This is a genomic window from Polaribacter vadi (genome assembly GCF_001761365.1).
Lineage (GTDB): Bacteria > Bacteroidota > Bacteroidia > Flavobacteriales > Flavobacteriaceae > Polaribacter > Polaribacter vadi.
Genome location: NZ_CP017477.1, coordinates 1,579,087 through 1,665,000, shown reverse-complemented (window position 1 = coordinate 1,665,000; position 85,914 = coordinate 1,579,087). Strand labels below are relative to the sequence as shown.

The window sequence follows — 85,914 nt, the reverse complement described above, 5'->3', positions numbered from 1 at the left end:
CTTCAGGTTGTGCAATACTGTTTAAAAATGCAGTAAAACCAGGGTCAATTATTATAATTTCATATTCTAAACTATCATTTGCAATTACAACAGGTTCTTCTTTTTTTGTTGTATTATTTAGGTTCGATGAGCCACAAGACCATAACAAAATTCCGATTGTGAATATAAAAAGTAGTTGTTTTAAAAATTTCATATGTATGTTTTTAAAATTAATATATTATTATATTTCAAAAGTAGTTTAGTATTCTTTCTTTGAAAACTTAAAATGAGTTAACGCCTCTTTTAAGTTAGTAAAGTAATAATATATTCAAAAATTATTCCAAAATATAAGGATTTTAATTCTATTAATATTAATTTTAAAACTTAAAATATTTATATGAAATATAAATTTGTTGCTTTACTAATCTTTTGCATTTTATTTTCTTGCGATATAAGAAAAGCAGACTCTACTAAGTATTCAATTTTAAAAGAACAAGATAGAGCTTCTTTAAAGGATGAACTTTTAGAAGATAGATTTACAAATTTACTCCCAGAGTTAATGGATAAAGCCAATATTGATATGTGGCTATTAATTTCCAGAGAATATAATGAAGACCCTATTTTAAAAACGATGTTACCTGCAACTTGGTTAAATGCAAGAAGAAGAACCATCATTATTTTTTATCGAAATAAAGAAAAAAACACATTAGAAAGATTAGCTGTTGCAAGATATGATTTTGGTAAAAGTATTAAATCTGCTTGGGACAAAGAAAAAGAACCTAACCAATGGAAAGCTTTGGCAGAAATTATAAAGAAGAGAAATCCTAAGTCTATTGGCATTAATATGTCTAAACATTTTGCTTTGGCAGATGGTTTGGTAAAAACTGATTATGATGAATTAGTAGAAAATTTACCTATAGAATTAAGTGATAAATTAATATCCGCAGAAAAATTAGGCATTGCTTGGATAGAAACTAGAACTGAAAAAGAGCTAGCTTTATTCAGAGATTTGGTAAAAATAACACATGATATCATTGATGAAACTTTTTCTGAAAAAACAATTATTTCTGGTGAAACTACTACAGAAGATTTAGTTTGGTATTTACGCCAAAAAGTTACGGATTTGGGTTTGGAAACTTGGTTTCATCCAACGATTGATGTTCAAAGAAATAACGAAGCCTTAAAATCTCATATTGAATCTTTTTCTAAAGGAAAAGACGAAAAAATAATTCAAAAAGGTGATTTATTGCATTGCGATTTTGGCATCACTTATATTGGTTTAAATACAGATTGCCAACAGCATGCTTATATCTTAAAGGATGATGAAACTGAGGTTCCTCAATTTTTAAAAGATGCTTTCAAGAAAGGAAATCGTGTTCAAGATATTTTAACGAGTACTATGAAATCTGGATTAACAGGAAATGAAATTCTCGCTCAATCTTTATCTCAAGGAAAAGAAGAAGGATTATTGCCATCAATTTATACACATCCATTAGGAAAATATGGACATTCTACAGGAACCACAATTGGAATGTGGGATTCTCAAAATGGCGTTCCTTTTAATGGAGATTATCCACTTCAAAAAAATACTGCCTATGCAATTGAGCTAAATACAACTGTTTTTATAAAAGAATGGAATAAAGATATTAGAATTATGTTGGAGGAAGCTGGTTTTTTTGGCGATGATACTTTTGAGTATGTAAATGAAAGACAAACAGCCATAAAATCGATAAAAATCAACTAAATGAAACAAAGATGTTTTTGGGTAACTGATAGTAAATTGTATCAAGATTACCATGATAAAGAATGGGGAGAACCTGTTTATGATGATGAAACTTTGTTCGAGTTTTTGATTTTGGAAACCTTTCAAGCTGGTGTAAGTTGGATAACCATTTTAAACAAAAGAGAAAATTTTAGAAAAGCTTTTGATAATTTTGACTACCAAAAAATAGCAAAATATCAAGAAAATAAGTTTAATGAATTGATGCAAAATGCTGGCATCATCAGAAATAAATTAAAGATAAGAAGCGCAATTACAAATGCACAATTGTTTATTGAAATTCAAAAGGAGTTTGGTTCTTTCTCTAAATTTTTGTGGACTTATGTAGATAATAAACCAATTATCAATACTTTTAAAAGTAGAGAAGAAGTGCCTGCAACCTCAAAAATTTCAGACAAATTATCCAAAGATTTAAAAAAAAGAGGATTTAAATTTACAGGTTCAACAATTATGTATGCATATATGCAAGCAGTTGGAATGGTAAATGATCATACAACAGATTGTTTTAAATACCCAAATTAATGCAAATTTTACAAGTTCCAAAAGAAGATTTAAAGCGAATTTTTGGTGTTTTCTTCAAAGAGGTCGTCTTTTTTATCATTGCTGTTTTCTTTCTTTTTTTTGATGGTACTTATTTTAATGAAAACATATTCGAGGCTCAAAATACATTAAATGTATGCATGATATTAGCCTTCTTTGCAATGTTCTATAAAGCAAACCCTAGAGTAAGAACATTAATGATTATTGGTGTAATTCTAGGATTTATTGGCGAACATTTCTTTTCTAAAATATTGCACATGTATACGTATAGATTAGAAAATGTGCCACTTTATGTGCCTTTTGGTCATGGAGTATTATATGCTAGAATATTTAGATTTAGCAAAGCATCCATCGTTAAAAAACATCAGAAAGCAATTGAATCTTTCTTAACATTCTTAATTATAATAATTGCTACAATTTATTTAATAGCATTTTTTGATGTCTTTGGTTTTTTTATGACAATTGGTGTGCTTCTTATTCTTTGGATACAACCAAAACACAAACTTTTTTTCTTAACAATGTATTTATTAGTAGTTGTTTTAGAAATTGGTGGAACAGCTTTTGGCTCTTGGAAATGGCCAGAAATAGCCTTTGGTATTTTTGAATTTTTACCAAGTAACAACCCTCCAAGTGGTATTAGCTTTTTCTATTTTTTGTTAGATATTGGTTGTTTTGTAATTTATACTACAATCCATATGAAAGCTTGGAAAAGACTAAAAAATATAAGACAATTAAATAAGTGAAAGTTTTATAGACAAAGTGGTCAAAAACAATTTCTTGAGTTAGAAAATATACAAGAAATTATTTTAATTCCCGAAAATAAAACGAATAGCTACAAAAATGGCAATAATTAAGCCACCATAAATTAATACCTTTTTTCCTGCGTTTTTGTAATAACGATCATGGTTTTTAGTATCTTTTTTATAACTCCAAACTATTAAAGCTCCAAAAGCTAAAACAAAAAAGATGATGAATATTATTCTTCCAGTAGTAAAATATGCAGCTAAAAACATCTTTTTAAATTCTTTATAAGTTTTGAATTATTCAACTTTACGAAGTTTTAAATGTTCGTAAAGTTTCTATATATTGTCCTTGCAAAATTACGAATAAATCATAGAAACTTCTCTTTTATGATTCACAAAAAAAGTTTTAATTCGTCTTTGTCATTTTTTAAGGTTGATTTTTTTTCAGCATAAAAAATGAAAAATATTTTATTTAAAAATCAATAACAATAATGAAAAACAAAATAGCAGCAGTACACGAATTTCACACAGCTTTCAAATTAAATATTCAAAATAAACCAACGATTCATATTTCTGATGATAGAAAAAAATTACGTTTTGAGTTGATGAAAGAAGAAAATGAAGAATATTTAGAAGCTGCTCAAAACAACGATATTGTAGAAGTTGCAGATGCTTTAGGAGATATGTTATATATTCTTTGTGGCACAATTATAGAACATGGAATGCAAGATAAAATCGAGGAAGTTTTTAATGAAATTCAACGATCTAATATGAGTAAATTGGGTGAAGATGGCAAACCAATTTACAGAGAAGATGGTAAGGTTTTAAAAGGTCCGAATTATTTTAAACCAGATTTCAGTAAAATTTTGGAAGATTAATTATATTGATTTTCTAGAATTTTATCAACTTAAAAAAGAAACCTTTGTGAAGCAAATTCTACTACACAAAGGTTTTATTTTAATATGTAAATGTAATTTTTGATGTAAAAGATTTTAAGATTTTATATTTTTAAAATACTTTTTTCGCAACCAAAAAGAAACTTTAACCAACAAAATTAAAGCAGGTACTTCTACTAAAGGACCAATAACGCCTGCAAAAGCTTGTCCAGAATTTAGTCCAAAAACAGCTATAGCTACAGCAATTGCTAATTCAAAATTATTGCCAGCTGCAGTAAATGCAACAGAGGCAGTTTTATCATAATCAGCTCCAGATGCTTTGGTCATGAAAAATCCGATGATAAACATCAATATAAAATAGATTAATAAAGGAACTGCAATAATTAAAACATCCATTGGTATTTTTACAATTAACTCTCCTTTCAAAGAAAACATGACTACAATTGTGAATAAAAGCGCAATTAAAGTGATGGGTGAAATTGTTGGAATAAATTTATTGATGTACCAATCTTCACCTTTTAATTTTACCAAAATTAATCGACTTAAAATTCCTAATAAAAACGGAATTCCTAAGTAAATGGCAACACTTTCTGCGATGGTTGCAATTGAAATATCTACAATAGCACCTTCAAAACCAAAATAGGGAGGAAGTACAGTTATAAAAATCCAAGCATAAAAACTATAGGCAAAAACTTGAAAGATACTATTTAAAGCAACCAAACCTGCTCCATATTCGCTACTTCCTTCAGCAAGATCGTTCCAAACCAAAACCATTGCAATACATCTTGCCAACCCAATTAAAATTAAGCCAACCATATATTCTGGATAATCTCGTAAAAACGTAATTGCCAAAATAAACATTAAAACAGGACCAATAATCCAATTTAAAATAAGTGAAATGGAAAGTATTTTTGTGTTTTTAAAAACTTTTGGAAGTAAGGCATAATTTACTTTCGCCAATGGTGGATACATCATTAAAATTAATCCAATTGCAATCGGAATATTTGTAGATCCACTACTAAAAGAGTTGATAATATTAGGAAATGTTGGAATAAAATAGCCAAGGCTAACACCAAAAGCCATCGCAACAAAAATCCATAAAGTTAAATTTTTGTCTAAAAAACTTAGTTTTTTCATATTTGTTTTTATTTATTTAAAACGTTTTATTCTGTAAAACAACTCCATTTATGGTACAAGATAATTTTACAGTATTATAGATTGTGCCAAATTTTTCAATGTTTTTTTTCAGCAATAAAATATTTAAATTGTCATCTGAACTAAAAATAGTTAGTTTGTAATTTAAATTGTCCATTTTCAGAGGTTTCTCTGCTCTTGATGCAGATACATTAACTTCAGCTTTTAAATATGTGAATTTCATCATTATTGAAAATCGCTCCACATTTTTTAACATACAGGATGCAAAAGCTCCTAAAAAAAGTTCAGCAGGATTAGGCAAAACTTCAGCAGATTCCGAAGTTGTTCCAAAAGCTATTTCACTTTTTTTTATCTGAATATTCGCGTCCTTATTTGAAATGGATGAAGCCTTAATTTTGTATTCCATAATTACTTTTTATTTTGAATAGTAGTTTCTAAAGCCTCCTTTTATCAATTTATTTGTGAAAAAACATAAAATAATTCAGTCGCAATTTGTAAACTTCTTTCTTTATATTTTTCAGCTTGTTGAGCAGTGTTATCAAAAACTTTTGGATCTTCAAAAGTTATAGGAATACGTTTTTCTGCACCAGCAATAAATGGACAACCACCATCTGCTTGTGAGCAAGTCATTATTGCAGCAAAGTTAGATTTTGGATTAAATTCGTCATCTAATTTTTTTGAAAATCCAATGATTGGATGTTCATCATCAGCATATTTAATACTGTAAACAGGATTTTCATTTTTTGAAATCTGCTGGATTTGAAAACCTGAATTTCTTAAAGTTTCTGCAACCATAGGAAAAAGGGCAGTTGCTTCTGTGCCTCCAGAATAACAAAACACGTTTTTAATGTTGAAATAATTTGCCATTGTTTGTGCCCAAACTTGCGATAAATGACTTCTTCGTGAATTATGTGTACAAATAAAATTGATTCTAATTTCTTGCTGATGAGCAACTTTATGTTGAATAAAATCAATTAAAGGTTGTAAAATAGTTTTACGTTCTTCAGGTATAGATGCAGGCTGCAATCCTTTAATTGTATTTTCTATTTCTGAAAATAATTTTGTTTTAGTTGAATTCATTTTTATGTAAGTTGATTAATAATTTAAGTTTAGCAACAACCACTTCCTGGAGCACAAGAATTTACAGCAGGAATATCTAAAATTTCAATTTTTTTCTTTGCAACAGGAATTCCACATGCATCTTTTGCTAAACAATCTGTTTGCTTATTGGTTAATAAGAAATTTTTCCCATTAAATTCCAAACCAAATTTCCCTATGGTTTCTGCTTGGTATTCAACTTCTATTTCTGAATCTGTTATATTTAGCGTCTTTTCAGAAAGCTCAATAATATTTAATAATTTTTCTGGATGCAATCTGTGATCATAATCATTTGCATTCCAAAGTTGAAAGTTTACAACTTCTTCCTTTCTTTCAACTCCACCACAATCAATAAAATGTTTTGTGATTTTACCAACTTCTGTTACATGAAAATGGCTGGCTACTAATTCTCCATTTGGTAATTCAAAACCAATAGTTTCTAATTCTTTTAATGCGGATTTTACTTCTGATAATTTCATGATATATTTGTTTATTGCGATTTTACGATTAATGTATTCAAATTTTTTTAACAGCAATTCTGATCTTTGCTAAGATCTTGATTTAAAAATTCTGACATTATTGTCTTCATTTCCGTCCAATTTTCTTTGTGAATGCAATAGCAAACGCTTGTGCCTTCTATATTTCCTTTTATAAGTCCTAAATTTTTAAGCTCTTTTAAATGTTGAGAAATGGTTGGTTGAGCCAAACCAATCTCGTTTACTAAATCTCCACAAACACAAGAATTTATTTTAAATAAATACTGTAAAATAGAAACTCTTGCAGGATGTCCAAAAACTTTCGCAAAAAGAGAAATTTTATTTTGTTCATCTGTAAACATTTCTGTTTTTGTTACGCCCATTTTTTTGATGTTAATTATTATATTGCAATATTACGATTAATAAATAAATTATTAAAACTTTTATGAATTAATTTAGTTTGATACATATATCAATCCAAAACTATAAAAGTATTTTTATAAGAAGTTATTGACTTTTAACGTTGAAATAGCATCAAATAAAACATTCTTTAAAATCATTTTATTGTTATTATCTTCTGCATATTTTTGATTGATTTCAATTTCAATTCCAACATAATTCTTAGGGAAGTGTTTTCGCAAATAGGTTGTAAAACCATCCATTTTTCCTAAATAAGGATAATTATATCGAACTTTAAAATCGGTAGTTTTAGATAGAATAGTTTCTTTTAAAAAAGAAGCTAGTTGTTTTTCTTGCGCAATTCTAGAGTCGAACAATAAACCAATATCGCAATTTCTTTCTACAGCATTTAAAACTGGCGTAAAAGAATGAATAGAAAGATGAACTACAAGTTCATTCTCGTTGATGTGTTTCGAAATTTCATTTTCAATTGAATTTCGGTAAGGCAAATAATGTTCGGCAATCAGTTCTTTTTTTGCTGATAAAGGCAATTCTTTTGTGAATTCTGAAAATAGATTTTTGTGATGTAAAGATCTGTTGAGTTCTATTAATAATCTATTTATTTTGCTAAAAGAACTAAAATCTGCCAACGGTTTTAAGTGCTTAAAATAATCTAAAGTACCTAAATCGAAACCTCTATGGGTTTTTAAAATAGCCTGATGTTTATCAAAATAGTCAGTATATTTTTCGGGAATTACATTTCCTCCATGTTCGCAAGTAAGAATTAGTTTCACGAAGTAAAAAGCTCATTATTTTGCAAACAGTTTGCTAATTTTTCATAGGTTTTTAATAAATCCTCTTTAGAAAAATCATCTTGTAAAGCATTAGAAATTCTGGTAGCTAAAGTTCCTTGTGTTAAAATAGTTTCAAGTGCTTTTTGGTATTCTAAACAGATTTCATTTTTCACCAAATTAAAAAGATGTTGCCAAAGTTGTTGCATAGTGCAGTTTTCTTTGATTCCAAATAATTGTAAATAATCTAAATTTAAAATTTCAGTGTTCTCTCCATTAATGATTGCATTATTTAAAATTGCAAAAAGAGGTTCTTTATCCCAGTTTTTTTGAGTTTCTAAAGTGCTTGTTTTTTCACTCACTAACATTTTTAAAACCTCAATAATTAAGGTACAAATAGCAATATCTGCTTTTGGACATTCTTGAATATCTACCAAACGAATTTCGATGGCATTTCTGTCAAAACGAGAAATTGCTCCTCTAGAATTTAAAAAATGATGATCTAATAAATTATTTGTGTCAAAAGGTTTGATCGCTTTTTGAATCGGCTCAAAAATAGTTGTATAATAATCTTTTTTGGTAAACACATTTTCAGGAATTACTTTGCCTGTCATTTCAGGAATTTCTTTCTGATTGGTTTTGTAATACTCCAAACGTGTGTCTTTAAAACCTGTTTTTTTACCTTCCAAAATTGGTGAGCTTGCACACAAACCAGGAATTAATGGCAATATAATTCGAACTGCAGCATGTAGTTTTTCAAATTCTTCATCATTATAAAAAGGAAGATTTATATGTGTGCTTTGCACATTGCTCCAACCATGACCTTTGCAATTAAAAATTCTGTTGTACAATTCATACACCTCACTATAACTATGTTTCCAAAGTTGTGTGTCTGTATTTGGATTCATAAATGGATGAGCAGCAGTTGGCAATAATTGCGCATTTAAACTTTGTAGAATCGTATTCATTTCCACCACATTTTTATGAAAATGATTTGATAAATCATTCAAATTTGCAGTAGGTCCATTTGTTTTTATTTCGATAACGTGTGCAACCAATTCGTTACTCCAAGCAATCTCGCCATTTTCTATATCCGACGTTAAAGTTCCATTTTTTTTGGTTAAAAGAGCATCTACAATTGGAGTTACTTTTAAGGTTGATTTTTGAACTACCATATATTCTAGTTCAATACCAAATACTTCAAACAAATGATATTTTTTGCCCATAATTATTCTAATCGTTGTTTAAATGCGTTTAAAATTTGAGTATAAATGGCATCACCATAAAAAGCATCTTCTACACCAAAATCGATGTTTGGATTGTCGTTAATTTCGATAACCATTGGCACATTATTAACAACTTTTATATCAATTCCATACAAACCTTTCCCCATTAATTTTGCTGATTTTAATGCCATTTTTAATACTTTTTTTGGCACTTTTTCAATTGGCAAACAATCTGCATTTCCATCTTGATCATCTTTCTTTTTAGCATCCCAATTGTAAATTTGCCAATGTCCTTTTGCCATGTAATATTTACACGCATAAAAAGGCACATCATCTAAAATTCCAATTCTCCAATCGTAATCTGAAGGACAAAATTCTTGAGCTATAATCAAGTCAGATTCTTTTAACATACTTGTTACCAAATCATCATATTCTTCAACAGTTTTTGCCTTTTTAACACCAAAAGAAAATGTAGAATCTGGAGCCTTTAATACACAAGGCAAACCTGTTTTTTCTAAAACTTCGTTTCTATTATCTTTATGAACAATAATTGTTTTTGGAGTCGCAATATTTGCATTATTTAAAGCTTCAGCCATGTAGACTTTATTGCAACATTTTAAAATAGCATCAGGATAATCTATAATAGCAATGCTTTCTTGTTGCGCTTTTCGTGCAAAAGCATAGGCTTCGTTATTCACTTCTGTACTTTGTCTTATAAATAAAGCATCAAAAGAAGTTAATCTACTTAAATCTTTAGGTTCAATAATTTCTGCATAAATATTCATTTTCTCTGCAATTTCTACAAACTTTTTTAACGCTTTTGCGTTGCTTGGAGGTGCAGGATCATTAGGATTTACCAAAATTGCCAAATCAAAATCCGATTTTGTGAGTTTTGGAGTATCATAACGTTTTTTAGAAAAATATTGGTTTGCAAAAACATGCACACTTTCTAAATGATCTGCAGGAATTTCAGATTCTGCAATAGCTTTAATACTTTGGATGTTCCATTTTGTGGTGTGATTAAACTTTACACGCAAAAAAGGTACCTGAAAATGTTTGTAGAACAAAGAACTTACTTCTTTATATTTTTGTGCCACATTTTGCCCAAAATAAATACTTAAGGTAAAATCTCTCGATTTTATGTTTTTCAAACTATTTTGAATGCTGTCATCAAACTCTTCAGAAACAATTCGTACTAATTCTAATGCTTTTAAATCTACAATATTTTTAATGGTTGGTATTGCAGAATGTCCTCTTGCTTCTGCCAAAAGCGATACATAATATCCTTTAGATTGGTAAGAATAATCTTTACAAAGATTAAAGATTCGAGCTTTTTTTAAAAGGGAATATTTTGGATTTGTAAGATACTCTTGAGAAGAAATTACAGTAATGTTTTCAATTGAAAACTTCCATTTTTCTACTTGATTTACAACAACATATTTGTTCATATATAGTTTTAAAAACTTGATTTAGTTGATACAAAATTATAGTAAATTCAGTTATGTTTTACATTTCTGAAAAATATATTTTACGCTAAAAAATAATCTGTTTTGATGATTTATGAAGATACAAAATAAATAATTATAAGGCATAATTATCACGTCCATTTGCAAAACGAAATCCTAATTTTTCAATTGCTATTCTTTCTTTACTATTTTTTTAAGTGCAGGATTTGTATGATTAAAGTGAATAAAAATCAAGCAATAACAATAAAATATTCTAAAAAAAATATCATACAGCTATTTTATACGCAAAGATTGTGTTGTAAAAGACAAGCCTTGTTGCCCAACTGTAGAGTTCATAATGCCTTCAAACAAAGGTTCAGGGCAATTTTTTGGTATTTTCCATTCAAAGATAAAATTAGAACCTGTTCCTCCAGAGATATCGACTTCATCAATAATAATTTCAGTAGTTTCTAAAGGTGCTAAATAAATTGGAGCTTTAAAATAATTTCTCAAAGAAGTGCCATGCGTATCATGATAGGTTGCTTGTAAAACATAAATCGTATCTGTATCACTAATGTTTCTTAAGCTAACCATCGCTGTTAAATTATGCGTTTTATGTTCTGAAACACTGTAAATTTGAGAGTATATTGAAAGGTAAGATTTTCCATATTCTAAAGAATCTTTAGTTGAAATTACAGCTTTTCTTTTCGACCAATTTTCTTCATTAATAGAACTAATTTCCTTTTTTTGACAACTAATTATACCTAAAAAAACGAAGAAGAGTATTGCGTTTATTTTCATTTTGACTGATTTTTTACTTTTACTAAAGATACATTCTTTTTTTTATCTACAAAAAAAGCATCAACTTTAAAATTGATGCTTTTCTATACTATATTTTTAAAAATTACAGTTGATAAAATAACATTGCTATTTTAAACTGAATCTTAAATTTTAAACAAAAACTCTCCATCCATAAGGATCTTCTGTTTTATTTGTTTGTATATCTGTAATTAATTTTTTTAATTGAGCTGCATACGGATTTTCTAATTCTGGTAAATCAAAATCATTTTCTTGATATCCAAAACCAGCAATTGGTGATATAACAGCTGCAGTTCCTGCACCAAACATTTCTTTTAAGCTTCCATCTTTTGCTGCTTCTACAACTTCACCAACAGAAATTTTACGAACTTCAGTTTGTATGCCATTATCTTCTGCAATTTGTAAAATACTTTTACGTGTAATTCCATCCAAAATTCTATCACTTGTTGGGCTCGTAATTAAAGTATCGTTAATTCTTACAAAAATATTCATAGCACCAGCTTCTTCAATAAATTGGTGTGTGTTATCATCTGTCCAAATTACTTGATTGTATCCTTTTTCGATGGCTAATTGTGTTGGGTAAAATTGCGCTGCATAATTACCACCAGCTTTTGCAAAACCTACACCACCATTTGCTGCACGTGCATATTTTTCTTCAATTAAAACTTTTACTTTACCAGCAAAATAAGCACCAGAAGGAGCTGTACAAATTATAAATTTATAAGCATCTGCAGGCGAAGCATGAAAACCGTTTCCAGAAGCAAACATAAAAGGTCTTATGTATAAAGAACTTCCTTCTTTGGTTGGTATAAAATCATTATCAACTTTTAATAATTGTTTTAACCCTTCCATGAAAATATCTTCAGGAATTTGCGGAATAACTAAACGTTCTGCAGATTTATTTAAACGCTTACAATTTTCTAAAGGTCTAAAAAGTAATGTATTACCCTTATCATCTTTATAAGCTTTCATCCCTTCAAAAATAGATTGACCATAATGAAAAATCTTTGCAGAAGGATTTAAAGAAATTGGTGCAAAAGGCTCAATTTTAGGAGCTTGCCATTTACCATCTATGTAATCACATGTTAACATGTGGTCAGAATAAACACTTCCAAAAGGAAGATTATCAAAATCTACAGAAGAAATTTTCGATTCTTTAACGCGTTGAATTTCTATATTTTCAGTCATTTTTTTATCAAAATTTATGGTACAAATGTACTAAATTTATTTATTCAAATCTGAAAGAAATCAGCGTATTTCTTCTTAAATTTATTACTTTTGTAATAAATGTGTTAAATAATTATAATATGAAAAATGTAATCAAATTTTGTGCAGTTGCACTATTAGTTTTTGGAGCTTGTAAAAACGAAAAAGTAGAAAAAACTTCTGAAAAAGAAGGGACTGAAATCGCTATGAATTTCGATTCTTATGGTGATAAAATAAGTGAAGAAAATGTAATGACTTCTGATGAAATGTTGGCAAAATTCAGCGATATGAAAGTAGGTGATACTATCAACGCAAAATTTGCATCAAAAATAAACGAAGTTTGTTCTAAAAAAGGATGTTGGATGAAATTGCCAGTTGGCGAAGAGGAAACAATGGTTCGTTTTAAAGATTATGGTTTTTTTATGCCTTTAGATGCTAAAGACAGAGAAGTTATTATAGAAGGAAAAGCATTTGTACAAGAAACTTCAGTGGAAGAATTGCAACATTATGCAGAAGATGCAGGAAAAACAAAAGAAGAAATTGCTTTAATTACAGAACCTAAAAAAGAATTCGCTTTTGAAGCAAATGGTGTTTTATTAAAAAAATAATGAAATATTTATTTCAGATTTTTTTGGTTTTTATGTTCTTTGGATGCGTATCTAAAGAAGATAAAAAACCAGTTATCACAAAAAATACTATTTATAAACCGTCAGAAATGGCGGTTTTAATGTTAAAAATGTATGATGCCAATTTAGAAAACAAGAAACTGATTTTAGAAGGGAAAAAACCAACTAAATTTTCAGAAGAATTTTTAAACATTCATACAGCAACTTTAACAGATCCAACAGATAGAGATGTTGCTTTTAAAGGCTATTCAGATTTTTATTTACAGAATTATAAAATTGTTTTTGAAACCGATAAAGATTCTTTAAAGTTGATGCATAACAACACTATTAATAGTTGTATTGCTTGCCATAAAACCACATGTATTGGGCCAATTCCAAAAATTAAAAAGTTACTGATTCAATAAGATGAAAAGAGAAATTTTTATAACTTCTGATGGTTCTACAAGCATTCATTTACCAGATTGGAATGAGCAATATCACTCTAAACATGGAGCTATCCAAGAAGCATATCATGTTTTTATAAAAGCAGGTTTTGAAAAGTTTATGGATACAATTTCTCAAAAAAAGGAAAGTACTCAAACTAATCTTTCAATTTTAGAAATTGGTTTTGGAACAGGTTTAAACGCATTTATCACTTTTTTAGAAGCTGATAAAAAGAATATAAAAATTGATTATGTTGGAGTAGAAGCGTATCCAGTTGCAGCAGATGAAGTTGAAAAATTAAATTACGTAGCAGAATTAAAAGCAGAAAATAATCAGTTAGTTTTTAATGAAATGCACACAACTTCTTGGGATGAAAAACAAACAATTTCAGATAATTTTAACTTAACAAAAAGAAAGCAGTTTTTTAATGAAATTGATGATGAAAACACTTTCGATGTAATTTATTTTGATGCTTTTGGAGCTACAAATCAACCTGAATTGTGGACAGAAGAAATTTTTCAAAAAATGTTTACAGCGTTAAAAGTAGGTGGTATTTTAACAACCTATGCTGCAAAAGGAAGTGTTAGAAGAGCCATGCAAACTGTTGGTTTTACTGTAGAAAGATTGGCTGGCCCTCCAGGAAAAAGAGAAATGTTAAGAGCGGTTAAAAGTAGGCAGTAAATTAGTCTTCAGTTGGCAGTATACAGTTTTTGTGAAAAGTTACAGTTTATTAGTTTGAGTGATTTTATTTTTTATCAAAATTGAATCGAGAACATTTTTAAATTCACACATAATTTCTAATTAAATATATAATATGGAAATCAAAAGAAAATTCGGGAAAAAGAAAGAATCAAAACCTAAAAAAGGACTTTTTTTAGTGATCATTTTGATTATAGTTGTGCTTTTATGGTACAATGCAGAAGTTATTTTAGAAACATTTTTTTAAGTTTAGATAGCGTTTTTTGAAAGTAGAAAAAATAATTTTAGGGATTGATCCTGGGACAACGATTATGGGTTTTGGTATCATAAAAGTTGTCGGTAAAAAGATGGAATTTATTCAAATGAATGAATTATTGCTCACAAAATATACAGATCATTATTTAAAATTAAAACTCATTTTTGAAAGAACCATAGAACTTATTGATACCTATAATCCTGATGAAATTGCGATTGAAGCACCTTTTTTTGGCAAGAATGTACAATCGATGTTAAAATTAGGTAGAGCACAAGGAGTAGCAATGGCTGCTGGATTGTCTAGAGAGATTCCGATTACAGAATATTTGCCAAAGAAAATTAAAATGGCAATTACAGGAAATGGAAGTGCTAGTAAAGAGCAAGTTGCATTGATGTTAAAATCGCTTTTAAATTTAAAAACCTTACCAAAAAATTTAGATGCCACAGATGGTTTAGCAGCTGCAGTTTGTCATTTTTACAATTCAGGAAAAGTTGTGGGAGGCAAAAATTATACAGGTTGGGCAAGTTTTGTGAAACAGAATGAGAAGAGAGTTAAGAAGTAGTTGGCAGTATTAGTTTTCAGTAGCAGTAGCAGTTTTCAGTTGGGATTTTAAAATAAAATATTTATGAGTTTTACAGATTTATTAGCTTTTAAAAAGTCCTTTTCTTTGGCAATGAAAATTTTTGAGCTATCAGAATCTTTTCCCAAAGACGAAAAATATTCACTAACTGATCAAATAAGAAGGTTTTCTAGAAGTGTTTCTGCTAATATTTCTGAAGCTTACAGAAAAAGAGGATATCCAAAACATTTTGTTAGTAAATTAACAGATTCTGATGCCGAAAATTCAGAAACTTTTACCTGTTATTGTTCGCTTTAGAAAGTAAATATATTGATAAACTAAAGTTTGAAGATTTATTTAAAGAGAATTTAAAGGTTGGTAAATTGATAAATTATATGATTAATAACCCACGTAAATTTGGCGCAATATAAACTGCCAACTGAAACTGAAAACTGAAAACTATTTTGGCAGGAATCTACATCCACATTCCATTTTGTAAACAAGCTTGTTATTATTGTAACTTCTATTTTTCTACGTCCTTAAAAAAGAAAGATGAGTTATTAGATTGTTTGATAAAAGAAATCGATTTAAGGAAAAGTGAGTTGAATAATGATACTATTGAAACCATTTATTTTGGTGGTGGAACTCCAAGTATTTTATCAACCCAAGAAATAAATAGATTAATAGATGCTGTTTATAGTAATTTTAATGTGGTTGAGAACCCAGAAATTACGTTGGAAGCAAATCCGGATGATTTATCTGAAGAAAAAATAATTGAGCTTTCTAAATCAAAAATAAATAGGTTAAGTATTGGTGTGCAATCTTTTTTTGAACACGATTTAAAATTGATGAATAGAGCACATAATGCTGATGAAGCTATAAAATCTTTGCAACTTGCAACTCAATATTTTAGCAATATTTCTGTAGATTTAATTTACGGAATTCCAGATTGTACAAACGAACAATGGCGTACAAATATACAAACTGCATTAAGTTTTGGAGTGCCTCATATTTCTAGTTATGCATTAACTGTAGAGCCTGAAACTGCCTTAGCAAGCTTTATTAAGAAAGGTGTTATTAAAAATGTAGATGATGATAAAGCAGAAGAACAATTTGTAATTCTTACAGAAGAATTAAACAAAGCAGATTTTATACATTATGAATTATCAAATTTTGGAAAAGAAGGTTTTTTCAGTAAAAATAATTCTGCATATTGGTTAGGTAAATCGTATTTGGGTATTGGACCAGCAGCACATTCGTTTAACGGAAAACAACGAAGTTGGAATGTGCAAAATAATGCCATTTATATTAAAAAAATAAATCAAAAAGAATTACCAATTCAAAGAGAAACATTGTCTGTTACAGATAGCTATAATGAATATGTAATGACAGGTTTGCGCACAATTTGGGGTGTTTCTTTATTAAAAATAGAAAGAGATTTTGGAGAAAATTATTCAAAATACTTACAATTGCAATCTAAAAAGTTTATTAAACAAGAATTATTGTATATTGAAAACGATGTTTTAAAAACCACAAAAAAAGGAAAATTTTTGTCTGATGGATTAGCATCAGATTTATTTATGCTAAATTTAGCATAATAAAATTATAATAAAATATTTAAAAATTACTGAAACAAGTTCAGCATAAATGAAAGCAACTATAGAATATAATTCAAGAAAAATAGAGGTAAATATTTCTAATCCAATAGATATTTCAATTCCTATTGATGTCTCAAGAAAAAATGTGAATGCTTGGTATGTAGGTGAACCTAAGATTTTTCCTGAAGTAATAGATGGAGAAGTCGTAAAGGTTTCTGAAGGAGCAGTTGTTAATTTTAACAATATCCATTTTAATCCACATTCGCACATTACACATACAGAATGTGTTGGGCATATCACAAAAAAAGTACACTCTATTAATAAAAATTTAAAATATTTTATTTTTTTGGCAGAGGTTGTTACCATTGCTCCTTTGTTTCATAATGGAGATTTTATAATAGGCGTTAAACAATTAAAAACAGCTTTAAGAAATAAAAAACGCGATGCTATTGTAATTAGAACGTTGCCTAATTTAGAAGAGAAAAAAAGTATGCAATATTCAAATACAAACCCAACGTATTTGTCTGAAAAAGCGGCTATTTATTTAAGAGAAAAAGGTATAAAACATTTGTTAATTGATTTGCCATCAGTAGATAAAGAGAAAGATGATGGTAATCTATTATCTCATAATGCTTTTTGGAATACAGCTGGCGAAATAAGAATGGATGCTACAATTACTGAGTTTATTTACGTACCAAATTCAGTTGAAGATGGTGAATATTTACTTAATTTAATGATTGCACCTTTTGAGAATGATGCTACACCAAGCAAGCCTGTTTTATATGAAATTATAAAATAATTTCAACACCATTAATAATGAAGTATCTTATAAACTTCGTGAGTCTATTTTTACTTTTTAATTCTATTTTTATGGAAGCACAAAAAACTGTAAAAACACTAACTGAACAAAAGCTCTTTGTATTTCCTGATACTATTCTGATTCGTATTAATGTGCTATCAAGTAAAAAGTTTAACCAAAATTTATTTGAAGAAATGGGGTTATTAAATAGCGAGCAAATTACTGCTGAAATTAATAAATTAGATAATATTAAAATAATACATAGGAAAAACTCAGATAAAAATGAGCTTATTGATTTTAAATATATTGAAGTTTACGAAAGAAACACTTATACAGAATTAAAAAGTAAAATCTTAAATAAGTCACCTTCTGTTATAGAAAAAATAGTGATAAATAATTTTCATAATTATAAAATTGAAGTTGAAAAAAATGCAATTGAAGAATCAAAAAAAGAGCTAATTAGTACTTTGAATAAAAAAGGTTTAGAATTAGTGGGATTCCATAAAATAACTGAAATAGAACAAAAAAAAAATATAAAAATTAATTACGATTCTATATCATCGCCTCTAGATTTTAAGTCAGTATTAAAACAAACTTTTAACGAATATAATTACAAAGGTTATCTACTTAATGAAAAAGGAGAAATCATTTTGAAGAAAAAATTTGAGGTTGAGTGGTTTATTAAACAGAAAAAATAATTAAAAAAGACCTGTCAGGTTTTAAAAACCTGACAGGTTTAAAATTATTGATAAAATATTTTCCTACAAACAATAGTAAAAATCTGTAAAATCTATGTCACGAAAATTAAAACCACTTTTTACGTTTAAAGTACCAAACAGAAATTACAGTAACTAAAACCATAATTCCTAATAAAATAAAATAGCCGTTTTCAGATTTTAATTCGGGCATATTGTGAAAATTCATTCCATAAATTCCCGCTAAAAAAGTTAACGGAATAAAGATTACAGACAAAATAGTTAATGTTTTCATCACCTCATTTAGTCTATGTCCTTGAATACTAAAAATTAAGTTGATCTTACTTTCTAATTCTTGTAATTCAAAATCGATATTGGTAATTAAATTGTTGGTTTGTTCTTTAATTTCACTAAAATATTTAACATCTATTCCTCTAATTTTAGCTTTTTCTAACTTCACAATCATGTCTCTCAAGCTAATTGCAGCTTTTTTAAAACTGAATAATTCTTGTTTTCTACTTTCAACTAAAGACGTAAATTCTGGAGTTGGTTTTATATGTGTTGCATTTAATTTAGAATCACTAATTTCTTCGTGTTTTAAATATGTTTCTTGATAATTGTCTATGATTGCTTCAATAATTAAGTACAGTAAATAGTCTGCTTTTTTCTTTCTAACAATACCTTTATGCCCTTCTAAACGTTCACGAATCCAATTAAAATAATCGCCAGGTTTTTCTTGAATACTCCATAAAAAGTGAGGCGAAACCATAAAGATCATTTGTTCATCTTCTAAAGTTTTGCCTTCTGTTTTTAAAACTTTTATGGCTACAAACATTAAATCTTCTAATAAAATAACTTTGGTGGCATGATCATCTTCCATTAAAAGTTTAATTAAAAAATCATCTAATTTATTATTTAAAATGATTGCTTTAAAATCACTTTGATATGCTAAACCATACGTGTTTATCCATTTTGTGCCATTTTCATGTGGAGTTAAATTCACTTGAGAAATTGATAAAAATTTTGTTTTTTGATAATTCTTATCAGAATAATCTATAATTGTTGTATTTTCTAAAAAACCTTCTACCATTTTAGAGTCTTGTTTATTTTGGTAGTTAAAGATACTTTTTTAAATTGTAAAAACATATTTTTATACAAAACTATGCACGTAGAACAATTAAGAGATTTTTGCATTGCCAAAAAAGGAGTTACAGAACATTTTCCTTTTGATGAGGTTACATTGGTTTTTAAAGTGATGAACAAAATGTTCGCTTTAAGTAGTTTAGATAAGTGGGAAAAAGGCGAAGAGAGTATCAATCTAAAATGCGATCCTGAAAAAGCAATTGTGTTAAGAGAAGAATTTGAAGGCATAAACCCAGGTTGGCACATGAATAAACGACTTTGGAATACAGTTACAATTAATAATGCTGATGTTTCTGATGATTTGTTAAGAAAACTCATCAACCATTCTTATGATTTAGTGGTAAAAGGTTTGACTAAAAAAGCACAAAAAGAGTTAGAAAATTTATAAAATGAATAAATCCGAACTCAGAAAAATATACAAACAAAAAAGGCAAGAGTTGTCTTTTGATGTTATTCAGAAATTGCAAGAAAATATTTATCAGCAAATTTATGAGTTAAATATATCTAACATCAAAACCATTCATATTTTTTTGACTTTAGCAAAATTTAAAGAAATTGACACAACACCAATTATTGATTATTTTAGAAGTAAAAACATTAAAATTGTAGTTTCTAAAAGTGATTTTACAAACAACACCTTAACACATTTTTATTTAGAAAAAGACACAATAATCGAACTCAATAAATACGGAATTCCAGAGCCCAAAAACGCAAAACAAGTTTCAGAAAAAGAGTTGGATTTAGTTTTTGTACCACTTTTAATTTCTGATGAACAAAACTACAGAGTTGGTTATGGCAAAGGTTTTTACGACCGATTTTTAGCCAATTGCAGAAAAGAGTGTAAAAAAATAGGTTTAAATTTCTTTAAACCTATTGCTAAAATTAATGATTTTAATGAGTTTGATGTTGCTCTGGATTTGGTTATTTATCCAAAGGAATAGGAATGTTTAGAATGTCTGTTCGAGCGCAGTCGAGAACTATTTACCTCTAACTACTTAGGTTTCGACTGCGCTCAACCTGACACTGTAAGTCTTAATATATTTTCCTTAATGACAACTACAAGTTGGTGTTGTAAAACTATTTGTTTTCATATTTACAGGAAAACCTTGGTTGTAGCCATCTAATTCAAAATAAAACTTGCCTCTTTTATTGTCGTAATTTCCAATTTCATTCATGGTATCAACATCATATAAACGACCATTAACCATGGTATAAATTACAGAATTTGAGTTTTTAATATCTTCTAAAGGATTTTTATCTAAAATGATTAAATCTGCTAATTTTCCTCTTTCTAAAGAACCCAATTCATCAGCAACACCAATATAATTTGCACCATTGATGGTTGCCGCTTTTAAAGCTTCATGATTCGATAAACCTCCTTGTTGCAACATCCATAACTCCCAATGAGCACCCAAACCTTGTAATTGTCCATGAGCGCCTAAATTTACTTTTACACCTTCCTTAGCTAAAGCAGTAACTGTTTCAGAAGTTAAAACATGTCCGTTTTTGTATTCCTCTTCAGGCACCATAATTCTGTGTCTTGATCTTGAATCTACCACATATCTTGGTGTGTATTTTAACAACGTTTTATTTTCCCAAACATTTGTTTTTTGATACCATTCAAATTCGCCATTCATACCTCCATAATTTACAATTAAAGTAGGAGTGTAGCCAGTTTCGCTATTTTTCCAAAGAGAAATAACATCTTTATATACAGGATTTACAGGGATATTATGCTCAATTCCTGTGTGTCCATCAAAAATCATAGACATGTTTGAGTAGAAATTAGAACCTCCTTCAGGAACTACATTTACACCAAATTCTCTTGCAGCTTGCATAATTTGTTGACGCTGTTCTCTTCTTGGTTGGTTGTAACTTTTTACAGATTTTGCGCCAAATGCTTTTGTTCTAGCAATTGCAAAGCGAGCATCGTCTAAATTATTTACAACAGCTTTAAAATCGCCTTCTGCACCATATAAAATAAAACCTGTAGAGAACATTCTTGGTCCCACTAATTGACCACTTTTTTGTAACTCTTCCAACGTAAAAGCAGCTGCTGTGTGTACAGAAGGATCATGAGAAGTAGTAACACCAAATGCTAAATTTGCATAAAACTGCCAATGTTTTTGTGTGCTTAATCCGTTTCTGAAAGCACCAACATGTGCATGCACATCTACCATTCCTGGCATAATAGTTTTGCCTAACATTTTATATACTTTGGCATCAGCAGGAATTGTAATATCCGAAGTTTTACCAATTTTTTCAATTTTATTTTTGTGGATGATGATGGTTCCATCTTCAATAACTTCATTACCATCCATCGTAATAATTCGTGCATTTTTAAAGGCAATTCTACCTTCAGGAAGATCCGATTTTGTTTTTAGGTTGATTTTAATTCCTGCAACATCATCAGTAACCAAATTGGTTTTCGCAAAAGGATTTGTTGTGTTATTTATGATTGATTTTGAAAAATACTCATCACCCAAAGTCCAAAAAACTTTGCTGTTATTTGCTGCCCAGTGCAAATTGATTCCTGCGTTTTTGGACAAGCTTTCTACATTAAAAGATTTGGTATTGTTATCTAAATTAATTTCGCTACCATTCATTACAAAAGGTGCCACATATAATTTATGCAAATGAATAAAAGCTACAAATTTATTGTCTTCACTAGGCACTAATCTGTTGGCTAATTTCGATGAAAAATGACTTCTTTTCTCTTTTCCATTTAAATCGACACTTTTTAATTTTTTTGTTAAGCCACCAAAAAAAGCACCACCAGTTTGATAGAAAATACGAGAATCATCCGCAGAAAAAACAGGGAATTCACCTTCTTTAGCAACTCTTTTAGCATCTGTTCCATCTGCATTTGCAATATAAATTCCTGTCTTTTTTGTGTAATCATACCCTTGATCTCCATTTCCAGATTCTTTTCTATACACAATTTGAGAATTAGAGCGATTGTAAACAGGTGTTCTATAAATTCCTTTTTCTTCTGTAATCTTTTCTAATAAAGTACCATCTAAATTTACTTTGTAAATCGCACCTAAATTTTCATCATTCCAAGTAACAAATAAAATCGATTTTCCATCAGCAGAAAAACTAGGTTCCCCTTCAAAATCGGTTAAGGTTGTAATTCTTGTAGGGATTCCATCTGGTAAAACCTTCTTGTAAATATGTCCTAAAGAAGTAAAAACAATAGTTGTTTCATCTGGAGAAGTTTGCACATTTTTTATCATTTTTGATGAAAAACTTTCTTGAAAAACCTTTCTTTTTACCTTGTGTGTCTTTGCTAATTTAATTTCTGTATTTACTTGAAAAGGAATGTTTGCAATCTGCTTACTTTCAATATTAATTCTATTGATTTTTCCTTGTGCCCAAATAACGATGTCTTTGTTGTTAGGCATCCAAGCAAAATGAGGATAAACTCCAAAAACTGCCCAAGCTTCACTTTGGTCTTTACTTAAATTCTCATAAATTGGGTATTCTTTGCCAGTTTCTAACTCGTGAATATATAAAACCGATTTTGTTCTTACACGTTTTACAAATGCTAAAAGTTTACCATCTTTAGAAACTACAGGTCTTGCAGCACCTCCAGGACCACCCGTAATTTGTTCAGTTTCTCCAGTTTCAAAATTATATTGTTTAATTACGTAAATCTGTTTATTTGGATCTTTATTATATTGAAAAAAACCTCCTGGATACATATCTTCAGCATAATATAAATACTTTCCATCAGGTGAAATTGATGGATCATTTACATCTTGTTGATCATTTTTTCTTTTGGTTAATTGCAAACCTGCTGCTCCAGAAAGTGGATATTGCCACATTTCTCCTGCACCAACTGAACGTTGAGAAGTATAATGTTTTCTAGCCACTAAAGATTTTCCATCTGGAGTCCAAACTGCATTATTTAGCAATCTCATTTTCTCTTTGGTAATTGATTTTGCATCATTTCCATTAGCAGTCATTACCCAAATATTATTACCACCTTCAGCATCACTTGTAAACGAAATATATTTTCCATTTGGGCTAAATTTTGGTTGCACTTCATATGCCAACCCAGAACGTAAAAGCGTTGTTGTGCCTCCAGAAATTGGCATCGAATAAATATCACCTAATAAATCAAAAACGATTGTTTTTCCATCAGGAGAAACATCTAAATTCATCCAAGTTCCTTCTGTGGTTTCTAGTTGAAAAGAATTATACAGCCAACTTTCATGAGGATTGTTAACGTCCCATTTTTTTTCTTTCTCATCAGTCTCTTGAGCATTAATATTGATGGAAATACTTAATAATACTAGAAGAAATATTTTTTTATACATAATTGTAGTTGATTAAAAATTGTATTTGATAAAGGTAATATTTTCTTTTGATACAGATTAGACAGTTTTTTACAGGTAAAAATGTGTTGTTCCTTTTTTATTTTAAAAATTTGAATCTATTAATCGTGCAAAGTCGCAAAATTTAGATGCAATTTTTATAGAGCATCACTCTTAAATAATAAATTCGGATTAGGGCAAATCGCTTTCCAAAAATCGATTTCACTTTTTAAAGCCACTCCAGGAAAATCATTTTCATATTCTAATAAAGACAACATGAGTTGAAAGTGTAGGTGAGGAACCCATTCCCCATTTTCATCATACTTCCCTAAAACGCCTATTTTTTCTCCTTTTTTGATGGAATCATTTAAAGAAAAATTTGAAACACTTTCTTCGGATAAATGTCCATATAAAGTATAAAAAGTAGTTGCTTTAGTTTGATGTTTTAAAATGATAAAACCTCCATAGCCTTTATGGTCTTTTTGATGAACAGCACACACAATTTCTCCATCAAATAAGGAGTGAACAGGTGTGTTTTCTGGCAGCCAAAAATCTAAACCTAAGTGTATATTTCTTTTTTCTGATGAGTTTTTTGCGTTATAAATATCAGAAGTATACAAAGCTCGTTTTTCTGTATAACCACCAGCAATTATTTTATTCGGATTTGCTTCTTGAATTTCAGCCAATTTATTTTCGAAAAAAACTGGATTGTTAAATTCAGCTGCTGTTTTTACAGTGGTGTTCTTTTTGCTTAAATCGATATGAAAAATATCTTTTTTATGAATAGTTGGGAATATTGTTGTTAAAGGACAATATTGCTTTTTTGCCCAATCTACAAAATTATGGTAGCGTTGTTTTTCATTCATAATCAAAAATAGAATATTCTATTTAGATTTTGAAGAATCCTTTTTTATTATTTGTAGTTTTGTTTAAAAGTTATTTAAAATGAAAGTTCAAGGAAACATCGTAGACATACAAAATAAGCGAATTTATAAAGGAGAAGTTGAAGTTGAAAACGGAAAAATCAAAGAAATTCGAGCAGTAAATCATAGCAATGAAAACTATATTTTACCTGGCTTTGTAGATGCACATATTCATATAGAAAGTTCGATGTTAGTGCCTTCTGAATTTGCAAAAATTGCTGTTTTGCATGGAACAGTTGCTACAGTTTCTGATCCACATGAAATTGCCAATGTTTTGGGGGTAAAAGGTGTCGATTTTATGATTGAAAATGGAAAGAAAGTTCCGTTAAAATTTAATTTTGGAGCACCAAGCTGTGTGCCAGCAACTTCTTTTGAAAGTGCAGGAGCAATCATTAATGCTGATGATATTAAAAAAATGATGGAAAATCCTGATATTTTGTACTTAGCAGAAATGATGAATTATCCAGGAGTTTTGTTTGATGATAATGAGGTTTTAGCAAAAATAAAACACGCAAAAAATAACAACAAACCCATTGATGGTCATGCACCAGGTTTAAGAGGAGCTGACGCAAGTAAATATATTGCTGCAGGAATTTCTACAGACCACGAATGTTTTTCTTTTGAAGAAGCCAAAGAGAAATTAGCAAAAGGCATGAAAGTAATTATTAGAGAAGGATCTGCTGCCAAAAACTTTGAAGCTTTAATTGATTTGTTGCCAGAAAATTACGAAAACATGATGTTTTGTTCAGATGACAAACATCCAGATGATTTATTGTTGGGGCATATCAATCAGTTGTGTGAAAGAGCAGTTGCAAAAGGAATTGATGTTTTTAAAGTATTGCAAGCTGCTTGTATAAATCCTGTTAAACATTATAATTTACAAGTTGGTTTGTTGCAAAAAGATGATTTTGCAGATTTCATTGTGGTTGATAATCTAACGAAATTCAATGTTTTGGAAACCTATATTAATGGAGAATTGGTTGCTAAAAATGGCGAGAGTTTTGTGAAATCTGTAGATTTTGAAGTGTTGAATAATTTTAATACTGATAAAAAAGAAATTTCAGATTTTAGATTTGAATCATCAGTAGAAAAAATTAGAGTTATTGAAGCTTTAGATGGTGAATTGGTTACGAATCAAATTGAAGCAGATTCATTAATTAAAGATGGCAATTTAGTTTCGAATATAGAAACAGATGTTTTAAAAATGACAGTTGTAAATCGTTATAAAAATGATGAGCCAGCAATTGCTTTTATTAAAAACTTCGGATTGAAAGAAGGTGCCATTGCAAGTTCTGTTGGGCACGATTCTCATAATATTATTGCTGTTGGTGTTTCTGATGATGCAATTTGTAAAGCTGTAAACCTAATTATAAAAAATAGTGGTGGAGTTTGTGCTGTAAATAATAATAAAGAAAAAATAGTTTCGTTGCCTGTTGCAGGAATTATGTCAGACAAATCTGCAAAAGAAATCGGAAAGCAATATGCTGAATTAGATAAAATGGCAAAACAAATGGGTAGCAAATTACGAGCACCTTATATGAGTTTGTCTTTTATGGCGTTGTTGGTAATTCCGTCTTTAAAACTCTCTGATAAAGGGTTGTTTGATGGAACTAGTTTTCAGTTTACTTCTTTAGAGGTTGGGTGATAAAATTCAGGATCTATAAAGTTTGTCACTTCGAACTTTTGAGAGAAGTTACATAAGAATGAGAACATAAAGTTTAGCAAGGTTATGAGATTTCTCCTAAAAAGTCGAAATGACAAGTTTTACGGTTTTTATTCTATAGAGGTTGGGTGATAAAACCCAGAATCTGTAAAGTTTGTCACTTCGAACTTTTGAGAGAAGTCACATAAGAATGAGAACATAAAGTTGAGCAAGGTTATGAGATTTCTCCTAAAAAGTCGAAATGACAAGTTTTGCGGTTTTTATTCTTTAGAGGTTGGGTGATAAAATTCAGGATCTATAAAGTTTGTCACTTCGAACTTTTGAGAGAAGTCACACAAGAATGAGAACATAAAGTTGAGCAAGGTTATGAGATTTCTCCTAAAAAGTCGAAATGACAAGTTTTGCGGTTTTTATTCTTTAGAGGTTGGGTGATAAAATCCAGAATCTATAAAGTTTGTCACTTCGAACTTTTGAGAGAAGTCATATAAGAATGAGAACATAAAGTTGAGCAAGGTTATGAGATTTCTCCTAAAAAGTCGAAATGACAAGTTTTACGGTTTTTATTCTTTAGAGGTTGGGTGATCACTGTTGTCATTCCCACGAAAGTGGGAATCCATAATTTAATAGTAGATATGAAAAACGTACATCAATATTATGTATATATTTTAGCTAGTAAAATTAGAGGCACTCTTTATATAGGAATGACAAATGATTTGCAAAGAAGAGTCTATGAACATAAAATGGGAATTACAAAAGGGTTTACTTCTAAATATGGTGTAAATAAATTGATATATTTTGAAACCTTTAAAGATGTAAATGAGGCAATTGAAAGAGAGAAAAGACTTAAAAAGTGGAATAGAGCTTGGAAAATCGAGTTATTTGAAAAAAATAATCCAAGTTGGCAAGATTTAGCTAAAGATTGGTATGATGATATTTTAACAGATTAGTATGGATTCCCTTTTTCAAGGGAATGACAACACCATTAAATTAAACCCAATAGCCAGCAAACAAGTTTAGCCCTGATTGTAGCATTTGTTTGAGCTCTTTTTATTCTTTTTCAGAATAAAAAAGCGAGTGCGAAAAGCAGGAAACAGCTTCAAAATAAAACCCTACATTTGCGAACATCAAACAAAAAATAATTATGAGTTTACAACAAGATTTAGAAAATAGAAGTGGTAATAAATGTGAGTTATGTACAGGAACTAATAATTTATCGGTTTACGATGTAAAACCAAGTGATATTGGTGGAGGTGGAGTTGATGGAAGTTTGCTGGCTTGTGAAACTTGTGTTACGCAAATCGAAAATCCTGATGAGGTGGATGCAAATCATTGGCGTTGTTTAAACGATGCTATGTGGAGCGAATTTAGACCTGTAAAAGTTGTGGCTTGGAGAATGTTGCACAGATTAAAAAAGGAAGGTTGGCCAAATGATTTGTTGGGAATGATGTACATGGAAGATGAGGAATTGAGTTTTGCAAAAGCAACCAATGATCATTTAGATGAGAGTGAAAAAATAATTCACAGGGATGTAAATGGCGTTATTTTAGAGGCTGGAGATTCTGTGGTGTTGATTAAAGATTTAAAAGTTAAAGGATCTAGCATGGTTGCTAAACAAGGAACTGCTGTTCGTAGAATTTCTTTAGATCATGATAATGAAAAATATATTGAAGGGAAAGTTGGCCCAACTCAAATTGTAATTATTACAGATTATGTAAAGAAAATGGCTGAGAAGGAATAATTTTTCTTACCAAAAAATACTGTAAAAGGCTTTAGATTCAATTGAATTTAAAGCCTTTTTACTTTTTAAAAAATAACCTATAAATTTATTTTTTATAGAAACGATGAATTTTATAACTAAAAAATTAGTTTAAACTATATATTTAGTTATATTTGTATCATTAAACTAAATTATTAGTTGAAAATTATGAAGAAACAATTAACAAAAGCAGAGGAACAAATAATGCAGGTTGTGTGGGATTTGCAAGAAACTTCTGTAAAAGATGTCATTGAAAAGTTACCTGAGCCAAAACCAGCCTATAATACAGTTTCTACGATTATAAGAATTTTAGAAACCAAAAAATTTGTGGCACACAAACCAGAAGGTAGAGGTTATGTGTATTACCCAATTATAGATAAAGAAACGTATAGCAACCAAAGTTTGCACAAAATAATGAACGGTTATTTTGATGGTTCTTTTAAAAGCATGGTATCCTTTTTTGTAAAAGAAAATAACATGGATGTTGCTGAATTGGAATCAATATTAAAGGAAGTGAATAAGGAGAAATAGTTTTTAGTTGGCAGTTTTCAGTAAGCAGTTGGCAGTTATTACTCAATTGGAATATAATAAAAGTTCGTAAAATGTCTCCTCGAGCGCAGTCGAGAGGTTATTGAGGTTTCGACTGCGCTCAACCAGACAAAATAGTTTAAAAAATAAAAAACCAATGATAAATTACATCCTTCAAGTTATCTTATTCCAAGTCTTGTTTTTGGCGATTTATGATTTCTTTTTAAGCAAAGAAACGTTTTTTACAAAAAACAGATGGTATTTGTTAACGACGCCAATCTTGTCTTTTATACTTCCGTTGATAAAAATACCAACGTTTCAAAAAGCAGTTTCTCAAGAGTATATTGTGCAATTGCCAGAGATATTTTTATCACCAGAAAAAGTGATTAAAAGAACAGTGGAAGCAACTACTTTTTATGAATCTGTAAATTATATCAATATTATATTTTGGGTTGGAGTTGCTGTATTTTTAATCTTGTTTTTTGTAAAGTTGATGAAGATTATCAACTTAATCAAAACCAATAAAGCAGAGAAATTATCCATTTTTAAGCTAATTTTTATTCCGAATAAAACCAATGCATTTTCATTTTTCAACTATATATTTTTAGGAAAAGAAATTCCTGTTTCGCAACAAGAAAAGATTATCGAGCATGAAATGGTACACAGTCAACAAAAGCATTCTATTGATTTACTATTTTTTGAATTCTTAAAAATTGCAATGTGGTTTAACCCGATGATTTATTTTTATCAAAAGAGAATCACTCTAGTACACGAATATATTTCTGATGAAATTGTATCGAAAAAAGAAGCGAAAGAAACGTATATCAACAATTTATTATCTAATTATTTTCAGGTTGAGAATGTTGCATTTGTAAATCAATTTTATAAAAAAAGTTTAATCAAAAAAAGAATTATTATGATGACGAAAAAACAATCAAAAAAAATGAATCAATTAAAGTATCTGGTGTTGATTCCTGTATTAGCAAGTATGCTTTTTTATACTTCTTGTTCAGAAGATGTTTATAAGGAGGATTTATCAGAAAGTAAATTAGAGAAAACTACTTGGTATTTCTCTTTGAAAGAGGGTGTAGTTGAGTCGAAACAAAGAGAGAATAGTGCTACGTATCTAGATCTTTTTATAGGATATTCCATACCAGAAACTTATAAAGAGATTGCTTTTAAAGATTTAACAGATAATGAGAAAAATGAGTTTCTGAAATCTGAAAAAGGAGCAAACGAACGCGCTAAGGAAAGAGGAGTGGAACTGCCTGAACCAATATTTTTAGATTTAAAAAATGGTAGAAGAGCAGTTTTCATGAAGATGAATTCTAAACCAACTGAGGAAGTTGAAGAAATCGATGAAAATGTTTCATTTTTAAAAGTAGACAAAGCACCAACTTTCCCTGGTTGCGAATCTGGAGATAAAGATTGTTTTTCAAAAAATATTCAAAAGCATTTTATTAAAAATTTTGATGCAGCTTTACCAAAAACATTAGGTTTATCTCCTGGGAAAAAACGTGTTTTTATTAGTTTTAAAATTGACAAAGAAGGGAATATTGTTGAAGTGCAAGCTAGAGCACCTCATGAAGATATTAAACAAGAAGTATTGGCAGTGATGAATTCACTACCAAAAGTAACTCCTGGAGAACATGAGGGAAAAGCTGTTGATGTAAAATATTCAATTCCGTTTACTATTTTAGTAGAATAAAAAATCTCTATGAAAAAGAAAATTTTAGTAGTATTATTATTTGTAATTGTAAAAGTTGAAGCGCAAACTTCAGCTTTTGCTGTTGCAGATAGTTTGTTTGAGAAAGGTAGGTATAAAATGGCTTTAAAAGAATTAGATAAAAGTGATGCTTCGTTTTTATCGAATTATAAAAAAGCAGTTATTTACGAATCGATTGACGATTATAAAAAAGCAGCTCAGTTTTTAGAAAAAGCCATCACTTTTAAAGATGATGAAAATGCAAAACTACGATTGGCAAAAAATTACCGTTCTTTAAAATTGTCTAAAAAAGCAATTCCTATTTATGAAGAGGTTTTAGCAAAAGATTCCTTGAATTTAGTGTTGAAATATCAATTAGGGAAGTTATACATCATCAACAGAAAACCTAAAGAAGCGATTAAAACGTTTAAATATTTGGTGGAAAATGATGCTGAAAACGCGAATTATTCTTACCATTTAGGACTTTCTTACGCTTTAAATGGTCAAAGAGATCCTATGATGAATAGTTATCTAGATACGCACGAAAAAGATGCTACGCATTTAAATGCCATTGTAAGATTGGCAAATAGTTATAAAAAATTGAAAGATAAAGATTCCACACAAATATTTGTAGACAAAGGTTTGGCTTTGGATAAAAATCATGTCGATTTGAATAAGCTAAAAATTAATCGATTGTATTTGGATAAAAAATACGCAGAAGCTATTCCATTGTTATTAAATTTGGATACTATTGATAAAAAAGACACCTATAGTGCTGCAATGTTAGGAAGATCTTTTTTTAATATGGATAGTTTAGAACGGGCAAAAAAATATTTTAAAAAAGTATCGATTAAAGATAGAGAAGATTTTAAAGCTCTAACGTATTTAGGGCATATTTCTATGATTGAAAAAGATTATAGAGGTGCAATGTTTAATTATATGATGGCTACTTATGTAGGGAAAGAAAAGCGAGATGAAGAATATTTTGGTTTAGGAACGATGTATTTTGAAACCAATAAAATTCCAGAAGCTATTAACGCTTTTAAAGAAGCGTATGCAGAAAATAGAAAAAATTACAAAGCATTGTATCAAATAGCAAAGCTTTCTGATGATTATTATAAGGATAAAAAAATAGCTTATAAGGAATATAAAAAGTATATAGAAAATTTTTATAGTAGAGATGAAGTGATTTCTGTATTTGTAGAACGTAGAATTAAAGAGATCAAAAAAGAGTATTTTTTGGAGGGAGAATTGTTGGATTAAAAGTCAGTAAAATTTAGTAAGTTTACGCAGTAAATATAATTCTATTGATGCGCGTTTTTTCTTTTTTAATTTTGATGATTTTTATCACTTCATGTGATAAATTGTCATTTTCGAAAAACAAAGAAAACCAAGTTTTAGATACCATTGTAGATTATACAGCTGTAGATTTATCGCCATCATTTCCTGCTTGCGATTCTATTATTAATAAAACAGAAAAATCGAATTGTTTTAGAAATACCATTCACAAAAAAATAGGAGAGGAGTTACAAAAACACGCATTATCGAGTCAAGATTCTATTGATGAAACTGTGTATGTAGATTTGTTAATTAATACAGAAGGAATTATTGAGTTTTTAGAATTAACATCTTCAGAAAATATAAAAAAGCAACTTCCAGCATTGGATAGTATTCTACAACTTTCTGTTGATAACCTACCTAAAATATTCCCAGCAATAAAAAAAAGATTTCCTGTAGCTACAAAATATCGTTTACCAATTAGAATTGTTTTAACGGAATAAAAAATATAATTGTATATCCGCTCATTATAATGTAAATTTTAAAACTTGTCATTCTGAATTTATTTCAGAATCTATCTAGCTATAAATCGAGACTATTTCTTAAGACCCTGAAATAAATTCAGGGTGACAAAATGCTAACATTACTAAAAGCGTAATTACAATAAAATATAATTATTTACCTTTTTCAATTTTGCTAAACTTTGGGAATCGTAAAATTTCTTACTATACATAAAAATATTCCTAAGCACAGTTTTTCTAGTGAATGTCAGTCTGATCTTGTCGAAGACCTTTTAAAACTGTAATTTACTATAACTTCTAAATTTCAACTATATTTAAAAAATATACCTAAGTTTTGAACTCAAAAAAGCCGTTTGTAAAAAATTACAAACGGCTTTTTAATAATTAAGATCTATAATTTACATCGCAACTAAATCGCCTGTAACATCTTTAGAGGGTAATTCAGATTTTCCCATTAAGAATAAATCTACTTGCCTTGCAGCTTCTCTACCTTCAGAAATTGCCCAAACAATTAAAGATTGCCCTCTTCTCATATCACCAGCAGTAAAAATATTTTTTACATTGGTTTGATATTTACCATATTCTGCAATATAATTTGAACGAGCATCTCGTTTAATGCCTAATTTTTCTGCTAAAGTACTTTCAGGACCTGTAAAACCTAAAGCTAATAAGGCTAAATCACAAGGCCAAGTTTTTTCTGTACCCGCAATTTCAATCAATTGAGGTCTTTGTCCAGGAACCATTTTCCACTCAACATTTACTGTTTTTAAAGCGATTAGTTTTCCAGTTTCATCTTTTACAAATTCTTTTGTGTTGATTAACCAATTACGTTCAGAACCTTCTTGATGAGAAGAAGAAGTTTTTAACTTTAAAGGCCAAAAAGGCCAAGGAGTTGTTGGTGAACGTTCTCCAGGAGGTTTTGGCATAATCTCAAAGTTCACCACAGATTTTGCTCCATGTCTGTTTGAAGTTCCAATACAATCGGAGCCTGTATCTCCACCACCAATTACTATAACATTTTTATCAGTTGCCATCACTTGGTTTTCCACTTCCTTGCCAAATAAAACTTTGGTTTGCTGTGTTAAGAAATCCATTGCTTGTACAACACCATTAGCGTCAATACCAGGAGTTGGTAAGCTTCTGGTTTCAGTTGCACCACCACATAAAACAATAGCATCAAAAGCTTTTAAATCTTTTACATCATAAGTTACACCAACATTTACGTTTGTTTTAAAAATGATTCCTTCTGCTTTTAAAATTTTTATTCTTCTATCGATAATTCCTTTTTCCATTTTAAAATTAGGAATTCCATATCGTAATAAACCACCAACTTCATCATGTCTTTCAAAAACAGTTACTGTATGTCCAGCTCTATTTAATTGTTGTGCAGCAGCTAAACCTGCAGGTCCAGAGCCAATCACAGCAATCGTTTTTCCTGTTCTTGTTTTTGGAGGTTGAGGTTTAATCCACCCTTCTTTAAAAGCGCGTTCTACTATGTTTTTTTCAATATTTTCTATGGATACTGGGTCTTCTATAATTCCTAAAACACAAGCCTGTTCACAAGGAGCAGGACATAAACGTCCTGTAAATTCTGGGAAATTATTCGTAGAATGTAAAATCCACGAAGCTTTTTGCCATTCACCTTGATGCACCATATGGTTAAAATCTGGAATTAAATTACCAAGTGGACAACCACTATGACAAAAAGGAATTCCACAATCCATACAACGTGAACCTTGTTTTGTTATTTCTTGATCAGAAAGAGGTACCGTAAATTCGTTATAATTTTTTACACGGTCTATTACAGATCTGTAGGTTTCATCCTGTCTTTCAAATTCTTTAAATCCTGTTATTTTTCCCATGACATTATGCTATTGTTAATTCTTCGAACATTGGTTCTTCTGTTTCTAAACGTTGTAATGCTTTCTTATATTCAGTTGGCATTACTTTTACAAAGTTGTTTAAACTTGTATCCCAATCTGCTAATAAATCAGCACCTCTTTTACTATCTGTATATAGAACGTGCTTTTCAATAATTGCTTTTAACTCAGCTCCATTTTCCTCTGAAATTTCTTCAAATTCGATGGTTTCTGTATTGCATAATCCGTTTGCAAATTTGTTTTCAGGATCATACACATAGGCGATTCCACCACTCATCCCAGCAGCAAAATTTCTTCCTGTTTTTCCTAAAACAATTACTTTACCACCAGTCATGTATTCACAACAATGATCTCCAACACCTTCTACAACTGCTGTTGCTCCAGAATTACGAACAGCAAAACGTTCACCAGCAATTCCATTAATATAAGCTTGACCATCAACAGCACCAAACATACATACGTTACCAACAATAATATTGTCTTCAGCTAAAAAGTCTGCTGTTGGTGGTTTTTTAACGATTAATTTAGCTCCAGACAACCCTTTTCCTAAATAATCGTTTGTGTTTCCTTCTAGAATAAAGGTTAATCCATGAGCTCCAAAAGCACCAAAGCTTTGTCCTGCAGAACCTTTAAAATTAATGTTTAAGGTGTCTTCAGGCAATCCTAAGTGACCATAAATTTTAGAAATTTCGTTACTTACAATAGCTCCAACAGTTCTGTTTGTGTTTTTAATAGGATAATTTAAAGTCATTTTTTCTTTACGATATAAAGCTCTATGAGAATCTTTTAAAATCGTGAAATCTAAAACGCTTTCTAAATTATGTTCTTGTTTTTCTGTATTACTAACCACTAATTTTCTGTAAGAATCTGGTCTATGTAAAATACTAGATAAATCTAATCCTTTTGCTTTGTAATGTTTGATGGCTTTGTTGGCATTAATTTTATGCGTTTGTCCAACCATTTCTGATAATGTTCTAAACCCTAATTGTGCCATAATTGCTCTTAATTCTTCAGCAATATAAAAGAAGAAGTTAATAACGTGTTCTGGTGTTCCTTTAAAGTTTTTTCGCAACTCTTTATCTTGAGTTGCAATACCCACTGGACACGTATTTAAATGACATTTACGCATCATAATACAACCAGAAGCTACTAAAGGAGCTGTTGCAAAACCAAATTCTTCTGCACCTAATAAGGCTGCAATTGCAACATCTCTTCCTGTTTTTAATTGGCCATCACATTCTACCACAATTCTACTTCGTAAACTGTTCATTACTAAAGTTTGTTGTGCTTCAGCTAAGCCTAATTCCCAAGGTAAACCTGCGTGTTTTAAAGAGGTTAAAGGAGAGGCTCCTGTTCCTCCATCATAACCAGAAATTAAAACAACATCTGCTTTTGCTTTGGCAACACCAGCAGCAATGGTTCCAACACCCACTTCCGAAACTAATTTTACATTAATTCTTGCTTCACGATTGGCATTTTTTAAATCGAAAATTAATTGTGCTAAATCTTCAATAGAATAAATATCATGATGTGGAGGAGGAGAAATTAACCCAACAAAAGGCGTTGAGTTTCTTGCAGCAGCAATCCAAGGTAAAACTTTGTAGCCAGGTAATTGACCACCTTCACCAGGTTTTGCACCTTGTGCCATTTTAATTTGAATTTCTCTTGCGTTTGTTAAATAGTGAGAAGTAACTCCAAATCTACCAGAAGCAACTTGCTTTATAGCAGAATTTCTACTATCTCCATTGATATCTTTTTGGAAACGTTTTCTATCTTCACCACCTTCACCAGAATTAGATTTACCACCAATTCTGTTCATGGCAATTGCTAAATTTTCGTGTGCTTCTCTTGAAATTGATCCATAAGACATTGCACCCGTTTTAAAACGTTTTACAATCTCTGTCCAAGGTTCTACTTCTTCTAAAGGAATTGGGTCTAAATTATCAAATTCAAACAAACCACGAATGGTCATTAAGCTTTCTGCTTGTTCATTGATGGCTTTTGCATACACATTATAACTTGCCTGATCGCTTAAACGAACTGCTTGTTGTAGTTTAGAAACCGTTGTTGGATTGAATAAATGACGTTCGCCATTTCTTCTCCATCTATAATCACCACCAATATTTAAACCTAAATTTTTATCAATTTGATTATCTGGATAGGCTTGTTTATAACGTTGATCAATTTCTTTTTCAACTTCATACAAACCAATACCTTCAATTCTTGAAGCTGTATAAGGGAAATATTTTTCTACAAATTGCGAGTTAAACCCTACAATTTCAAAAATTTGAGAACCTCTATAAGAATGTAATGTAGAGATTCCGATTTTGTTCATCACTTTTAAAATACCTTTACCAATTGCAGTGTTAAAATTATCGACTGCTTTTTGTTCATCCATACCAGTAATAAAGCCTTCTTTAACTTGCATTCTGATAATTTCATTCACCATATAAGGATTGATGGCACTTGCTCCATATCCAAATAAAGTTGCAAAATGATGAGGTTCACGAGGTTCTGCAGATTCAATAATAATATCGAAATAAGAACGCTTACGTAGGCGATTTAATTGATGATTTACAAAGGAACAAGCCAATAATGCAGGTATTGGTGCTAATTCTTGATTGACACCTCTATCTGATAAAATGATAATATTATTTTTATTTTCTAATGCTTTTTCAACTTGAAGAACAATCTTATCTAAAGCATTTTCTATTCCGTTTAAACCTTCGGATTTTTTATATAAAATTTGAATTGTTTCTGCTTTGAAACTTTCAATATCAATACTTCTAATTTTTTCTAAATCTGCATTTGAAATTACAGGATTCTGAATTCTTAATTTTCTACATTGTCTATCTGTAATGCTAAAAATGTTTCTATCTTTTCCTAAATTTAAACTGATGTCTGTTACAATTTCTTCACGAATTCCATCTAAAGGTGGGTTGGTTACTTGTGCAAATAATTGTTTAAAATAGTTTGATATTAACTGAGGTCTGTCTGATAAAACTGCTAAAGGTGTGTCAATTCCCATAGATCCTAAAGCCTCTTTACCAACTTGTGCCATAGGTGTAATTACTTCTTGAATATCCTCAAAAGTGTAATTAAACAAACGTTGACGCGTTTTGATATCAATGGTTTCTATTGGGCAAGTTTCACTTGTATAAGGAACATCTTTTAAATGTAAACGAGAATTATCTAACCATTCTTGGTAAGGTCTTTCAGAAACAATTTTAGTTTTTATTTCTTCATCTTCTATAATTCGACCTTTATTCATGTCCACCAAAAACATTTTTCCTGGCTCTAATCTTCCATGTTTTTTTACATCTGATGGGTCTATGTCTACCACACCAATTTCTGATGACATAATTAATTTTCCACTTTTGGTAACTGTGTATCTAGAAGGTCTTAAACCATTTCTATCTAACAACGCTCCAATATAATCTCCGTCTGTAAAAGGTACAGACGCTGGGCCATCCCAAGGCTCCATAATACAACCATTATATTCGTAAAAAGCTTTTCGCTCTTTAGACATTGTTGCATGTTTTTCCCAAGCTTCAGGAATCATCATCATCATAATTTCTGGTAAGGATCGTCCTGTATGAGTTAACAACTCAACAACCATATCCATAGAAGCAGAATCCGATTTTCCTGGTAAAATTATTGGGAATAGTTTTTCAATCTGTGGGCCGAAAACATCACTTTTCATGATTTCTTCACGCACACGCATTCTACTTACATTTCCACGCAACGTATTAATTTCTCCATTTTGACACATGTGTCTAAAAGGTTGTGCTAACTCCCAAGTTGGCATTGTGTTGGTAGAAAAACGTTGATGCACTAATGCCAAACGTGTCACTAAATCTATTTCTTGTAAATCTTTATAATAAGGACCAATATCTTCTGGCATAATAATACCTTTATAGATAATGGTTGTGATTGATAAACTTGGTATATAAAAGTATTTGCTTTCAGAAATTTTAGAATTTCTGATGGTGTGTTCTGCTATTTTTCTTGCAGCATATAACTTTGCTTTGAAGGTAGCTTCATTTATTTCATCAGTTTTACCAACAAATAATTGCTCTATATTTGGTTCTGATGCTAAAGCAATGGCTCCTAATTGAGTAGAATCTACAGGCACTTTTCTCCAACCTAAAATAGCTAATCCTTGTGCTGTTAGCTCTTTTTCAAACGTAGATTTACAAAAATTATATTGATTAGAAACTTTTGGTAAAAAAACCATACCAACTGCATATTCTCTTCTTTCTGGAATCGGAAAATCACAGACTCTTTGAAAATATTCGTGAGGAATATCGATTAATAATCCAGCACCATCTCCTGTTTTTCCATCAGCACTAACACCTCCTCTATGTTCTAGTTTTACGAGTATTTCTAGTGCATCATGTATAATTTGATTCGTTTTATCGCCATTCAAATTACAAATAAAACCAGCACCACAATTTTCGTGTTCAAACTCTGGTAAATATAAGCCTTGTTTCTCCATAATATAATAAGTTATATCTACAAATCTATGTATTTTGTTATAGATAATTCAGTATTTATGGCATTTTGATGTAACTTTTATGATGAAATGAATATAAATATATAAAAAAAATATTTATGATAATTAAATGGATTTTAATTATCAAATTCATAAAAACAAGAAAATTACCTTAAAGAAATGAATCTTTAAGGTAATTTAGAGTATGTTAGATTTGAAATAACTTAATTAATAAATTATTTATTTGTCTCCTTCTATTTCTCTTTGTCTCTTACCAGGATAAGCAATAGAGCCGTGTTCTGAAATATCTAAACCTTCAATTTCTACATCTTTAGTAACACGTAATCCCATAGTAGCTTTTAAAATTCCAAGAACTATAAAAGATAAACCAACAGCCCAAACTCCATAAGCAAGAGCTCCAATGGCTTGCGTACCTAACTGTGCAGCTCCACCACCATTGAATAAGCCAATACCAGCATCTCCATCTATACCCCAAAGACCAATAACAATTGTTCCCCAAACACCTGCAACACCATGTACAGAAGCAGCTCCAATTGCATCATCAATTTTTAATTTCTTTTCTATAAATTCAATTGAAAATACAACTAATATACCTCCAATTAAACCTGCTAAAACAGCACCACCAGCAGACATGTTTCCACATCCAGCAGTTATACTAACTAAACCTGCTAAAGTACCATTTAAGGTTTGTGCTAAGTTTGGTTTACCATACCAGATCCAAGTTGTAATTAATGCTCCTAATCCACCTGCAGCAGCAGCTAAATTTGTGATTAAAACTACATTTGAAGCAGCAGTTGCATCTGCGCCACCCCAAGCTAATTGAGAGCCACCATTAAAACCAAACCATCCAAACCAAAGAATAAAAACTCCTAAAGTTGCTAATATTTGATTATGACCAGGAATTTCAAAAACTTTTCCGTCAACATATTTTCCAATTCTTGGTCCTACCATAAATGCAGCTACTAAAGCAGCCCAACCACCTACAGAATGTACAATAGACGAACCAGCAAAATCAATAAAACCTAATTTAGTTAACCAGCCTTCACCTTGCCATTGCCATCCACCAGAAATAGGATAAATGATAGCCGTCATTACTAATGAGAAAATTATGTATGTAGAGTATTTTGTTCTACCAGCAATTGCTCCAGATACAATGGTTGCTGTGGTTGCAGCGAACATTGTCTGGAAGAATAAATCTGCTCCTTCACCTTGGAATAATCCACTCCAGAAAAACCATCCGTTAGAAGTATCTCCATACATTAAAGAATACCCAACTAGCCAGAATGTAATAGAACCTACACAAATGTCTAATAAGTTTTTCATAGCGATATTTACCGCATTTTTTGATCTTGTCATACCAGATTCTACCAATGTAAAACCTGCTTGCATCAAGAAAACTAAGATACCTGCAATCAGCATCCAAAGCATTCCCATATCTCCATTTACTTGTTCTAAAACTTGAGCAGCTTCAGTAACAGGGGTTTCCTGGAATAATGTTAAAAATAAACTCATCTTATAAATTTTTAGTTAGTTAATAATAGTTTTCTTTCTAGAAAGAGTATACTGCTGCTATCGTTAAAGTAGAAGTGCTTTTTTCTGTTGGAAACGCTTCAATGATAAAATCATCTGAAGAGTCGAATCTTAAATCAGTAATCAATTTTAAGTTTCCAGTTAATGAAACGTTTGCGCTTAATGTAACTGCTGTTACAGATTCATCTGCGTTTGCATCACCATTGTATTGAAATAATTCAGGTCTTAATCCTAAAGCGAACGTATCTGAAAAAGTGTTTTGTAAGTACAAAGCAGCACCTTGATATCCTGTTTGATCATCGCTAGAAGTTACATAAGCAGCATTAATTCCTAGGAAGAAAGTTTCAGAAAGATCAAATCCACCTGTATAATCTAGGAAAATGTAGTCTTTAGCTGAAGTTGCATCTACAGCACCAGCAATAAAGTTTAAGTATTGACCTTTATAACCAATTTGTGCACCAAGTTGTGTAGCATCTGCAAAATTACCATCAGCACTTGTAAGTGCATGCGCATTTGTTACTGCAAGCATGAATGATAAGTCTTCAGAAACAGCATAATCTGCTTTAATACCAGTATGAGAAAATGGACCAGCATTAAATAAATAAGAAACTGTGTAATTAAAATTCGCTGCTGGAGAAATTACTTCATATCCTAAAAAGGTGTTGAATTGACCAGCTGTAAAAGTTAATTTATCAGTTGCTTTATAGTAAGCATAAAGTTGGTTAATTGCTCCAGCTAAATTTGCATCGTCTGCTTTTGGACCAAATGCTAAATCTGCAACAACTCCAGCTTTTCCTTTTTCGTAAGCAAAAACAGTATTTGCAAAACCTAAACCAAAAGCATTTGCATTTTCTGGATTGGCAATTAAAATACCAGGAGTTCCAGGGTCTTTTGTGAAATTAGTCGTTCCATATACGTCAACTGTTCCACTTAATGTAAAAGTTCCTTTGTCTTCTTCTTGTGCATTTACTATCAAAGTACTTGCCAATAATAATGAGAAAATAATTTTTTTCATAATGATGTTCTTTTAGTTTGTTATTGATTTAATATTGTTTGAACGGGGTAAATGTATAGTTTTAATTTAAAATGACAAGGGGGTGTGTTTTTGAAAATGATGTTTTTTAGCTAAGTGCCCTCAAAAAAAAGGGGGTTATTTTGCTATAAACATATTTTTGGTTTTCTTTAACATATAAAATATAGGGTTCGTAAAAAAGAAGCTTATAATTTTGAGATATTCATAAAAATGCACCTTTTGTAAAAAAAAATGCAATTATTGTATATTTGCACTTATGAAATATTCAGTTTCTTACCTAATTTCTTTACAATTCTTCGGTTTTCGTTTTTCTGGTTGGCAAAAACAGACAAATGCCAAAACTTTGCATGATATAGTCGATAAAAGCTTGTCTTTTATAATGGAAGAGGGTAGTTATAAAACGATTGGTGTGGGTAGAACAGATGCAAAAGTTTCAGCAAATTCCTATTATTTACAGCTTTTTACAAATGAAATTTTAGAAGAAGAGGCTTTTATAAAAACTTTAAATTTAAATTTTCCACCAGATTTTAGAGCGATTTCTATGCAAGAGGTTGCCAGGAGTTTCAATATTATTAAAGCTGATAAAATAAAAGAATACCATTATTACTTTTCTTTTGGTGAGAAAAATCATCCTTTTGCAGCGCCTTTCATGGTAAATATTGATACCTTTTTAGATATTGATGTGATGAAGAAAGGCGCAAAACTATTTGAGGGGGAACATTATTTTCATAAATATTGTACCAAACCCTCTGAAAAAACAATTTTTAAAAGAGTTATTGATACTTGTGAAATTGTTGAAAACGATATTTTAGTCGCTAATTTTTTTCCTGAAAAGTCCTATGTATTTAAAGTGAAGGGAAAAGGTTTTCTTCGGTATCAAATACGTTTAATGATGGCGACTTTATTTGAACTCGGAAAAGGAAATATTGATTTACAGTTTATTGAAGCTTCTTTAAAAGAAGATAATGATCGTTTGTTTATGAGAAATAATGCGCCTTCTTCTGGTTTGCAACTCTATAATATTAAGTTGAAATTGTAGTTTTTAAATAAGTTGCACAAAGGATTGAGGCAATTGTTTGAGCTCTTTTTTCTTTTTCAGAAAAAAAGCGAGTGCTGAAAGCCTGACCTGAAAGGTTGTGCCCAAAAAAATAAACACATTAAATAATAACATGCAGTTTTGTCTTTTCGACCAAATGGGGAAATCACATAGTGTTGCTCAATATTATGGTTTCTACTTTATGGGATTTCTCCTAACGTCGAAATCACAAATTATTACGGTTAAAAAAAACACGCCCAAAAGAAAAATCCACCTTTTAAAAAGATGGATTTTTGGACACTATATATAATGAGTTGTTATCCTTTGATAACTCCTCTAGAAATTACTATTTTTTGGATCTCTGAAGTTCCTTCGTAAATTTGAGTAATTTTTGCATCACGCATTAAACGTTCTACATGATATTCTTTGACGAAGCCATTTCCACCATGAATTTGCACAGCCTCAACTGTTTGTTCCATAGCAACTTTACTTGCGTATAATTTTGCCATTGCTGATGACATGTCGTAATTATTACCTTGATCTTTGTCCCAAGCAGCTTTCATAACCAACATTCTTGCAGCTTCAATTTCTGTATACATGTCTGCTAATTTGAAGGCAATTGCTTGATGATTGCAAATCTCAGTTCCAAATGCTTTACGTTCTTTAGAGTATTTTAAAGCCAATTCATATCCTCCAGCAGCAATTCCTAAAGCTTGAGCAGCAATCCCAATTCTACCACCCGAAAGTGTTTTCATGGCGAATTTAAAACCAAAACCATCCTCACCAATTCTGTTTTCTTTTGGCACTTTTACGTCGTTAAATTGTAATGTATGGGTGTCTGAACCTCTAATTCCTAATTTATCTTCTTTAGGACCTACATGAAAACCTTCTGTTCCTTTTTCAACGATAAAAGCGTTAATTCCTCTGTGACCTTTTTCTCTGTCAGTTTGTGCAATCACTAAATAAACATCAGCTCTTCCACCACTTGTAATCCAGTTTTTAGTTCCGTTAATTACATAATGATCTCCTTTGTCGATAGCAGTTGTTGCTTGCGATGTTGCATCGGAACCAGCTTCTGGCTCACTCAAACAAAAGGCGCCTACAAATTCTCCAGTCGCTAATTTTGTTAAATATTTTTGTTTTTGATCTTCATTTGCATAAGATTCTAAACCATAACAAACCAATGAATTGTTTACAGAAACAATTACAGAGGCAGAAGCATCGATTTTTGATAATTCTTCCATAATTAATACGTAAGAAATAGCGTCCATTCCACTTCCTCCGTATTTTGGATCTACCATAATTCCCAGAAAACCTAAATCGCCCATTTTTTTGACCAATTCTTGTGGAAATTCCTGTTTATTGTCTCTTTCAATAACGCCAGGTAATAATTCTGTTTGTGCAAAATCTCTTGCTGCATCACGAATCATGATATGCTCTTCTGTTAAGCTAAAATCCATAGGTATGTTTTGTTATATTCTTAATTTACGAGTGCAAATATATCGATTTCGTAACATATTTTCAATAGACTTTTATTATTTTTACTGATATGATTATAAATGAAACTTTCGCCATTGGTTTAATGTCTGGCACTTCTTTAGATGGAATTGATTTGGTGTATGTTTATTTTAAGAATGATGACTACAAAAATTTTAAAATTCTCCATGCAGAAACCATTCCATATTCCAAAGAATGGAAGCAACTTTTGCAGAATGCTATTTTTTCTGATACAACTACTTTGCAACAATTAGATGTTACTTATGGGCGATTTTTAGGAGAAATACTCAATAATTTTATCAGCAATTATAAAATTGCAAAGATTGATTTTATTGCCTCTCATGGACATACCATTTTACATCAGCCAGAAAAAGGAATTACGTTGCAAATTGGTTCTGGAGCAGAAATTGCCAAAATCACAAAACAAAAAGTCGTTTGTGATTTTAGAACGCAAGATTTACAATTAGGTGGTCAAGGAGCGCCTTTAGTGCCAATTGGAGATGAATTACTATTTTCTGAATATGATTTTTGTGTTAATTTAGGTGGATTTTCAAATGTGTCTTATCATAAAGATAACACTAGAATTGCTTTTGATATTTGTCCTGTAAATATTGTCTTAAATTTTTACGCCAATAAAATCGGGTTAGAATATGATGCATCTGGTAAAATTGCATCCGAAGGAAAAATAAATGAAGTTCTTTTTGAGAAGTTGAACGAACTTGAGTTTTATCAACAAACACCACCAAAATCTTTAGGATTGGAATGGGTTCAAAAAAATATGTTCCCTTTAATTGATGAGTTGGAAACAGATGTTCCATCAATCTTAAGAACTTTTGTGGCACATATTGCACTACAAATCAGTAAGGTGATTTACAAAAATGATAAAGTTTTAATTACTGGTGGAGGTGTTTTTAATACTTTTTTAATGGATGAAATTCGGCAATATTCTAACGCTCAAATTGTGTTGCCCTCTAAAGAATTAATCGATTATAAAGAGGCTTTAATTTTTGCTTTTTTAGGATTGCTGAAGATTCATAATAAAATAAATTGTTTAAAATCGGTAACTGGTGCAAGTAAAGATCATTCCTCTGGCGTTATATTTTACCCATAATATATAATTTTAAAAGTAATCTCGAACCCAAAAAAACAACAATACTTTTCAGATAAATATTTTAAAAATTACAAATTTTACAGTAAGTTTGTCAGGAACTGTAATGATGAATAATAATTCTTAAAATTAATTTAAAAAATGAATCAACTTTAGCTCTTCTAATGAATGTTTTACAGAAAATTGCTTTAGAAAATAAATAATTAAGTTGAAAAATTATCAAAATTAAACATGAAAGAATTATTAAAAATATACGAAAATAAACAACCAGAAATTGTGTTTCATTGGAAAGATCAAGAAACAGAAGCAGAAGGTTGGACAGTGATTAACTCTTTAAGAGGTGGAGCTGCTGGAGGTGGAACAAGAATGAGACAAGGTTTAGATATGAACGAAGTTTTGTCATTAGCAAAAACCATGGAAATAAAATTTACAGTTTCTGGGCCAGCAATTGGTGGTGCAAAATCGGGTATTAACTTCGATCCAAATGATCCAAGAAAAAGAGGTGTTTTAGAACGTTGGTATAAAGCAGTTACGCCATTATTGAAACACTATTATGGAACTGGAGGCGATTTAAACGTAGATGCAGATAAAGATGTAATTCCAATTACCGAAGATTGTGGTGTTTGGCATCCTCAAGAAGGAATTTTTAACGGTCACTTTAAACCTACTGAAGCCGATAAAATTAATAGAATTGGTCAATTGCGTTTGGGCGTTATCAAAGTAATTGAAGACAAACAGTTTTCGCCAGATATTTCTAGAAAATATACAGTAGCAGACATGTTAACAGGTTATGGAGTTGCAGAAGCTGTTAGGCATTATTACGATATTTATGGAGGATCTATTGTTGGTAAAAGAGCCATTGTGCAAGGTTTTGGAAATGTAGGAGCTGCTGCAGCCTATTATTTAACAAAATTAGGTGCAAAAGTTGTTGGGATTATAGATCGACAAGGAGGAGTCATCAACGAAAAAGGTTTTACGAAAGACGAAATGACGAATTTATTTTTATCGAAAGATGGAAATCAATTAGCGTCTAAAAACATGATTCCATTTGCAGAAATAAATGAGAAAGTTTGGAGTTTGCCAGCAGAAATATTTGTTCCTGCTGCAGCATCAAGATTAGTTTCTCAAGACCAAGTGCAACAAATGATCAATACAGGATTGGAAGTAATTTCCCCTGGAGCCAATGTTCCTTTTGCTGATAAAGAAATTTTCTTTGGACCTATTATGGAATATACAGATAATCACTTAAGTTTGTTGCCAGATTTTATTTCTAATTGCGGAATTGCAAGAGTTTTTGCTTATTTAATGGAAGCAAGAGTTACATTGCCAATGCAAGACAAGGCTATTTTTGATGATACCTCAAACACCATTAAAAAAGCATTGCAAAAAACATTTAACAAAAGTGCATCTAAAACAAAAATATGCTCAACAGCATTTGAAATCGCACTAAAAGAACTAATTTAAACTAAATTAATATATATGGAATCAATAATTATTATCGTATTTGTACTGGGTTATTTAGCCATTACTTTAGAGCATAATTTAAAATTAGACAAATTAATACCTGCCTTAATAATGATGGCAGTTTGCTGGGCAATCGTAGCACTTGGTGTAGATAGTTTTTCTAATTGGTTTGATTCTGCCAATCATGGTCTGGTAGATGGTTTTGCATCGATGGCACATGATGATAAATTACATTTGGTCGAAGAAACTTTATTACATCATTTAGGTAAAACTGCAGAGATTCTGGTGTTTCTTTTAGGAGCGATGACGATTGTTGAAATTATCGATTATTTTGATGGATTTTCTACTATTAAAGGATATGTAAACTTTAAAGGCAAGAAAAAATTGCTTTGGATGTTTTCAATTTTAGCGTTTGTTTTATCAGCAATTATAGATAATTTAACAGCAACTATTGTCTTAATTTCAATTTTACAAAAAATTGTAAAAACTAGAGAAGATAGAATCTGGTTCGCAGGTTTAATTATTATTGCAGCCAATGCAGGTGGTGCTTTTTCTCCTATTGGAGACGTTACTACAACCATGCTTTGGATTGGCGATAAAGTAAGTACAGGAATGTTATTTACGTATTTATTTGTTCCTTCTTTATTATGTATGGTGGTACCAACGTTTATTGCAACATTTTTACCAGCTTTTAAAGGTGAAATAGATTATGATGAAAATGAAGTTGAAAAACCAAAAAGTCCTCATAGCGCAAAAATGTTATATTTAGGATTAGGTGCTATTTTATTTGTACCTGTTTTTAAAACAATTACGCATTTACCACCTTATGTAGGGATGATGTTATCTTTAGGGATTGTAGCTACTTTTGCAGAAATATTTAGTAATTCTAAATTCTCAATTTCTACAGTAGAAGGAGAGCAAGCAGATGAGCATGAATCTGGAGCACATCATAGTCCAGTACATTCCTCATTATCAAAAATTGAAATGCCAAGTATTTTATTTTTCTTAGGAATTTTAATGGCAGTTGCAGCTTTAGAATCTTTGGGAATTTTATTCAATTTTGCTGATAGTTTAAAACAAGGAATTCCTTTAATGGGAACTGAATTAGCAGGAACAGGTGTTTCTGATTTAGTGGTAATTTTATTAGGAATTGGTTCTGCAGTAATTGATAATGTACCTTTAGTCGCTGCAAGTTTAGGGATGTTTTCTGAATCTTTAGATAATCCTTTATGGCACTTTATCGCATTTTCTGCAGGTACAGGAGGTTCTATGTTAATTATTGGTTCTGCTGCTGGAGTTGTAGCAATGGGAATGGAAAAAATAGATTTTTTCTGGTATATTAAAAAAATATCTTGGTTAGCGCTAATTGGATTTTTAGTTGGTTCTTTAGCCTTTATCGTAATTAGATCATTCGTTTAAATCAGAAAAATTGAAATATAAAAAAATGTCATTTTGTTATCGTACAGAATGGCATTTTTTTTGATACAAGTAAATTGATTTTTTGTGTATTGAAACAATTTAAAAAGAGAATACACGTTTATAATATAGAATTTAAAAAAATAGTTGAATGATATCATTTTTTCAAGAAAACACGGAGTTGTTAGAAGAAGCTATTCAAGAAGAGAAAACATTATCGGTCTATAATTTAATTATGGATGGTGGTTTAGGAGGACAAATAATTATAGGAATCCTATTTGTGCTTTTAGCGGTTGGTTTGTATATTTATTTTGAACGATTTTTTGCCATTAAAGCCGCCTCTAAAATTGATGTAAACTTTATGAATCAAATTAAAGACTTTGTAACAAATGGGAAACTAGATGCTGCAAATGCTTTATGTAAAAGTAAAAATACACCTACCGCACGTTTAATTGGAAAAGGAATATCAAGAATTGGGAAACCTTTAGAAGATATCAATACAGCTATTGAAACAGCAGGAAAGTTAGAAGTGTATCAGCTTGAAAAAAATGTTTCTGTTTTAGCAACAATTGCAGGAGCTGCACCCATGATTGGTTTTTTAGGAACTGTAATCGGAATGATTGTGGCTATTCATGAAATAGCAAATGCTGGAGGTCAAATAGATATAAAAATGCTTTCAGATGGTTTGTATACAGCCATGACAACTACAGTTGCTGGTTTAATTGTGGGTATTATTGCCTATATAACTTATAATCATTTGGTGGTAAGAACGGATAAAGTGGTGTATCAAATGGAGGCAAAATCCGTTGAGTTTTTAGATTTGTTAAACGAGCCAGTGTAAATTAGTTCAATATTTAAAGTTCAAAACTCAAGGTTTCCAAGCCTAATTTTAAACTTTGAATTTTAAACCCAGAACTTTGAATTTTTAGTATGAATTTAAAAGGAAGAAATAAAGTAGACCCTACATTCAATATGTCGTCCATGACAGATATTGTTTTTTTATTGTTGATATTTTTTATGCTTACATCAACTTTAGTAACTGTAAGTGCTATTGATGTTTTGTTGCCAAAAGCTGGAGGAAAAACTGAAAACAGTAAATCTGTGGCAGTTTCAATAACAAACGAGTCTATTTTTTATATTGATAAAACACAAGTAAGTTCAGCAAATCTAGAAAGTGAAATTTTAAGAAATGTGGGGGCAGATAAAAAGAAAACCATTATTATTAGAGGTGATAAAGATGTACCTTATAAAAATGTGATGCAAGTAATTGACATTGCCAATAAGAATAAATTAAAAATGATTTTAGCTGTCAATGCTAAATAAATAATTCATCCTGCAAGGTTTTAAAAACCTTGTAGGTATTTTATATGATGCCAATATTAGAAACTAAACATAAACGTAAATCAGCAGCAATAACAGCCGTTATTTTGTTGCTTTTGTTGTTTGTGATTTTTAATTATGGGATGCAGTATTTAGATCCACCAGAAGAATATGGTTTGGCAATTAATTTTGGAGATGCGAACGTTGGTAGTGGAGAGCCTGTTGAAAATACTAAGAAAGCACCCACTGCTAAAGTTGTAGAACAAGAGCAAGAAGCTGTTGAAGAAGTAAAAGAAACTCCGAAAGAAATTATTAAGGAAGAAATTATTACAGCCGAAACTGCTGAAGAAGTTCCTGTAGTCGAAAAAGTAAAAGAAGTAAAAAAGAAACCTGTAAAAGAAGTTGTAAAAAAAGAAATACCAAAAGTAGTTCCAAAGCCAAAACCATCTAAAGAAACCACAGATGCTTTAAATAGTTTATTGAATGGAAATGCATCCGATGGAAATCCAAAAGGAGAAGGAGATGACACACAGGAAGGTGTAAAAGGAACTGAAAATGGAGATCCAAAGTCTAATAAATATTATGGAAATACAGGAGGTGGTTCAGGTGGAAATTATAAATTAGCAGGAAGAAAAGCATTGCTAAAACCCATAAAACAACCAGATTGTCAAGAAGAAGGAACTGTTGTTGTTAAAATTACGGTTGATAAAAACGGCAAAGTAATCAGTGCAATTCCTGGGGTAAAAGGTTCTACAAATACGGCTAAGTGTTTATTAGATCCAGCAAAAGAAGCTGCTTTAAATACAACTTGGAATCCAGATGATAAAGCACCCGTAAGTCAAACAGGAACTATTATTTATAAGTTTTCTTTAACCAAATAATTCTAATTTAATTTAAATAAAATACTTTTATTAGTTAATATTAGATGTTTTTTTAGCCGATAAAAGTTTTTTTATTTTTGAGTGTTTTAATATGTTTCTATCATCATAAACTGGGAAATAGCTAAATTTTTGCATTCAAAATTCCATTTTTAGATAATTAAAATTATATTTGAAGAACAAAAAAATGAAGGAAGATGAAGAAAAAAGCAATCATAGTTTCAGGATATTTTAATCCAATTCACAAAGGACATTTAGAGTATTTTAATAATGCAAGATCTTTAGCGGATGAGTTATTTGTAATTGTAAATAGCGATTTACAAAGAGCATTAAAAGGTTCTAAAGAATTTCAGAAAGAAGATGAACGCTTATTTATTGTTCAGAATATAAAAGCCGTAGATAAGGCAATCATATCCATAGATACAGATAGAACTGTTTGTGAATCGATTCGAAGTCTTGTTAAAACATACAGAAATGAATATGATTTTGGCTTTGCAAATGGTGGAGATCAAAATAATAATTCCATCCCAGAAGCTCCAATTTGTAAGGAATTGAATATTCAATTGATTGATGGATTAGGAGATAAAATACAATCATCATCTTGGTTATTAGGAAAAAAATAAAATATGAAAATAGGAATTACTTTTAGTGCTTTTGATTTGTTGCATGCAGGTCATATCACCATGTTAGAAGATGCAAAACGTCAGTGTGATTATTTAATTTGTGGTTTGCAAACAGATCCAACATTAGACCGACCAGAAAAAAATAGACCAGTGCAATCTGTAGTGGAAAGATATATTCAATTAAAAGGCTGTAGGTTTGTAGATGAAATTGTGCCTTATGCAACCGAACAAGATTTAGAAGATATATTGCGTTCTTTTAAAATTGATGTAAGAATTATTGGAGAAGAATACGCAAGTAAGCAGTTTTCAGGAAGAAAATATTGTGAGGAAAAAGGAATTGATTTGTACTTCAATAAAAGAGAACATCGCTTTTCTAGCAGTGGATTGAGAAAAGAAGTGCAAGAAAAAGAAAATTTAAAAACAAAAGATAAATAGGTGTATCGTTTTTCGTTTCTCGAACAGCGAAACACGAAGAATGAAGTTTGAAACGTGAGGCGTGAAGTTTGAGGTTTAAGGCTGGAAGAGTGAAGAACTAACATCGTTTCTCGTCCATTTTTTGGCATTTCACAAAGAACGTAACACGAAACTCGAACAACGTACAACTTTATTTAGGGATGGACAGAATGTTTCTCGACCATCGTCAAACGAACAACCAACAACGAAAATCGAACAACGAAACAAAATAAATAAGATTGAATATCACTGTAATAGGAACTGGCTATGTAGGCTTAACAGCAGGAACATGTTTTGCAGAAATGGGTAATAAAGTTACCTGTGTAGATATTGATGTTGATAAAATCAAGAACTTAAAGCAAGGAATAATTCCCATTTTTGAACCTGGTTTAGAGGGGTTGGTTACAAAAAACCTACACAAAACATTATTTTTTAGCTCCAATTTAAAAGAATTTATTGCAAAGACAGAAATTATCTTTATTGCTGTTGGTACTCCTACAAAAGATGATAATGAGGTTGAGTTGCAATACTTTTATCAAGCAGCCAAAGATATTGGGCAGGTTATTACCAAGGAAACCATTATTGTAAATAAATCTACAGTGCCTATTGGTACAGCAGATAAAGTTAAAGAAATTATTCAGAAAGAATTAGATGCTAGAAAAATTCAAGTGAAATTTCACGTAGTTTCTAATCCCGAATTTTTGAAAGAAGGGGCTGCTATTTCCGATTTTATGAAACCAGATAGAGTGGTTATTGGAGCGGATTCTGAAATCGCTTTTCAAAAAATGGAGCAATTATATTCTCCTTTTTTTAGAACTCATGATCGTTTTATAAGGATGGATATTCGTTCTGCAGAAATGACCAAATATGCTGCCAATGCAATGTTGGCGACTAAGATTTCTTTTATCAATGAAATTGCTAATATTTGTGAAAAAGTGGGAGCAGATGCTAATAAAGTAAGAATAGGTATTGGTTCAGACAGTAGAATCGGCTATAACTTTATTTATCCAGGAGCAGGTTATGGTGGTTCTTGTTTTCCAAAGGATGTAAAAGCACTTCATAGAATTGCAGAAAGTCATGGTTACACAGCAAAATTAATTGCTTCAGTGGAAGCTGTTAATGATGCTCAAAAACTAATCATTTTCGATAAAATTATCCATCGATTTGGAGCCGATTTAAGTGGGAAAACATTTGCAATGTGGGGGTTGTCATTTAAACCAGGTACAGATGATGTTCGTGAAGCACCTTCTATTTATGTGATTAAAGCATTGTTAGAGAAAGGGGCAAAGATTAATGTCTATGATCCTAAAGCTATTGAAACTGCCAAACAATTTTATTTAAAAGAGTTAAAAAACATCACCTATTTCGATGCTAAATATCAGGTTTTAGACAATGCAGATGCGTTGATTTTAATGACGGAATGGAAAGAATTTCGTTCACCTGATTTCGAAGAAATAAAACTCAAATTGAATTCGCCAATCATTTTTGATGGCAGAAATCAGTACAATGTATTTCATCTTCAAGAAAAAGGATTTGAATATTATCAAATAGGAAAATAACCGAACTTCGTTTATCGTCAGCCGTTAATCGAACAACGAACAACGAAAAACGAAAGTCGAGCAACGAACATCAAATAATGAAAATCGAACCACGTGAATAAAAGCACAAAAATATACATTGCAGGTCATAGAGGTATGGTTGGTGCTGCAATTTGGAGAACTTTAGAAAAAAAAGGATACTCCAATTTAATTGGAGAGAGTAGCAAAGACTTAGATTTAAGAAATCAACAACAAGTTCTAGATTTTTTTGAAAAAGAAAAACCTACCATTGTCATTGATGCAGCTGCAAGAGTTGGAGGTATTTTAGCGAATAATGATTTTCCATATCAGTTTTTAATGGAAAACATGCAGATTCAAAACAATTTGATCGATACTTCTTTAAAAACTCATGTTGAAAAATTTATTTTTTTAGGAAGTTCTTGTATTTATCCGAAGTTTGCACCACAACCTTTAAAAGAAGAGTATTTATTAACAGATACTTTAGAGCCTACCAATGAGTGGTATGCGATTGCAAAAATAACAGGGGTTAAAAGCTGTCAAGCTATTAGGAATCAGTTTCAAAAAGAGTATGTAAGCTTAATGCCTACCAATTTATATGGTTATTTTGATAATTTTGATTTGAAAACATCCCATGTTTTACCAGCAATGTTGCGTAAATTTCATGAAGCTAAAATAAATAATAAGCCAGTAAAATTATGGGGAAGTGGAACCCCTATGAGAGAGTTTTTATTTGTAGATGACATGGCAGAAGCCGTTGTTTTTGCTTTAGAGAATTCCTTACCAGAGTATTTATATAATGTAGGTACAGGAAAAGATATCACTATTAAAGAGTTGGCAGAAACCATTCAAAAAGTAGTAGGACATCAAGGAGAAATTGTTTGGGATGCTACAAAACCAGATGGGACACCAAGAAAATTAATGGATGTTTCAAAAATGAAAAATTTAGGTTGGCATTATAAAACTGAATTAGCAACAGGAATTGAAAAAACATATCAATGGTTTTTGGAGAATATTGATCATATTAAGGAGGTGAAAATGTGATGAAGCTGTTCGCTTGTCGTCCATCGTTTTTCGATTTCCGTTTTTCGCCTAGCGACTAACCAACAACGAACAGCGAACAACGAATAAAAAATATGGAAAATAATCTTGAAGTATGGAAATTAGCCCATCAATTAACTTTGAAAGTATATACGATTTCTAAAAAGTTTCCCTCTTTAGAAATGTATGGTTTAACGAGTCAATTGAGAAGAAGTGTCAGTAGTGTGCCAACAAATATAATAGAAGGTCAAGGAAGACAATATAAAAAAGAATTTATTCAGTTTTTATATATTGCAAAAGGATCTTTAGAGGAAGCGAATTATCAATTATTTTTAGCGAAAGATTTAAATTATATCTCTATTGAAGAGTATCATGAATTAAATATTTTATGTACAAGAATCAAAATGATGTTATATAAATTGATAAAATCACTGAAATAGATATATAGTTTATTGTTTTTTATTGTTTCGAACAACGAACAACGAACAACAAACAACGATCAACGACCAACCAACAACGAACAAAGAAAACAAAAATGAAAGTAGCATTTATAACAGGAGTAACAGGACAAGATGGCGCGTATTTAAGTGAGTTTTTACTCAAAAAGGGATACGAAGTTCATGGAATGAAAAGAAGGTCCTCTTTATTTAATACAGATAGAATCGATCATTTATATCAAGATCCTCATGTAGATAATCGTAATTTCTTTTTACATTATGGGGACATGACTGATAGTACCAATATTACGCGTTTGATAAAAGAAATTCAACCCGATGAAATTTATAATCTAGCAGCAATGAGCCATGTTGCAGTTTCTTTTGAAACGCCAGAATATACTGGTAATGCAGATGGTTTAGGGACGTTAAGAATTTTAGACGCTGTACGATTATTAGGTTTGGAAAAGAAAACTAGAATTTATCAGGCATCAACATCAGAATTATACGGAAAAGTGCAAGAAGTTCCACAATCTGAAACAACTCCTTTTTACCCACGTTCTCCTTATGCAGTTGCTAAAATGTATGCATTTTGGATTACTGTAAACTACAGAGAAGCGTATGGTATGTATGCTTGTAATGGAATTTTGTTCAACCACGAATCTCCTTTAAGAGGAGAAACTTTTGTAACGCGTAAAATTACCAGAGCAACGTCTAGAATTGCATTAGGTTTGCAAGATAAATTATATTTAGGAAACTTAGACGCAAAACGTGATTGGGGACATGCGAAAGACTATGTAAGAATGATGTGGATGATTTTACAGGCAGATGAAGCAGAAGATTGGGTCATTGCAACAGGTACCACAACCTCTGTAAGAGATTTTGTGAGAATGAGTTTTGAGCAAGTTGGTATTGAGCTAGAATTTAAAGGAGAAGGAGTTCATGAGAAAGGTTTTGTAAAAGAGATAAACGAAGAGAAATATCAAGCTGCTTTAAGTGAAAATGGACAACGAAAAACAAGCATTGAAGAACGACCTGAAATCGGACAAGAAGTTTTGGCAGTAGATCCAAAATATTTTAGACCTACAGAAGTTGATTTATTAATTGGAGACCCATCAAAAGCAAAACAAAAATTAGGTTGGGAGTGTCAATATGATTTACAAGATTTGGTGAAAGACATGATGAAATCTGATTTAAAATTGATGAAAAAAGATCAGTTTTTGAAAGATAATGGCTATGCAACACTAAATTATTTTGAGTAGACTAATAATTTTTGAATATAAAAGTTTACGATTACACTACTATTTTGTCACCCTGAATTTATTTCAGGGTCTTGAAATAGAATATTAATGTAAAGTCGTGTGAGATGCTGAAATAAAACTTTTAATTATTTTTAAAAGCATAAATTACCTGTCTCCTCGAGCGCAGTCGAGAGGTTGTTAGTTTTCAAAAATTTAAAAAAGTTTAAACTAGTTCTCGATACAATTTTTTATCAAAAATCACTCGAACTGACATTGAAGAATCCAAATTAAATTCAAAATATGCAACAACTAGGATTATATCAATTGAACAACGAAACGTAGCCTGTCCCGAATTTACTTCGGGAAACAAAGAATGTTTATAAGATCATATTGTCACCCTGAATTTATTTCAGGGTCTTGGTAATAGGATATGTATGTCATGTAGTCTAAGATTCTGAAATAAATTCAGAATGACAGATTTTAAGTTTTAAGATGTTTAGCGAATATAAAAGAATTATTTAGTGTATTATGACGTACCAAGAAACTTTAAATTGGATGTTTAGCCAATTGCCTATGTATCAAAATATAGGGAAGACAGCATTCAAAAAAGACTTAACAAATATTCTAGCTTTTGCTGAGGAGTTAGGGAATCCAGAAAAAAAGTTCAAGTCAATTCATGTAGGTGGTACAAACGGAAAAGGTTCCACAAGCCACATGTTGGCTTCTATCCTGCAGGAAGCAGGGTATAAAGTAGGTTTGTATACATCACCTCATTTAAAAAGTTTTACAGAAAGAATTCGTTTAAATGGTGTTGAAATTCCGAAAGAGAAAGTAACGTCTTTTATACATAAGCATAAAGAATTTTTAGAAAAACAAAAACTATCTTTTTTCGAAATGACAGTAGGATTGGCGTTTGATTATTTTGCGGATGAAAATGTAGATATCGCTATTATAGAAGTTGGTTTAGGGGGTAGATTAGACTCCACAAATATTATAACACCAGAAGTATCAGTAATTACCAACATAGGGTTAGATCACACTCAGTTTTTAGGAGAGACCTTACCAGAAATTGCATTTGAAAAAGCGGGCATCATCAAAAATAATATTCCAGTAATTATAGGGGAGAAGCAAGCCGAGGTTGTTGCAGTCTTTAAAAAGAAAGCAGAAGAGCATCATTCAGAAATCTTTTTTGCTTCGGATGATCAGTATCCCTACAAAACAGATTTGCTGGGCGATTATCAACAAAAAAACACTAAAACCGCAGTTGCTGCAATTCAGCAATTGAAAGGATTTCAAGTTTCTAAAGAAGATATTGTAAATGGCCTGTTCAATGTGGTAAAGAATACGAACTTAAAAGGGAGATGGCAGATTCTTCAGGAGTATCCAAAAGTAATTGCAGATACAGCTCATAATAAAGAGGGATTGGAAATTGTATTACAACAACTAAAAAAAGAAAAGTACAATCAACTTCATATTGTTTTAGGTGTCGTTTCAGATAAGAAATTAGAGGAAGTCTTGCCTCTTTTTCCGAAATCAGCAACGTATTATTTTTGTAAACCAGACATCCCAAGAGGAATGTTAGAAAAAATATTACAAGAAGCAACATACAAGTATCATCTGACTGGAGATTCGTTTGATTCTGTAAATCAAGCTTTTGAAACGGCGAAGCGAAGAGCTGGTAAAGAAGATGTTGTGTATGTAGGAGGAAGTACGTTTGTTGTTGCTGAAATTTTATAAAATTAAATTAGAATAGTGTTGTTTTTTTCTAAAACAATATTATATTTGCACCCGCAATTGAGGGCAATTAGCTCAGTTGGTTCAGAGCATCTCGTTTACACCGAGAGGGTCGGGGGTTCGAATCCCTCATTGCCCACAACATTCCTACCGAAACGGAATTAAAATAAAATCGGGCAATTAGCTCAGTTGGTTCAGAGCATCTCGTTTACACCGAGAGGGTCGGGGGTTCGAATCCCTCATTGCCCACATCAATCACAATCCTGATGATTTTTTTCATCAGGATTTTTTGTTTTCAAAAATCAGAAGCTCGCTTCATGATTTTCTGAAAACAAAAAATCCAACATGAGCGAAGCTCATGAGGATTGTATTTGCAGTAGCGGTTTCAATAAGGGATATCCAATCCCTCATTGCCCACTTCATAGGTTGTCTAAATAGTATTAAATTTTGTCATGCTGAACTTGTTTCAGCATCTTAACATATTATGAATTAATAACTATGAGAACCTGAAATAAATTCAGGTTGACAATAAATTTACTCCATAGAAAGCGGCTTTTTATTTTAAACAATTGTAAAATTTCTTAAACTAAATGATTGCTTCAATCATACCTACTGAATCAAGTTCAGCATACATCCTTCGCAATGACGTTTGGTATTCTAAACGAAAAGATTGCTTCAGACGTACGTACTGAATCAAGTTTAGCATATATCTTTTGCAATGACGGTTTAATTTGTGAAGTAGGATGACGATGGTGCGCATAAAAAAGAGGCTGTCTAAAAAAAATATTTTTCAAACAACCTCTTGTTTTGAAGTGGTTTGTTAAACCATGCTTACTAATTTTAAGGCATTGAAGGTACCGTTGTTTAATTGGTATAAATCGCCATTTAGTTCTTGTAGAAACTCTATTTTTAATAAAAATAGTTCTACTCCAGTTCCTGAAGCTGGGGTTGTAAAAGAGAAGGTAATGTTGCTACTGGTACTATCGATGGCCAAGGTTTCTACATTGCTTGCTACTAACTCGCTTTCGAAAGAGGTAAAGTCGTAGTTTGCGTGATAGGCACTCATTTTTACATGAGTTGCGCCTTTTGGGTTTGCTAGCATGATGTTGGGGATAAAATCACCAAGACTTATTTCTTTGCTTGTTGTGTTTATCACATAATTTTGCAAGAGTACCGTATCTAAAGGCGCATTCTTGTTAAAATCAAAACCTACTAATTGCACTTTGGCTTCTGCTTCTTGAATCCCGATGCTTACTTTTCGTTCGCCTCGACCAGAAGTGGTGTCATAGTTTTTGACTTTAAACAAATTACTAGATAAGCGCGTAGTCTTTGTACGGTCTTTTACATTTGTTAAAGCTCCTACTAAGGCTCTTCGAAACTGTTTGCCACTTTTTGCTACCTCTGCAAATTCTGAGTTATTTTCTCGGGTTCTTGCAAAGGAAGGATCGTTTAAAATACGTTCCTTTTTTACACCGCCTTTGGTTCTTACATAATATTGCCCATCGGCTTTTTTGTAGAAGGTCATCCCATCCAAGGTGCCTTCGATTTTTAATAATGACTTTAATTTTGCCATGATTTTAAATTTTAAATATTAATTATATACACATTTGGGCTTGTGAAGAACACTTTGTCTGCAGCTAGGGTGTTGACACTGAATCCGAATGATGTTGTAAAGTTAGCGGTGTTTTAGACTGGGTTTTGGGGTTTGTTGGAGTCCTTTGGAAAGCTTTGGTATCTTTTACTCTATTTTCCTTTTTGTCCCTGTTTTTCCATATTTTCTTCTCGCTTTAAACAAAAGCTGTATAGGCTTTATACTGGCTTTGTATTCAGGATGTATAGGTTTAACTACGGTGTTAACTTAAGTATAGATCTTTTGCTTAAAGCACAGGTTTTCTTTGAATTGTTGTTATTCTGTTGAAAAGTTTATACTGTTTGTGTTAAAATTAATTAGTATTCTTATTATTTTGCAATAAAAAAAATGAAAAACGAAAATATCAAATATGAGAGCGATCGATTTGATACTATCAACCCTTTTTTAGTTTCGGGGATTGATAGAATTGAAGACCTTGATCTAACATTAACGGATGCCCAAATTATGGCTGTTTTTTTACGGAATTTTAGTTGCTATTTGTATTATCACTATGATATCGGGCGCGCTAAGTATGCTGATGGTGGTTCTCCTAGTAAATTGCTGCGCAAAATTAGATTTGAAAAAAATTACGATAAATTTTTTTCTTACGATAAACTTGAGGAGTTTGCAGATGTGGAGTTGGTGAGGTTTACAATTGAAAAGTTTCCCGAAGCGATGCTTTATGTACACTTTATTAAAACGCATAAGGCATGTTTTAAAACCATAGATCGTTTGTTTGCCTCTAATTTGCATTTTGAGAATATCATGGATTTATCTTATGGGGGTTATGTTCAAACTTTGAATTTGTCTGTACATAATTTGGAAATAATTGAAATTGACGAAGCTTTTAATTTATTAGCGAGGATTATTCTTAAAGAAATATATTATAGTTTGCTTTTTGAATCAGACTTTAATCTTTGTAACTTTCAGGCAACGAAGGAGGCGTTGGATACTGTTATTTTTCATTTAAATAATCGTTTGTTGTTTGAAGATCAGAAAAGACAACTTCAAATTAGTGCGCTTTTGTGGTTTGAGCAATTTATAGATACGCTTTATTTTGAATTGAAAATTGAAGAATCTCCTGCTTTTATCGATCAAATTAGAAATTATTTTTCTTCTAAGTTGCCTTTGGCTGGTTTGCAAGCTACACCTGATTATCCGCAGATTATTTTTGCTAGTTACCAAGGTTATTATTTGTTTGATACGCTCGCAAAAGGTTTGAGTACGAAAGTAGTAATTAGTTTTGTGTATCGTTTTCTTTACGAAAAAGGGCATATTTTAGTCAAAGACACATCTTTTAGATCTTGGTATAATGCGCAGCACTACGCTATTCAATTAACTACTGCTACTGAAACGTTGAAGAATAGTAAGAGTGTGGATCGGGAGCAGTTTGTTCGGATTGTGGCGAATTTGCTTGATGTGAAATTGTGAATTACGAATTATGAATTACGAAGATTGAATTAGGAATTAGGAATTATGAGTTTTGAATTATGAATTATGAAGTTTGCTTTTATTCCTATTTGAAAAACAGGTGTCCTTCACTTTAATTCTTAAGGATTATAATCACATAACTATAAAATATTTACATTTTTAACTCTGTGAAAAACATTGAAGGCTATCTTTTATAGGTTGCCTTTTTAATTTTATACTGTTTTTTTATTTCAAAAAAATGTTTTAATGTGTTGTTAGTCAGCAGTAAGAGAAATAGCTGAGTAAAGTACTGTGTTTTTCGGGGGGACTAGGCTGATTTTCGGGAAAACTCCTTTTTACTTTTTTTTAGTTTGCATAGAAAGTGGCTAGTTTTGTGCTATATCTATGTAATTATGAGAGTATTTAAGAGCACCGTAGTTTTTGAGCGAGAGTTGGCAATGTTTTTAGGATGTCATATTAAAACGGCTAAAAAGTATTATCAACTCATGCGCGATCATTATCAAAAAGAGGCTCATGGGTTGTTGAGTTTGGAGGAAGTAGCTTCTTATTATCAGTTGCCTGTTGAGGTATTGCAAACCTTTGAACAATAAGGCATGCGAAAGAAACCTCATGTTTTCGATCAGGTATCCCCTTGGGATATTGCCTTGTATCGTGAGGTTTGTTATGAAACCGCTCGTAAAGAGTATAAAGTAATCCTAGAGTTTTATGAGCGTCCTGTTCGTTTTTTAACCTTTCGTGATTTGATCTGTTATTATGATCCTACTGCAGAAAATGAGGAGTCTTTTTGGAAGCGGTATTTTTATTTGAAGGAGCGGAGTTAGGTTGTTCGTTGTTTCCCGAAGTAAATTCGGGATAGGCTGTTATTCTTTTTTTTACAACAATATTATATCAAAAAAGCTCTGTTTTGAGCTCGTTATTTCATCAAATACCAACCTTTTTAAGTAGTTTTTTCAAGTAATTTTCACCATTTTTTATCAAAAAATCAAGACAAAAAACACAAAAGTTCATTAATTTTAGGTTCATTTTTTACAAATATTAATTAGAATTTCGTGTTATTATGGAATACATTACAAGTATTTTTCCTTTAACTAAGTCGTTTTTGTAAAACCTAAAGATTGCTTTTTGCTCCAACGGTTCTCGATACAATTCCGATGAAAAATCGGAATCACTCGAACTGACATATAGATTTACTTTAAAAATCAGCATCTAAAACCGACATATTTTTAATTTTCGTAGTAATTCAAATTGTATGGAACGGCAAGCGCCCAAAGCTTGTCCTCAACTTGATTGAGGAACTCAATAATAAGTCTGGGTGCGATAGTGGAATGTCTTATAGAATTTAAGACTACCAAAACCAAAATATATTTTGGTTGTTGGTAACTCGCTTAGCGAAAAATAAGTCTAGATTTTTTTGGTCGAAGCCTTTGCTGAACTTGATTCAGTATTTGTCAATGGAAAAAAGTAAAGAGGAAATTAGTTTCATCTCTTGCCTTGATAGATTCCAAAACTAATTTCGGACAGAAGTAAAAAGTAGTATTTTAAAAAATATTTCTCATCTTTTGCCTTGATGCAAAAGAAGCAAAAAATCAAGATAATCCCTATGAAATTGCTGCGCAACATTCGCTAGTCGTATTCCATGCGTAGTGCTACGCACCGCAATTTCATACTATCGCTCATTATTTCTTGGGATTACGGTTTAGTTTATTTATAAATCTATTACTTAGTAGGAAAAACTTAGAGCATAAATCCTCTGTATTTTATTATTTGAATACTTTTTGATCAAGCAAAAAGTATTAGCGTAAAACAAAATGTACTATCAATAAATTGATTTAAAAAGTTGTTACCTATTCTAAATCACAAGATTGCTTTAATCATAACTTTTTTAAAATAACTTCTAACTTCTTTTGGTAGGTATCCTTATTTTACTATTCCATGAGTTGACGTTTTATTCTCACTTAAATTGATTAAACATAAAATATTCTAAATTTCTAAAATTGTCATAGAATCTGGCAGGCGAGTGTCAATAGTTTGAAGATGCCGTAAAAAAAGAAAAGCTGTTTGAGCTTTTGCGAGTTCTTTTCTTTTAGGCATCAAAAACGTAATTGACCGCCGAAGATTCAAGACTAGATTTTTTTGTTACTTTTTTCATCAATGGAAAAAAGTAAAGAGGAAATTAGTTTCATCTTTTGCCTTGATGTAATCCGAATGTAAGTTCGGACCAAAGCAAAAAGTATTAGAATAAAAAAAATGGATTTTCAATAAATTGTGTAAAAATATTATTAGGGATACTACATTATAAGATTGCTTCAGTCGTACCTCCTTCGCAATGACGTCTGGTCTCTTTTAGTGTTCCTTACCAAATTCCTTTGCTATAAGAATGGATATTTAACATTTAAACCCGACTTATTTTGTTTTTTGTTAGAATTCAATTTCTATGGAACGGTAAGCTTTCAAGGAGCTTGCGGTTTGGGTGCGATAGTGGAATGGAAATTAGAATTTAAGTAAAATAAAAGTGAGTCTTGATTTTTTGAATACTTTTTGATCAAGCAAAAAGTATTAAGATTAAAAGAAAAATGTATTTTAATTAATTGATAAGAGTATCTTATTAGGTCTACTAAATTAAAAGATTGCTTCAATCTTACCTGCTGAATCAAGTTCAGCATAAATCCTTCGCAATGACGTCCTTAATATAAAACATCCCCAAATTTTAAAAATTAAATACGTGCACTTCATAAAAAACCTTTTTTGTAAATTCGCTATCTTAAATTAGTGGCATTTTAATTACAGTATTAAAGATCGACAATTTTCGTCCATCGTTTCTCGTTAACCGTTAACCGTACACCGTAAACAATGACCAACGAAACACGAACAACAATTTTCGTCCATCGTTTACCGTTTACCGTTTCTCGTAAATCGAATAACGAATAACAAAAATCGAACAACGAACAACGACCAACGAACATCGAAACGCAAACAACGAAAAAATATGAAAAACTTCGCATTAATAGGTGCTGCAGGATATATTGCTCCAAGACATTTAAAGGCAATTAAAGACACGAATAACAATTTATTATGTGCTTTAGATAAATTTGACAGTGTAGGTGTGATGGATAGTTATTTCCCGAATGCTAGTTTTTTTGTAGAGTTTGAACGTTTTGATCGTCATATAGAAAAATTAAAAAGAAACGGAACGCTTTTAGATTATGTAAGTATTTGTACGCCCAATTATTTACACGATGCGCATATAAGAATGGCGTTACGAAGTGGTGCAAATGCTATTTGCGAAAAACCCTTGGTTCTGAATCCTTGGAATGTAGATGCCCTATTGGATATCGAAAAGGAATCTGGTAAAAAAATACACACGATATTACAATTACGATTGCATCCAAGCATCATCGCTTTAAAGAAAAAAATAGAATCCGAGAATAGGGATACAAAATATGATGTTGATTTAACGTACATTACTTCAAGAGGAAAATGGTATGACATTTCATGGAAAGGAGATGAAAGCAAATCTGGAGGCATCGCCACCAACATAGGAATTCATTTTTTCGATATGTTAGCGTGGTTGTTTGGTGAGGTACAAGAAAATAGTGTGCATTTAAGAGAGAAAGATAAATCTGCTGGCTATTTAGAGTTTGAGAAAGCACGGGTACGTTGGTTTTTGTCGATTGATGAGAATTCATTGCCAGAACATATTCAAAAATTAGGACAAAGAACTTTTCGTTCTATTATCATCAATGATGAAGCATTAGAATTTAGTTCAGGTTTTACAGAATTGCACACAAAAAGCTATCAACAAATTTTAAAAGGAGAAGGTTTTGGCTTGGTGGATGCAAAAGAATCTATAAAAATAGCCCAAAAAATTAGGAATAACGCAATTATTGTAAAAGGGGAAAAACATCCTTTTGCTACTAAAAAATAAAGTATATATTTGTGGCGAATTCTTTGCTAGAGAAAAATGATAAAATTAACTTTCAGAATACTGATTACTCCCCAAAAAAATATACTGAAATTTTGATGATATAATGTATTTTCAAAAATTAGACTTTTTTTTTTTCGTTTCAATAGCAAAATTCTAGTAATCACTAAAACATTTTTAATGTTTTAGTTAACTAATAGGGCCGCTATGTTGTTCTATTTTAGTTTTTAATCGCATTGAAAAATAATAGATTGAATGGAAATTAACTTAACGAATAAAAAAATTTTAGTAACAGGAGGCGCTGGTTTTATAGGATCTAACCTTTGTGAAGAATTATTAAAAAGAAATAACCTAGTTGTTTGTCTCGATAATTTTGCGACTGGGAAAAGAGAAAACATAACTCCTTTATTAGAAAACAAAAACTTTACTTTTATTGAAGGAGATATTAGAAATCTAGAGGATTGTTTACTAGCTACGAAAGGTGTTGAGTATGTATTACACCAAGCAGCTTTAGGTTCTGTTCCAAGATCTATTAAAGACCCCATTACTTCTAATGAAGTGAATGTTGGTGGTTTTTTAAATATGCTGGTGGCTTGTAGAGACAATAATGTAAAGCGCTTTGTGTTTGCTGCAAGTTCTTCTACTTATGGGGATTCTGAAGCACTTCCAAAAGTAGAAGAGGTGATTGGGAAACCTTTATCTCCTTATGCTGTTACAAAATATATCAATGAACTATATGCAGATGTTTTTTCAAAAACGTATGGATTAGAAACCATTGGTTTGCGTTATTTTAACGTTTTTGGAAGAAAACAAGACCCAAATGGAGCCTATGCGGCTGTCATCCCGAAATTCGTAAGTCAGTTAATGAACTTAGAGTCACCAACGGTTAATGGAGATGGAAATTATTCTAGAGACTTTACTTATATAGATAATGTAATTCAGGCAAATTTATTGAGTTTGGTTGCAGATAAAAAGGCAGTTAATACCGTATATAATGTTGCGTATGGTGATAGAAACACCTTGAATGATTTATTACGGTACTTAAAAGAATTTTTATCTGAATACAATTCAAAGATTAAAGAAGTTGAAGTAATTCATGGCCCAAATAGATTAGGAGATATTCCACATTCGCATGCAAGTGTTGATAAAGCCAAAAACTTATTGAATTATAACCCACAGTTTTCTTTACAAAAAGGCTTGAAAGCAGCTGTGGATTGGTATTGGAAGAATTTGTAGGTGTTGTAGGTAGTAGGGACTAGGTATTAGGAATTAGGGATTAGGGATGAAAACACATAAAGATTTATTAGTTTGGCAGAAAGCAATTGATTTTGTTACCAAAGTTTATCAATTAACTAGTGAGTTTCCTAATCATGAAATGTATGGATTGACAAGTCAATTGAGAAGAGCTGCGGTCTCAATACCTTCTAATATAGCGGAAGGAGCTGGTAGGAAATCAGATAAAGATTTTGTTAGGTTTTTGTATATTGCTAGGGCATCTGCGGTAGAAGTTGAAACTCAGTTAATTATTTCTGAAAACTTGGGATATGTTCAATCGGATAAAAATAAATTAAAAGAAGAATTGATAGGGATCGCTAAAATGCTTACAGCATTAATCAATAAAATTAATAAATGAATAAACGAATAGAGGATACAAATAGTGGTTTTTAGGTTGTGGTTAATTCCAGTCCTTATTCCCCATTACCTAATCCCTATTCCCTGAAATATAATTATGAATAAAGAAATTAAAATAGCTGTAATCGGCCTAGGATACGTAGGCTTACCATTAGCTCGATTATTTGCAACCAAGTTTCCTGTTGTAGGTTTTGATATCAATGAAAAAAGGGTTACTGAATTAATGTCGGGTACAGATGCTACATTAGAAGTTTCTGATGAAGTATTGAAAGCAGTTCTTGTTAATGAATCAACTAATGAAAACGGATTGTTATGTTCTACTTCTTTAGAAGATATTAAAGATTGTAATTATTATATTATTACCGTCCCAACGCCTGTTGACAAAAATAACAGACCTGTTTTAACTCCCTTGGTAAAAGCAAGTGAAACTGTTGGGAATGTTTTAAAAAAGGACGATATTGTTATTTATGAATCTACAGTATATCCTGGTGCAACCGAAGAAGAATGCATTCCTGTATTAGAAAGAGTTTCAGGTTTAGTTTTTAACAAAGACTTTTTTGCCGGGTATTCACCAGAAAGAATCAACCCAGGAGATAAAGAACATACGGTAGAAAAAATATTAAAAGTAACTTCTGGTTCTACTCCCGAAGTTGGTATAAAAGTAGATAACTTATATAAATCTGTAATTATTGCTGGTACGCATTTAGCACCTACCATTAAAGTTGCAGAAGCAGCCAAAGTAATCGAAAATTCACAAAGAGATATTAACATTGCGTTTGTGAATGAATTGGCAAAGATTTTTAATTTAATGGATATCAATACCCACGATGTGTTGGAAGCTGCAGGCACAAAATGGAATTTTTTACCATTTAAACCCGGTTTAGTAGGTGGCCATTGTATAGGCGTTGACCCGTATTATTTGGCACAAAAAGCACAAGAATATGGGTATAACCCAGAAATTATATTAGCAGGGAGAAGGTTAAATGATAGTATGGGGGCGTATGTAGCTTCAGAAGTGATAAAATTAATGATAAAAAAAGATATTAGAATAAAAAATGCTACTATTTTAGTTTTAGGAATTACTTTTAAAGAAAATTGTCCTGATGTTCGTAATACAAAAGCAGTTGATGTTATTGGGGCATTAAAAGAGTATGGGGTAAATGTTACCATTTATGACCCTTGGGCTAATGTAGAAGAAGTTGTATATGAGTATAATTTGACTTCTACCAAAACATTACCGAATGAAAAATTTGATGCTATTGTATTAACAGTTTCGCATAAAGAATTTTTAGAGATTGATTTTACTAAAATTAAAAGTAATAACTCAGTAGTGTATGATGTTAAAAATATTCTTACAGATAAAGTAAAAGACAAGAACCTGTAAAGTAAAATTGTTCTTTACAGAAGTGAGGAATTATGTTTTTGAACGTATTAATTTAAGAAAATAAGGAATAAGGGTTGAAATATAAATAATAAATATTTTTAAACTAGAAACAGACGATATATGGTAATTATCTTCTATTTTTATAATTAATAAATTAACAAAAAGAGGAGCTAAAGTTAAATGTCTATAACTCAAAAGCAATTGAAGTAGCTAAAAAAACATCACTTTAAATCTTTAGAAAAGATAAATTACATTAACTCTAAATATGAGGCATTAATTAATACCGATCGCTTGGACTTATTTATAGAATGGGAAGAATTTATAGCGACAGATTTTGAATAAATTAAATCACAACAAAATAATCCTGTGATATTTAATGGTAGAAAGCAGTAAATAGGGTTAGATTTATACAAAGTAGGTATTGAGTATTATTAAATAGGTGTTCTTAATTATTAATATTTTATATTAGAAATTATGATTACTAATATTATTTAAATTTTTATTGGAATAAATTAAGTAAATGCTAGCTAGAAAATGAATATTCATAATCTTTATAAGAATTTTATGCAGAATGGCAGAACAAATCAAGTCGTTCGTCTTTTTGCCGTAAACATTATTACTATTCCTGTCGGCATTTTAGTTAGTATTTTTTTAACGCGTTTTTTAGGAGCAGAAGATTATGGTAATTATCAATTTATAAATAGTGTTTTCGCTTTTACAATAACAATTTTTACCTTTGGTTTTATCCAAGCTACGAGCCGTTCTTTAGTTTTAAATCATAATCCTTTGCGAGCAAAACAATATTATGGCGCAGCATTAATTATTCTTTTTGGAATTTTTATTTTAATGTCTTTAGTGTTATTTCTTTATGGAACTTTTGATGAGAACTTAAAACTTAAAAAGTTAGATTCAATATTTTTATTATCTATACCTATTGGTTTTATATTTTTATTAAAACTTTATTTCGAAACTTTACTTCAATCAGATAATCAAATTAAACTTCTGGCGCAATCGCGATTAATACCTAAAGTTTTATTTGGAATTGCGGTTGCTGTTTTATTTATTTTTTACAATAATACCCTATTGTCTAAATTAAAATTAACATTACTGTTTTTTTTTATAACTCAAATTTTAGTTTATTCTTACATTATCTTAAAGCTTAACATATCATTTAAATCTTTTAATAAAAGATTTAAAGATATTAAAAAGTATAATAATGTATTTGGCTTTAATGTTTATTTAGGCAGTTTACTTGCTCTAGGCTTTGCTAGTCTTTCACAAATTCTAATTGGTTATTTTTCTTCAGATAATAGTGGCGTAGGTTATTTTTCTTTAGCTATTACTTTTTCTTTACCCTTATCTTTAATTCCAAATACAATTGCTACAACCCATTACAAAGATTTTTCTAGCTTAAAAGCAATACCAACTAAGCTAATATTAATTACCATGGGTTTAAGTGTTTTGGCATTAATTGGAGTATGGGTTTTGGTGCCGCCATTTGTTAATTATTTTTATGGCGAAGAATATGCAGAAGTAATACCACTTAATTTTATTGTTAGTATTGGCGTTGTATTATATGGTTTTGGAGATTTTTTTAATAGATTTTTAGGAGCAAATGGAAAAGGTAAAGCACTAAGAAATTCTGCTTTTTATGTTGGAGGTAGTTTAATGATAACCAGTGTGTTATTTATCCCTAAGTACGGGGTTTACGGTGCAGCTTACGCCAAATTAATCGCTGGATTAACCTATTTAATATTAATTTATTATTATTATTACAAGTTTAAAGTAGCTCACAAGAAATAGATTTTTTAATATGAAAAACCTTATAGTAATTTACACTTTTTCGTCTTTTCCTAGTGGAGATGCAAATGCTAATAGAATTTATGCGATGGCATTATCTTTTAAAAGTGCAGGGTATAAGGTTATTGTTTTAACAAATACTTTAGAAAAGAAAGAAGATTTAAATAAACAAACCGGTAAATATGTTTTTAAAGGTATAACCTATAAAAGCTATTTTAAACCAAACCTTAAAAGATTGGAAAGAATTGGCAATAGATATAACATAAAAAAGATACTAAAAACTACGTTAACCCGTGAAGAAAGAGAAAAAATTTATTTAATATGTTCTTCATATAAAAATTATTCATTTTTTTTGCATCACTATTTAAAAAATAATAAAATACCTGCTTTAGTAGATGCTACAGAATGGCATAATAGTTTTCAGTTTAAACATGGTAAATATGATATTAAATATATCATGCATAACCTGACTAATAAATATTTAATTGCTAAAGCGAAAAATATTATTTGTATTAGTACCTATTTAGAAACGTACTACAAGTTAAAGGGATGTAATACCATTAATTTACCGCCACAGATTGTTATTAAGGATTATGCAGCACATAATTTAATTAAAACACCGCCTCTTACATTTTTTTACGCTGGATCAATTTTACCGAATGATCCAATTGGTAATGCTTTGGCGGGTTTTGCTGCACTTAGTGTTCAAGAAAAGAAAAAAATAAAAGTAATTGTTGCAGGTTGTACTATAGAAACGCTACAACAAAGAATAAGCAATGGAAGAGAAATAACAGAAAGTTTAGGAGATTCCCTTTCCGTAATAGGAAGAATTTCTAAAACAGAAGTGCAGCATTATTTAGCTAAAATTAATTTTATATTTTTATTACGGCCAGTTATTAGGTATTCTAAAGCTGGTTTTCCTTCTAAAGTTCCAGAGGCATTAGCTTCAGGTGTCCCAGTAATTTTAAATTTAACTAGCGATTTAGAAAACTATATTATTGATGGTGAAAATGGTTTACTTGTAGCTGATAATTCGGCCAATGCATTTTATGAAACGATTAAAAAAGCAATTGCTTTGTCTGATGAAAAATTGCAAGAAATGTCTAATAGTGCTTTTGATAGCGCGTTAAAACGTTTTGATTATAATAATTATAATAAGGTAATAAAGGAGTTCTTAGAGTATAGAATTGCCATAATTTCGTAAATAATGAAAAGGACTAATTTTAAGCTACCAACATTTAAATCTAAGTATGATTATACACCAATTAAAATAGTATTATTATATCTTAATTTCACGTATTTGTTTCATTTGTTTTCTGCTGATTCACCTAATTTCTATGGATTATTATTTATGATAATAATTACAATAGCAACTTTTTTTGGGTATCTTTTACCAAATAATTTGCACAGCAAAATCTCTGACGCTAAACTTGGAATAAACTCAATATGGCGAAAAAAAATTAATGTCAATAAAGTGCTCCTTGTCTGTGCCATAATTGTAATTATTACCTCTTACGGAATTGTCTACTCCTTTTATAATAATAATAGCGATATATTATTCTATTTAAAAAATCCTGGATTAGCCTATTCTAATATAAAACTTATGGTTAGAAATCCTGATAATTTTGAGAACAACGCAGTTTTCAGTTCATCTATTAGTATATTGCTTACGCTATTATCTGGAACTAAATACATTTTCTTTACTTTTGCTGTTTTATATTGGAAACAATTACAAAAAAAAATAAAAATATTAATAATTTTAACGGCTATTATTTATTTTATAACTTCATTTTTAGTGGGCTCCATGATTACAATTGCTACAATACTAATGTCCATAATTCCAATATTTTTAATTTTTATAAAAAAGAAAAAAGCAATTACTCCCCAACCTTATAAAAAAATGAAAAAAAGTAGTAGATTTAAAGTTTTTGCTGCGATGGCTTTAGGCGTATTTGTTATTATTTTTTTTTTAAGCAATAGAATTAGTACTGATAATAATTTATTGGAAGGGATAAAAGTTTTAGGCTTTTACGTTTCGCATGGTTATACTGGTCTCGATTATTGTTTAGGATTGCCTTTTGAACCCACCTTTGGTTTTACTAGTTTTAGAGGAATATCAGAAATGTTAGTAAAATATTTGAGTGCTCCAGATTTTTTTGAAAATAGTTATCTGGTTAGGAATGAGCTAGTAAATGGGTATCCTGCTATGAGTGTTTGGTCTACTATATTTCCTTGGTTAGCATCAGATTTTTCGTTTTATGGAATACCATTTATAATGGTTTGGGCAAGCTACCAATTTTCTGTAATATGGAACAGAACTATACGAACTGGAAACCCTCATGGATATGTATTATTAGGTCAGTTTTTTATTTTTTGGTTGATGATTCCTGCCAATAATCAGTTATTTCATACCTTGTCTAATGCGGCGTCATTTCTATTAATTTTAGCATTGTATTTAAGAAGCAAAAAATATTATAAAAAAGAAATTTAGTCTTATGGAATCATCATTGTTTTTGATTTTTTTTTACCACTTAATAAAATTATTTTTTTATATTAATTAAAATGTTAACTATTATGTTTAAAATTGTTGCTGAAACTTATTTGCTGATTTCCAGAAAATTTAAGGCTTTAAAAGCTCATTTTCAAAAGATGGTATTTGCAGAATGTGGTGAAAATGTTTATGTTGGTTACGATTGTGAATTTACATATTCGAATATTATACTAGGAAATAAAATTTATATTGGTAGTCATGCTTCATTCATTGCAGCAATCTCTAAAATTATTGTTGGAAATAATGTGATGTTTGGGCCTCATGTTACGATTCGTGGAGGTAATCATCGAATTGATGTTATAGGAAAATTTATGATTGATGTTAAAGATAAATTACCGGAAAATGACTTAGATGTAATTATAGGTGACGATGTATGGGTTGGGTGTAATGCGACGATTTTAAAAGGTATTATTATTGGTAAGGGAGCAGTTGTAGCTGCAGGTGCTGTTGTAACAAGGTCTGTACCTCCTTATGCTATAGTTGGTGGTAATCCAGCAAAAATAATTAAATACCGCTTTACTGAAAGCCAAATTCTAATTCATGAAAATACTTTATATAATTAAAATTTTATAATGGTAATAGAAAATAAAAAACCAAAAATAATGTTGCATATTATAATGCCAAATCAGGTAAGTGGACCAAATACGGCATCTAGACTAATAGCAGACTCTTATCTTAAGGAGCATTATAATTTTCAGTTTTTAACTCAAAAAACGCATGCAGGAGGTAAAATAAATTTTTCTTTAATTAGAGATTTAAGAAATCAAATAAATGAATTTAACCCAGATATAATTCATGTAAGTGGGCTTCAAGGGTCTGGTTTTCATGCAGTTGTTGCTGCTAAATTTTCTAAAAAAAAAATATTATTAACCGTTAGGGGAGCTGCTATTGATGCTGTTGGTCTTAGTCCGAAATTAAGATTTATTTTTGGAAAAATTGTAGAGCCACTAACTTTGCGCTTATCAAACCAGGTTTACACGGTTTGTCGAGCCATGGAAAAAAGAGGTTTTATTCAAAACAACACCAAGGGAAGATTAATAGGAGCGATACATAATAGTGCACCTGAAATTTTTAATGAAAACATTGTGCAATTTAATATTAAAGAAAAATTAAATCTTTCTAAAGATAGTTTAATTGTGGTAATAGTTGGAAGAATTATATATGATAAAGGTGTAACATATATATGTGATGCTATAAAGAGAATAGATGACCAAAGAGTAAAGTTTGTTTTTATAGGTGACGAACCAAATAATATGAATTTTAAAAGTACTTTAGTAAAGGAGATAAATGAAAGAAAAGTTTTTTTCTTGAATAAACAGGATAAGAATAATGTGTTGGCAATCCTTAGGGAGTCTGATATTTTTTTGTTTGCTACTCTTCATGAAAATTTATCAAATGCACTTTTAGAAGCTTGCTCTTTAGGACTAGCTGTTATAGCAACTAATGTTGGTGGGAATCCAGAAGTTATAAAGCATGGTTATAATGGAATATTAATATCTCCAAAAAATTCTTTGGAAATTGTTAATTCTATTAATCTACTTGTTAATGATGACGAGTTACGAAAGGAATTAGGAGGTAAGGCAATCGTAAATATTAAAAAACATTTTTCACAAGAAAAAATATTGCATCAGGTTGAAAGTGTTTATCAAAAAATGATTAATTGTGAAATATAGGTTTAAGGGAGTTCAAATAATTAGAAAAATATTTCTTTTCATTTATTTTAAAATAGATCCAATTAAATGTTCAAGATTTATGGGGGTTACAATTGGAGAGAATTGTAAAATTTATGGTAATTCTCCAAATATTTGGGGAACAGAGCCTTTTTTAATTACTATTGGAAATAATGTTTATATTACAGATGGTTGTAAATTTATAAATCATGATGGAGGTACGTTAATTCTTCGAAAAAAATTACCTTCTTTAGAATTAACAGCACCTATAAATATAGGAAATGATGTTTACCTTGGAATTGAAACTATAATTATGCCAGGGATTATTATTGGAGATAATGTCATTATTGGTGCTCGTTCAATAATAACTAAAAATATAGAAGAAAATTCGGTGGTTGTTGGTATACCTGCAAAAAAAATAAAGACTGTTGATAAATATTTTGAGGAAATAAAAAAAAGATCTTTGGGTATAGGTCATCTAGATAGAGATTCTAAAGAAATTGAACTAAAAAGAATATTTGGAAAATAAACTAATATGAAAATAAAATATAAAACACTTTTAATTACTGGAGGTACAGGTTCTTTTGGGAACGCTGTATTAAATAAATTTTTACACACAGACCATTTCAAGGAAATACGCATCTTTTCTCGTGATGAAAAGAAACAAGACGATATGCGTAACCAACTTAAAAATGATAAGTTAAAATTTTATATTGGAGATGTAAGGGATTATTCTAGTATAGAAAGAGCTATGAGAGGTGTCGATTATGTATTTCATGCAGCAGCATTAAAACAAGTACCCTCTTGTGAATTTTTCCCATTGGAAGCTACAAAAACCAATGTTTTTGGAACTCAAAATGTAATAGATGCAGCTGGAGCTAATAAAGTAAAAAAAGTAATCTGTTTGAGTACAGACAAAGCCGCTTACCCTATCAATGCAATGGGGATTTCTAAAGCTTTGATGGAGAAAGTTGCCATCGCAGCTTCAAGAAACTTAAACGACACAACAGTGTGTCTTACCAGATATGGAAACGTAATGGCTTCAAGAGGTTCTGTTATTCCTTTGTTTTTGAAGCAGATTCAAAACAACGAAGTGATTACAATTACAGACCCAAAAATGACTCGTTTTTTAATGTCTTTAGAGGAAGCAGTTGAGTTAGTGTTATTTGCTTTTGAACATGGAAATTCAGGAGATTTATTTGTAAATAAAGCACCAGCAGGTACCATTGGAGATTTAGCGCAAGCTTTAAAAGAAATGTGCAAAGCGGATACTGAAATAAAAATCATTGGAACAAGACACGGAGAAAAATTATATGAAACGCTATGTACGCGAGAAGAAATGATAAAAGCGGAAGACATGGGAGATTTCTATAGAATACCAGCTGACAACAGAAACTTGAATTACGCACAATATTTTTCTGAAGGAGAACAAGATATTTCTCAAATTGAAGATTATCATTCTCACAATACAGAACAACAAGACGTAGAAGGCATGAAGAAACTATTAGCTCAATTGCCTTTAATAAGAAAAGAAGTTTTTGGAGAAGATATTATTCAAATGCCAAGTTAGATGTATACTTCACCTAAAGTTATTAAAGGAAGTAGCCATATAGACCAAAGAGGTACTTTATCATTTAATAATGATTTCAACACTTCAGAAGTTAAGAGAGTTTATTTTATTGAAAATTTAGACGTGCAATTTATTAGAGGTTGGCAAGGACATCAAATAGAACAACGTTGGTTTTCTGCAGTTCAAGGTAGTTTTAAGATTCGTGTAATTACCATAGATAATTGGGAAACGCCTTCAAAAAATTTAGAAAGTAGCGTTTTTATTTTGAACTCTAGTAGTTTAGATACTTTACATATACCAAAAGGATATATAACAAGCATTCAGGCACTAGAAGAAAAATCTAAATTAATGGCGCTTTCAGATTACAGTATTGGAGAGGTTAATGATGAGTATCGCTTTGATATAAATTATTTTAAATAAAAAAATAAAAAAGAGAGATGTTAAAAATAGGAATAACCGGACAAAGTGGTTTTGTAGGAACACATTTGTATAACACCATAGGTTTAGAACCAGAAACTTTTACTTGTATAAATTTTGACAGAAGTTTTTTTGAAGACCAAACGAAACTTGATGAATATGTTTTAAGTTGCGATGTTATTGTTCATTTAGCAGCTTTAAATAGGCATAATGAGCAAGAAGTAATTTATAAAACCAACACAGGTTTAGTAAAAACTCTGTTAGCCTCATTAAATAGAACAGAAAGTAAAGCACATGTTATTATTTCGTCATCATCACAAGAAGACAGAGATAATTTATATGGTAAATCTAAGAAAGAAGGAAGAGAACTATTAGCAGATTGGAGTTTAAAAGCAAATGCAACGTTTACAGGAATGATTATTCCAAATGTATTTGGCCCATTTGGCGAACCTTATTACAATTCTGTGGTTGCTACTTTTTCACATCAAGTAGCTAATGGAGAAGAGCCCAAAATAGAAGTCGATGGTCAGTTAAAATTAATTTATGTTGGCGAGTTAGTTTCTGAGATAATTAAGGTAATAAAAGAAAAAATCAACAAGGCTAGTTATAGTATAAAACACACCTCTGAAGCAAAGGTGTCAGAACTATTATCTTTATTAAAAAACTACAAAAACGTTTATCAAGATAAGGGAGAAATACCAGAAATTACAAGTACATTTCAATTAAATTTATTTAATACTTTTAGATGTTATATGAACATTAAAAAGCATTACCCTGTTAAATTTACACAGCATACAGATCCTAGAGGTTCATTTGTAGAAATAATACGACTAGGTGTTGGTGGGCAAGTTTCGTTTTCTACAACAGTACCAGGAATTACAAGAGGTAATCATTATCATACCAGAAAAATAGAACGTTTTGCTGTAATAAAAGGTAAAGCATTAATTCAATTACGTAAAATAGGAACAGATGAGGTGTTAGATTTTTATTTAGATGGTGATGAACCTTCTTATGTAGATATGCCTATATGGTATACACATAATATTAAGAATATTGGAGATGAGGTTTTATATACCAATTTTTGGATTAACGAACCTTATAACCAAAAAAATCCTGATACATATTTTGCAGAAGTTTAAGTAAAATGAAGTTTAAACCTACAAAATAATTAGATTGTAGAAAAAATAAAATAAATGAAAAAATTAAAAGTTTTAACAGTAGTAGGTACAAGGCCAGAGATTATAAGACTGTCTAGAGTGCTTCTAAAATTAGATGAAACAGAAAGCATAGAACATATAATAGTACATACTGGACAGAATTATGATTATGAATTGAATGAAGTCTTTTTTGAAGATTTAGGGTTAAGAAAACCGGATTATTTTTTAAATGCGGCAGGAGGTAATGCAACTACAACTGCAGGACAAATTTTAATAAATATTGATCCTGTACTAGAAGAAACAAAACCAGATGCTTTTTTAGTATTAGGTGATACCAATTCTTGTTTATGTGCCATTGCTGCAAAAAAGAGAAAAATTCCAATTTTTCATATGGAGGCTGGTAACCGCTGTTTTGATCAAAGAGTACCAGAAGAGACAAACAGAAAAATTGTAGACCATACAGCAGATATCAACTTAACTTACAGTGATATTGCAAGAGAATATCTTTTAAGAGAGGGCTTACCTGCAGATAGAATAATAAAAACAGGTTCGCCAATTTATGAAGTACTTTTAGCATACAAGAAAGAAATAGAGGATTCTAACGTTTTAGAAAAATTAGAATTAACCAAAGAAAACTATTTTTTAATTTCTGCTCATAGAGAAGAAAATATAAATTCTGATAATTTTTTAAAATTAGTAGAAACGCTAAATAAAATTGCAGAACATTATAAAATGCCTGTTATTGTTTCTACACATCCTCGTACAAGAAATAAAATAAATGAAACTGGGGTAAAATTTAATTCTTTGGTAAAATTGATGAAGCCTTTGGGTTTTCACGATTATAATAATCTGCAAAAAAATGCAAAAGCAGTACTTTCAGATAGCGGTACTATATCTGAAGAGTCTTCTATTATGAATTTTCCTGCTCTTAATATTCGAGATGCACATGAAAGGCCAGAAGCTATGGAAGAAGCAGCTGTAATGATGGTTGGTTTAAATACCGAAAGAATTATGCAAGGATTAAAAGTTATTGAAAACCAAAAAAGAGGTACAGAAAGAACCTTAAGAGCTGTTGGAGATTATTCTATGCCGAATGTTTCAGAGAAAGTTCTAAGAATAATTATTTCTTATACAGATTATATTAATCGCGTTGTTTGGAATAAATATTAAAAATATGAGTAAAGGAACAATAGTTTATATAGGAGCATTTGAATTTCCTGACAAAAATCCAGCTACTCATCGAGTAGTGTCTAATGCAAAAGCAATTAGGTCTTTGGGTTATGAAACTGTTTTTGTAGGAATTAATAAAACCATTGCAGCGGAATATATTCAAGAAAATCATTTTGGGTTTTGTGTTTATTCTCAAAAATATCCAAGTAATGTACTTGCCTGGTTTAAATATATAACGGCGTTTAAACTTTATATAAATATTATAAAAAAACAAGAAAATGTTAAAGCTGTAATTTGTTATAATTCTCCGTCCATATCCATTTCATTATTGCGTAAATGGGGTAGGAGACAAAAGGTTAAAATAATTGCAGACTGTACTGAGTGGTATGAGTTAGAGAAAGGAGAGAAAGGAATTAAACGATATATAAAGAAATTAGATATTTATAACAGAATGTTTTTGGTTCATCCAAAATTGGATGGAGTTATTGTAATTAGTAGTTATCTTGAAAGTTTTTATAATAAAAAAGGTACTAGAACTATAAAGGTACCTCCTTTAACGGATAGTGATGACGATAAATGGAAAAAAAATGACATAAACGTTTCAAATAAAAAAAACATTATTTATGTAGGAGCCCCTTTTTCATTAGATACTATGAGACAAAAAGATAGGTTAGATTATTTAATAGATGCTCTTTTAATTTATGAAAGACAATATGAGTTTGTTTTTCATATTGTAGGAAGTACTAGAGAAGATTTTTTAACATATTATCCAAATTTTACTGAAAAGCTTTTAGGGAAAGAAGAGTTTATTAAATTTTATGGGAAATTATCTCATAGAGAGGCTATAAATAAATTAAAGAAATGTGATTACTCCATATTTGTTAGAGATAATACTTTGACAAATAAAGCTGGTTTTCCAACAAAATTTGTTGAAGCAATTACCTGTGGTTTACCTGTATTATCAAATAGAAATAGCAATATCGAAGATTTTTTAAAAGAAGGAGAAAATGGCTTTTTTATAAACAATGATTCAATTGAAGAATTAATTAAATCATTAGAAAAACCTCTTTCAATAAGTCAAAGAGAATTATTGAGTATGAAAACTCAAACTTATAATTCAAAATTATTCGATTTTAGAAATTATATCAACCATTTCAAAGAAATATTAGAATGAATGAATTTAAAAAGTACCCATTACAAGATGAAACTTTGGATAAATTTAAAACTTGCTTTGATTTAAATGGAAGCCCAAAGAAAACTGAAAACATAAAATGGCAGTTTTTAAATAACTCTGAGAAGAATTCAATTGTTCATATTGCATTTGACGAAGAGAATAATAGAACAGCTGGTATATATGCGTTGTTCTGTGTTAAATTTAAAATTAAAAATAAAACCTATACAGCTACGCAATCATTGGATACCATGACCGATGTTAATTATAGAGGTCAAGGGTTATTTATTAAACTGGCGAAAGATGTGTATAATAAGGCTGAAGAAAAAGGGATTTCATTGGTTTATGGTTTCCCTAATGGGAACTCAATTTATAGCTTTAGAAAAAGATTGGGTTGGGAAGTGTTAGATCCAGTTCCTTTTGTTATTAAACCGCTGAGGTCTAGGTATTTTACTGATAAAATTTCGGTATTAAGTTTTCTTCCAGATTTTAAATTGTCGTTTTTTAGCTATAAAAAGAATAATAAATTTCAAATTAAAGAAGAAAATAAATTTCCAGATGACGTAAATACTATTTGGAAAAACTTTTCAAAAAATATTAATGTGGCTATTCATAGAGACAAGGCCTATTTAGAATGGAGATATATTCAAAAACCAAATGAAAATTATAAAATTTCTCATTGTTATGATTTAAACTGTCAATATTTAGGTTTTGTTATTTATACAGTAAAGGAGAAGCATAATGGTAAAATTGCCTATATTATGGAGTTGATGTATAATTTAGAAGAACCTAAAGTTGGAAAATTGTTGCTAAATTATGCAATTGATAGAATAAAAAAAGAAAAAGCAGATTGTATTTTAGCTTGGAGCTTTGAACATTCACCTAATCACAAAATATTTAAGAAACAATTTTTTTTAAAGATGCCGGAGAAATTAAAACCAATTGAATTGCATTTTGGTGCTCGGTCTTTTAATAAAAACTTAACAAATATTATTAATAAAAGAGAGAATTGGTTTATTAGTTATTCTGATTCAGATACTGTTTAAAATTATGGATAAAGGAAAGTTTGTAATATCATTGGATTTTGAGCTAAATTGGGGTGCTGCTGAAAAAAATGATTTAAGTAGTAAGAAGGAATATTTTAAAACAACAAGAGAGAGCATACCTCATGTTTTGGTGCTTTTTAAAAAATATGATATACATGCTACTTGGGCAACAGTGGGTTTTTTGTTCGCAAAAAATAAAAAACAGCTAATTGAATTTTGTCCAGAATTGAGACCTACTTATAAAAACAGCAGTTTGTCATATTACAATTTTATAGATTTAAATAAAATTGGTTTAAATGAAGAAGACGATCCATATCATTATGCCAATTCTCTAATTTCTGAGATTATTAAAACACCTAACCAAGAGTTAGCAACACATACATTTTCACATTACTATTGCAATGAGGAAGGACAAAATATAAAGCAGTTTGAAGCTGATTTAAAAGCTGCACAAAGTTTATCAAAGGAAAATTTTAATATAGAATTGAAATCGTTGGTATTTCCAAGGAATCAGTTCAATTCAGAATATATTGAAATTGCAATAGAAAATGGAATTAAAGTTGTCCGCTCAAATCCTGATGTTTGGTTTTGGAAAAAAACTTCACGAGCTATGGCATTCGCTAGAGCATTAGATACTTTATTTTCAATTAGCAAAAAATTATCTTTTGACGGATTTCATAATAAAAATAAAGTATTTTTATTACCAGCAAGTAGGTTCTTACGTGCTTATTCCAAAAAGGAGAAGATACTCCAAGAATTAAAGTTTAAAAGAATAAAACGGGAGATGACCTATGCAGCGAAAAACAATAAAGTTTATCATTTATGGTGGCACCCGCATAATTTTGGGTATGAAATGGAAGATAATTTAATATATTTAGAAAACATTTTAAAACATTTTAAAACATTAAATGAAAAATTTGATTTTAGTTCTAAATCTATGATTGAGATGTTTTAATTATATTGAATAAGATAAAGCAATTTTAAAATATTAAGTAAGTTAAATTATGGGAGCGTATATTAAAGGAATTGAATATGTTTATCCTGAAAAATCAATTACAAACGATGTTTTGTTAAAAGAATTTCCAGATTATAATTTTTCAAAATTCGAGAATAAGGTTGGTATTCGCACGAGATATGTGGTTGGTGAGAATGAAACTGCACTTTCACTAGCTATTAAAGCAGTGAATAAATTATTACATAATAATATTGATAAAAGTTCAATAGATTTTGTTTTATACTGCACCCAAAGTCCAGAATATTTTTTGCCAACCACAGCATGTATCTTACAGGATGCATGTGGTCTAAGAACTAATATTGGAGCATTGGATTTTAATTTGGGTTGTTCAGGCTATACGTATGGTTTAAGCTTGGCAAAAGGATTAATTAATTCGGGGCAGACAAAAAATGTTTTATTAGTGACGGCAGAAACATATTCAAAGTATATTCATAAACAAGATAAATCTAATAGAGCTATTTTTGGGGATGCGGCTACTGCAACATTGATAAGTACTTCTGAGGAAGAATTGTTGGGGGATTTTTCTTTTGGAACAGATGGTTCGGGTGCTGAAAAATTAATTGTTAAAAATGGAGGAAGTAAATTCCAATACCAAGTTGATCCAAGTTTAAAAGAGTATGGTTCTGACAATAACTACACTGATAATCATTTATATATGAATGGCCCTGAAATATTTAATTTCACATCCAATGCTATTCCAAAATTTACAGAATCTGTTTTGAAATTAAATAATATTGAAAAAAATGCTGTTGACCAGTTTATTTTTCATCAGGCCAATGCATTTATGCTCAATTTTTTAAGGAAGAGAACTAAAATTGATAAAAATAAGTTTTTTATTGATTTATTGGATGGCGGTAATACGGTTTCCAATACCATACCGATTGCCTTAAAAAAATATTCCAATTTAAAAAATATAGCCAAATCAGAAAAGATACTACTTATGGGGTTCGGAGTAGGTTTGTCTTGGTGTGGTGGTTTAGTTACAATAAATAATAAATTATAATAATAAAAAAGGATGAAGAAAAAAGAATTTTTAGAACGTTTTCAAGAAGAGTTAGAAATAGAAGAAACAGAAATTAAATTTAAAACTGTAATTAAGAATTTAGATGAATGGGACTCTATGGGTGCCATGATATTAATAAGTTTTGTAACTAATGAGTTCAATGTAACCTTAAATGCGGAAGATATAAATTCATTAACGACTATTCAGTCGCTAATAGAAAGAATTGGATTGGAAAAATTTAATTAAATAAGTTTTAGTATGAACGTTTTATTAACTGGGGCAACTTCGGGAATAGGTTTTGAAACACTAAAAGAATTGATAGTTGGAAATCATACCATTTATGCGGTTGGTAGAGATTTTACTAAAATTCAATCTTTTACAAAAAAACATAAGGATCTTATTAAGGAATTTGTTTTTGATCTAAGTAATATTGATGAAATTGAAAATTTATTTAAAACATTTAACTTGAAGGATCAAAAATTGGATGCCTTAATACATTGTGCTGGAATGGAGGAAACAGTTCCATTAAGAATGTTTAATCCAAGTAAAGTGAAAACAATTTATGATATAAATGTTTTTTCAGGAATAGAGTTACTCAGGTATTTTACAAAGAAGAAATATAGCAAAGATGGGGCTAGTGTAGTTTTTTTATCATCAGTTATGGGTGTTTTAGGCCAGTCAGGTAAAATTGGGTATTGTTCAACAAAAGCCGCAATAATAGGAATGGTAAAAGCGAGTGCTCTTGAATTTAGTAAAAGAAAAATTAGAGTAAATGCTGTTTTACCTGGAATCGTAAACACGCCAATGACAGAGAAATTATTTAGTCAACTAAGTGAAGAAAATGTAAATCAGATAATTGAAATGCATCCTTTAGGCATAGGGGAAGTGGCGGATGTTACCCCAATGATTTTATTTTTAATTTCTAATAAATCGAGATGGATTACGGGGCAAAACTTTATTATAGACGGAGGTTACTCTATAAAATAATTTTTTCAAGAAGTGTTTAATTTATAAAATGGTTAGGAAGTTAATTAGAATAACAACAGTCCCTATTTCTTTAGATAAACTTATCGACGGGCAACTCTCCTTCATGGTAGGAAATAATTTTGAGGTTATAGGGATTAGCTCTGGAGGTGATAAACTAGTTGAGGTAGGCCATAAAGAAGGTGTTCGTGTTGTTCCAATAGAAATGACTCGTAAAATAACCCCAATCAAAGATATAAAGGCAGTATTTAAACTATACAAACTCTTAAAGAGAGAAAAACCTCTAATAGTGCATACACATACGCCAAAGGCAGGTATTGTAGGTATGTTGGCATCTTATTTGGCAAAAGTGCCAAATAGATTGCATACAGTTGCAGGGCTACCATTATTAGAGGCAACAGGAGTTAAAAGGAAAGTTTTAAATTTTGTAGAGAAGTTAACCTACAGTTGTGCAACAAAAGTTTATCCTAATTCTTTTGGTTTAAAAAAAATTATAGTTGATAACAAATTATCTAAATCCGATAAACTTAAAGTTATTGCAAATGGTAGCTCTAACGGTATAGATACCTCTTATTTTAATCCAACATTGTTTTTAGAAAGTACTAAACAGAAATTAAAAGAGGATTTAAATATATTTGAAAATGATTTTGTTTTTATATTTGTAGGTAGAGTTGTAGCGGATAAAGGAGTTAATGAGTTAGTAGCAGCTTTCGAAATGTTATCAAAAGAAACAGAAAGTATAAAATTACTAATAGTAGGACCTTTTGAAGAGGAATTAGACCCGTTAAATGAAAAAACAAAAGCTTTAATTAAGGCAAATAAAAAAATAATTTCGGTCGGGTATCAGAATGATGTTCGTCTATATTTTTCGATTTCTGATGCATTGGTGTTTCCTAGCTATAGAGAAGGGTTTCCAAATGTAGTACTGCAAGCAGGAGCAATGAATTTACCTAGTATAGTTTCTAATATAAATGGCTGTAATGAAATTATAGAAGAAAATATAAATGGGTATATTATTCCTGTAAAAAATGAAGTTGCGCTGTATAATGCTATGGGAAGTTTAATAAAAGATGATAAAATGAAATTGAATGCAAGAGAAATGATTACCAGCCGTTTTGAACAAAAAGTTGTTTGGGAAGCATTACTTGACGAATATAAAATATTAGATAATAATGTATAAGTTTTTTTTTAAACGCTTTTTCGATTTAATTATAGGTGTAATAGGGCTTATTCTATTTTTTCCCTTCTTTGTCATTGTCTTAGTAGCTTTATCCGTTAGTAATAAAGGAACCCCTTTTTTTTATCAAAAAAGACCTGGATTACATGGGGAAATCTTTAAAATCATTAAGTTTAAAACCATGAATGATAAAAAAGATAAGCATGGTCACTTGTTACCAGATGATCAAAGGTTAACAAAAATGGGGCAGTTTGTAAGGAAAACGTCTTTAGACGAACTTCCTCAAATACTCAATTTGCTAAAAGGAGATATGACAATAATTGGCCCAAGACCCTTGTTGCCAGAATATTTGCCATTGTATTCTGAAAGACAAAAAAAAAGACATTTAGTAAAACCAGGGATCTCTGGTTGGGCACAGATAAATGGAAGAAATGCCATTAGCTGGGAGCAGAAGTTTGAATATGATGTTTGGTATGTGGAAAACTTCTCTTTTCTATTAGATGCAAAAATTTTTTTAATGACTTTTTTTAAAGTATTTAAATCAGAAGGTGTTAGTACAGATAATCAAGCTACAACAACAAAATTTGAAGGAAATGAGTAAGCTATGTTTGTATGGAGCTAGTGGCCATGGTAAAGTAATCAAAGATATTGTTTTGTCTACAAACAAAGAGGTGCAATGCTTTTTTGATGATTATTGTATAAACAAACAGTTTTTAGGACTATCAGTTTTCTCATCGGATGAAATAAAAACATTTGAAAAAAATGAATTTATAATTAGCATCGGCGATAATAGTATTCGGAAAATAATAAGTAAAAAATTAACAGTACAATTTGCAAAAGTAATACACAAAAAAGCAATTGTCTCAAAGGATGTAGAAATAGGAAAAGGAACTGTAGTGATGGCTGGTGCCATCATCAATGCAAATGTAAAGATTGGCAAACATTGTATAATTAACACCAATGCCGTGGTTGAACATGATTGTTTTTTAGAAGATTTTGTACATATTTCTCCATCGGCAACAATAACTGGAAATGTAACCATCAATGAAGGTGCACATATTGGAGCAGCTGCTACTATAATTCCAAATATTAAAATTGGAAAATGGGCTACTGTTGGAGCAGGAGCAGTTGTTCTAAAAGATGTGCCTGAGTTTGCAATTGTTGTAGGCAATCCAGCACGAATTATAAAATATAAAGAAAAAGAAAATGAATAGCAAAATATGGTTATCCTCTCCACATATGGGAGGCAATGAACAAAAATATGTACAAGAAGCGTTTGACACAAATTGGGTAGCTCCTTTAGGACCTAATGTAAATGGTTTTGAACAGGACTTAGAAAACTATATAGGTGAAAAATCAAAAGTAGCTTGTTTGTCATCAGGAACAGCTGCACTGCATTTAGCATTGATTTTAGCCAATGTTCAGCAAGATGATGAGGTGCTTTGCCAGTCGATGACATTTTCTGCATCAGCCAATCCTATTGTGTATCAGAAGGCAAAACCAGTCTTTATTGATAGTGAAGAAGATACTTGGAATTTGTGTCCACTACATTTAGAAGCTGCTATTAAAGATGGTATTGCGAAAGGAAAAAAACCGAAGGCAATCATTGTAGTTCATTTGTATGGAATGCCTGCAAAAATGGATGCCATTTTAGCAATTGCGCAGCAGTATGGGGTCACTTTAATTGAAGACGCAGCAGAGGCTTTAGGTTCCAGCTACAAAGGACAGAAATGTGGAACCTTTGGCGACTTTGGTATTTTATCTTTTAATGGAAATAAAATTATCACGACTTCTGGTGGTGGTGCCTTAGTTTGTAAAACGGAAGCATCAAAACAAAAGGCAATTTTCTTAGCTACGCAAGCTAGAGATAACGCTCCTCATTACCAACATTCGGAAATAGGCTATAATTATAGAATGAGCAATATTGTAGCTGGTATTGGTCGAGGGCAAATGGAGGTGCTAGATAAACATATTTCTTACAGAAGAAACAACAATCAATTTTACCAAGAAATTTTTAAAGATGTAAATGGAGTCACTGTTTTTAAAGAAACTACCAATGATTTCTTTTCAAACCATTGGTTAAGTTGTATTGTAATTGATGCAGCAATAACCGGTTTTTCAAGAGAGGATTTGCGTTTACATTTAGAAAAAGAAAATATTGAATCAAGACCTTTATGGAAACCTATGCATTTACAGCCCGTTTTTAACGATTACAAATATTTTGGTGCAAATATAGCAGAGAATTTATTTAAAAAAGGATTGTGTTTGCCTTCAGGTTCTAATTTAACTGATGCTGATAGAGAAAGAATAGCTAAATCTATAAAGAATTTATTGTAAATTAGCCTAAAATAAAAAAAATGCTAAGAAGTTTTTTTTTAAA

83 protein-coding genes, 2 tRNA genes and 1 pseudogene (2 of these 86 cut by a window edge) are annotated in these 85,914 nt (G+C 30.5%); 65 read left to right on the top strand and 21 right to left on the bottom strand.

The window, feature by feature from the left end:
* Window positions 1–193, bottom strand: partial view of a DUF6146 family protein gene (locus LPB03_RS07445; RefSeq protein ID WP_065318521.1) — the beginning only. The gene continues 239 nt to the left of window position 1, outside the view; only the first 193 of its 432 coding nucleotides appear in the window; the start codon lies at window positions 191–193; the stop codon falls past the left edge of the window.
* Window positions 194–376: 183 nt separating this feature from the next.
* On the opposite strand from LPB03_RS07445, the gene LPB03_RS07440 reads away from it, so the two are divergent.
* Genes LPB03_RS07440 through LPB03_RS07430 form a run of 3 tightly spaced genes read left to right on the top strand, consistent with a single transcriptional unit; the run spans window position 377 to window position 3,042 of the window.
* On the top strand, window positions 377–1,723 hold the full coding sequence (locus tag LPB03_RS07440) for a M24 family metallopeptidase (RefSeq protein WP_065318522.1): 1,347 nt from the start codon (window positions 377–379) through the stop codon (window positions 1,721–1,723).
* Complete coding sequence (locus tag LPB03_RS07435; protein ID WP_065318523.1) at window positions 1,724–2,281, top strand: DNA-3-methyladenine glycosylase I; 558 nt, start codon at window positions 1,724–1,726, stop codon at window positions 2,279–2,281.
* Entirely contained in the window at window positions 2,281–3,042 is a 762-nt protein-coding gene (locus tag LPB03_RS07430; protein ID WP_065318524.1) for a hypothetical protein, read from the top strand. Before LPB03_RS07435 ends, LPB03_RS07430 begins: the two co-directional genes overlap by 1 nt.
* 63 nt (window positions 3,043–3,105) lie before the next feature.
* Here the strand turns inward: LPB03_RS07430 and LPB03_RS07425 are convergent, their stop codons facing one another.
* Window positions 3,106–3,312: a hypothetical protein gene (locus tag LPB03_RS07425; protein WP_065318525.1), complete on the bottom strand. Its 207-nt coding sequence runs from the start codon at window positions 3,310–3,312 to the stop codon at window positions 3,106–3,108.
* A 221-nt stretch (window positions 3,313–3,533) separates the two neighbouring features.
* Here LPB03_RS07425 and LPB03_RS07420 point away from each other — a divergent pair, with 221 nt between their 5' ends.
* The gene (locus tag LPB03_RS07420) at window positions 3,534–3,920 is read left to right on the top strand and encodes a pyrophosphohydrolase domain-containing protein (RefSeq protein ID WP_065318526.1); all 387 of its coding nucleotides are present in this window, start codon (window positions 3,534–3,536) and stop codon (window positions 3,918–3,920) included.
* 114 nt (window positions 3,921–4,034) lie between these two features.
* Here the strand turns inward: LPB03_RS07420 and arsB are convergent, their stop codons facing one another.
* The 10 genes from arsB to LPB03_RS07370 all read right to left on the bottom strand — a co-directional run bounded on the left by arsB (window position 4,035) and on the right by LPB03_RS07370 (window position 12,535).
* Window positions 4,035–5,075, bottom strand: coding sequence for an ACR3 family arsenite efflux transporter (gene arsB, locus LPB03_RS07415; RefSeq protein WP_065318527.1), 1,041 nt, complete (start codon window positions 5,073–5,075; stop codon window positions 4,035–4,037).
* A 16-nt stretch (window positions 5,076–5,091) separates the two neighbouring features.
* Window positions 5,092–5,499: an OsmC family protein gene (locus LPB03_RS07410; RefSeq protein ID WP_065318528.1), complete on the bottom strand. Its 408-nt coding sequence runs from the start codon at window positions 5,497–5,499 to the stop codon at window positions 5,092–5,094.
* A 44-nt stretch (window positions 5,500–5,543) separates the two neighbouring features.
* Window positions 5,544–6,173 carry an arsenate-mycothiol transferase ArsC gene (locus tag LPB03_RS07405; protein WP_065318529.1) on the bottom strand — a complete coding sequence of 210 codons (630 nt, stop codon included), beginning with the start codon at window positions 6,171–6,173 and terminating at the stop codon, window positions 5,544–5,546.
* A gap of 29 nt (window positions 6,174–6,202) precedes the next feature.
* A complete protein-coding gene (locus LPB03_RS07400; protein WP_065318770.1) occupies window positions 6,203–6,670 on the bottom strand; it encodes a DUF6428 family protein in 468 nt (155 codons plus the stop codon).
* Between the two features lie 47 nt (window positions 6,671–6,717).
* Complete coding sequence (locus LPB03_RS07395) at window positions 6,718–7,050, bottom strand: ArsR/SmtB family transcription factor (RefSeq protein ID WP_065318530.1); 333 nt, start codon at window positions 7,048–7,050, stop codon at window positions 6,718–6,720.
* Between the two features lie 114 nt (window positions 7,051–7,164).
* Entirely contained in the window at window positions 7,165–7,860 is a 696-nt protein-coding gene (locus LPB03_RS07390) for an N-formylglutamate amidohydrolase (protein WP_065318531.1), read from the bottom strand.
* Window positions 7,857–9,083 carry a glutamate-cysteine ligase family protein gene (locus LPB03_RS07385; RefSeq protein ID WP_065318532.1) on the bottom strand — a complete coding sequence of 409 codons (1,227 nt, stop codon included), beginning with the start codon at window positions 9,081–9,083 and terminating at the stop codon, window positions 7,857–7,859. Before LPB03_RS07385 ends, LPB03_RS07390 begins: the two co-directional genes overlap by 4 nt.
* A gap of 2 nt (window positions 9,084–9,085) precedes the next feature.
* Window positions 9,086–10,531: a RimK family ATP-grasp domain-containing protein gene (locus tag LPB03_RS07380; RefSeq protein ID WP_065318533.1), complete on the bottom strand. Its 1,446-nt coding sequence runs from the start codon at window positions 10,529–10,531 to the stop codon at window positions 9,086–9,088.
* A gap of 291 nt (window positions 10,532–10,822) precedes the next feature.
* The gene (locus LPB03_RS07375) at window positions 10,823–11,329 is read right to left on the bottom strand and encodes a DUF3124 domain-containing protein (RefSeq protein ID WP_065318534.1); all 507 of its coding nucleotides are present in this window, start codon (window positions 11,327–11,329) and stop codon (window positions 10,823–10,825) included.
* 150 nt (window positions 11,330–11,479) lie between these two features.
* On the bottom strand, window positions 11,480–12,535 hold the full coding sequence (locus LPB03_RS07370) for a branched-chain amino acid aminotransferase (RefSeq protein ID WP_065318535.1): 1,056 nt from the start codon (window positions 12,533–12,535) through the stop codon (window positions 11,480–11,482).
* A 119-nt stretch (window positions 12,536–12,654) separates the two neighbouring features.
* On the opposite strand from LPB03_RS07370, the gene LPB03_RS07365 reads away from it, so the two are divergent.
* From LPB03_RS07365 to LPB03_RS07330, 9 genes and pseudogenes are all read left to right on the top strand, one after another.
* Window positions 12,655–13,161 carry a DUF4920 domain-containing protein gene (locus LPB03_RS07365; protein WP_065318536.1) on the top strand — a complete coding sequence of 169 codons (507 nt, stop codon included), beginning with the start codon at window positions 12,655–12,657 and terminating at the stop codon, window positions 13,159–13,161.
* Window positions 13,161–13,583: a hypothetical protein gene (locus LPB03_RS07360; protein WP_065318537.1), complete on the top strand. Its 423-nt coding sequence runs from the start codon at window positions 13,161–13,163 to the stop codon at window positions 13,581–13,583. Before LPB03_RS07365 ends, LPB03_RS07360 begins: the two co-directional genes overlap by 1 nt.
* 1 nt (window position 13,584) lies before the next feature.
* Entirely contained in the window at window positions 13,585–14,283 is a 699-nt protein-coding gene (gene mnmC2, locus LPB03_RS07355; protein ID WP_065318538.1) for a tRNA (5-methylaminomethyl-2-thiouridine)(34)-methyltransferase MnmC2, read from the top strand.
* Window positions 14,284–14,416: 133 nt separating this feature from the next.
* On the top strand, window positions 14,417–14,548 hold the full coding sequence (locus tag LPB03_RS16880; RefSeq protein WP_262502065.1) for a hypothetical protein: 132 nt from the start codon (window positions 14,417–14,419) through the stop codon (window positions 14,546–14,548).
* A gap of 16 nt (window positions 14,549–14,564) precedes the next feature.
* Complete coding sequence (gene ruvC, locus LPB03_RS07350; protein WP_083187030.1) at window positions 14,565–15,119, top strand: crossover junction endodeoxyribonuclease RuvC; 555 nt, start codon at window positions 14,565–14,567, stop codon at window positions 15,117–15,119.
* 63 nt (window positions 15,120–15,182) lie between these two features.
* Window positions 15,183–15,547 (top strand): annotated as a pseudogene (locus LPB03_RS07345) (four helix bundle protein).
* A 33-nt stretch (window positions 15,548–15,580) separates the two neighbouring features.
* Window positions 15,581–16,714 (top strand): radical SAM family heme chaperone HemW, encoded by a 1,134-nt coding sequence (hemW, locus tag LPB03_RS07340; protein ID WP_065318539.1) that lies wholly within the window; start codon window positions 15,581–15,583, stop codon window positions 16,712–16,714.
* A 49-nt stretch (window positions 16,715–16,763) separates the two neighbouring features.
* Entirely contained in the window at window positions 16,764–17,513 is a 750-nt protein-coding gene (locus LPB03_RS07335; protein WP_065318540.1) for a cyclase family protein, read from the top strand.
* 71 nt (window positions 17,514–17,584) lie between these two features.
* Window positions 17,585–18,211, top strand: a complete 627-nt coding sequence (locus LPB03_RS07330; RefSeq protein WP_065318541.1) for a hypothetical protein — start codon at window positions 17,585–17,587, stop codon at window positions 18,209–18,211.
* 106 nt (window positions 18,212–18,317) lie between these two features.
* Here the strand turns inward: LPB03_RS07330 and LPB03_RS07325 are convergent, their stop codons facing one another.
* The gene (locus LPB03_RS07325) at window positions 18,318–19,298 is read right to left on the bottom strand and encodes a CorA family divalent cation transporter (RefSeq protein WP_065318542.1); all 981 of its coding nucleotides are present in this window, start codon (window positions 19,296–19,298) and stop codon (window positions 18,318–18,320) included.
* A gap of 72 nt (window positions 19,299–19,370) precedes the next feature.
* On the opposite strand from LPB03_RS07325, the gene LPB03_RS07320 reads away from it, so the two are divergent.
* Both LPB03_RS07320 and LPB03_RS07315 read left to right on the top strand, forming a co-directional pair.
* Window positions 19,371–19,739 (top strand): MmcQ/YjbR family DNA-binding protein, encoded by a 369-nt coding sequence (locus LPB03_RS07320; protein WP_065318543.1) that lies wholly within the window; start codon window positions 19,371–19,373, stop codon window positions 19,737–19,739.
* Window position 19,740: 1 nt separating this feature from the next.
* Window positions 19,741–20,292: a 5-formyltetrahydrofolate cyclo-ligase gene (locus tag LPB03_RS07315; protein ID WP_065318544.1), complete on the top strand. Its 552-nt coding sequence runs from the start codon at window positions 19,741–19,743 to the stop codon at window positions 20,290–20,292.
* A gap of 105 nt (window positions 20,293–20,397) precedes the next feature.
* Here LPB03_RS07315 and LPB03_RS07310 read toward each other — a convergent pair whose 3' ends face one another.
* The gene (locus tag LPB03_RS07310; RefSeq protein WP_065318545.1) at window positions 20,398–23,673 is read right to left on the bottom strand and encodes an amidohydrolase family protein; all 3,276 of its coding nucleotides are present in this window, start codon (window positions 23,671–23,673) and stop codon (window positions 20,398–20,400) included.
* 155 nt (window positions 23,674–23,828) lie between these two features.
* Window positions 23,829–24,536, bottom strand: a complete 708-nt coding sequence (locus LPB03_RS07305) for a peptidoglycan DD-metalloendopeptidase family protein (RefSeq protein WP_065318546.1) — start codon at window positions 24,534–24,536, stop codon at window positions 23,829–23,831.
* 79 nt (window positions 24,537–24,615) lie between these two features.
* On the opposite strand from LPB03_RS07305, the gene ade reads away from it, so the two are divergent.
* The 7 genes from ade to LPB03_RS07270 all read left to right on the top strand — a co-directional run bounded on the left by ade (window position 24,616) and on the right by LPB03_RS07270 (window position 32,026).
* The gene (ade, locus tag LPB03_RS07300) at window positions 24,616–26,238 is read left to right on the top strand and encodes an adenine deaminase (RefSeq protein ID WP_065318547.1); all 1,623 of its coding nucleotides are present in this window, start codon (window positions 24,616–24,618) and stop codon (window positions 26,236–26,238) included.
* Between the two features lie 650 nt (window positions 26,239–26,888).
* Window positions 26,889–27,203, top strand: a complete 315-nt coding sequence (locus LPB03_RS07295) for a GIY-YIG nuclease family protein (RefSeq protein WP_065318772.1) — start codon at window positions 26,889–26,891, stop codon at window positions 27,201–27,203.
* 194 nt (window positions 27,204–27,397) lie between these two features.
* Window positions 27,398–27,994 carry a PhnA domain-containing protein gene (locus LPB03_RS07290; RefSeq protein ID WP_065318548.1) on the top strand — a complete coding sequence of 199 codons (597 nt, stop codon included), beginning with the start codon at window positions 27,398–27,400 and terminating at the stop codon, window positions 27,992–27,994.
* A gap of 186 nt (window positions 27,995–28,180) precedes the next feature.
* Entirely contained in the window at window positions 28,181–28,543 is a 363-nt protein-coding gene (locus LPB03_RS07285) for a BlaI/MecI/CopY family transcriptional regulator (protein WP_065318549.1), read from the top strand.
* 154 nt (window positions 28,544–28,697) lie between these two features.
* Window positions 28,698–30,248 (top strand): M56 family metallopeptidase, encoded by a 1,551-nt coding sequence (locus tag LPB03_RS07280; RefSeq protein ID WP_065318550.1) that lies wholly within the window; start codon window positions 28,698–28,700, stop codon window positions 30,246–30,248.
* A 9-nt stretch (window positions 30,249–30,257) separates the two neighbouring features.
* Window positions 30,258–31,508 carry a tetratricopeptide repeat protein gene (locus LPB03_RS07275; RefSeq protein WP_083187032.1) on the top strand — a complete coding sequence of 417 codons (1,251 nt, stop codon included), beginning with the start codon at window positions 30,258–30,260 and terminating at the stop codon, window positions 31,506–31,508.
* A 74-nt stretch (window positions 31,509–31,582) separates the two neighbouring features.
* A complete protein-coding gene (locus tag LPB03_RS07270) occupies window positions 31,583–32,026 on the top strand; it encodes a hypothetical protein (protein ID WP_231953153.1) in 444 nt (147 codons plus the stop codon).
* A gap of 416 nt (window positions 32,027–32,442) precedes the next feature.
* On the opposite strand, the gene LPB03_RS07265 is transcribed toward LPB03_RS07270, so the two are convergent.
* From LPB03_RS07265 to LPB03_RS07250, 4 genes are all read right to left on the bottom strand, one after another.
* Window positions 32,443–33,906, bottom strand: a complete 1,464-nt coding sequence (locus LPB03_RS07265) for a glutamate synthase subunit beta (protein WP_065318552.1) — start codon at window positions 33,904–33,906, stop codon at window positions 32,443–32,445.
* Window positions 33,907–33,910: 4 nt separating this feature from the next.
* Complete coding sequence (gene gltB / locus LPB03_RS07260) at window positions 33,911–38,422, bottom strand: glutamate synthase large subunit (protein WP_065318553.1); 4,512 nt, start codon at window positions 38,420–38,422, stop codon at window positions 33,911–33,913.
* Window positions 38,423–38,659: 237 nt separating this feature from the next.
* Window positions 38,660–39,952, bottom strand: coding sequence for an ammonium transporter (locus LPB03_RS07255; protein WP_065318554.1), 1,293 nt, complete (start codon window positions 39,950–39,952; stop codon window positions 38,660–38,662).
* 37 nt (window positions 39,953–39,989) lie between these two features.
* The gene (locus LPB03_RS07250) at window positions 39,990–40,985 is read right to left on the bottom strand and encodes an outer membrane beta-barrel protein (RefSeq protein ID WP_065318555.1); all 996 of its coding nucleotides are present in this window, start codon (window positions 40,983–40,985) and stop codon (window positions 39,990–39,992) included.
* A 274-nt stretch (window positions 40,986–41,259) separates the two neighbouring features.
* Between LPB03_RS07250 and LPB03_RS07245 the strand changes: the two genes are divergently transcribed.
* Entirely contained in the window at window positions 41,260–42,042 is a 783-nt protein-coding gene (locus LPB03_RS07245) for a tRNA pseudouridine synthase A (protein ID WP_065318556.1), read from the top strand.
* A 314-nt stretch (window positions 42,043–42,356) separates the two neighbouring features.
* Here the strand turns inward: LPB03_RS07245 and LPB03_RS07240 are convergent, their stop codons facing one another.
* Window positions 42,357–43,499, bottom strand: a complete 1,143-nt coding sequence (locus LPB03_RS07240; protein WP_065318557.1) for an acyl-CoA dehydrogenase — start codon at window positions 43,497–43,499, stop codon at window positions 42,357–42,359.
* A gap of 89 nt (window positions 43,500–43,588) precedes the next feature.
* Here LPB03_RS07240 and LPB03_RS07235 point away from each other — a divergent pair, with 89 nt between their 5' ends.
* The 15 genes from LPB03_RS07235 to LPB03_RS07165 all read left to right on the top strand — a co-directional run bounded on the left by LPB03_RS07235 (window position 43,589) and on the right by LPB03_RS07165 (window position 57,053).
* On the top strand, window positions 43,589–44,647 hold the full coding sequence (locus LPB03_RS07235) for an anhydro-N-acetylmuramic acid kinase (protein WP_170324194.1): 1,059 nt from the start codon (window positions 43,589–43,591) through the stop codon (window positions 44,645–44,647).
* 228 nt (window positions 44,648–44,875) lie between these two features.
* Window positions 44,876–46,108, top strand: a complete 1,233-nt coding sequence (locus LPB03_RS07230; protein WP_065318558.1) for a Glu/Leu/Phe/Val dehydrogenase dimerization domain-containing protein — start codon at window positions 44,876–44,878, stop codon at window positions 46,106–46,108.
* A 15-nt stretch (window positions 46,109–46,123) separates the two neighbouring features.
* The gene (gene nhaD / locus LPB03_RS07225; protein ID WP_065318559.1) at window positions 46,124–47,527 is read left to right on the top strand and encodes a sodium:proton antiporter NhaD; all 1,404 of its coding nucleotides are present in this window, start codon (window positions 46,124–46,126) and stop codon (window positions 47,525–47,527) included.
* Between the two features lie 148 nt (window positions 47,528–47,675).
* A complete protein-coding gene (locus LPB03_RS07220) occupies window positions 47,676–48,365 on the top strand; it encodes a MotA/TolQ/ExbB proton channel family protein (RefSeq protein WP_065318560.1) in 690 nt (229 codons plus the stop codon).
* Between the two features lie 89 nt (window positions 48,366–48,454).
* Entirely contained in the window at window positions 48,455–48,847 is a 393-nt protein-coding gene (locus LPB03_RS07215) for an ExbD/TolR family protein (protein ID WP_065318561.1), read from the top strand.
* Between the two features lie 47 nt (window positions 48,848–48,894).
* A complete protein-coding gene (locus LPB03_RS07210; RefSeq protein WP_065318775.1) occupies window positions 48,895–49,725 on the top strand; it encodes an energy transducer TonB family protein in 831 nt (276 codons plus the stop codon).
* Window positions 49,726–49,919: 194 nt separating this feature from the next.
* Window positions 49,920–50,345, top strand: a complete 426-nt coding sequence (locus tag LPB03_RS07205; RefSeq protein ID WP_065318562.1) for an adenylyltransferase/cytidyltransferase family protein — start codon at window positions 49,920–49,922, stop codon at window positions 50,343–50,345.
* Window positions 50,346–50,348: 3 nt separating this feature from the next.
* Window positions 50,349–50,780, top strand: coding sequence for an adenylyltransferase/cytidyltransferase family protein (locus LPB03_RS07200; protein ID WP_065318563.1), 432 nt, complete (start codon window positions 50,349–50,351; stop codon window positions 50,778–50,780).
* A gap of 257 nt (window positions 50,781–51,037) precedes the next feature.
* Complete coding sequence (locus LPB03_RS07195) at window positions 51,038–52,357, top strand: UDP-glucose dehydrogenase family protein (protein WP_065318564.1); 1,320 nt, start codon at window positions 51,038–51,040, stop codon at window positions 52,355–52,357.
* A gap of 93 nt (window positions 52,358–52,450) precedes the next feature.
* Complete coding sequence (locus tag LPB03_RS07190) at window positions 52,451–53,398, top strand: GDP-L-fucose synthase family protein (RefSeq protein ID WP_083187035.1); 948 nt, start codon at window positions 52,451–52,453, stop codon at window positions 53,396–53,398.
* A gap of 92 nt (window positions 53,399–53,490) precedes the next feature.
* Complete coding sequence (locus tag LPB03_RS07185) at window positions 53,491–53,835, top strand: four helix bundle protein (RefSeq protein ID WP_065318566.1); 345 nt, start codon at window positions 53,491–53,493, stop codon at window positions 53,833–53,835.
* Window positions 53,836–53,930: 95 nt separating this feature from the next.
* Window positions 53,931–55,091, top strand: a complete 1,161-nt coding sequence (gene gmd / locus LPB03_RS07180) for a GDP-mannose 4,6-dehydratase (protein ID WP_065318567.1) — start codon at window positions 53,931–53,933, stop codon at window positions 55,089–55,091.
* Window positions 55,092–55,598: 507 nt separating this feature from the next.
* The gene (locus LPB03_RS07175; RefSeq protein WP_065318568.1) at window positions 55,599–56,807 is read left to right on the top strand and encodes a bifunctional folylpolyglutamate synthase/dihydrofolate synthase; all 1,209 of its coding nucleotides are present in this window, start codon (window positions 55,599–55,601) and stop codon (window positions 56,805–56,807) included.
* Window positions 56,808–56,868: 61 nt separating this feature from the next.
* Window positions 56,869–56,943: transfer RNA gene (locus LPB03_RS07170), tRNA-Val, on the top strand.
* Window positions 56,944–56,978: 35 nt separating this feature from the next.
* Window positions 56,979–57,053 (top strand) — tRNA-Val (locus LPB03_RS07165).
* Between the two features lie 571 nt (window positions 57,054–57,624).
* Here LPB03_RS07165 and LPB03_RS07160 read toward each other — a convergent pair.
* A complete protein-coding gene (locus tag LPB03_RS07160; protein WP_065318569.1) occupies window positions 57,625–58,377 on the bottom strand; it encodes a hypothetical protein in 753 nt (250 codons plus the stop codon).
* A 405-nt stretch (window positions 58,378–58,782) separates the two neighbouring features.
* Between LPB03_RS07160 and LPB03_RS07155 the strand changes: the two genes are divergently transcribed.
* From LPB03_RS07155 to LPB03_RS07020, 27 genes are all read left to right on the top strand, one after another.
* Window positions 58,783–59,865: a hypothetical protein gene (locus LPB03_RS07155; RefSeq protein WP_065318570.1), complete on the top strand. Its 1,083-nt coding sequence runs from the start codon at window positions 58,783–58,785 to the stop codon at window positions 59,863–59,865.
* Window positions 59,866–60,257: 392 nt separating this feature from the next.
* The gene (locus LPB03_RS07150; protein WP_065318571.1) at window positions 60,258–60,455 is read left to right on the top strand and encodes a hypothetical protein; all 198 of its coding nucleotides are present in this window, start codon (window positions 60,258–60,260) and stop codon (window positions 60,453–60,455) included.
* 2,396 nt (window positions 60,456–62,851) lie between these two features.
* Complete coding sequence (locus LPB03_RS07140) at window positions 62,852–63,790, top strand: Gfo/Idh/MocA family oxidoreductase (protein ID WP_065318573.1); 939 nt, start codon at window positions 62,852–62,854, stop codon at window positions 63,788–63,790.
* 252 nt (window positions 63,791–64,042) lie between these two features.
* A complete protein-coding gene (locus LPB03_RS07135; protein ID WP_065318574.1) occupies window positions 64,043–65,023 on the top strand; it encodes an SDR family oxidoreductase in 981 nt (326 codons plus the stop codon).
* Window positions 65,024–65,069: 46 nt separating this feature from the next.
* The gene (locus LPB03_RS07130) at window positions 65,070–65,420 is read left to right on the top strand and encodes a four helix bundle protein (RefSeq protein ID WP_065318575.1); all 351 of its coding nucleotides are present in this window, start codon (window positions 65,070–65,072) and stop codon (window positions 65,418–65,420) included.
* A gap of 96 nt (window positions 65,421–65,516) precedes the next feature.
* A complete protein-coding gene (locus tag LPB03_RS07125) occupies window positions 65,517–66,803 on the top strand; it encodes a nucleotide sugar dehydrogenase (RefSeq protein WP_065318576.1) in 1,287 nt (428 codons plus the stop codon).
* 534 nt (window positions 66,804–67,337) lie between these two features.
* The gene (locus tag LPB03_RS07120; protein WP_065318577.1) at window positions 67,338–68,606 is read left to right on the top strand and encodes an oligosaccharide flippase family protein; all 1,269 of its coding nucleotides are present in this window, start codon (window positions 67,338–67,340) and stop codon (window positions 68,604–68,606) included.
* A gap of 10 nt (window positions 68,607–68,616) precedes the next feature.
* Window positions 68,617–69,807: a glycosyltransferase gene (locus tag LPB03_RS07115; protein WP_065318578.1), complete on the top strand. Its 1,191-nt coding sequence runs from the start codon at window positions 68,617–68,619 to the stop codon at window positions 69,805–69,807.
* A 399-nt stretch (window positions 69,808–70,206) separates the two neighbouring features.
* Window positions 70,207–71,094 carry a hypothetical protein gene (locus LPB03_RS07110; protein WP_157579354.1) on the top strand — a complete coding sequence of 296 codons (888 nt, stop codon included), beginning with the start codon at window positions 70,207–70,209 and terminating at the stop codon, window positions 71,092–71,094.
* A gap of 83 nt (window positions 71,095–71,177) precedes the next feature.
* Window positions 71,178–71,717, top strand: coding sequence for an acyltransferase (locus tag LPB03_RS07105; protein WP_197497428.1), 540 nt, complete (start codon window positions 71,178–71,180; stop codon window positions 71,715–71,717).
* A 9-nt stretch (window positions 71,718–71,726) separates the two neighbouring features.
* Complete coding sequence (locus LPB03_RS07100) at window positions 71,727–72,827, top strand: glycosyltransferase family 4 protein (RefSeq protein ID WP_065318581.1); 1,101 nt, start codon at window positions 71,727–71,729, stop codon at window positions 72,825–72,827.
* Window positions 72,828–72,906: 79 nt separating this feature from the next.
* On the top strand, window positions 72,907–73,353 hold the full coding sequence (locus LPB03_RS07095) for an acyltransferase (protein ID WP_083187038.1): 447 nt from the start codon (window positions 72,907–72,909) through the stop codon (window positions 73,351–73,353).
* A 6-nt stretch (window positions 73,354–73,359) separates the two neighbouring features.
* The gene (locus tag LPB03_RS07090) at window positions 73,360–74,394 is read left to right on the top strand and encodes a polysaccharide biosynthesis protein (RefSeq protein ID WP_065318582.1); all 1,035 of its coding nucleotides are present in this window, start codon (window positions 73,360–73,362) and stop codon (window positions 74,392–74,394) included.
* The gene (locus tag LPB03_RS07085) at window positions 74,395–74,814 is read left to right on the top strand and encodes a WxcM-like domain-containing protein (protein WP_065318583.1); all 420 of its coding nucleotides are present in this window, start codon (window positions 74,395–74,397) and stop codon (window positions 74,812–74,814) included.
* A 17-nt stretch (window positions 74,815–74,831) separates the two neighbouring features.
* The gene (locus LPB03_RS07080; RefSeq protein WP_065318584.1) at window positions 74,832–75,950 is read left to right on the top strand and encodes a polysaccharide biosynthesis C-terminal domain-containing protein; all 1,119 of its coding nucleotides are present in this window, start codon (window positions 74,832–74,834) and stop codon (window positions 75,948–75,950) included.
* A gap of 54 nt (window positions 75,951–76,004) precedes the next feature.
* Window positions 76,005–77,138, top strand: a complete 1,134-nt coding sequence (wecB, locus tag LPB03_RS07075; RefSeq protein WP_065318585.1) for a non-hydrolyzing UDP-N-acetylglucosamine 2-epimerase — start codon at window positions 76,005–76,007, stop codon at window positions 77,136–77,138.
* Window positions 77,139–77,142: 4 nt separating this feature from the next.
* The gene (locus LPB03_RS07070; RefSeq protein WP_139058939.1) at window positions 77,143–78,312 is read left to right on the top strand and encodes a glycosyltransferase; all 1,170 of its coding nucleotides are present in this window, start codon (window positions 77,143–77,145) and stop codon (window positions 78,310–78,312) included.
* Window positions 78,309–79,355 (top strand): GNAT family N-acetyltransferase, encoded by a 1,047-nt coding sequence (locus LPB03_RS07065; RefSeq protein ID WP_065318587.1) that lies wholly within the window; start codon window positions 78,309–78,311, stop codon window positions 79,353–79,355. The genes LPB03_RS07070 and LPB03_RS07065 overlap by 4 nt, the downstream gene beginning before the upstream one ends.
* Before the next feature lie 4 nt (window positions 79,356–79,359).
* Window positions 79,360–80,310, top strand: a complete 951-nt coding sequence (locus LPB03_RS07060) for a polysaccharide deacetylase family protein (RefSeq protein ID WP_065318588.1) — start codon at window positions 79,360–79,362, stop codon at window positions 80,308–80,310.
* 49 nt (window positions 80,311–80,359) lie between these two features.
* The gene (locus LPB03_RS07055) at window positions 80,360–81,373 is read left to right on the top strand and encodes a ketoacyl-ACP synthase III (protein WP_065318589.1); all 1,014 of its coding nucleotides are present in this window, start codon (window positions 80,360–80,362) and stop codon (window positions 81,371–81,373) included.
* 12 nt (window positions 81,374–81,385) lie between these two features.
* Window positions 81,386–81,619 (top strand): acyl carrier protein, encoded by a 234-nt coding sequence (locus LPB03_RS07050; RefSeq protein ID WP_065318590.1) that lies wholly within the window; start codon window positions 81,386–81,388, stop codon window positions 81,617–81,619.
* Window positions 81,620–81,631: 12 nt separating this feature from the next.
* Entirely contained in the window at window positions 81,632–82,360 is a 729-nt protein-coding gene (locus LPB03_RS07045) for an SDR family NAD(P)-dependent oxidoreductase (RefSeq protein WP_083187041.1), read from the top strand.
* Window positions 82,361–82,388: 28 nt separating this feature from the next.
* Window positions 82,389–83,537, top strand: a complete 1,149-nt coding sequence (locus tag LPB03_RS07040; RefSeq protein WP_070239019.1) for a glycosyltransferase family 4 protein — start codon at window positions 82,389–82,391, stop codon at window positions 83,535–83,537.
* Window positions 83,530–84,135 (top strand): sugar transferase, encoded by a 606-nt coding sequence (locus LPB03_RS07035; protein ID WP_065318592.1) that lies wholly within the window; start codon window positions 83,530–83,532, stop codon window positions 84,133–84,135. The genes LPB03_RS07040 and LPB03_RS07035 overlap by 8 nt, the downstream gene beginning before the upstream one ends.
* Window positions 84,128–84,748, top strand: a complete 621-nt coding sequence (locus tag LPB03_RS07030; RefSeq protein ID WP_065318593.1) for an acetyltransferase — start codon at window positions 84,128–84,130, stop codon at window positions 84,746–84,748. The genes LPB03_RS07035 and LPB03_RS07030 overlap by 8 nt, the downstream gene beginning before the upstream one ends.
* Window positions 84,741–85,871, top strand: coding sequence for a DegT/DnrJ/EryC1/StrS family aminotransferase (locus tag LPB03_RS07025; RefSeq protein ID WP_065318594.1), 1,131 nt, complete (start codon window positions 84,741–84,743; stop codon window positions 85,869–85,871). The genes LPB03_RS07030 and LPB03_RS07025 overlap by 8 nt, the downstream gene beginning before the upstream one ends.
* Window positions 85,872–85,891: 20 nt before the next feature.
* On the top strand, window positions 85,892–85,914 hold the 5' end (the start) of the coding sequence (locus tag LPB03_RS07020) for a polysaccharide biosynthesis protein (RefSeq protein WP_065318595.1). Its footprint extends 1,879 nt past the window's final position; 23 of the gene's 1,902 nt are visible here — the first part of the coding sequence; it begins with the start codon at window positions 85,892–85,894; its stop codon lies beyond the right edge, outside the window.

Bases quoted from the DNA above. Each gene is read 5' to 3' on its own strand.
- LPB03_RS07410 (WP_065318528.1), bottom strand. From the start codon at position 5,499: ATGGAATACAAAATTAAGGCTTCATCCATTTCAAATAAGGACGCGAAT.
- LPB03_RS07035 (WP_065318592.1), top strand. From the start codon at position 83,530: ATGTATAAGTTTTTTTTTAAACGCTTTTTCGATTTAATTATAGGTGTA.
- LPB03_RS07320 (WP_065318543.1), top strand. From the start codon at position 19,371: ATGCACGTAGAACAATTAAGAGATTTTTGCATTGCCAAAAAAGGAGTT.
- LPB03_RS07050 (WP_065318590.1), top strand. From the start codon at position 81,386: ATGAAGAAAAAAGAATTTTTAGAACGTTTTCAAGAAGAGTTAGAAATA.
- LPB03_RS07085 (WP_065318583.1), top strand. From the start codon at position 74,395: ATGTATACTTCACCTAAAGTTATTAAAGGAAGTAGCCATATAGACCAA.
- LPB03_RS07040 (WP_070239019.1), top strand. From the start codon at position 82,389: ATGGTTAGGAAGTTAATTAGAATAACAACAGTCCCTATTTCTTTAGAT.
- LPB03_RS07305 (WP_065318546.1), bottom strand. From the start codon at position 24,536: ATGAATGAAAAACAACGCTACCATAATTTTGTAGATTGGGCAAAAAAG.
- LPB03_RS07215 (WP_065318561.1), top strand. From the start codon at position 48,455: ATGAATTTAAAAGGAAGAAATAAAGTAGACCCTACATTCAATATGTCG.
- LPB03_RS07420 (WP_065318526.1), top strand. From the start codon at position 3,534: ATGAAAAACAAAATAGCAGCAGTACACGAATTTCACACAGCTTTCAAA.
- LPB03_RS07095 (WP_083187038.1), top strand. From the start codon at position 72,907: ATGGGGGTTACAATTGGAGAGAATTGTAAAATTTATGGTAATTCTCCA.
- LPB03_RS07240 (WP_065318557.1), bottom strand. From the start codon at position 43,499: ATGGATTTTAGCTTAACAGAAGAGCATATCATGATTCGTGATGCAGCA.
- nhaD (WP_065318559.1), top strand. From the start codon at position 46,124: ATGGAATCAATAATTATTATCGTATTTGTACTGGGTTATTTAGCCATT.
- LPB03_RS07285 (WP_065318549.1), top strand. From the start codon at position 28,181: ATGAAGAAACAATTAACAAAAGCAGAGGAACAAATAATGCAGGTTGTG.
- LPB03_RS07125 (WP_065318576.1), top strand. From the start codon at position 65,517: ATGAATAAAGAAATTAAAATAGCTGTAATCGGCCTAGGATACGTAGGC.
- LPB03_RS07315 (WP_065318544.1), top strand. From the start codon at position 19,741: ATGAATAAATCCGAACTCAGAAAAATATACAAACAAAAAAGGCAAGAG.
- LPB03_RS07385 (WP_065318532.1), bottom strand. From the start codon at position 9,083: ATGGGCAAAAAATATCATTTGTTTGAAGTATTTGGTATTGAACTAGAA.
- LPB03_RS07110 (WP_157579354.1), top strand. From the start codon at position 70,207: ATGGTTAGAAATCCTGATAATTTTGAGAACAACGCAGTTTTCAGTTCA.
- LPB03_RS07295 (WP_065318772.1), top strand. From the start codon at position 26,889: ATGAAAAACGTACATCAATATTATGTATATATTTTAGCTAGTAAAATT.
- arsB (WP_065318527.1), bottom strand. From the start codon at position 5,075: ATGAAAAAACTAAGTTTTTTAGACAAAAATTTAACTTTATGGATTTTT.
- LPB03_RS07235 (WP_170324194.1), top strand. From the start codon at position 43,589: ATGATTATAAATGAAACTTTCGCCATTGGTTTAATGTCTGGCACTTCT.
- LPB03_RS07245 (WP_065318556.1), top strand. From the start codon at position 41,260: ATGAAATATTCAGTTTCTTACCTAATTTCTTTACAATTCTTCGGTTTT.
- LPB03_RS07060 (WP_065318588.1), top strand. From the start codon at position 79,360: ATGGATAAAGGAAAGTTTGTAATATCATTGGATTTTGAGCTAAATTGG.
- LPB03_RS07030 (WP_065318593.1), top strand. From the start codon at position 84,128: ATGAGTAAGCTATGTTTGTATGGAGCTAGTGGCCATGGTAAAGTAATC.
- LPB03_RS07395 (WP_065318530.1), bottom strand. From the start codon at position 7,050: ATGGGCGTAACAAAAACAGAAATGTTTACAGATGAACAAAATAAAATT.
- mnmC2 (WP_065318538.1), top strand. From the start codon at position 13,585: ATGAAAAGAGAAATTTTTATAACTTCTGATGGTTCTACAAGCATTCAT.
- LPB03_RS16880 (WP_262502065.1), top strand. From the start codon at position 14,417: ATGGAAATCAAAAGAAAATTCGGGAAAAAGAAAGAATCAAAACCTAAA.
- LPB03_RS07045 (WP_083187041.1), top strand. From the start codon at position 81,632: ATGAACGTTTTATTAACTGGGGCAACTTCGGGAATAGGTTTTGAAACA.
- LPB03_RS07100 (WP_065318581.1), top strand. From the start codon at position 71,727: ATGGTAATAGAAAATAAAAAACCAAAAATAATGTTGCATATTATAATG.
- LPB03_RS07205 (WP_065318562.1), top strand. From the start codon at position 49,920: ATGAAGAAAAAAGCAATCATAGTTTCAGGATATTTTAATCCAATTCAC.
- LPB03_RS07175 (WP_065318568.1), top strand. From the start codon at position 55,599: ATGACGTACCAAGAAACTTTAAATTGGATGTTTAGCCAATTGCCTATG.
- LPB03_RS07105 (WP_197497428.1), top strand. From the start codon at position 71,178: ATGTTTAAAATTGTTGCTGAAACTTATTTGCTGATTTCCAGAAAATTT.
- LPB03_RS07370 (WP_065318535.1), bottom strand. From the start codon at position 12,535: ATGACTGAAAATATAGAAATTCAACGCGTTAAAGAATCGAAAATTTCT.
- gltB (WP_065318553.1), bottom strand. From the start codon at position 38,422: ATGGAGAAACAAGGCTTATATTTACCAGAGTTTGAACACGAAAATTGT.
- LPB03_RS07425 (WP_065318525.1), bottom strand. From the start codon at position 3,312: ATGTTTTTAGCTGCATATTTTACTACTGGAAGAATAATATTCATCATC.
- LPB03_RS07150 (WP_065318571.1), top strand. From the start codon at position 60,258: ATGAGAGTATTTAAGAGCACCGTAGTTTTTGAGCGAGAGTTGGCAATG.
- LPB03_RS07080 (WP_065318584.1), top strand. From the start codon at position 74,832: ATGTTAAAAATAGGAATAACCGGACAAAGTGGTTTTGTAGGAACACAT.
- LPB03_RS07280 (WP_065318550.1), top strand. From the start codon at position 28,698: ATGATAAATTACATCCTTCAAGTTATCTTATTCCAAGTCTTGTTTTTG.
- LPB03_RS07405 (WP_065318529.1), bottom strand. From the start codon at position 6,173: ATGAATTCAACTAAAACAAAATTATTTTCAGAAATAGAAAATACAATT.
- LPB03_RS07310 (WP_065318545.1), bottom strand. From the start codon at position 23,673: ATGTATAAAAAAATATTTCTTCTAGTATTATTAAGTATTTCCATCAAT.
- wecB (WP_065318585.1), top strand. From the start codon at position 76,005: ATGAAAAAATTAAAAGTTTTAACAGTAGTAGGTACAAGGCCAGAGATT.
- LPB03_RS07025 (WP_065318594.1), top strand. From the start codon at position 84,741: ATGAATAGCAAAATATGGTTATCCTCTCCACATATGGGAGGCAATGAA.
- LPB03_RS07065 (WP_065318587.1), top strand. From the start codon at position 78,309: ATGAATGAATTTAAAAAGTACCCATTACAAGATGAAACTTTGGATAAA.
- LPB03_RS07255 (WP_065318554.1), bottom strand. From the start codon at position 39,952: ATGAGTTTATTTTTAACATTATTCCAGGAAACCCCTGTTACTGAAGCT.
- LPB03_RS07220 (WP_065318560.1), top strand. From the start codon at position 47,676: ATGATATCATTTTTTCAAGAAAACACGGAGTTGTTAGAAGAAGCTATT.
- gmd (WP_065318567.1), top strand. From the start codon at position 53,931: ATGAAAGTAGCATTTATAACAGGAGTAACAGGACAAGATGGCGCGTAT.
- LPB03_RS07270 (WP_231953153.1), top strand. From the start codon at position 31,583: ATGATTTTTATCACTTCATGTGATAAATTGTCATTTTCGAAAAACAAA.
- LPB03_RS07160 (WP_065318569.1), bottom strand. From the start codon at position 58,377: ATGGCAAAATTAAAGTCATTATTAAAAATCGAAGGCACCTTGGATGGG.
- LPB03_RS07185 (WP_065318566.1), top strand. From the start codon at position 53,491: ATGGAAAATAATCTTGAAGTATGGAAATTAGCCCATCAATTAACTTTG.
- LPB03_RS07430 (WP_065318524.1), top strand. From the start codon at position 2,281: ATGCAAATTTTACAAGTTCCAAAAGAAGATTTAAAGCGAATTTTTGGT.
- LPB03_RS07290 (WP_065318548.1), top strand. From the start codon at position 27,398: ATGAGTTTACAACAAGATTTAGAAAATAGAAGTGGTAATAAATGTGAG.
- LPB03_RS07360 (WP_065318537.1), top strand. From the start codon at position 13,161: ATGAAATATTTATTTCAGATTTTTTTGGTTTTTATGTTCTTTGGATGC.
- LPB03_RS07250 (WP_065318555.1), bottom strand. From the start codon at position 40,985: ATGAAAAAAATTATTTTCTCATTATTATTGGCAAGTACTTTGATAGTA.
- ade (WP_065318547.1), top strand. From the start codon at position 24,616: ATGAAAGTTCAAGGAAACATCGTAGACATACAAAATAAGCGAATTTAT.
- LPB03_RS07210 (WP_065318775.1), top strand. From the start codon at position 48,895: ATGCCAATATTAGAAACTAAACATAAACGTAAATCAGCAGCAATAACA.
- LPB03_RS07140 (WP_065318573.1), top strand. From the start codon at position 62,852: ATGAAAAACTTCGCATTAATAGGTGCTGCAGGATATATTGCTCCAAGA.
- LPB03_RS07365 (WP_065318536.1), top strand. From the start codon at position 12,655: ATGAAAAATGTAATCAAATTTTGTGCAGTTGCACTATTAGTTTTTGGA.
- LPB03_RS07325 (WP_065318542.1), bottom strand. From the start codon at position 19,298: ATGGTAGAAGGTTTTTTAGAAAATACAACAATTATAGATTATTCTGAT.
- LPB03_RS07120 (WP_065318577.1), top strand. From the start codon at position 67,338: ATGAATATTCATAATCTTTATAAGAATTTTATGCAGAATGGCAGAACA.
- LPB03_RS07070 (WP_139058939.1), top strand. From the start codon at position 77,143: ATGAGTAAAGGAACAATAGTTTATATAGGAGCATTTGAATTTCCTGAC.
- LPB03_RS07275 (WP_083187032.1), top strand. From the start codon at position 30,258: ATGAAAAAGAAAATTTTAGTAGTATTATTATTTGTAATTGTAAAAGTT.
- LPB03_RS07230 (WP_065318558.1), top strand. From the start codon at position 44,876: ATGAAAGAATTATTAAAAATATACGAAAATAAACAACCAGAAATTGTG.
- LPB03_RS07375 (WP_065318534.1), bottom strand. From the start codon at position 11,329: ATGAAAATAAACGCAATACTCTTCTTCGTTTTTTTAGGTATAATTAGT.
- LPB03_RS07135 (WP_065318574.1), top strand. From the start codon at position 64,043: ATGGAAATTAACTTAACGAATAAAAAAATTTTAGTAACAGGAGGCGCT.
- LPB03_RS07115 (WP_065318578.1), top strand. From the start codon at position 68,617: ATGAAAAACCTTATAGTAATTTACACTTTTTCGTCTTTTCCTAGTGGA.
- LPB03_RS07440 (WP_065318522.1), top strand. From the start codon at position 377: ATGAAATATAAATTTGTTGCTTTACTAATCTTTTGCATTTTATTTTCT.
- LPB03_RS07330 (WP_065318541.1), top strand. From the start codon at position 17,585: ATGGAAGCACAAAAAACTGTAAAAACACTAACTGAACAAAAGCTCTTT.
- LPB03_RS07335 (WP_065318540.1), top strand. From the start codon at position 16,764: ATGAAAGCAACTATAGAATATAATTCAAGAAAAATAGAGGTAAATATT.
- LPB03_RS07200 (WP_065318563.1), top strand. From the start codon at position 50,349: ATGAAAATAGGAATTACTTTTAGTGCTTTTGATTTGTTGCATGCAGGT.
- LPB03_RS07435 (WP_065318523.1), top strand. From the start codon at position 1,724: ATGAAACAAAGATGTTTTTGGGTAACTGATAGTAAATTGTATCAAGAT.
- LPB03_RS07055 (WP_065318589.1), top strand. From the start codon at position 80,360: ATGGGAGCGTATATTAAAGGAATTGAATATGTTTATCCTGAAAAATCA.
- LPB03_RS07265 (WP_065318552.1), bottom strand. From the start codon at position 33,906: ATGGGAAAAATAACAGGATTTAAAGAATTTGAAAGACAGGATGAAACC.
- LPB03_RS07090 (WP_065318582.1), top strand. From the start codon at position 73,360: ATGAAAATAAAATATAAAACACTTTTAATTACTGGAGGTACAGGTTCT.
- LPB03_RS07380 (WP_065318533.1), bottom strand. From the start codon at position 10,531: ATGAACAAATATGTTGTTGTAAATCAAGTAGAAAAATGGAAGTTTTCA.
- LPB03_RS07400 (WP_065318770.1), bottom strand. From the start codon at position 6,670: ATGAAATTATCAGAAGTAAAATCCGCATTAAAAGAATTAGAAACTATT.
- LPB03_RS07155 (WP_065318570.1), top strand. From the start codon at position 58,783: ATGAAAAACGAAAATATCAAATATGAGAGCGATCGATTTGATACTATC.
- LPB03_RS07130 (WP_065318575.1), top strand. From the start codon at position 65,070: ATGAAAACACATAAAGATTTATTAGTTTGGCAGAAAGCAATTGATTTT.